96 protein-coding genes are annotated in these 96,675 nt (G+C 69.9%); 52 read left to right on the forward strand and 44 right to left on the reverse strand.

Annotated elements, in window-relative coordinates; all coding sequences use genetic code 11:
* The first annotated feature begins 902 nt into the window (after positions 1 to 902).
* The 10 genes from FHS00_RS13375 to FHS00_RS13420 all read left to right on the forward strand — a co-directional run bounded on the left by FHS00_RS13375 (position 903) and on the right by FHS00_RS13420 (position 21,135).
* Positions 903 to 1,625 carry a sugar transferase gene (locus FHS00_RS13375; protein ID WP_281372317.1) on the forward strand — a complete coding sequence of 241 codons (723 nt, stop codon included), beginning with the start codon at positions 903 to 905 and terminating at the stop codon, positions 1,623 to 1,625.
* Between the two features lie 118 nt (positions 1,626 to 1,743).
* Positions 1,744 to 3,129 carry a hypothetical protein gene (locus FHS00_RS13380; protein ID WP_183474592.1) on the forward strand — a complete coding sequence of 462 codons (1,386 nt, stop codon included), beginning with the start codon at positions 1,744 to 1,746 and terminating at the stop codon, positions 3,127 to 3,129.
* A complete protein-coding gene (locus FHS00_RS17920) occupies positions 3,126 to 5,039 on the forward strand; it encodes a calcium-binding protein (RefSeq protein WP_183474593.1) in 1,914 nt (637 codons plus the stop codon). The genes FHS00_RS13380 and FHS00_RS17920 overlap by 4 nt, the downstream gene beginning before the upstream one ends.
* Entirely contained in the window at positions 5,036 to 5,872 is an 837-nt protein-coding gene (locus FHS00_RS13390; RefSeq protein ID WP_183474594.1) for a glycosyltransferase family 2 protein, read from the forward strand. Before FHS00_RS17920 ends, FHS00_RS13390 begins: the two co-directional genes overlap by 4 nt.
* The gene (locus FHS00_RS13395) at positions 5,869 to 7,239 is read left to right on the forward strand and encodes an oligosaccharide flippase family protein (protein ID WP_183474595.1); all 1,371 of its coding nucleotides are present in this window, start codon (positions 5,869 to 5,871) and stop codon (positions 7,237 to 7,239) included. Before FHS00_RS13390 ends, FHS00_RS13395 begins: the two co-directional genes overlap by 4 nt.
* Before the next feature lie 92 nt (positions 7,240 to 7,331).
* On the forward strand, positions 7,332 to 13,574 hold the full coding sequence (locus FHS00_RS13400) for a type I polyketide synthase (protein ID WP_183474596.1): 6,243 nt from the start codon (positions 7,332 to 7,334) through the stop codon (positions 13,572 to 13,574).
* 6 nt (positions 13,575 to 13,580) lie between these two features.
* A complete protein-coding gene (locus FHS00_RS13405) occupies positions 13,581 to 14,549 on the forward strand; it encodes a glycosyltransferase family 2 protein (protein ID WP_183474597.1) in 969 nt (322 codons plus the stop codon).
* On the forward strand, positions 14,546 to 19,093 hold the full coding sequence (locus FHS00_RS13410) for a MupA/Atu3671 family FMN-dependent luciferase-like monooxygenase (RefSeq protein WP_183474598.1): 4,548 nt from the start codon (positions 14,546 to 14,548) through the stop codon (positions 19,091 to 19,093). Before FHS00_RS13405 ends, FHS00_RS13410 begins: the two co-directional genes overlap by 4 nt.
* Positions 19,086 to 19,784, forward strand: coding sequence for a 4'-phosphopantetheinyl transferase family protein (locus FHS00_RS13415; protein WP_183474599.1), 699 nt, complete (start codon positions 19,086 to 19,088; stop codon positions 19,782 to 19,784). Before FHS00_RS13410 ends, FHS00_RS13415 begins: the two co-directional genes overlap by 8 nt.
* A gap of 73 nt (positions 19,785 to 19,857) precedes the next feature.
* Positions 19,858 to 21,135 (forward strand): GumC domain-containing protein, encoded by a 1,278-nt coding sequence (locus FHS00_RS13420; protein ID WP_183474600.1) that lies wholly within the window; start codon positions 19,858 to 19,860, stop codon positions 21,133 to 21,135.
* On the opposite strand, the gene FHS00_RS13425 is transcribed toward FHS00_RS13420, so the two are convergent.
* The 5 genes from FHS00_RS13425 to FHS00_RS13445 all read right to left on the reverse strand — a co-directional run bounded on the left by FHS00_RS13425 (position 21,132) and on the right by FHS00_RS13445 (position 26,385).
* Complete coding sequence (locus FHS00_RS13425) at positions 21,132 to 22,058, reverse strand: CpsD/CapB family tyrosine-protein kinase (protein WP_183474601.1); 927 nt, start codon at positions 22,056 to 22,058, stop codon at positions 21,132 to 21,134. The two genes, FHS00_RS13420 and FHS00_RS13425, sit on opposite strands and share 4 nt — an antisense overlap.
* A 79-nt stretch (positions 22,059 to 22,137) precedes the next feature.
* Positions 22,138 to 23,112 (reverse strand): glycosyltransferase, encoded by a 975-nt coding sequence (locus FHS00_RS13430; protein ID WP_183474602.1) that lies wholly within the window; start codon positions 23,110 to 23,112, stop codon positions 22,138 to 22,140.
* Positions 23,109 to 24,350, reverse strand: a complete 1,242-nt coding sequence (locus tag FHS00_RS13435) for a glycosyltransferase (protein ID WP_183474603.1) — start codon at positions 24,348 to 24,350, stop codon at positions 23,109 to 23,111. Before FHS00_RS13435 ends, FHS00_RS13430 begins: the two co-directional genes overlap by 4 nt.
* Positions 24,347 to 25,285 (reverse strand): NAD-dependent epimerase/dehydratase family protein, encoded by a 939-nt coding sequence (locus tag FHS00_RS13440; protein WP_183474604.1) that lies wholly within the window; start codon positions 25,283 to 25,285, stop codon positions 24,347 to 24,349. The genes FHS00_RS13435 and FHS00_RS13440 overlap by 4 nt, the downstream gene beginning before the upstream one ends.
* Entirely contained in the window at positions 25,273 to 26,385 is a 1,113-nt protein-coding gene (locus FHS00_RS13445; protein ID WP_183474605.1) for a Gfo/Idh/MocA family protein, read from the reverse strand. Before FHS00_RS13445 ends, FHS00_RS13440 begins: the two co-directional genes overlap by 13 nt.
* A 168-nt stretch (positions 26,386 to 26,553) precedes the next feature.
* On the opposite strand from FHS00_RS13445, the gene FHS00_RS13450 reads away from it, so the two are divergent.
* From FHS00_RS13450 to phbB, 15 genes are all read left to right on the forward strand, one after another.
* A complete protein-coding gene (locus tag FHS00_RS13450; RefSeq protein ID WP_183474606.1) occupies positions 26,554 to 27,300 on the forward strand; it encodes a WecB/TagA/CpsF family glycosyltransferase in 747 nt (248 codons plus the stop codon).
* A gap of 88 nt (positions 27,301 to 27,388) precedes the next feature.
* Positions 27,389 to 28,318 (forward strand): ABC transporter ATP-binding protein, encoded by a 930-nt coding sequence (locus tag FHS00_RS13455; RefSeq protein WP_183474607.1) that lies wholly within the window; start codon positions 27,389 to 27,391, stop codon positions 28,316 to 28,318.
* Positions 28,315 to 29,076: an ABC transporter permease gene (locus FHS00_RS13460; protein ID WP_183474608.1), complete on the forward strand. Its 762-nt coding sequence runs from the start codon at positions 28,315 to 28,317 to the stop codon at positions 29,074 to 29,076. Before FHS00_RS13455 ends, FHS00_RS13460 begins: the two co-directional genes overlap by 4 nt.
* A gap of 38 nt (positions 29,077 to 29,114) precedes the next feature.
* Positions 29,115 to 29,909 (forward strand): S49 family peptidase, encoded by a 795-nt coding sequence (locus tag FHS00_RS13465; RefSeq protein ID WP_183474609.1) that lies wholly within the window; start codon positions 29,115 to 29,117, stop codon positions 29,907 to 29,909.
* Entirely contained in the window at positions 29,909 to 30,088 is a 180-nt protein-coding gene (locus tag FHS00_RS13470; RefSeq protein ID WP_183474610.1) for a hypothetical protein, read from the forward strand. Before FHS00_RS13465 ends, FHS00_RS13470 begins: the two co-directional genes overlap by 1 nt.
* Positions 30,088 to 31,035 (forward strand): calcium/sodium antiporter, encoded by a 948-nt coding sequence (locus tag FHS00_RS13475; RefSeq protein WP_183474611.1) that lies wholly within the window; start codon positions 30,088 to 30,090, stop codon positions 31,033 to 31,035. Before FHS00_RS13470 ends, FHS00_RS13475 begins: the two co-directional genes overlap by 1 nt.
* Positions 31,032 to 31,814 carry an SDR family oxidoreductase gene (locus tag FHS00_RS13480; protein ID WP_183474612.1) on the forward strand — a complete coding sequence of 261 codons (783 nt, stop codon included), beginning with the start codon at positions 31,032 to 31,034 and terminating at the stop codon, positions 31,812 to 31,814. The genes FHS00_RS13475 and FHS00_RS13480 overlap by 4 nt, the downstream gene beginning before the upstream one ends.
* A 378-nt stretch (positions 31,815 to 32,192) precedes the next feature.
* A complete protein-coding gene (gene uvrC, locus FHS00_RS13485) occupies positions 32,193 to 34,076 on the forward strand; it encodes an excinuclease ABC subunit UvrC (RefSeq protein ID WP_425486044.1) in 1,884 nt (627 codons plus the stop codon).
* Between the two features lie 122 nt (positions 34,077 to 34,198).
* Positions 34,199 to 34,894, forward strand: a complete 696-nt coding sequence (gene pgsA, locus FHS00_RS13490) for a CDP-diacylglycerol--glycerol-3-phosphate 3-phosphatidyltransferase (RefSeq protein ID WP_183474613.1) — start codon at positions 34,199 to 34,201, stop codon at positions 34,892 to 34,894.
* Positions 34,891 to 35,139 (forward strand): molybdopterin converting factor subunit 1, encoded by a 249-nt coding sequence (gene moaD, locus FHS00_RS13495; protein WP_183474614.1) that lies wholly within the window; start codon positions 34,891 to 34,893, stop codon positions 35,137 to 35,139. The genes pgsA and moaD overlap by 4 nt, the downstream gene beginning before the upstream one ends.
* A 1-nt stretch (position 35,140) precedes the next feature.
* Positions 35,141 to 35,581 carry a molybdenum cofactor biosynthesis protein MoaE gene (locus FHS00_RS13500; protein WP_183474615.1) on the forward strand — a complete coding sequence of 147 codons (441 nt, stop codon included), beginning with the start codon at positions 35,141 to 35,143 and terminating at the stop codon, positions 35,579 to 35,581.
* Positions 35,582 to 35,690: 109 nt separating this feature from the next.
* Positions 35,691 to 36,452, forward strand: a complete 762-nt coding sequence (locus tag FHS00_RS13505) for an EAL domain-containing protein (RefSeq protein WP_246391331.1) — start codon at positions 35,691 to 35,693, stop codon at positions 36,450 to 36,452.
* Between the two features lie 73 nt (positions 36,453 to 36,525).
* The gene (locus tag FHS00_RS13510) at positions 36,526 to 37,701 is read left to right on the forward strand and encodes an acetyl-CoA C-acetyltransferase (protein ID WP_183474617.1); all 1,176 of its coding nucleotides are present in this window, start codon (positions 36,526 to 36,528) and stop codon (positions 37,699 to 37,701) included.
* The gene (locus FHS00_RS13515) at positions 37,701 to 38,537 is read left to right on the forward strand and encodes a patatin-like phospholipase family protein (protein WP_183474618.1); all 837 of its coding nucleotides are present in this window, start codon (positions 37,701 to 37,703) and stop codon (positions 38,535 to 38,537) included. The genes FHS00_RS13510 and FHS00_RS13515 overlap by 1 nt, the downstream gene beginning before the upstream one ends.
* Positions 38,538 to 38,585: 48 nt before the next feature.
* Positions 38,586 to 39,311 carry an acetoacetyl-CoA reductase gene (gene phbB / locus FHS00_RS13520; protein ID WP_183474619.1) on the forward strand — a complete coding sequence of 242 codons (726 nt, stop codon included), beginning with the start codon at positions 38,586 to 38,588 and terminating at the stop codon, positions 39,309 to 39,311.
* Positions 39,312 to 39,539: 228 nt separating this feature from the next.
* Here the strand turns inward: phbB and FHS00_RS13525 are convergent, their stop codons facing one another.
* The 3 genes from FHS00_RS13525 to FHS00_RS13535 all read right to left on the reverse strand — a co-directional run bounded on the left by FHS00_RS13525 (position 39,540) and on the right by FHS00_RS13535 (position 40,792).
* Positions 39,540 to 39,707: a YdcH family protein gene (locus tag FHS00_RS13525; RefSeq protein ID WP_183474620.1), complete on the reverse strand. Its 168-nt coding sequence runs from the start codon at positions 39,705 to 39,707 to the stop codon at positions 39,540 to 39,542.
* Between the two features lie 127 nt (positions 39,708 to 39,834).
* A complete protein-coding gene (locus FHS00_RS13530; RefSeq protein ID WP_183474621.1) occupies positions 39,835 to 40,599 on the reverse strand; it encodes a tRNA1(Val) (adenine(37)-N6)-methyltransferase in 765 nt (254 codons plus the stop codon).
* Positions 40,577 to 40,792, reverse strand: coding sequence for a putative signal transducing protein (locus tag FHS00_RS13535; RefSeq protein WP_183474622.1), 216 nt, complete (start codon positions 40,790 to 40,792; stop codon positions 40,577 to 40,579). Before FHS00_RS13535 ends, FHS00_RS13530 begins: the two co-directional genes overlap by 23 nt.
* A 50-nt stretch (positions 40,793 to 40,842) precedes the next feature.
* Between FHS00_RS13535 and FHS00_RS13540 the strand changes: the two genes are divergently transcribed.
* Positions 40,843 to 41,838, forward strand: coding sequence for a polyprenyl synthetase family protein (locus FHS00_RS13540; RefSeq protein WP_183474623.1), 996 nt, complete (start codon positions 40,843 to 40,845; stop codon positions 41,836 to 41,838).
* Here the strand turns inward: FHS00_RS13540 and FHS00_RS13545 are convergent.
* The 3 genes from FHS00_RS13545 to FHS00_RS13555 all read right to left on the reverse strand — a co-directional run bounded on the left by FHS00_RS13545 (position 41,831) and on the right by FHS00_RS13555 (position 46,155).
* A complete protein-coding gene (locus tag FHS00_RS13545) occupies positions 41,831 to 42,691 on the reverse strand; it encodes a 4-(cytidine 5'-diphospho)-2-C-methyl-D-erythritol kinase (RefSeq protein ID WP_183474624.1) in 861 nt (286 codons plus the stop codon). The two genes, FHS00_RS13540 and FHS00_RS13545, sit on opposite strands and share 8 nt — an antisense overlap.
* Positions 42,691 to 44,376, reverse strand: coding sequence for a tetratricopeptide repeat protein (locus FHS00_RS13550; RefSeq protein WP_183474625.1), 1,686 nt, complete (start codon positions 44,374 to 44,376; stop codon positions 42,691 to 42,693). The genes FHS00_RS13545 and FHS00_RS13550 overlap by 1 nt, the downstream gene beginning before the upstream one ends.
* Before the next feature lie 108 nt (positions 44,377 to 44,484).
* Positions 44,485 to 46,155, reverse strand: coding sequence for an electron transfer flavoprotein-ubiquinone oxidoreductase (locus FHS00_RS13555; RefSeq protein WP_183474626.1), 1,671 nt, complete (start codon positions 46,153 to 46,155; stop codon positions 44,485 to 44,487).
* A gap of 232 nt (positions 46,156 to 46,387) precedes the next feature.
* On the opposite strand from FHS00_RS13555, the gene greA reads away from it, so the two are divergent.
* Complete coding sequence (greA, locus tag FHS00_RS13560) at positions 46,388 to 46,858, forward strand: transcription elongation factor GreA (protein ID WP_183474627.1); 471 nt, start codon at positions 46,388 to 46,390, stop codon at positions 46,856 to 46,858.
* 28 nt (positions 46,859 to 46,886) lie between these two features.
* Positions 46,887 to 47,840, forward strand: coding sequence for a hypothetical protein (locus FHS00_RS13565; protein WP_183474628.1), 954 nt, complete (start codon positions 46,887 to 46,889; stop codon positions 47,838 to 47,840).
* A 3-nt stretch (positions 47,841 to 47,843) separates the two neighbouring features.
* Here FHS00_RS13565 and FHS00_RS13570 read toward each other — a convergent pair whose 3' ends face one another.
* Genes FHS00_RS13570 through FHS00_RS13590 form a run of 5 tightly spaced genes read right to left on the reverse strand, consistent with a single transcriptional unit; the run spans position 47,844 to position 50,427 of the window.
* Entirely contained in the window at positions 47,844 to 48,425 is a 582-nt protein-coding gene (locus tag FHS00_RS13570) for a GNAT family N-acetyltransferase (RefSeq protein WP_183474629.1), read from the reverse strand.
* Positions 48,422 to 49,036, reverse strand: a complete 615-nt coding sequence (gene mobA / locus FHS00_RS13575) for a molybdenum cofactor guanylyltransferase MobA (protein WP_183474630.1) — start codon at positions 49,034 to 49,036, stop codon at positions 48,422 to 48,424. Before mobA ends, FHS00_RS13570 begins: the two co-directional genes overlap by 4 nt.
* A 37-nt stretch (positions 49,037 to 49,073) precedes the next feature.
* The gene (locus tag FHS00_RS13580) at positions 49,074 to 49,685 is read right to left on the reverse strand and encodes a hypothetical protein (protein WP_183474631.1); all 612 of its coding nucleotides are present in this window, start codon (positions 49,683 to 49,685) and stop codon (positions 49,074 to 49,076) included.
* Positions 49,686 to 49,688: 3 nt separating this feature from the next.
* Positions 49,689 to 49,835, reverse strand: coding sequence for an aa3-type cytochrome c oxidase subunit IV (locus FHS00_RS13585; protein ID WP_183474632.1), 147 nt, complete (start codon positions 49,833 to 49,835; stop codon positions 49,689 to 49,691).
* 58 nt (positions 49,836 to 49,893) lie between these two features.
* Positions 49,894 to 50,427 carry a DUF6173 family protein gene (locus FHS00_RS13590; RefSeq protein WP_183474633.1) on the reverse strand — a complete coding sequence of 178 codons (534 nt, stop codon included), beginning with the start codon at positions 50,425 to 50,427 and terminating at the stop codon, positions 49,894 to 49,896.
* Positions 50,428 to 50,555: 128 nt separating this feature from the next.
* On the opposite strand from FHS00_RS13590, the gene FHS00_RS13595 reads away from it, so the two are divergent.
* The gene (locus tag FHS00_RS13595) at positions 50,556 to 51,518 is read left to right on the forward strand and encodes an acetyl-CoA carboxylase carboxyltransferase subunit alpha (RefSeq protein ID WP_183474634.1); all 963 of its coding nucleotides are present in this window, start codon (positions 50,556 to 50,558) and stop codon (positions 51,516 to 51,518) included.
* 58 nt (positions 51,519 to 51,576) lie between these two features.
* Here the strand turns inward: FHS00_RS13595 and FHS00_RS13600 are convergent, their stop codons facing one another.
* The 4 genes from FHS00_RS13600 to FHS00_RS13615 are packed head-to-tail and all read right to left on the reverse strand — an operon-like array spanning position 51,577 to position 54,507.
* A complete protein-coding gene (locus tag FHS00_RS13600; RefSeq protein WP_183474635.1) occupies positions 51,577 to 52,182 on the reverse strand; it encodes a pyridoxamine 5'-phosphate oxidase family protein in 606 nt (201 codons plus the stop codon).
* Positions 52,182 to 52,934 (reverse strand): lysophospholipid acyltransferase family protein, encoded by a 753-nt coding sequence (locus tag FHS00_RS13605; protein ID WP_183474636.1) that lies wholly within the window; start codon positions 52,932 to 52,934, stop codon positions 52,182 to 52,184. Before FHS00_RS13605 ends, FHS00_RS13600 begins: the two co-directional genes overlap by 1 nt.
* Complete coding sequence (locus FHS00_RS13610) at positions 52,931 to 53,836, reverse strand: cell division protein FtsX (protein ID WP_183474637.1); 906 nt, start codon at positions 53,834 to 53,836, stop codon at positions 52,931 to 52,933. Before FHS00_RS13610 ends, FHS00_RS13605 begins: the two co-directional genes overlap by 4 nt.
* Positions 53,833 to 54,507 (reverse strand): cell division ATP-binding protein FtsE, encoded by a 675-nt coding sequence (locus tag FHS00_RS13615; RefSeq protein ID WP_183474638.1) that lies wholly within the window; start codon positions 54,505 to 54,507, stop codon positions 53,833 to 53,835. Before FHS00_RS13615 ends, FHS00_RS13610 begins: the two co-directional genes overlap by 4 nt.
* A gap of 166 nt (positions 54,508 to 54,673) precedes the next feature.
* Between FHS00_RS13615 and FHS00_RS17595 the strand changes: the two genes are divergently transcribed.
* Complete coding sequence (locus FHS00_RS17595) at positions 54,674 to 56,332, forward strand: zinc-ribbon domain-containing protein (protein WP_221188844.1); 1,659 nt, start codon at positions 54,674 to 54,676, stop codon at positions 56,330 to 56,332.
* A 10-nt stretch (positions 56,333 to 56,342) separates the two neighbouring features.
* On the opposite strand, the gene FHS00_RS13625 is transcribed toward FHS00_RS17595, so the two are convergent.
* The 5 genes from FHS00_RS13625 to argH all read right to left on the reverse strand — a co-directional run bounded on the left by FHS00_RS13625 (position 56,343) and on the right by argH (position 62,080).
* On the reverse strand, positions 56,343 to 58,871 hold the full coding sequence (locus tag FHS00_RS13625; RefSeq protein WP_281372320.1) for a TIGR02302 family protein: 2,529 nt from the start codon (positions 58,869 to 58,871) through the stop codon (positions 56,343 to 56,345).
* Between the two features lie 58 nt (positions 58,872 to 58,929).
* Positions 58,930 to 60,195 carry a diaminopimelate decarboxylase gene (gene lysA / locus FHS00_RS13630; RefSeq protein ID WP_183474640.1) on the reverse strand — a complete coding sequence of 422 codons (1,266 nt, stop codon included), beginning with the start codon at positions 60,193 to 60,195 and terminating at the stop codon, positions 58,930 to 58,932.
* Between the two features lie 69 nt (positions 60,196 to 60,264).
* Positions 60,265 to 60,570: a DUF2834 domain-containing protein gene (locus FHS00_RS13635; protein WP_183474641.1), complete on the reverse strand. Its 306-nt coding sequence runs from the start codon at positions 60,568 to 60,570 to the stop codon at positions 60,265 to 60,267.
* Positions 60,567 to 60,695, reverse strand: coding sequence for a hypothetical protein (locus tag FHS00_RS17880; protein WP_281372319.1), 129 nt, complete (start codon positions 60,693 to 60,695; stop codon positions 60,567 to 60,569). Before FHS00_RS17880 ends, FHS00_RS13635 begins: the two co-directional genes overlap by 4 nt.
* Entirely contained in the window at positions 60,692 to 62,080 is a 1,389-nt protein-coding gene (argH, locus tag FHS00_RS13640) for an argininosuccinate lyase (RefSeq protein WP_183474642.1), read from the reverse strand. Before argH ends, FHS00_RS17880 begins: the two co-directional genes overlap by 4 nt.
* Positions 62,081 to 62,104: 24 nt before the next feature.
* Here argH and FHS00_RS13645 point away from each other — a divergent pair, with 24 nt between their 5' ends.
* The gene (locus FHS00_RS13645) at positions 62,105 to 62,662 is read left to right on the forward strand and encodes a TlpA family protein disulfide reductase (protein ID WP_183474643.1); all 558 of its coding nucleotides are present in this window, start codon (positions 62,105 to 62,107) and stop codon (positions 62,660 to 62,662) included.
* 75 nt (positions 62,663 to 62,737) lie between these two features.
* Here the strand turns inward: FHS00_RS13645 and FHS00_RS13650 are convergent, their stop codons facing one another.
* The gene (locus FHS00_RS13650; RefSeq protein WP_183474644.1) at positions 62,738 to 63,298 is read right to left on the reverse strand and encodes a YqgE/AlgH family protein; all 561 of its coding nucleotides are present in this window, start codon (positions 63,296 to 63,298) and stop codon (positions 62,738 to 62,740) included.
* Between the two features lie 114 nt (positions 63,299 to 63,412).
* Here FHS00_RS13650 and FHS00_RS13655 point away from each other — a divergent pair, with 114 nt between their 5' ends.
* Complete coding sequence (locus tag FHS00_RS13655) at positions 63,413 to 64,219, forward strand: protein-disulfide reductase DsbD domain-containing protein (RefSeq protein ID WP_183474645.1); 807 nt, start codon at positions 63,413 to 63,415, stop codon at positions 64,217 to 64,219.
* Here the strand turns inward: FHS00_RS13655 and moaB are convergent, their stop codons facing one another.
* The 6 genes from moaB to ubiA all read right to left on the reverse strand — a co-directional run bounded on the left by moaB (position 64,220) and on the right by ubiA (position 69,605).
* On the reverse strand, positions 64,220 to 64,747 hold the full coding sequence (moaB, locus tag FHS00_RS13660) for a molybdenum cofactor biosynthesis protein B (protein WP_183474682.1): 528 nt from the start codon (positions 64,745 to 64,747) through the stop codon (positions 64,220 to 64,222).
* Between the two features lie 2 nt (positions 64,748 to 64,749).
* Positions 64,750 to 65,370 (reverse strand): LysE family translocator, encoded by a 621-nt coding sequence (locus FHS00_RS13665; protein WP_183474646.1) that lies wholly within the window; start codon positions 65,368 to 65,370, stop codon positions 64,750 to 64,752.
* Positions 65,367 to 66,161 carry a uracil-DNA glycosylase gene (locus tag FHS00_RS13670; protein ID WP_183474647.1) on the reverse strand — a complete coding sequence of 265 codons (795 nt, stop codon included), beginning with the start codon at positions 66,159 to 66,161 and terminating at the stop codon, positions 65,367 to 65,369. Before FHS00_RS13670 ends, FHS00_RS13665 begins: the two co-directional genes overlap by 4 nt.
* A 102-nt stretch (positions 66,162 to 66,263) precedes the next feature.
* Positions 66,264 to 66,590 carry a hypothetical protein gene (locus tag FHS00_RS13675; RefSeq protein ID WP_183474648.1) on the reverse strand — a complete coding sequence of 109 codons (327 nt, stop codon included), beginning with the start codon at positions 66,588 to 66,590 and terminating at the stop codon, positions 66,264 to 66,266.
* Between the two features lie 10 nt (positions 66,591 to 66,600).
* The gene (locus tag FHS00_RS13680; RefSeq protein WP_183474649.1) at positions 66,601 to 68,577 is read right to left on the reverse strand and encodes an OmpA family protein; all 1,977 of its coding nucleotides are present in this window, start codon (positions 68,575 to 68,577) and stop codon (positions 66,601 to 66,603) included.
* A 59-nt stretch (positions 68,578 to 68,636) separates the two neighbouring features.
* Positions 68,637 to 69,605, reverse strand: coding sequence for a 4-hydroxybenzoate octaprenyltransferase (ubiA, locus tag FHS00_RS13685; RefSeq protein ID WP_183474650.1), 969 nt, complete (start codon positions 69,603 to 69,605; stop codon positions 68,637 to 68,639).
* Positions 69,606 to 69,617: 12 nt separating this feature from the next.
* Here ubiA and FHS00_RS13690 point away from each other — a divergent pair, with 12 nt between their 5' ends.
* The 3 genes from FHS00_RS13690 to FHS00_RS13700 all read left to right on the forward strand — a co-directional run bounded on the left by FHS00_RS13690 (position 69,618) and on the right by FHS00_RS13700 (position 72,396).
* Positions 69,618 to 70,337 carry a 16S rRNA (uracil(1498)-N(3))-methyltransferase gene (locus tag FHS00_RS13690; RefSeq protein WP_183474651.1) on the forward strand — a complete coding sequence of 240 codons (720 nt, stop codon included), beginning with the start codon at positions 69,618 to 69,620 and terminating at the stop codon, positions 70,335 to 70,337.
* Between the two features lie 57 nt (positions 70,338 to 70,394).
* Positions 70,395 to 70,910 (forward strand): hypothetical protein, encoded by a 516-nt coding sequence (locus FHS00_RS13695; RefSeq protein ID WP_183474652.1) that lies wholly within the window; start codon positions 70,395 to 70,397, stop codon positions 70,908 to 70,910.
* 115 nt (positions 70,911 to 71,025) lie between these two features.
* On the forward strand, positions 71,026 to 72,396 hold the full coding sequence (locus FHS00_RS13700) for a glutamate--cysteine ligase (RefSeq protein ID WP_183474653.1): 1,371 nt from the start codon (positions 71,026 to 71,028) through the stop codon (positions 72,394 to 72,396).
* A gap of 13 nt (positions 72,397 to 72,409) precedes the next feature.
* Here the strand turns inward: FHS00_RS13700 and FHS00_RS13705 are convergent, their stop codons facing one another.
* From FHS00_RS13705 to FHS00_RS13725, 5 genes are all read right to left on the reverse strand, one after another.
* Entirely contained in the window at positions 72,410 to 72,715 is a 306-nt protein-coding gene (locus tag FHS00_RS13705; protein ID WP_183474654.1) for an NINE protein, read from the reverse strand.
* A gap of 104 nt (positions 72,716 to 72,819) precedes the next feature.
* Complete coding sequence (plsY, locus tag FHS00_RS13710; protein ID WP_183474655.1) at positions 72,820 to 73,425, reverse strand: glycerol-3-phosphate 1-O-acyltransferase PlsY; 606 nt, start codon at positions 73,423 to 73,425, stop codon at positions 72,820 to 72,822.
* Complete coding sequence (pyrC, locus tag FHS00_RS13715; protein ID WP_183474656.1) at positions 73,425 to 74,699, reverse strand: dihydroorotase; 1,275 nt, start codon at positions 74,697 to 74,699, stop codon at positions 73,425 to 73,427. Before pyrC ends, plsY begins: the two co-directional genes overlap by 1 nt.
* Entirely contained in the window at positions 74,696 to 75,652 is a 957-nt protein-coding gene (locus FHS00_RS13720) for an aspartate carbamoyltransferase catalytic subunit (RefSeq protein ID WP_183474657.1), read from the reverse strand. Before FHS00_RS13720 ends, pyrC begins: the two co-directional genes overlap by 4 nt.
* Positions 75,653 to 75,760: 108 nt before the next feature.
* Positions 75,761 to 76,708 carry an L-threonylcarbamoyladenylate synthase gene (locus tag FHS00_RS13725; protein WP_183474658.1) on the reverse strand — a complete coding sequence of 316 codons (948 nt, stop codon included), beginning with the start codon at positions 76,706 to 76,708 and terminating at the stop codon, positions 75,761 to 75,763.
* Positions 76,709 to 76,807: 99 nt separating this feature from the next.
* Between FHS00_RS13725 and FHS00_RS13730 the strand changes: the two genes are divergently transcribed.
* The 5 genes from FHS00_RS13730 (at position 76,808) to FHS00_RS13750 (ending at position 81,796) form a co-directional block, all read left to right on the forward strand.
* Positions 76,808 to 78,505, forward strand: coding sequence for an acyl-CoA dehydrogenase family protein (locus tag FHS00_RS13730; protein ID WP_183474659.1), 1,698 nt, complete (start codon positions 76,808 to 76,810; stop codon positions 78,503 to 78,505).
* 54 nt (positions 78,506 to 78,559) lie between these two features.
* Positions 78,560 to 79,582 (forward strand): MBL fold metallo-hydrolase, encoded by a 1,023-nt coding sequence (locus FHS00_RS13735; RefSeq protein WP_246391333.1) that lies wholly within the window; start codon positions 78,560 to 78,562, stop codon positions 79,580 to 79,582.
* On the forward strand, positions 79,579 to 80,541 hold the full coding sequence (dgcA, locus tag FHS00_RS13740; protein WP_183474661.1) for an N-acetyl-D-Glu racemase DgcA: 963 nt from the start codon (positions 79,579 to 79,581) through the stop codon (positions 80,539 to 80,541). The genes FHS00_RS13735 and dgcA overlap by 4 nt, the downstream gene beginning before the upstream one ends.
* A gap of 62 nt (positions 80,542 to 80,603) precedes the next feature.
* Positions 80,604 to 81,464 carry a D-amino-acid transaminase gene (locus FHS00_RS13745; protein ID WP_183474662.1) on the forward strand — a complete coding sequence of 287 codons (861 nt, stop codon included), beginning with the start codon at positions 80,604 to 80,606 and terminating at the stop codon, positions 81,462 to 81,464.
* A 17-nt stretch (positions 81,465 to 81,481) separates the two neighbouring features.
* A complete protein-coding gene (locus FHS00_RS13750; protein ID WP_183474663.1) occupies positions 81,482 to 81,796 on the forward strand; it encodes a DnaJ family domain-containing protein in 315 nt (104 codons plus the stop codon).
* A gap of 4 nt (positions 81,797 to 81,800) precedes the next feature.
* Here the strand turns inward: FHS00_RS13750 and FHS00_RS13755 are convergent, their stop codons facing one another.
* Together FHS00_RS13755 and FHS00_RS13760 are read right to left on the reverse strand one after the other, a co-directional pair.
* Positions 81,801 to 82,121 carry a DUF1244 domain-containing protein gene (locus tag FHS00_RS13755; RefSeq protein WP_183474683.1) on the reverse strand — a complete coding sequence of 107 codons (321 nt, stop codon included), beginning with the start codon at positions 82,119 to 82,121 and terminating at the stop codon, positions 81,801 to 81,803.
* A gap of 21 nt (positions 82,122 to 82,142) precedes the next feature.
* Positions 82,143 to 82,886, reverse strand: coding sequence for an N-formylglutamate amidohydrolase (locus FHS00_RS13760; protein ID WP_183474664.1), 744 nt, complete (start codon positions 82,884 to 82,886; stop codon positions 82,143 to 82,145).
* Positions 82,887 to 83,055: 169 nt separating this feature from the next.
* On the opposite strand from FHS00_RS13760, the gene pyk reads away from it, so the two are divergent.
* From pyk to FHS00_RS13800, 8 genes are all read left to right on the forward strand, one after another.
* Entirely contained in the window at positions 83,056 to 84,501 is a 1,446-nt protein-coding gene (pyk, locus tag FHS00_RS13765; RefSeq protein ID WP_183474665.1) for a pyruvate kinase, read from the forward strand.
* 129 nt (positions 84,502 to 84,630) lie between these two features.
* Positions 84,631 to 84,831: a 50S ribosomal protein L35 gene (gene rpmI, locus FHS00_RS13770; protein ID WP_183474666.1), complete on the forward strand. Its 201-nt coding sequence runs from the start codon at positions 84,631 to 84,633 to the stop codon at positions 84,829 to 84,831.
* A gap of 12 nt (positions 84,832 to 84,843) precedes the next feature.
* Positions 84,844 to 85,206 carry a 50S ribosomal protein L20 gene (gene rplT, locus FHS00_RS13775; RefSeq protein WP_183474667.1) on the forward strand — a complete coding sequence of 121 codons (363 nt, stop codon included), beginning with the start codon at positions 84,844 to 84,846 and terminating at the stop codon, positions 85,204 to 85,206.
* A gap of 107 nt (positions 85,207 to 85,313) precedes the next feature.
* A complete protein-coding gene (pheS, locus tag FHS00_RS13780) occupies positions 85,314 to 86,372 on the forward strand; it encodes a phenylalanine--tRNA ligase subunit alpha (protein ID WP_183474668.1) in 1,059 nt (352 codons plus the stop codon).
* 5 nt (positions 86,373 to 86,377) lie between these two features.
* A complete protein-coding gene (locus FHS00_RS13785) occupies positions 86,378 to 86,779 on the forward strand; it encodes a hypothetical protein (protein WP_183474669.1) in 402 nt (133 codons plus the stop codon).
* Positions 86,780 to 86,791: 12 nt separating this feature from the next.
* Positions 86,792 to 89,185, forward strand: a complete 2,394-nt coding sequence (gene pheT, locus FHS00_RS13790) for a phenylalanine--tRNA ligase subunit beta (protein WP_183474670.1) — start codon at positions 86,792 to 86,794, stop codon at positions 89,183 to 89,185.
* A gap of 160 nt (positions 89,186 to 89,345) precedes the next feature.
* Positions 89,346 to 89,783 carry a large conductance mechanosensitive channel protein MscL gene (mscL, locus tag FHS00_RS13795; protein WP_183474671.1) on the forward strand — a complete coding sequence of 146 codons (438 nt, stop codon included), beginning with the start codon at positions 89,346 to 89,348 and terminating at the stop codon, positions 89,781 to 89,783.
* Positions 89,784 to 89,874: 91 nt separating this feature from the next.
* Positions 89,875 to 90,408 carry an FMN-dependent NADH-azoreductase gene (locus FHS00_RS13800; protein WP_183474672.1) on the forward strand — a complete coding sequence of 178 codons (534 nt, stop codon included), beginning with the start codon at positions 89,875 to 89,877 and terminating at the stop codon, positions 90,406 to 90,408.
* Positions 90,409 to 90,471: 63 nt separating this feature from the next.
* Here FHS00_RS13800 and FHS00_RS13805 read toward each other — a convergent pair whose 3' ends face one another.
* Positions 90,472 to 90,924, reverse strand: a complete 453-nt coding sequence (locus tag FHS00_RS13805; protein ID WP_183474673.1) for a DUF2383 domain-containing protein — start codon at positions 90,922 to 90,924, stop codon at positions 90,472 to 90,474.
* Positions 90,925 to 91,000: 76 nt separating this feature from the next.
* Positions 91,001 to 92,119 carry an alanine dehydrogenase gene (gene ald, locus FHS00_RS13810; protein ID WP_183474674.1) on the reverse strand — a complete coding sequence of 373 codons (1,119 nt, stop codon included), beginning with the start codon at positions 92,117 to 92,119 and terminating at the stop codon, positions 91,001 to 91,003.
* 128 nt (positions 92,120 to 92,247) lie between these two features.
* Here ald and FHS00_RS13815 point away from each other — a divergent pair, with 128 nt between their 5' ends.
* Positions 92,248 to 92,709: an Lrp/AsnC family transcriptional regulator gene (locus FHS00_RS13815; protein ID WP_183474675.1), complete on the forward strand. Its 462-nt coding sequence runs from the start codon at positions 92,248 to 92,250 to the stop codon at positions 92,707 to 92,709.
* A gap of 51 nt (positions 92,710 to 92,760) precedes the next feature.
* Here the strand turns inward: FHS00_RS13815 and FHS00_RS13820 are convergent, their stop codons facing one another.
* The 3 genes from FHS00_RS13820 to rpsU all read right to left on the reverse strand — a co-directional run bounded on the left by FHS00_RS13820 (position 92,761) and on the right by rpsU (position 94,036).
* Complete coding sequence (locus FHS00_RS13820; protein WP_183474676.1) at positions 92,761 to 93,291, reverse strand: redoxin domain-containing protein; 531 nt, start codon at positions 93,289 to 93,291, stop codon at positions 92,761 to 92,763.
* 85 nt (positions 93,292 to 93,376) lie between these two features.
* The gene (locus FHS00_RS13825) at positions 93,377 to 93,703 is read right to left on the reverse strand and encodes a hypothetical protein (protein WP_183474677.1); all 327 of its coding nucleotides are present in this window, start codon (positions 93,701 to 93,703) and stop codon (positions 93,377 to 93,379) included.
* Positions 93,704 to 93,829: 126 nt separating this feature from the next.
* Positions 93,830 to 94,036 carry a 30S ribosomal protein S21 gene (gene rpsU / locus FHS00_RS13830; protein WP_007255353.1) on the reverse strand — a complete coding sequence of 69 codons (207 nt, stop codon included), beginning with the start codon at positions 94,034 to 94,036 and terminating at the stop codon, positions 93,830 to 93,832.
* A gap of 104 nt (positions 94,037 to 94,140) precedes the next feature.
* On the opposite strand from rpsU, the gene FHS00_RS13835 reads away from it, so the two are divergent.
* The 3 genes from FHS00_RS13835 to FHS00_RS13845 all read left to right on the forward strand — a co-directional run.
* The gene (locus FHS00_RS13835; protein WP_183474678.1) at positions 94,141 to 94,863 is read left to right on the forward strand and encodes a COQ9 family protein; all 723 of its coding nucleotides are present in this window, start codon (positions 94,141 to 94,143) and stop codon (positions 94,861 to 94,863) included.
* Positions 94,860 to 95,837, forward strand: coding sequence for an NAD(P)H-quinone oxidoreductase (locus tag FHS00_RS13840; protein WP_183474679.1), 978 nt, complete (start codon positions 94,860 to 94,862; stop codon positions 95,835 to 95,837). Before FHS00_RS13835 ends, FHS00_RS13840 begins: the two co-directional genes overlap by 4 nt.
* 134 nt (positions 95,838 to 95,971) lie before the next feature.
* Positions 95,972 to 96,675: electron transfer flavoprotein subunit beta/FixA family protein (locus FHS00_RS13845; protein ID WP_183474680.1), on the forward strand; the 704-nt coding region annotated here is incomplete at its 3' end.

A 96,675-nucleotide genomic window follows, 5' to 3' on the forward strand; every position in this document is an offset into this window, starting at 1 on the left:
CGGTAGCTCGTCAGGCTCATAACCTGAAGGTCGCAGGTTCAAATCCTGCTCCCGCAACCAGTTCAAACGCCCCCCGGCTCAAGCCGCGGGGCGTTCGTCGTCGGGAGCAGGCCAAAAGGCGGGGCGGGGCGGCCAGCTCCCATGCCGAGCTCTTGCTGTAAATGCCCGCAGCCGAACCCTTGATGACGCCCGGCTCCATTGAACCTCCCGAGCCGCCATCGAAGGCGATGATGTAATGCTCTGCCCTGACTTGGCCAGTGTAGTGTGGAGTAACGTCGACCATACCGGTTGTTCACATCCGCCGAAGGAGCGGGCCTGGAACCGAGGCCTCCGGATCTGGACGCCTATCGCCGTCACGTTTCGCTCAATGCCGCCGAACCTGCGAGCAAGCATGGCAGTAGCGTGTCGATGGTTTGAAAGGTCCAGCGATTCGCTGGTGCAGCCCTCCCATCAACCTGAACAATTTGCAGATGTATTGTGGTATTGTTTCTGCTGCTGGAGCGGCAAAACCTTCTGCCGAAGTTACGCTGCGTTGGCATCACATCCTTGCCATAATAGTGTCTCGCTTTCGAAACTTCGGCATAGGCCGTGGCGCATTGGGAGGGGGGCGGGTTTCCGAACTGGAATTATTCCCCCTAGCATCCTCCAATCTTTTCCCATTCAGCGCCAATACGGCGTGAGCGCTCTGGCGCTTGGAGGAGGCGCTTTACCTGCGGGGCGGAAAATTGCCCTGAAAACGGCGATTTGGTGGCGGGGATCGGCCCGTTTCGCGACGGCCGGTTTTGACGATTGCAGCCCATGTTTTAATTTCGGGCAAGGCGGCGCTCCGAATTGTCGGAGACGACCGCCGCAGCCTGCGTCCCGAGCGCAGCAGTGGCGAAGGGCCGGAAATGACGATGACGATGAGCGAGACCGGACGGACCGAAGGCAGGGCGCTGGCAAAGGACATATTGATGGCCGGCCGCTCCGGCGACCGAGCCGGTCGCACCGCGCGGCTGGTCACGGCGTCGCCGCTGGAAGGGTTCTACCGGCACCGGGCCAAGCGCTGGGTCGATCTCGCGCTCACGCTGCTGGCCATCCTGCCGGTCAGCCTGCTGATCGGTGTCATCGCTGCGCTGGTCGTACTGGAGGGCGGGCGGCCCTTCTACCTGCAGCCGCGGGTCGGACGCGATGGCCGGGTGTTCCGGATGATCAAGATCCGGACCATGGTCCGCGACGCCGAGGCCGCGCTGGAGCGGCACTTGGAGACCGATCCTGACGCCCGCCAGGAGTGGGATCACCACCAGAAACTGCGCCACGATCCCCGCGTGACCCGGCTCGGCCGGTTCCTGCGGCGCAGCTCCCTCGACGAGCTGCCGCAATTCTTCAACGTATTGCGCGGCGACATGACCCTCGTGGGTCCGCGCCCCTTCATGCCGGGCCAGCAGCACTTCTATCCCGGCACCGAGTATTACCGGATGCGTCCGGGTATCACGGGCTTCTGGCAGACCTCGGTCCGCAACGAGGCGAGCTTCGTGCAACGGGCGACCTATGACCGCAGCTATTACCAGGCGCTCTCGCTGCCGACGGATCTGCGGGTCCTGCTGCGCACTGCCCGGGTGGTCTGGCGCGGCAGCGGGCAGTGATACTCGCGGCGCGCAACGACACTCTTGGGTTCGTGCCCGGCTGAGGCCATCTTGGCGTCATCGCCATGCCGCCTCGAGATGAGAGCGGCTGAGGCCCACAGGCTGGACGGACCGCTGCATGCCCAATGCCATCGCCTCGATCGCCCTGATGGGCTGGCCGCTGGTCACGCTGGCGCTGTTCCTGCGTCTGCGGCCCGGCATGGCCTTGGTGGCGAGTTTGTTGGCCGGCTACCTCCTGTTGCCACCGCTGCCGGCGGAGTTCGATCCGCCGATGCTGCCGTCGCTCAACAAGGAGACGATCCCCAGCCTGTCGGTGCTGGTCATCGCATTGGCACTACGCCGGGTCGGCCCGCGCGAGCTGCTGCCGCGCCATCCGCTGATGCTGGGGGCGCTGGCGGTGTTCCTGATCTCACCGGTCATGACGGTGATGACCAACACCGACCCGCTCCGCTTCGGCATCATGGAGCTTCCGGCGCTGCGGCTCGTCGAGGTGCCAGGCATCGTCATCCGTCAAGCCCTTCTCGTGGGGCCATTCCTGCTGGCGCGGGCGCTGCTGCGACGGGAGGAAGATCACCGGATGCTCCTCTGGGCTCTGGTCACGGGCGGCTTGGCCTACACGCTGCCGATCCTGCTGGAGGTGCGGCTCAGCCCGCAGCTCAACACCTGGATCTACGGCTACTTCCAGCACAGTTTCAGCCAGATGATGCGGGGCGACGGGTTCCGGCCGATCGTGTTCCTCTATCACGGTCTTTGGGTGGCCTTCTTCGTGGCCATGGCGGTGCTGGCGGCGATCGGCCTCGCGCGCGAGGGGAAGGGCCCCCGGGCCGTCTGGAACTGGGGCGTGGCCGGACTGCTGGGGATCGTGCTGCTGCTGTGCAAGTCACTGGCGGCGATCATCTACACGGCGGTGCTGGCGCCCGTGCTGGCGCTGACGCCCCGGCGGATACAGCTCTTGGCGGCGGCGGGCATGGCCGCGCTGTCGCTCGGCTATCCGCTGCTCAAGGGGGCCGACCTGGTGCCGCAGGAGCAACTGCTCGAATGGGCCGGATCGGTCAGCGCCGACCGCGCGCAATCGCTCGGCTTCCGCTTCGACAACGAGGACGTGCTGCTGGAGCGGGCCTGGGAGCGGCCGGTGTTCGGCTGGGGGATCTGGGGACGCAACCTGCTTTATGACCGCGATTCAGGGCGGACGACGACGGTCACCGATGGCCGCTGGCTGATCGTGATCGGCGTGTTCGGTTGGGCAGGCTACCTCGCCGAGTTCGGGCTGCTGGCCTTCCCGGTGCTGGCACTTTGGTTCGGCAGCGGGCGCGCGCCGCCGGGGCCGGCCACGGTGACGCTGGCGGTGATCCTCGGCATGAACCTCGTCGATCTCCTGCCCAACGCGACGCTCACGCCGCTGACCTTTCTTGCGGCGGGGGCAGTGCTGGGGATGGTCGAGACGATGGCGGCGGTCGGTCGACGGCACCGACCTGTCCCCGAACCGATCCGGACCATCCTGTGATCCGGTCCAGCCTTCTGCCGGCGATGCTCGCCGCCCTCCTGCTGCTGGCCGCGCAGGCGGTGCCGGCACGGGCCGCGCCCCTTCTGGGCATGAACCTTGCCGGGATATCCGACTGGTCGACCGAACATCCCTTCATCGACTTGATGAAGACGGCGCGGCCCTGGATCGGGCATCTGCCCGGGCAGTGGGGCGGCATCGAGGCGGAGGAAATGGTCGCGCAGGGCCATGTCGATCGCGGCGGGACGCTGCTGTCGATCCCGGAAGGCGCGCACCATGCCGGAACGCTGATTCTCACCGACCAGCCCGAAGCGGCGACGTCCCTCGCCGGGCGATACGTGCTGCGCCATCAAGGTCGGGGCGAGATCGACGTGGCCGGGCGCGCCCGCAACGTCGCCCGCGCGCCGGGCGAGATTCGTTTCGACTACACCCCGGGGCCGGGCGCGGTCGAGATCGAGGTGACGCGGATCGATCCCGCCGATCCGTTGCGGGCGATCAGCGTGGTGCGGGAGGACCGCCTCTCCCATGCCGCGGCCGGAGCGCTGTTCAACCCCGACTGGCTCGCCCGGATCTCGGGGCTGCGGGTGCTGCGCTTCATGGACTGGATGGAGACCAACGGCTCCGATCTGCGGAGCTGGGCCGACCGGCCCCGACCGGATGATCAGGGCTGGACCCGGGGCGTGCCGGTTGAGGTGATCGCAAGGCTCGCCAATGAGGTCGGCGCCGACCCGTGGGTGACGCTGCCGCATATGGCCGATGACGACTATGTCCGGCGTTTCGCGACGACGATGCGCGAGGCGCTCGATCCACGCCTGAAGGTGCATGCGGAGTGGTCGAACGAGGTCTGGAATTTCGGTTTCGCTCAGGCGGGCTGGGCGCAGGAGCAGGCGCAGGCGCTCTGGGGTGATGCGGCCCCCGGCGACGCTTGGATGCAATATGCGGGCCACCGCGCGGCGCGGGTCGCCGATATCTGGCACGAGGTCTTTGTCGATGATCCCGACAGGTTGGTGCGGGTCTTCGCCACCCAGACCGGCTGGCCCGGGCTGGAAGCCTCCGCCCTCGCGGCGCCGCTTCGGATCGCCTCGGGCGCCCCTCCGCCTGCCGAGAGCTTCGACGCCTATGCCGTAACCGCCTATGTCGGCCACGACATCGGTGCCGATGACGGGCTGGCCGAGCTGCGTCGTCGCATGGCGAGCGGCACGGCGGTGGGCTGGGCACGCGAAAGACTCGCCGCGGATGTCGCGGAGCTGACCGACAGGTACTGGCCCCATCACGCCGAGGCAGCGGCGCGCTATGGTTTGCAGCTGCTGATGTATGAGGGCGGCCCCCATCTCGTCGCCGGGCCCGAGGCGCGCGACGACGCGGCGGTGACCGGCTTTCTGGCCGATCTGTCCTATACGCCGGAGATGGCCACGCTGATCGACGATCTGGTGGCAGGATGGCGCGCGGCCGGCGGCACGCTCGCGACCGCCTATCTCGATGTCGCCGCCCCCTCGCGTTGGGGCAGCTGGGGCAACCTGCGGCATCTGGACGATTCCACCGCGCGCTGGGACGCCTGGATGCGCGCCAACGCCCAAGGCCCGGACTGGGAGGAGCGCGTGCCCGGCACCTTCGCTGATGGCGTGACGCTCGTCGGTGGCATGACGGCCGAGCGGCTGGTCGGCACCCCCGAGGAGGACGTCCTGCTCGGCGGCGGTGGCGATGACGAGATCCATGCCGGGCCGGGCGACCGGGTCGATGGTGGGCCGGGGCGCGATATCGTCCTGCTTCCCGAGGCGTTGCGTGCGGCGCCGGTGACGTGGCAGGACGGGCGGCTGGCGATCGGGGCGGGGGCGGCGCTGCTGCTGCTGGCCGGGGTGGAGGAGATCGCATATGGAGAGGGACCGCCGATCGCCACGGAGACATTGCCATGACCGGCGCGCCGCTCGAGATTCTGATCCCTGCCAATAACGAGGCCGCACAGATCGACGCCTGCCTCGCCGCACTGGCCGAGAGCACGCCTGTGCCCGGACCGGTCGGGGTCACGGTGATCGCCAATGGCTGCCATGACGATACCGCCGCGCGGACCCGTGCCGCCACTGCGCAGATGGCGGCGCGGGGTTGGACCCTGCGGGTGATCGAGCTGCCCGTCGGCGGAAAGATCGCTGCGCTGAATGCCGGGGAGGCGGGCCTGCCCGACACCGCGATCCGCGCCTATCTCGACGCCGACGTCACCGTCTCGCCGCCGCTGATGGCGCTGATCCACGCGGCGCTCGACCGCGCCACGCCGCTCTATGCCAGCGGTCGGCCGCGGATCACCGGCCGGGGCAGGGTGGCGCGCGCCTATGCCCGGCTTTGGGCGCAGTTGCCTTTCATGGCCCATGGCGTGCCGGGCTGCGGCCTCTTCGCCGTCAGCCCGGCGGGCCGAAAGCGCTGGGGCGCCTTTCCCGAACTGATCTCGGATGACGGCTTCGCCCGCCTGAACTTCGCCCCCGAGGAGCGGGTCGCGGTGCCCGCCGATTACGACTGGCCGGTGGCCGAAGGCTTCGCCGCGCTGTGGCGGGTGCGGCGGCGGCAGGATGCCGGCATGGCCGAAATCGCCCGGCGCCACCCCGACATGATGACGCGCGAGGGCAAGCCGCCCTTGGGTGTGGCAGGCGCGGCACGGCTGGCACTGCGCGACCCCGTGGGCTTCGCGGTCTACGGCGCGGTCGCGCTCGGCGTGCGCCTTGCCCCCGAACCGCGCGGCTGGAGCCGCGGGCGTTGAGCGCGGCGCTGTTGGGACGGTTGCGCTCGGGAGGGATCGGCGCGCGGGCGCTGCGCTCGGCGGCGATCATGATCGCGGGGTTCGGCACGGGTCAGCTGCTGCGGCTCGCCTCGAACCTGATCCTGACCCGGCTGCTGTTCCCCGAGGCTTTCGGCGTGATGGCGATCGTCATGGTGTTCATGATGGGCCTCGCCATGTTCTCCGATGTCGGCATCTCCCCCGCCATCATGCAGAGCAAGCGCGGCGATGACCGCGATTTCCTCGATACCGCCTGGACGATCCAGGTTGGGCGCGGCGTTGCGCTCTGGGTCGCGGCGCTGCTGCTCGCCGCGCCGGTGGCGCATTGGTACGACGCGCCGATGCTGAACTGGTACCTGCCGGTCGCGGCGCTGGCGCTGATCGTCAACGGCTTCAACCCCACCAAGCTCGAGAGCGCCCACCGGCACCTGCGCGCCGGGCGGGTGACGCTGATCGAGCTGGCCACGCAGGCCACGCAGATCGTCTTCGGGCTGCTGCTGGCCTGGGCCTGGGGGTCGGTCTGGGCGCTGGTGGTCTCCGGGCTGATCGGCGCGCTGGCACAGCTGGTCTACCTGCACCTGTTCCTGCCGGGCCCCCGCAACCGCTTCCGGTTGGAGCCCGCCGCAGCGCGCGAGCTGGTCTCGTTCGGCAAGTGGATCTTTCTCTCCACCGTCGCCGGCTTCGCATTGGCCCAGAGCGACCGGGTGCTGATCGGCGGCTACCTGTCGCTGTCGGATTTCGGCGTCTACAACATCGGCCTGTTCCTCGCGAGCTTTCCGATGATGCTGGGCCAGATGGTGACGCGCCGGGTGCTGATCCCGGTCTACCGCGACAGCCCGCCCGCCGAGAGCGCCGCCAATTTCGCACGGCTGCGCCGCCTCAGGACGCTGGCGACCGCCGGGCTGCTGGCCGCGGTCGCGGTGCTGGCACTCGCGGGTGTCTGGCTGATCGAGGTGATGTATGACGACCGCTACGCGATGGCGGGGGGCGTGGTGGTGCTGGTATCTGTGATGCAGATCCCGGTGCTGATCGGCCTCACCTATGACCAGGCGGCCCTCGCCTCGGGGCGCTCCCGGCGCTTCTTCCTGCTGCAGGCCACGCGCGCGGCGCTGACCGTGGCCGGTCTGTGGCTCGGCCTGGCCTGGGGCGGGCTGCTGGGGGGGCTGCTGGGGCAGGGCCTGGCCTATCTCCTCGCCTACCCGGTGCTCGTCTGGGTGGCGCGCCGCGAACGGGCCTGGGATCCGCTCCACGACGCCTTTGCCGCGTTGGCAGGGGGGCTTATGGCATTGCTGGCGATCCCGGCGAACTGGCCCGCCATCATGACATTGGTTAGCATCTCCGCAGGCTGACACACGCCCCGGCAGAACCGGCGCGTGGTCGGAAAACTGCCGTATTCGGGCACGACACTGGCGGTATCCAACAACACGACGGAGAGCGGATCATGGCGGGGGCCGGCGATCTGGAATTGGGCGATATCGCGATCACCGGCATGGCCGTGGACCTGCCAGGCGCCGGCACGCTCGACGCGTTCTGGGAGATGCTGCGCGAGCGCCGCAGCGCGATCCGTCGCCTGACCCCCGAGGAGATGGCGCGGGCCGGTGCCGATACTGCCGGCCCCGACCACGTGCCTTACGGCGCGCCGCTCGACAGCTTCGACAAGTTCGACGCGAGCTTCTTCGGGCTGAGCCCGCGCGATGCCGCGATCATGGACCCGCAGCACCGCCGCTTCATCGAGACCGCCTGGGCCGCGCTCGAGAATGCCGGCCACGTGCCCGAGCATTTCGACGGGGCGATCGGCGTCTATGCCGGCTGCGGCCCGAACGAGTATTTCAACCACAACGTCATGGCCAACGCCGCGCTGGTCGAAAGCGCCGGCCCGTTCCTGTTGCGCCATACCGGCAACGACAAGGATTTCCTGGCGACCCGGCTGGCGCACATGCTCGACCTGACCGGCCCGGCCGTGTCAGTGCAGACCGCCTGCTCGACCTCTTTGGTGGCGGTGCACATGGCCGCGCAGGCGCTGTTGACCGGCGAATGCGACATGGCGCTGGCGGGGGGCGTCACGATCCTTTCGGGACAGGGGCGGGGCCATCGCTGGCGCGAGGGCGACATCCTGTCGCCCGACGGGCAATGCCGGGCCTTCGATCACCGTGCCGCCGGAACGGTCTTCGGCTCGGGCGCGGCGGCGGTGGTGCTGCGGCGGCTCGAGGATGCCCTCAACGACGGCGATCACGTATGGGCGGTGCTGAAGGGCAGCGCCATCAACAATGACGGCTCCCGCAAGGCCAGCTATCTCGCCCCTTCGGTCGAGGGGCAGGCGCGCGCGGTGGCAGCGGCGCTGCGGGTGGCCGGGGTCGGGGCGGAGAGCCTGGGCTTCGTGGAGTGCCACGGCACCGGCACGCCGCTCGGAGACCCGATCGAGGTCGCGGCGCTGACCCGAGCCTTCCGCGAAACGACCGACCGCGCCGGGTATTGCCGGATCGGCTCGGTCAAGACCGGGATCGGCCATACCGACACCGCCGCGGGCGCGGCCTCACTGGTCAAGGCGGCGCTGGCGCTGCATCACCGGACGATCCCCGGCATGCCCCATTTCGAGGCACCGAACCCGGCATTGGCACTCGAGGGGTCGCCCTTCGAGGTGGCGGCGGAGACGGCGCCTTGGCCACACGGCGCCGCGCCCCGCCGCGCCGGGGTCAATTCGCTCGGCGTCGGCGGGACCAACGCCCATGCGGTTCTGGAGGAAGCGCCTGCACGCGCCCCGGCCATAGAAAGCGACTGGCCGTTCCAGCTGATCCGGGTCTCGGGCCGCAGCCGCGCCGCGCTTCAGGCCACTGCAGCGCAGCTTGCGGCGCATCTGCGGGCTCATCCGGAGCAGCCCCTGGCCGATGTGGCCCATACGCTGGCCACCGGCCGCCGCGCCTTGCGCCATCGCCGGGTGCTGCTGGCTGACAGCCACGAGGAGGCGACAAGGCTTCTCGAGGCGGGCGGTGCGGTGCAGGAGGCGCAATCGGCGCCCGAGATCGTCTTCATGCTGCCCGGCGGCGGCGCGCAGCAGCCCGGCATGGGCCATGACCTCTACGAGACCGAACCGGTGTTCCGCGATTGGATGGACCGGGGCTTCGCCGCCATGGGTGCGGCAGGGGCCGAGCTTCGGGAACTGTGGGCCGCGGCACCCGGCGAGGAAGCCGAGGCCGCGGCGGCCGCGCTGCGCAGGCCGTCGCGGCAACTGCCGCTGCTGATGATCGTCTCGCATGCGCTGGCTCAGCTCTGGATCGGCTGGGGCGTGCGGCCCGATCGGCTGATCGGTCATTCGATGGGCGAGAACCTGGCGGCGGTGCTGGCCGGGGTGATGTCCTTCGAGGAGGGGCTCGGGTTGGTGCGGCTGCGCGGCGCGCTGTTCGAGGAAACCGCGCCGGGCGCGATGCTCTCGGTGCCGCTCACACCCTCGGATCTGCGCGCCGAGCTCGGCCCCGATCTCGACATCGCGGCGATTAACGCGCCGGAACTTTGCGTGGCCTCCGGCCCGGTGGCAGCGATCGAGGCTCTGGCGGAGCGGCTCGCCACGCGTGGCATCGAAACGCGCCGGGTGCCGATCGAGGTGGCCGCCCATAGTCGGCTGCTCGACCCGATCCTGCCGCGCTTCGAGGCGCATCTGCGCGACATGACTCTGTCGCCGCCGGGGATACCGATCGTCTCGAACCGCAGCGGCGTTCCTCTCACCGATGCCGAGGCAACCGATCCGGCCTATTGGGTCGGACATCTGCGCCACATGGTGGATTTCGACGCCGGTCTCCACGGGATGGGCGACGGGCCCCGGATCTGCATCGAGATGGGATCCGGGGGCATCCTCGGCGCCTTGGCTGCGCTGCAGCCCGGGATCGGTGCGGGCCGGGTGCTGCCGGGGCTGCGCCCGGCGCAGGAGCCCGGCTCCGAAGATCGCTGGATGATCCTTGCGCTGGGGCGGCTCTGGGCGATGGGCGGTCGGTTCGACGAGGCGCAGCTCGCGGGTGAGGGGCGCCGCCGCCTGCCGCTGCCCGGCTATGCCTTGGAGCGGGAGCGCCACTGGGTCGAACCCGATGCCGCGCCCGGCCGTATCGCTGCCCCGGCCAAGGCGGAGCCCGTACGCGAGGATGACATCGCGCGCTGGGCCTGGCAGCCCGGCTGGCGGCGGCGCTACCCCGATGGGGATTTCGAGGCGGGCGGTGACCTAGCGGCGCTGCCGCCCGAGACCTGGCTGGTGCTGTGCGACGAGACCGGGCTGGGCGACGCGCTGGTCGCACGGCTGCGCGCGGGTGGGCACCGCGTTGCCACCGTAGTGGCGGGGCCAAACGAGCTGCGGCGCGGTCCCGAGGACTGGCAGGTGCCGGTCGGGGCCGGTGAGGCGCCATTCGCCCGGCTGGTTGCAGCGCTGGAGCGCGAGGGAATGCTGCCCGACCGGGTGCTGCATCTGTGGACGGTGACCGGCTCCGGCACCCCCGGCCTTGCCGCCTTGCATGTGCAGGCGATGCAGGAGCGCGGCTACTGGAGCCTGCTGCACCTCGCTCGGGCTTGGCACGCGGCGCAGGGCGACCGGCCGCTGCGCCTCGTCACCGTCAGCAGCGATGCCCAGGCGGTGACGCCGCAGGAGCGGCCGGACCCGGCCAAGGCGACGCTGGCCGGGCCCGCGATGGTGATCGGCCGCGAATTGCCGGGGATCGGGCTGTCCTGGCTCGACATCTCCGCACCGAGCCGCGCCACCCGCGCGGCGCTGGCCGAGGCGGTTCTGGAAGAGGCCTTCGCCGCGCCCGAACCGGCGCCGGTGAGCTGGCGCAACGGGGTGCGGCGGCGGCGCGAGCCGCTCCGCGCGACATTGCCGGAAACGCCCGATCTGCCGCTGCGACCCGGCGGCGCGGTGCTGATCACCGGCGGGCTGGGCGGCATCGGTCTGACCTTGGCCGAAACCCTGGCGCGCAACTGGCAGGCGGGGATCGCAATGGTGTCACGCCGAACCCTGCCGCCGCGCGCCGACTGGCCGGGTCTGGCGGCGGGCGGTGCCCGGCAGGCGGAACTGTTGCGTGCGCTGCTCCGGCTCGAGGCCATGGGCGCGCGGATCGAGGTGCTGCGCGCCGACGTCACCGACCCCGAGGAAATGCGCGAGGCGGTTGCCGAGGCCGAGGCCCGGCTCGGGCCGCTCAGCGGCGTGATCCACGCCGCCGGGCGGCTCGACGACGCGCCGGTGCTGGGCCGTTCGCCGGAGGCGAGCGAGGCGGTGATCGGGCCCAAGCTACAGGGGCTGATGGTACTCGATACGCTGTTCCCGGACGGCCGGCTCGACTGGATGGCGCTCTGTGCCTCCAGTTCCGGCTGGACCCTCCCGGCGGGGCAGGCCGACTATGTCGCCGCCAACGCCGCGCTCGATGCCTGGGCCCAGCGCCGCGCGGGCGGCGCGACGCGGGTGGTGGCGATCGATTGGGGCGCCTGGGCCGACACCGGCATGGCCGCCGCATCGCAAAGGGCGGCGGAGCCGGTCGATGAGGGCGAGACTCTGGTGCTGCCGATGCTGGATCGGCGCAGGGACAAGGCAAATGGCGAGACGGTCCTGACCGCCCGCTGGAGCCCCGCTTCGCGGTGGTTCCTCGACCAGCACCGGACGCGGGCGGGCGACGCGCTGCTCCCCGGCACAGGCCATGCCGAATTGCTCGCCGAAGCGGCGCAGGCGCTGGGGCTCGCGCCGGTCGCCGTGCAGGATCTGCGCTTTCTTGCGCCGCTGCGCTGCCCCGATGCGGGCGTGACGCGGCTGCGGCTGCGGATCGGCGGGGGAGAGGAGATGCGGCCGGTGGAGATCGAGGCCGCGCCGCCCGGCGAGGATTGGCAGGTTATGGCGACCGCGCAGCTCGGCAGCCATGCAAAGGCGCGCGGGCGGCTCGACCAGGAGGCCATTGCGGCCCGGCTTCCGGCCCCCGAGGCGTTGGCGCGGCCGCAGGAGGCGCATCTCGATTTCGGTGCCCAGTGGCGGGTCACCGGTGAGGCACGGCTGGGTCAAGGCGAAGGTCTGGCGCGGCTGCGGCTGCCGCCGGGATCCGAGACCGGCATGGCGCTGCATCCGGGTCTTCTGGACATCGCCACCGGTTGGGCGATCTCTCTGATTGACGGCTATGATCCGGCGCGGTTCTGGGTGCCGGCGGGATACGGGACGCTGCGGCTGCATGCGCCGCTGCCGACCGAAATCCTGAGCCATGTCCGGCTGACCGGCCAGGAGGATGGCGCAGCGCGGTTCGACGTCGTGCTGGCGACGCCCGAAGGGCAGATCTGCGCCGAAATCGAAGGATTCGCGCTGCACCGTCTCGCGGGTGAGTTGCGCTTCGCGACCGCCGCACAGGCAGAGGCGGGGCCGGTGCAGCCGCCTGAAATCCGGCTCGGCATCCGCCGCGCCGAGGGCGGGCGCGCTTTCATTGCCGCGATGGGCGCGGGCCTGCCGCAGATCGCGATGACCGCGCTGCCGCTGCCCGACTTGATCGCGGTGCAGGAAACGGCCCCGCCGCTCCCGGTCATCGCGGCGCCGGAAACGGCAGAGCTGCAGCCTGAGGCCAGGTTCGAGACCGAGACCGAGGCCCGGCTCGCCAAGCATTGGGCCGCATTGCTCGGCGTGGAGGGGATTGGCCCCGATGACAGTTTCTTCGACCTCGGGGGACATTCGCTGACGGCGGTGCGGCTGTTCGCGGCGATCCGGCGCGAGACCGGCACGGCGCTGCCGATCTCGGCGCTGTTCGAGACGCCAACGATCCGCGGTCTCGCCGCCCGGCTCGACGCGAAGTCCCCGAACCCTGCAAGCCCGGCCGCTCCGGCGCTGGCGGCGGTGCCCGAGAGCCATACCCATCTCGTGCCGCTGGGACGGGCCGGGACCGGCATGCCGTTCTACGTGGCGGCGGGCATGTTCGGCAACGTGATGAATCTGCGGCACCTGGCGCAGCATCTGAGGGCCGACCGCCCGGTCTGGGGGTTGCAGGCGCGCGGTGTCGCGGGCGATGCCGCACCGCATGACAGCTTCGAGGATGCGGCTCGCGACTGCCTGGCCGAGATGAGAAAGGTGCATCCCGGCGGGCCTTGGATGATCGGCGGGTACTCCGGTGGCGGCATCACCGCCTTCGAGATGGCGCGGCAATTGCAGGCGGCGGGCGAAGAGGTCGCGGCGGTGATGCTGCTCGATTCGCCGCTGCCGGTCCGGCCGACGCTTAGCCTGCGCGACCGGTTGGCGATCCAGGCGATCGAGTTGCGCCGGGCCGGCCCGCTCTACCCGGCGCTCTGGGCCGGGCGGCGGCTGCGCTGGGAGATCGACCGCCGTCGCTATGGCCGCGAGGCTGGGACACCGGCGGCGAGCGAGGCCGAGGCCGCGGTCGAGAACGCTTTCTACGCGGCCTCGGCCGCCTATGAGCTGCGGTGCTGGGACGGCCCGCTGACCCTGTTCCGCCCGCCGCTCACGGGTCGCTGGCGCCTGCCGGGCGGGCGATTGGTCAACATCGATCGCCGTTACGTAATCGAGGATAACGGCTGGCGCCGGTGGGCGCCAAATCTGGACGTGGTAGAAGTGCCGGGCGACCATGACAGCATGGTGCTCGAACCTAATGTCCGGGCGCTGGCCGCGCGCATTCGGACGCGGCTCGCGGCGCTCGATCCGGACGGACCACGACTTCAGGCGGCGGAGTGACGGTTGATGACGCGACTACTGACGGTGATCCTCAACTGGCGCACGCCCGACATGACGCTGCGCGCGGCGCGCAGTGCGCTCGTCGCGATGCAGGAAATCTCGGGCGAGATCCTGATCGTCGACAATGATTCCGGCGACGGCTCGGAAGAGCGGATGCGCGAAGGCATCGCCGCCAATGGCTGGTCGGAGCGGGTGCGGCTGATCCAGTCCGGGCATAACGGCGGCTTCGGCGCTGGCAACAATGTCGGCATCCGCGCCGGCTTCGCCGATGGCGGGCGGCCCGACTTCGTCTACATCCTCAATTCCGACGCCTTTCCCGAACCGGAAGCGATCGCGGCGCTGCTCGCGCATATGGACGCGCATCCGAATGTCGGGCTGGCGGGCAGCCTGGTCAACGATCCCGACGGCACGCTGCATCTCGCCGCCTTCCGTTTCCCCTCGCTCTTGTCGGAGATCGAGGGACCGCTGCGCTTCGGCCCGGTGTCGCGGCTCCTGGCGCGTTACCGTGTCTGGATGGACGTGCCTGCCCATACCGGCCCGGTCGACTGGGTATCGGGGGCGAGCCTGATGATCCGCTCCGAACTGCTCGACGAGATCGGCTTCTTCGACGAGACCTTCTTCCTCTATTTCGAGGAAACGGATCTGTGCCGGCGCGCCCGCGATGCCGGCTTCGAGACCCATTTCGTGCGCGAGAGCCGGGTCGAGCATATCGGCTCGGTTTCGACCGGCATGGGCGACTGGGCCCGGGTGCCGCAATACTGGTTCGATTCGCGGCGGCACTATTTCCGCAAGCATCACGGCGCGGCCGGTGCCGTGGCGGCGACCATGCTGCACGCGGCTGCGGCGGGCCTGCATCGGCTGCGCTGTCGCCTGATGGGCCGCGATCCCGGCGATCCGCCGCATTACCTGCGCGATCTTCTGCGCCACGAGCTGCGTCATTGGCGGCGAGCAAACCGCGGGGAGGCGCCCGCATGAGCGCACGCATTGCCCTGATCGGTGACAGCGCGCTGACGCTGGAGGCCGCGCGGCTGGCGCGCGAGGCCGGCTTCCAGCTTGCCGTCGTGGCCAGCCGCCATGCCGGGACACGGGACCATGCCGAGGCCCATGCCGTTCCGCTGCACGACCCCGATCGGCTCGACACGCTGCCCGAGGGCATCGACTGGCTACTCAGCGCCGGCAATGTCGCGCTGCTGCCCGAAGCGGTTCTGCGGCGGTTCAAGGCGGGAGCGATCAATTTCCACGACGGCCCGTTGCCCGAGCGGCCCGGCCGCAGTTCCCCGGCCTGGGCGCTGATCGAAGGTGCGCGCAGCCACGCGATCACCTGGCACCTGATGACCACCGGGGTCGATGCCGGCGACATCCTGCTGCGCCAGGGGATCGAGATCGCTTCGGACGAGACCGCACAGAGCTTGAACGCGCGCTGCTTTGCCGCCGCGGTGGAGACGTTGCCTGCGCTGTTCGCGCAGATGCGTCACGGCCTGCGGCCGCGCCCGCAGGCCGGAACCCCGGGCCGCCTGCACCGCGCGGCCGACCGTCCCGCCGCTGATGGCCTGATCGACGGCCGCGGGCCGATCGACCGGGCCGAGCGGCTGGTGCGCGGGCTCGACCATGGCGACCACCCTAACCCGCTGTGCCGGGCCAAGATCGCGACTGCGTCGGGGCTGCTGCTGATCGGCGGGGCGCGGGTCTTGGAAACCGGGCTGCCATCTCAGCCGCCTGGCACGATCCGGGCCGTGCGCGACGACGCACTCGAACTGGTGTTCGAGGACGGGGTGCTGGCGCTGACCGGGCTGCACCGTCTCGATGGCGGTGTCCCGGCGCTGCCCGAGGCCGGCGACAGGCTGCCCGCCATTTCCGATCCGGACGGGCTTACCGCCCGAATGGCCCGGATCGCGCGGCACGAGCCGCACTGGCGCGCGGCGCTAGAGGCGCTGAAGCCGGTGCCGATGCCGGGGCTGCGGACGCAGGGGCGCGCAATGCCGGACAGCCCGGAGGAGATCCTCGAGGTTCCCGATCTGCCCGGAACGCCGGCCCTGCGCGCGGCCGCATGGGCGCTGCTGGCGGCCCGGCTCGACGGTGCCGCGCTGGCTTTGGTCCTGCCATCCAACGACCCGCACCTGTCGGACTGGTTGCCGCTCGACGCCGCCCTCCGCCCGGAAGAGACCTTCGCCGAACTCGCCTCTCGACTGCAGGCGCAGGCCGATGCGGCGCGCGCCATGGGCGGCTTTGCCGCCGACCTTCCGACCCGGCTCGGTGCGTCGATGGCGCCCCCGACCTTCGCGCTGGGCGCGGGGCTGCGCGGCGGGGCGGTGCTGGGCTTCGATCCCGGGAGCGGCCTGCTCAGGGCCAGGGCAGGGGCGCTGCTGCCGGGCGTGCTCGATCTTTTGGCGGCGCGGCTCGCGGCGCTGTTGGCGGCCGATCCGCAGGCGCGCTGTGACAGCCTGCCCGCGCTGTCAGAGACCGAGCGTGCGCTGGTGCTGACGGATTGGAATGCCACCGAGGGGCCCGTGCCCGGCGGCACGCTCCACGCCGCCGTCGCGGCGCAGGCGGCCCGCACGCCCGACGCCGTGGCGGTCATCTCGGGCGAGACGCGGCTCACACATGCCGAGCTGGAGACGCGGGCCAACCGCATGGCCCATGTGCTGCGCGACATGGGCGCCGGTCCCGGCACCCGGGTCGGGCTGCATCTGCGCCGCTCCGCGGAGATGGTGGTGGCGGCGCTGGCCGTGCTGAAGTCCGGCGCCGCCTACCTGCCGCTCGATCCCGGCTACCCGGAGGAGCGTTTGGCGCTCTATCTCGAGGACAGCGCGGCGGCGCTGGTGATCACCGAAGCGGCGATCGCGGACAAGCTGCCGCCGGGCGAGGCGCGGCAGCTGCGTCTCGACGATCCGCGCTTCGCCGCCGCCCTCGACACCCCGCCGGAGGAGACCGCCACGGCGGAGGATCTGGCCTATCTGATCTATACCTCCGGCTCCACGGGCCGGCCAAAGGGCGTGATGATCGAGCACCGGCAGGCGATGAACTTCCTGGCCGGAATGGATGAGAGGGTGCCGCAGACGCCGGGCGACATGATGCTCGCGGTCACCTCGATCTCCTTCGACATCTCGGTGCTGGAGCTATTCTGGTCGCTGTCGCGCGGTCTGGGGGTGGTGATCCAGGGCGAGGCCGAGCGTCTCCTGACGGCGGCCGAGGCGCCGCCTGCCAAGGCGGATGGGCCGGCGATCAGCCTGTTCTACTGGGGCCACGAAGAGAGCGATACGGGCGACTACGCCCTGCTGCTCGATGGTGCGCGCTTTGCCGATGCGCATGGGTTCGAGGCCGTCTGGACACCCGAGCGGCATTTCCACGGCTTCGGCGCCGCCTATCCCAACCCGGCGGTGACCGGGGCGGCGGTGGCAGCCGCCACCACGCGCATCGCGGTTCGTGCCGGAAGCTGCCTCGCGCCGCTGCATCACCCGGCCCGCATCGCCGAGGACTGGGCGGTGGTCGATCGCCTGTCGGGCGGCCGGGCCGGGATCGCGCTGGCAGCCGGCTGGCAGCCCGACGATTTCGTGCTGCGGCCCGAGGCGGCGCCGCCGGCGCACCGGGCGGCGCTGCGCGACGCCGCCGACGCGGTGCGCCGTCTGTGGCGCGGCGAGGCCGTGGCCTTTCCCGCCCCCGGTGGCGGGATGCGCGAGGTAGCGACCCGTCCGCGCCCGGTCTCGGCCGAGCTGCCGCTGTGGATCACGGTGGCGGGCAACCCCGAGAGTTGGCGCGAGGCAGGGCGGATCGGGGCCAACGTATTGACGCATCTGCTGGGCCAGAGCCTCGAGGAACTCGAGACGAGGATCGGCGAATGGCGCGAGGCCCTGCGCATGGCGGGGCATGACCCGGCCACGCGCAGGGTGACGGTGATGCTGCATGCCTATCTCGACGAGAGTCGCGCGGCGGCGCGGGCGGCGGTGCGGGCGCCGATGCTGGAGTATTTGCGGTCGGCTACCGGGCTGATCGCGCGGCACGCCGCCGCCTTCCCGGCCTTTCGCGCCAATGGCGGCACGGCGCCGGAAGCACTCTCGCCCGAGGAGGAGGCGGCAGTGCTCGACCATGCCTTCGAGCGGTATTTCGAGGCACATGGCCTGTTCGGCACCGTGGATGACGCGCGCGAGAAGCTCGCGCGGCTCGGGGCGCTGGGCGTGGACGAGGTCGCCTGCCTGATCGATTTCGGCCTCGCGCCCGAGCGGGTGATGGCGGCGCTGCCGCGGCTGGCCGAGTTGGTACCGCAGGCCGCCAAGCCGGGCGACGCCATGCCCGATCCCGACGACCTCTCCATCGCTGCGCAGATCCGGCGGCACGGGATTACCCATCTGCAATGCACGCCGTCGATGGCGCGCATGCTGTGCGCCGATCCCGGCAGCCGTGCCGCTCTGGGCCGGCTGCGCCACATGCTGGTCGGCGGCGAGGCTCTGCCCGCGACGCTGGCCGCCGATCTGCGCGCCGCCGGCGTGCCCAACCTCCTGAACATGTACGGCCCGACCGAAACCACCGTCTGGTCGACCAGCGCCACGGTCTCGCCCGAGCTGCCCGCGGCAGTGATCGGCACGCCGATCCTCAACACCGTGACCTACGTGCTCGACGCCGACATGCAGCCCTGTCCCGTCGGGGGCGAGGGCGAGCTGTGGATCGGCGGGGCCGGCGTGGCGCGCGGCTACTGGCAGCGGCCGGAGCTGACCGCCGAGCGCTTCCAGCCCGATCCCTTCCGACCCGGCGAGCGGATCTACCGTACCGGCGACTTGGCGCGTTGGCGGGCGGACGGGCGGCTGGAGTTCGGCGGCCGGGCCGACGGGCAGATCAAGCTGCGCGGCCACCGTATCGAATTGGGCGAAGTCGAGGCGGTGCTTGATTCGCTGTCGGGGCGCGGCCCCTGCGTGGCGATGCTGCGCGAGGACAGCCCCGGCGACGCGCGCCTTGTCGCCTATGTCGAAAGCCCGGAGCCGGTCGACGAGGCCGGGCTGCGCGCCGCGATGGCGGCCCGGCTGCCGGCGATCATGGTGCCCGCGCGGATCGTCGCACTGGAGCGCTTTCCTCTCACCCCCAACCGCAAGACCGACCGCAAGGCGATGCCACCGCCATCGCCGCACAAGGGGCACAGAGCTGCCGAAGACACAGTATCCATGCGCGCGCCGGTCGCCCCTGTCCGCCAGCCCCGGCCCGGAGGGGCGCTCGACGCCGTGGCCGCGATCTGGCGCGAATTGCTGGGTGTGGAGCAGGTGACCGCCGAAGACAGCTTCTTCGATCTGGGCGGGCATTCGCTGCTCGCCGTGCAGGCGCATCGCGAGATCCGCGACCGGCTCGGCGTGCCGGAGCTGAGGGTCACCGATATCTTCGGCCTGCCGCGTCTGGGTGATATGGCCGCCCGGATCGAGGCGGCGCTGGTGCCGGCGGCCGCGCCGGAGCAGGCGTTGACCGATCAGGCGGCCGCGCGCGCCGAAATGATGGCCCGGCGCCGCGCGCTCAGGGCGCGGCGCTGCGGTGATGCCTGAGATCGCGGCGCTCGCGGAGCAACTGTTCGGCCCCGGCGTCGCGGTCGTGACGGTGGCCATCGGGTCCGGGGAGGCGGCCTGGCCCGAGGAAGCGGCGACGGTGCGCCGCGCACGCCCCTCGCGCCAGTCGGAGTTCGCCGCTGGTCGCCACGCCGCGCGGGCGGCGATGGTCCGGCTCGGCCTCCCGGCCCTCCCGGTGCCGCAAGCCGCCGACCGCGCGCCGGTCTGGCCCGCCGGTCTGCGCGGCTCGATCAGCCATGATACCGATCTGGCGGTGGCGGCGGTATCGCGGGGCGGGGCGGATCTCGGCCTCGATATCGAACCGGCGCAGCCCCTGGAGCCGGAGTTATGGGCGGAGATCGCCCTGCCGGGCGAGATCGCGGCGCTGGCGCCCCTGCCTGCCTTGTCGCGGGGCATGGCCGCGCGCCTGCTGTTCTGCGCCAAGGAAGCGGCTTACAAGGCGTGGTATCCCGGCGCGCGCGAGGTGATCGGCTTCGATGCGATGCGCATCGAGGTCACAGGGGACCGGATCCTTGCATGGCCGCGGGCCGCTCGGGAGCCCCTCCGGGGCGGCTGGGGGATGGCCGAAGGGCGCTTCGTCGTGGCGATACGCAGCGTTACCGGTTTCAAAGCCGGCAACACTGCGTTGATGGGACCGGGGCCCATGGTCAGATGGCGGCCGGACGGCTAGATTGTGGTTCGGGTGTGGCGGCAATGGGACCGACCCGGGCCATGGGCCCGGTGCGTTGGAATGGAGTAGGCCCATGGAATACCTCGCCTCGCTGCGCGATCTGCGCGGCGCGCTTCGCCGCCGGGCCTGGGCGATGGTCCTAGTCTGCGCGCTCGGAATCCCCTTCGTGCTCTGGTTCGCGCTGACGCGTCCCGAGAGCTACGAGGCGACGGCGGTGATCCAGATCGAAACGCCGCTGGTCGATGCCGGCTCGGACGCCGCGGCGATCGCCGACACCCAGCTCGACCTGATCGAGCAACAGTTGATGGCGCGCGACACGATGCTCGGCCTCGCCGGGCGGTTCGACCTGTTCGTCGAACTGCCGCAGGGCGAGCGGCTGACGCAGATGCGCAAGGCGGTCGAGATCACCAAGCTGGTCGACCCGGCGCTGGCGTGGCGGCCCGAAACCGTGCCCTCGGGGCTGGCGATCACCGTCGAGCTGGGCGACCCGCAGCGCGCCGCCGACCTTGCGAATGCGATCCTGGCCGAGATCGTCGCCTCGGCGCAGAGCAGGCGCGAGGGCCGGGCCACGCGGACGCTGGCCTTCTTCGAGGCGGAGGAGGCCCGGCTGGGCGAGGAGCTTGCCGCGCTCGAGGCCGAGTTCGCCCGTTTCCAGGAGGAGAACTTCGATTCGCTGCCGACCAGCGTACCGGCGCAGCGCGATCAACTGTCGCGACTTGTGGCGCAGCGGATCGACCTCGAGCAGCAGATCATCGCCTTCGAGACCAGCTCCGACCGGCTGCGCGAAGAAGAGACCGCCCGCCGCCGCAGCCTGCTCGAACAGCAGCGCGCGCTGATCTCCGGCAACATTGAGCGCCTCGAGGCGGCGCTCGCCGCCGCGCCCGAGACCGAGCGGCGCTACAACGACTTCACCCGCCGCCGCGACCAGCTGCAGCAATCGCTCGCGGCAGTGACGGCGCGGCGTACCGAGGCTGCGATGGCGCAGCTGCTCGAAAGCCGCGACGAAACCACCCGTTTCGAAATCCTCGAAGAGGCAGTGCCGGCGGATTACGCCTCGTCCCCCTCGCGCAGCAAGATCGCGCTCGCGGGCGGCATGGGTGTGCTGGTCGCGGCGCTGGCGCTGGCGCTCTCGCTGGAGGCGGTGAACCCCCAGATCCGCACCGCCGCGCAGATGGAGCGGGCGCTGGGCGTGCGGCCGGTGGTGGTGATCCCCGAGCTGGACCGGCGTCAGGCCCGTCGCCGGGCCCGTCAGGCACGGCGGCGCGAGGCCGGGCGGTTTCTGGGGATCTGGGGGCGGCTGCGCCACGGGCTGCGCGGCTGGCGGCGGCTCGGCCGGACGGGTTCGGCCTAACCTGTCCCCGAGGCGCGCTCTTCCTCGGCGCGGTTGAGGATCATGCCGATGATCGGCTTGTCCTCGCCGATCCGGCGCACCGCCTCGCGCACCTGGTCGGCGCTGTTGCGACCGCTGCCGACCACCATCAGCACGCAGTCATAGCGGTCACGGAAGGCGGTCACGTCGTCATGGTTGAGGGCCGGCGGCAGGTCGAACAGCACCGCGTCGGGCGACAGCTCCTCCTGCAGCTGGTCGAGCACCGCCGCCGCCTTGGGGTCCTGCAGCAGCTCGGCCGGGTAGGTCTCGGCGTGGTCGTTGAGGCCGACGGCCAATCCGCCGATGCCGAGCGGGTTCTGGCCCACCCGCTGCAGCTGCGTGCCGGTCGAAGTGCCGCCGCGCAGCCATTCGGCGATCGGCCCCGGCGCGGGCGTGCCGAGCACCTGCGCCAGCCCCGGTGCCCGCAGGTCGAGATCGAGCAGCACGGTGCGGCGATTCTCGTAGCGCGACAGCGCCACCGCGAGATTGGCGGCGGTGAAGGTCTTGCCACAACCGCGCGTAGGCGAGGTGATCGCGACGCGCTTCCAGCCGTGTTCATCGAGCGCCTGCAGCAGCCGCGTGCGCAGCAGGTCGAAGGCGGCATGGGCCGGATCGCGCCGGCTCGCGGTGATCACGAGGTTGGCCTCGAGCAGCGCCTCGTTGACGGGGATGCGCCGGAGGTTGCCCCACAAATCGTGCAGCTGCGGCAGCCGGACCTCGCCTTCGCCCAGCACCGCCGCACGCAACGCCCGGGTCGCGGGATCGGGTTGCGGCGTCGTCGCATCGGGCTGCGTCGCGGGCGCCTCCAGCGCCGCGATCCGGTCGAGCATCTCGGTGCGGGCCTCTGGCGCGAGTCGCCTGCGGCTGCCGCGCGTGTTGCCGTCCTTCATCTGCGCCTGTCCCATGGCCGCTGTCATCCGGCGCAGATTAGCGCGGAAAGAGGGGCGAGAATAAGCCCCGATCGCGAAGCCTGGCGGGCGGCGGTTACTTGTACTCGATCAGGCGCATTTCGCGCCCGCGCAGCCGCCGCAACCGGTAGGTGATCATGCCCTGCGCATTGGGCAGCTTCGACAGCACCAGAAGCCCCGCGATTCCCGCCGCGCGGCGCGGGTGGTCGCCATCGTGCCGCAAGGCGCGCGCGGTGCGGGCCCAGCTCATCCCGTAGAGGGCAAGGGCGGTGAGCGGCGGCCAGATCCCCCAGGCCGGGATCGCGGCCAGGGCGGCGGCGGGCAGCGCCATGCCCCAGATCCGCACCCGGCGCCGCTCGGCGGCGAAATGGCCCGGATGCCGGTCGCCGACCTCGGCGAAACCGTGCCCGGCCCGGACCGAGCGCCGCCACCATTGCCCCAGCCGGGTCATGGCGATGTCGTGCCGGGTCATCGCATGCGGCAGCCGGTGGACCCGCAGCCCGAGGCCCCGCACCCGCAGGCACAGCTCCTCGTCTTCCGAGCAGATGATCGACCCATCGAATCCGTCGAGCCGCTCGAACAGAGCGGCGCGCAGCATCATGTCGCCGCCGCAGGCCGTAATGTCGCCCGCCGGGCGGTGCCACTCCCACTCCGCGATGGCGTTGTAGAGCGTGGCCTCGGGTGCGGTCTCGCTGCGCCAGCCGGTGACGATGCCGATGCTTGGGTCGGCCTCGAGCGCGGCCATGCCCGCCTTGAGCCAGCCCGGCTCCAGCGCGCAGTCGCCGTCGACGAACTGGACGAATTCCGGCAGGCCGTCCGCGCGCAGCGCTTCAAAACCCGCATTGCGGGCCCGCGCGGCGGTAAAGGGGGCGTCGCGGTTCAGCTCTACGATCCGGGCGCCGGCCGCGCGCGCGACGGCGAGGCTGTCATCGGTGGAGCCCGAATCAACATAGACGGCGCGGGCGCCGCTTCGGGTGATCGAGGCGAGACAGGCGGCGAGCCGCGCGCCCTCGTTGCGGCCGATCGCAACCACGGCGATCCGCGCGTTCACGAAAGCGGCTCCGGGCGCACCGGCCCGCCCGGCCCGTCGCGCAGCAGCCGCGCCAGACGCGCGGCCTCTCGGGTGGCGTCGAAACCGGCGAGGACCGCCGCGCGCCCCTCGGCACCCATCGCGGCCCGGCGGGGCGCGTCACCGGCCAGAGCCAGCATTGCCTGTGCCAGCGGCGCCTCCGCGCCCGGCGGTACGAGAAGGCCTGACACGCCGTCCTCGACCAGTTCGGCCACGCCGCCGACGCGGGTGGCGATGACCGGCCGGGCTGCGGCCATTGCCTCCATCAGCACAACCGGCACCCCTTCGGCGAATGAGGGCAGGACCAGCGCGCTCGTCGTGCCGAGCATCCGCGCCACCTCGGCCTGACCGAGATAGCCATGGAAGCGCACCGTCCCGTCGAGACCGAGCTCGCCTGCTAGGCGCTCCAGCATGGCCCGTTCCTCGCCATCCCCCACGAGGTCGAGCATCAGCGCGGGGCGGTTCTCGCGGGCCCGCGCCAGCGCGCGCAGCAGCACCGGCACGCCCTTTACCGCCGCCAGCCGACCGACGAAGAGCAGTCGATCGTCCGGTGTCGGCGGCGCATCGTCATAGAGCGCCGGGTCGACGCCGCAATGCACCACATGCAGCTTGTGCCAATGCGCGGGATCCGAGAACAGCATCGCCTGCGCGCGCGCGAAGTCCGAGATGCAGGCGACGAAACGGGCTCGGGCGATCTTTTCGCCCAGCGCCCAATGATCGGGGGCAAAGAAGATGTCCGGCCCGTGCAACGTGAAGCTGTGCGGGATGCCGGATATTTCCGAGGCCAGCATCGCGACGGTGCCCGAGGATTTGGCGATATGGTTGTGCAGATGCGCGATGCCGCGCGCCTCCATCCGCTGTGCCAGCACCAGCGCCTCGCCGAAATAGATCATGTTGTAGAGACGGCCGCGCAGCCCCTTGGGCGCCGTGCGCCAGGCCAGTGCCAGCGCCGCCAGAAAGCGGCGCGGACGGCGCAGCGCCCGCAGCTTGGCCCGGGTGATGGCAAGGGGATTGAGCGCCCGTTCCAGCAGATGAAAGGTCGCGGCGGCCTCGGCCCGCTGCTCGGGGCCGACATGATGCGCGGCGTCGGTGCGGCGCACCGAGGCGGTCTCGACGGTCAGGCCGAGCCGGCGCAGCGCCACCACCTCGCGCTGGATGAAGGTGTCCGTGGCGCGGGGGTATTCCCCGGTGAGCCACATCAGGGGGCCGGACGGCTTCATGCGATCTCGCGCGTGGCGGCCATCGCCGCCTCGAAGCCGGCTTCGGCCCGAAAGCCCAGCGCACGGGCCCGGGCATTGGAATAGCGCAGCGGCATCCAGCGCGCGCGCAGCGTCTCGCGCCGCAGGAGACCCGGCAGGCGCGGCCCGAGCGGCGCCAGAGGTCCGGCGGCGAGGTCGAGCGCGCGCCAAGGCAGCGCGATGCCGCGCCGGCCCAGCGCCGCGACATAGCGGGCCCGATCCGGGCGGTCGTCGTCCAGCGCATGGATCACTTCGACCGGCGCGCGCTGCGGCCGGGCGGCGGCGAGCGTCAGGATCTGCGCAGCGTGGCGCAGCCAGCACAGCGGCAGTTCCCCGCCATGGCGGGGGCCGATCACCAGCGGACCCAGACTCGCGCCCAGATGCGCGTTCCACAGCCGTCCCGGCCCGAAGATCGCGCCCGGCCGGACGATCCGCAGCCGTATGCCGTGCCGCGCCGCGATGTCGCGCGCGTCGCGCTCCAGCGCGATCCGGGCGCGGGCATAGGCGTCGCGGGCGCGCGGGAAGGGCTCGATCGGCGTCGCTTCGTCGACGGTGTCATAAGGGGACAGGCCTTGGGTGCCGAGCACCGCGATCGAGCTGACCAGCACCAGCCGCGCGCCGGAGCGCGCCGCGTGGTCGAGCAGCCGCGCCCCCGGCGCCACCGTGTCGCGGGCCTGCGCCGCGTCGTCGCCATCCATCCGCGCCGCCGCGTGGATCACCGCCGCGACGCCGTCGAGCGGGGGCAGGTCGTGGCGCAGATCGGCCCGAACCACCTCGATGCCGCGGTCGACAGCCCATGCGGGCGGCGGCGCGCCGCGCATCACCGCGCGCACCGGCAGGCCCATGGCCCGCGCTCGCATGACCACGCCGCGGCCGAGAAAGCCGCTCGCCCCGGTGACGGCGATCAGGCGGCCCATGCCATTGGCTCCATGCGCTCGCAGCGCGTGGTCATGTCTCGCAACGCGCCTTCCTGGATCGCCAGCGTCACCTCGGTCAAGTGCAGCGCATAGGCTCCGGCGAGCCGGGCTTCGCGCCCCGCGGCGATGGCGTCGAGCATCTCGGCGGGCCCGAGCGCGAAATCCATGCGCGCCGCGCCGCGCCGGCCGGGCCGGGGCTGCACCGCGCCGCGGATCGACACGTCGCGCGCCAGTGGGCTCTCCAACAGGCGACGGCGCAGACGCATCCGGCGGCGGTAGCGCACCGGGGCGTGGTTGTCCCAGGCGCGCGCCACCTCGATCACGCCCTCGTCGCCGAAGACCCGCAGCCGATGGTCGTGCGGCGCCGCGATCGAGCAGGTGAGCCGCGCCACCGGGCCGCTTTCGAAGAAGAGCGCCGCGACCGAGAAGTCCGGAGCGGCCCGCCGGGTGCCGGGCTTGTCGGGGATCACCTCGGCCGCCGCCGCGACGACCCGCTTCACCGGCCCCAGATGCGCGATCAGCCAGGACAGCCAGTAGCCCGCATGCTCCAGCGTGCATCCCGTGGCGAATTCGTCCTCGGCGGGCCAGGGCGCGCCGCTCTCGCTCTTCCAGTCGCGGTAGGGCGCTTGCGGGATGAAACCGTCATCCAGCTCGGCATAGATCAGCCTCGGCACGCCGCCGACACCCATCCGCAGCGCCCGTCCCAGCCCCTGGGAGGATTGCGACAGCACCGAGGAGGGGGCTGAGGCGAGTTGCAGCCCGCGGGCGCGGGCCAGCGCGTGCAGCTCGTGCGCGGTTTCCATGTCGGTGACCAGCGGCTTCTCGGACCAGACATGCCGGCCGGCGCGCAGGCAGCCGCGGATGATCGTTGCGTGGCTGCGCGGGTTGGTCAGGTTGAGCACCAGCCCGTCCGGCGGCAGCGCCGCGCAGGCGGCCGCCGCGTCCGGCAGCGGCGCCACGCCCCAATGGGCGCAGAAGGCGGCCTGCCGGCCGGAGTCGCGGTCATGCGCGCCGAGCACCCGGATGTCGGGATGCGCCGCGAGGCTGCGCATGTAGAGATCGGCGACATAGCCGCACCCGATCACCGTGACATCCTTCATCGCGACGCGGCTCCGATCCTACGCGGGTCCTTCGGACCGCTTCCGGTCCGGGCCCGACTGGTACACAAGGGGCGTGGCGGCATTGCGGCGGCCACGGGTCCATGGTCGCATGGCTATGACAGCCCGGCCGTCGCGCCAAGAGGGCGGAGCGCGGTGCGGGAGAAAGGCATGGAATTCGATCACGGTGCGGGGCGCGTGCGGGTCAACATGACCGATCGCGCCGCGCTCTTGGCCGAGGTGTCCGCCCGGCTCGGCGCCGGGCGGGGCTTCGCGCTGGCGACGCTCAATCTCGACCACCTCGTCAAGTTGCCGCGCGACGGGGCGTTTCGCGACGCCTATGCCGCGCAGGATCTGGTGACCGCCGACGGCAACCCTGTGGTCTGGCTGGCGCGGCTGGCGGGCCGCGAGATGGCGCTGCTGCCCGGCTCCGACCTGATCACGCCGCTGGCCGAACTCGCCGCGGCGCAGGGCGTGCCGGTGGCGCTGATCGGGGGCACCGAGGCCAGTCTGAAGGCGGCGGCGGGGGCCTTGGAGGCGCGGGTGCCGGGGCTGCGGGTGGCGGCCCGGATTGCGCCGCCGATGGGCTTCGATCCCGAAGGCGCGGCGGCGGATGCGGCGCTGGATGCGCTGGCAGCCAGCGGCGCGCGGCTGGTCTTCGTGGCGCTGGGCGCACCCAAGCAGGAGCGGCTCGCCGCGCGCGGCCGGGCGCGGCACTCCGAGATCGGCTTCGTCTCGATCGGGGCGGGTCTGGATTTCATCGCCGGAACGCAGCGCCGGGCACCGCGTCTGGTGCGGCGGCTGGCACTGGAATGGCTATGGCGCGCGGCCTCCGACCCGGCCCGCCTCGCCGGGCGCTACGCGCGTTGTGCGCTTATCCTGCCGGGCCACGCGATCCGGGCCTGGCGGATGCGCTGAGCGCTGTGCGCGAGCGCGCATGGCGGCGGGGTTTCGCCCGTGCGGGGGCGCGGCTATCGTCGCGCCGATCCCAAGCGAGGCGAAACCAATGCCCCCCATCGTGTCGGTCCGTGACCTGACAAAGACCTACAAGGGCGGCTTCACCGCCCTGAGCGGCGTGACGCTCGACATCGAGGAGGGCGAGATCATCGCGCTGCTCGGTCCGAATGGCGCCGGCAAGACCACTCTGATCTCGACCATCTGCGGCATCACCATGCCCTCGGGTGGTGTGGTGGAGGTCGGCGGCCACGACGTGGTGCGCGACTGGCGCCGCGCCCGCGACCTGATCGGGCTGGTGCCGCAGGAGATCGCGCTCGAGCCGTTCTCGACCGTGTGGAACAACGTCCGCTTCACCCGCGGCCTCTACGACCGGCCGCGCGACGACGCGCATCTCGAACGGCTGCTGCGCGACCTGTCGCTGTGGGAAAAGCGCGACGCCAAGGTGATGGAGCTGTCGGGCGGCATGAAGCGCCGGGTGCTGATCGCCAAGGCGCTGAGCCACGGCCCGCGCGTGCTGTTCCTCGACGAGCCGACCGCCGGCGTCGACGTGGAGCTGCGGCGCGACATGTGGCGGGTTGTGGCGCGGCTGCGCGAGGAGGGGGTCACGATCATCCTCACCACCCATTACATCGAGGAGGCCGAGGCCATCGCCGACCGGATCGGCGTGATCTCCAAGGGCAGGATCATGCTGGTCGAGCGCACCGCCGACCTGATGGCGCGGCTGGGCCGCAAGGAACTCAGGATCGAGCTGACCGAGCCGGTGGCCGAGATTCCCGAAGGCCTGCGCCGCGAGGGGCTGGCCCGGACCGATGACGGCGGGGCGCTGGTCTATACCTACGACACCCATGCCTCGCGCACCGGCATCACCGCGCTTCTGGCGGATTTGCAGGCGGCCGGTCTGCAGCTGGCGGACCTATCGACCTCGGCTTCGAGCCTGGAGGACATCTTCGTCGGGCTCGTGAAGGAGGATACGGTATGAATTTCGGCGCGATCTCAGCGATCTATAGGGCCGAAATGGCCCGCTTCTTCCGCACGCTGCTGCAAAGCTTCGTCTCGCCGGTGATCTCCACCTCGCTCTATTTCGTGGTCTTCGGCGCAGCGATCGGCTCGCGCATGGACCAGGTCGAGGGGGTGGACTACGCGGCCTTCATCATCCCCGGCCTGATCATGCTCTCGGTGATGACGCAGGCCACCTCGAATGCCAGCTTCGCGATCTACTTCCCGAAATTCATCGGCACGATCTACGAATACCTCTCGGCACCGATCAGCTTTCTGGAGGTGACGCTGGGCTTCGTGGGTGCCGCCGCGACCAAGGCGCTGTTCATCGGCCTCGTGATCCTCGCCACCTCGTTCCTGTTCGTCGATTTCACCATCCTGCACCCGCTCGCGATGCTGGCCTTCCTGTTCCTGACCTGCATCAGCTTCGCGCTGCTGGGCTTCATCATCGGGATCTGGGCCAAGAACTTCGAGCAGCTGCAGTTGATCCCGCTTCTGGTGATCACGCCCTTGGTGTTTCTCGGTGGCAGCTTCTACTCGATCTCGATGCTGCCGCCTGCCTGGCAGGTGGTGACCCGGTTCAACCCAGTGGTCTACCTGATCTCGGGCTTCCGCTGGTCATTCTTCGGGCAGGCCGACGTGCCGATCGGGGTGAGCCTCGCGGCGATCGCGCTGTTCACGGCGATCTGCCTCGGAATCATCTGGCTCATCTTCCGCACCGGCTGGCGGATTCGCCAGTAGGCTTGTGGCGGGGCCGGGCCGGGCCTAGATGTCGAGGCATGAAGAACTGGCTGCCGTTCCGGCCCAAGGGGCCTGTCATATCCGTCATTCGCCTGCAGGGCGTGATCGGCGTCGGCCGTGGCGGGCTCGACGATGCGGGCACCGCGCCGATGATCGAGAAAGCCTTTCGGCGCGGCAAGCCCGCCGCCGTCGCGATCGAGATCAACTCGCCCGGTGGATCGCCGGTGCAGTCGGCGCTGATCGCGGCCCGGATCCGGCGGCTGTCGGAGGAAAAGGGCGTTCCGGTGATCGCCTTCATCGAGGACGTGGCGGCCTCGGGCGGCTACTGGCTGGCCACCGCCGCCGACGAGATCTTCGCCGATCGCGGCTCGGTGCTGGGGTCGATCGGGGTCATTTCGGCCGGGTTCGGCGCGCATGAATTCCTCGACCGGCACGGGATCGAGCGGCGGGTGCACACCGCCGGCAAGTCCAAGAGCCTGCTCGACCCCTTTCGTCCCGAAAAGCCCGAGGACGTCGCGCGGCTCGAGCGCTGGCTCGAGGAGATGCATGACTATTTCATCGAACAGGTGAAGGCCCGGCGCGGCGCGAAGCTGGCCGAGGATCCGGATCTGTTCACAGGCGAGATCTGGATCGGCGCGCGGGCGGTCGAGAAGGGGCTCGCCGACGGCATCGGGCATCTGGTGCCGAGCCTCAAGGCGCGGTTCGGCGACAAGGTGCGGCTGCGCCGCTATGCCAAGCGGCGGCCGCTGCTGTCGCGCTTCGGCGCGGCGCTGATGGGCGACGCCCTGGCCGCGATCGAGGAGCGCGCGGGTTTCGCCCGCTTCGGTCTTTGATGCTGATCAAGATCGTCACGCTGTTTCTGGTGGGCATGGTCGTGCTCGCCATGTTCGGAAAACTGCGGCTGCCGAAGCCCCGAGGTCCCAAGGGGCTGCTGGGGCGCGGACGCTGCGCCGCCTGCGGGCGGCCGAGGATAGGCAAGGGGCCATGCCCCTGCGGAAAGGACAGGACCTGATGGATTGGCTGATGGTGGCGGCGGGGCTGGTGCTCCTCCTGCTGGCAGGGGATGCGCTGGTGAAGGGGGCGGTGAACCTCGCGCTGCGGCTCGGAATCCCGGCGCTGATCGTTTCGCTCACCGTGGTCGCCTTCGGAACCTCGGCGCCGGAACTGCTGGTTTCGGTCGACGCGATCCTCAAGGGCACGCCGGGCATCGCGCTGGGCAACGTGGTCGGCTCCAACACCGCCAACGTGCTCCTGGTGCTGGGTATCCCGGCGCTGATCACCACGCTGCATGCCAGCGGCGGCGCGGATACGCGCTCTAGCTTCCTGCAGATGATGGCGGCGACCGTGCTGTTCATGGCGCTGGCCTTCACCGGCGTGCTGAGCTGGTGGGCCGGTCTGGTGCTGCTCGCGGCACTGGCGGCGATGCTGACCCACGCCGCGCGCACGGCGCACAAGCATCGCAACGGCGCCGCCGCAGTCGATGAGGAGGAGGTCGAGGGCGCCGATCCGCGCATGCGTGGCTGGAAGGTCGTGGCCTATCTCGTCGCCGGTCTGATCGGCCTGCCGGTCGGCGCCGACCTGCTGGTGACGGGCGCGGTCTCGATCGCCGAAACCTTCGGCGTGTCGGAGACGGCGATCGGCCTGACGCTGGTGGCGATCGGCACCTCCCTGCCTGAACTGGCCACCACCGTGATGGCGGCGATCCGGCGCGAGGCCGACGTCGCGATGGGCAACGTGATCGGGTCGAACATGTTCAACCTGCTCGGCATCATCGGCGTGGCCAGCCTCGTCGGCCCGATCCCGGTGGGCGCGGATTTCCTCGGCTTCGATCTGTGGGTGATGCTCGCCGCTTCGCTGCTGCTGGTCCCCTTCGTCTATTGGGGGCGCGACGTGACGCGCGGCTGGGGCGTGGCGCTGACCGTACTCTATGTCGGCTACGGCGTGACGGTGCTGGCATGAAGGCGCGGGCGCTCGTCACCGGCGCCGGTGCGCGGCTGGGCCGGGCCATGGCGCTCGATCTCGGCCGGCGCGGCTTCGACGTGGTGGTGCATTGCAACGCCTCCCGCGAGCCGGCCGAGGAGGTCGCGGCCGAGATCCGCGCCATGGGCCGTGCGGCGCATGTGCTCGTTGCCGACCTGCTCGACGAGGCGGCGACCCAAGCGCTGGTGCCCCGCGCGGTCGAGGCACTGGGCGGGCCGCTCACCTGCCTCGTCAACTCGGCCTCGATCTTCGAATGGGACAGCGTCGAGACCGGCACCCGCGAAAGCTGGGACCGCGCGATGGAGAGCAACCTGCGCGCGCCGGTGGTGCTGACCCAGCGCATGGCCGAGGGGATCGAGGCACCGGCCACGGATTCGCGCGGCGAGCCGCTGGCACAGGGGCTGGTGGTCAACATCGTCGACCAGCGGGTGCGCAAGCTGACGCCGGACTTCATGTCCTACACCATCGCCAAGATGGGGCTCTGGGCCTTCACCCGCACCGCCGCGCAGGCGCTGGCGCCCCGCATCCGGGTCAACGCCATCGGCCCCGGCCCGACCCTGCAAGGGGCGAGCCAGTCCGACGCGCATTACGCCGCCCAGCGCGCCAACACGGTGCTACAGCGCGGCTCCAACCCCGAGGATATCTGCGCGGCGCTGGGCTACTTCATCGACGCACCCGGTGTCACGGGCCAACTGCTCTGCGTCGATGGCGGTCAGCATCTGGGTTGGCAGACGCCGGATATCCAAGGCCGCAACTGACGCACCGCTTGCCGAAATTTTGATGAAGTCCGGGATTCGGGCGCGACGATCAGGATTGCGGCCCTTCTCCCTCCCCACGCGGGGGGGCAACCTCCGGCTCGCCCCGCGCTTCACGGTCGGGGTCGGCTACGAACATGTCGACTCCACGCTCGACGTCTATGATGATGCAGGCGTCACCTTTTCGGTCGGGTTCACCGGCTGGAGCCGCTGAGCGACAGGAGGATGCCTAAAAAACGGGCAGTCCGGTCGCGGCGGCGCGGGGCTGGGGAAATCTTGGGCTTTCCCGCGACTGTCCACCCGCTTATCCCCAGAAACGGTGGACAGCTTTGCATGGAACGCGGGGACAACTAGATTGCAGGGTCCGCGTATGATGCCGATATGGACCGCATGACCGACACCAAGACCGATACCCCGGACGCGCCCCTCACCGGCCATGAGCTGATCCGCTCGCAGCTGCGACTGATCGACGGCTCGCCCGGCGTCTACCGCATGCTCGATGCCGAAAGCCGCGTGCTCTATGTCGGCAAGGCGCGCAATCTGCGGGCGCGCGTGTCGAGCTATGCCCGGCCCACCGGCCACTCGGGGCGCATCGCGCGGATGATCCGCGAGACCGCCTCGATGATGTTCCTCACTACCCGGACCGAGACCGAGGCGCTGCTGCTCGAGCAGAACCTCATCAAGCAGCTCAAGCCGCGCTACAATGTGCTGCTGCGCGACGACAAGTCGTTCCCGAACATCCACATCTCGGACCACGACTTCCCGCAGATCGGCAAGCATCGCGGTGCCCGAAAGGGGCCGGGACAGTTCTTCGGGCCCTTCGCCTCCGCCGGTGCGGTGAACCGCACGCTGAACCAGCTGCAGAAGGCGTTTTTGCTGCGCAACTGCACGGATTCGGTGTTCGAGGGCCGCACGCGCCCCTGCCTGCTGCATCAGATCAAGCGCTGCTCCGCCCCCTGCACGGGCGAGATTGGCCGCGAAGAATATGCCCGCTCGGTCGAGGACGCGGTGCGGTTCCTGTCGGGCAAGTCGACCCAGGTGCAGGAGGTGCTCGGCCGCCAGATGGCCGAGGCCAGCGAAGCGATGGAGTTCGAGCGCGCGGCCGCGTTGCGTGACCGGATCCGGGCGCTGACCCAGGTGCAGACCGCGCAGGGCATCAACCCGCGCGGCGTCTCCGAGGCCGATGTCATCGCGCTCCATGTCGAGGGCGGGCAGGCCTGCGTGCAGGTGTTCTTCATCCGCGGCAACCAGAACTGGGGCAACCGCGACTATTATCCCCGCGTCTCCGGCGAGGAGGACCCCTCGGAGGTGATGCAGGCCTTCGTGGGCCAGTTCTACGCGGATCGTGAGCCGCCGCGACAGCTGATCCTGAGCCACGGGCTCGACGATCCCGATCTGATGATCGAGGCGCTGTCGGAGAAACTCGGCCGCAGGGTCGAGATCATCGTGCCCCAGCGTGGTGAAAAGGCCGAGCTGGTGGGCGGCGCCATGCGCAACGCGCGCGAGAGCCTCGCGCGCAAGATGAGCGAGACCGCGACGCAGGCCAAGCTGCTGCGCGGGCTTGCCGAGGCTTTCGGGCTCGACGCGCCGCCGCGCCGGATCGAGGTCTACGACAACTCCCACATCATGGGCACCGACGCCGTGGGGGGGATGATCGTCGCGGGGCCCGAGGGCTTCGAGAAGAGCCAGTACCGGAAGTTCAACATCAAGGGCACCGAGATCACGCCGGGCGACGATTTCGGCATGATGAAGGAGGTGCTGACGCGCCGTTTCGCGCGGCTCCTGAAGGAAGATCCGAACCGCGAAAGCCCGGCCTGGCCGGACCTGCTGCTGATCGACGGCGGCGCGGGGCAGGTCAGCGCGGTGCAGCAGATCCTCGATGAGCTCGGCGTCGACGACGTAGCGATGATCGGCGTCGCGAAGGGCGTCGACCGCGACCACGGCAAGGAGGAGTTCCACCGCACAGGCATGCGGCCCTTCGCGCTGCCGCGCAACGACCCGGTTCTCTACTTCATCCAGCGGCTGCGCGACGAGGCGCACCGCTTCGCCATCGGCACGCACCGCGCCAAGCGCGCCAAGGCCGTGGGCGCCACGCCGCTCGACGAGATCGCCGGGGTGGGGGCCACGCGCAAGCGCGCGCTGCTGGCGCATTTCGGCTCGGCCAAGGCGGTGAGCCGCGCCAACCTCGCCGATCTCGAGGCGGTGCAGGGCGTCTCCAAGAGCCTCGCGGAGAAGATCTACAATCATTTCCACGACAAGGGCTGACCGCGTCGGGGTCGCGCGGCTGTCGATGATAGCCGCGCCCGCCGGGCCGGGGATCGGCGAAAGGGCGGGCGCGGGCGGACGGGCTATGGCAAGACCGGGGTGGGCGCGCTATCTCTAGCCGCATGACCTGGACCCTGCCCAATATCCTTACCGTGCTGCGCCTGCTGGCCGCCCCCGGCATCGCGGTGATGTTCCTGTTCTTCCTGCGCCCTTGGGCCGACTGGTTCGCACTGGTGCTCTTCGTCGTCGCGGCGGTGACCGACTTCGTCGACGGCTATCTTGCCCGCGCCTGGAAGCAGGAATCGAAATTCGGCGCGATGCTCGATCCGATCGCCGACAAGGCGATGGTGATCATCGCGCTACTCGTCATCACCGGTTTCTCCGGAATGAACCCGTGGATCCTGCTGCCCGCGACGCTGATCCTGTTCCGCGAGGTCTTTGTCTCGGGGCTGCGCGAGTTCCTCGGCAGCAAGGCGGGGCTGCTGAAGGTGACCAAGCTCGCCAAGTGGAAGACCACGGCGCAGATGGTGGCGATCGCGGTGCTGTTCTCGACCGGGGCCTTCGAACATTACTTTGTCATGGAAAGTCTCGGCATGGACGAGACCATGGTCGATTCGATCCTCTCGGGCGGCACCCCGGACGAAGCCGGTCTGGTCTGGAAATACTGGGGCATGATGATCAGCTGGTGGGTTGGTATCCTGCTGCTGTGGCTGGCCGCGATCCTGACGCTCGTGACGGGCTGGGATTATTTCTCCAAGGCGCTGCCTTTCCTGCGCGACGCCCCTGCCCCCGAGCCGGGCCGGAGCCGGGCGCCGTGATCGAGATCGTCTATTTCGCCTGGGTGCGTGAGCGCATCGGCCTGCCGCGCGAGCGGGTCGAGACGACGGCCGCCACCGTGGCCGATCTGGTCGACGAGCTGCGCGGCCGCGAGGAACGCTACGCCGCCGCCTTCGCCGACGTCTCGGCGCTGCGGGTCGCGCTCGATCAGGAGCTGTCGGAGTTCGACGCGCCCCTGTCCGGCGTGCGCGAGGTCGCGTTCTTTCCGCCGATGACCGGAGGCTAGGATGAAGGTCGCGGTGCAGGAGGGGCCGTTCGACGCAGGCGCCGAGCTCGACGCCTTCAGCCATGGCCGTCAGCAGGTCGGCGCGGTGGTCAGCTTCACCGGTATCGTGCGCGACCGGGATGGCGGGCTGGTCCGCATGGAGATCGAGCATTACCCGGGCATGACAGAGAAGGCGATCGGCGAGATCGCCGAGGCCGCCCGGGCACGCTGGGATCTGGCGGACCTGCTGGTCATCCACCGCTATGGTGCCCTGCCGGTGGGGCAGCCGATCATGATGGTGGCCACCGCCGCGGCGCATCGCCGGGCCGCCTTCGAGGCGGCCGAGTACCTGATGGACTACCTAAAATCCCGCGCCCCCTTCTGGAAGAAGGAGGTGACGCAGACCGGCGCGCATTGGGTCGAAGCGACGCCCGAAGACGAGGATGCGTTGTCGCGCTGGTAGGGCCGGTCGCTCGCTCTTAGGACATCGCGCGCAGGATCGGGGGCGATGCCGAGAGGGGCCTTCATGCCGACCGAGACCGATCCCCCCCACCGATCCGTTCGCCCATGCCATGGCGCTCGACGCGGCCGACATCCCGTGCCTCGTGCGCGCGGCGCTCGCCGAACGGCGCACTGAGTTGGCCTACCAGCCGGGGATCGTCGCCCGGACCGGCGCGACGGTGTTTCATGAGGGGCTCATTCGGCTGCGCGACCATGGCGGGCGCCTGCTGCCGGCGCGGCACTTCCTACCCGGCGTCGAGGAGACGGCGCTGGGCCGCGATCTCGACCGCGTTGCGTTGTGCGAGGGTCTGGAGGCGCTGCGCCGCGACCCGTCGCTCAGGCCCTCGATCAACATGTCGGCGCGCTCGATTGGCGACGGGCGCTGGCGCCGCACGCTCGAGGACGGGTTGGCCCGCGCCCCCGGCATCGGCGAACGGCTGGTGCTCGAGATCTCCGAAAGCTCGGCGATGACCCTGCCGGAGGTGGTCTGCCGCTTCATGGCCGAGGCGCGGCCGCGCGGCGTGGCCTTCGCCCTCGACGAGTTCGGTGCGGGCCAGACCGCGTTCCGGCATCTGCGCGACTTCCTCTTCGACCTCGTGAAGCTCGACGCGCATTTCATCCGCGGCGTTGAAGCCGACCCTGACAACCAGGTGCTCTGCGCCGCGCTTGTCGCGGTGGCGCGGCAGTTCGGCATGGCCAGCGTCGCCTGCGGCGTCGAGACCGAAGCCGAGGCGCGCAGCCTGTCGGGGATCGGCGTCGATTGCCTGCAGGGCTTCCTCTGGGGCCGTCCGGCGCGGCGGCCCGGCGCGGCGCGCCGAATGCCGTTGCCCTGACGGCAGAGGCTGCTAGGCTCGACCGCGATCCGGGCCCCCGGCGTGTGCCGGCCCGTCTGTGAGGGAGAATTCCATGACCAATGTCGTTATCGCCTCTGCCGCCCGTACCGCGGTGGGCAGCTTCGGCGGTGCCTTTGCCAACACCCCGGCACACCAGCTCGGCGCGGCCGTGCTCGAAGAGGTCGTCTCGCGCGCCGGCGTCGAGAAGGGCGAGGTGAGCGAGACCATCCTCGGTCAGGTGCTGACCGCCGCCCAGGGCCAGAACCCCGCCCGCCAGGCGCATATCCTGGCCGGCCTGCCGCAGGAATCGGCGGCCTGGGGGCTCAACCAGGTCTGCGGCTCGGGCCTGCGCGCCGTGGCGCTGGCGGCCCAGCACATCCAGCTCGGCGATGCGAGCATCGTCTGTGCCGGCGGTCAGGAGAGCATGTCGCTCGCCCCGCATGCGCAGACCCTGCGCCAGGGTCAGAAGATGGGCGACATCAAGCTCACCGACACGATGATCAAGGACGGCCTCTGGGACGCCTTCAACGACTACCACATGGGCACCACGGCCGAGAACGTCGCCTCGCGCCACCAGATCACCCGCGAGATGCAGGACGAGTTTGCCGTTCGCAGCCAGAACAAGGCCGAAGAGGCCCAGAAGGCGGGCCGCTTCAAGGACGAGATCGTCGCCTTCACCGTCAAGACCCGCAAGGGCGACGTGGTGACCGACGCCGACGAGTACATTCGACACGGCGCCAGCATCGAGTCGATGGCCAAGCTGCGCCCGGCCTTCGCCAAGGACGGCTCGGTCACCGCCGGCAACGCCTCTGGTCTCAATGACGGCGCTGCGGCGACCCTGCTGATGTCGCTCGACGAGGCGAACCGCCGTGGCATCAAGCCGCTGGCGCGGATCGCGGCCTATGCCACTGCCGGTCTCGACCCGGCCTATATGGGCGAGGGCCCGATCTATGCGAGCAAGAAGGCGCTCGACAAGGCAGGATGGTCGGTCGACGACCTCGACCTGATCGAAGCGAACGAGGCCTTTGCCGCCCAGGCGCTCGCGGTGAACAAGGAAATGGGCTGGGACCCCGAGAAAGTGAACGTCAATGGCGGCGCCATCGCCATCGGTCACCCGATCGGCGCGAGCGGCTGCCGCGTGCTGGTCACGCTGCTGCATGAAATGCAGCGCCGCGACGCCAAGAAGGGCCTCGCCACCCTGTGCATCGGCGGCGGCATGGGAGTCGCGCTCTGCGTCGAGCGCGACTGATGCCTTGGACCGCTCCCCGACAACTCGTCTTTTCGGGGGGCGGTCTGCGCTGTTTCTGGCAGGGCGGCTTCATGGAGGTTCTGGGCCGCCACACCGCCATCGCGCCGGAACGCATCACCGGCGTCTCCGGCGGCGCGCTCTCGGCGGCGACCCATGTCGCGGGCTGTGAGCGCAAGCTGCTCGACGCCATGTGCGACGCCTTCGAGGAGCAGGGCAGCAACCTGTTCGACCCTGACGGGGAGGGCATCAGCCCGCACCAGCGGATCTACTGCAAGGTCGTCTCCAAGGTGCTCGATGAGGCTGCCGCCCGGCGCGTGGCCGAGGGGCCGCAGCTGCAGATCCTGATCGCCCATCCGCCCGCCGGTGGCCTGCCCAAGATCAGCGGCGTGGCCGCGACGCTGGCCTACGAGGCCGAACTGCACCTGATCAATTCCCCACATTTTTCCTGGGCCGCGAAGCTCGGGCTGGACTGCGATTTGGTCGACGCGCGGCAGGCGGCGCGCGACGGCCAGCTGGTCGATCTGGTCTGCGCCGCCGCCGTGATTCCGCCGATCTTCGAGCCGCCCGACTGGGACGGTCGGCCGGTGGTCGATGGCGGCATGGCCGACCAGGCCCCGATGCCCGAGCCCGATACGGGCGAGACGCTGGTTCTTCTCACTCGGCGCTATCGCAAGCTGCCGGAAGTGCCGGGCCGACGCTATGTGATGCCATCCGACGAGACCCCGGCCGACAAGATCGATTTCACCGATCCCGACAAGCTGCGTCGCACCTGGGATCAGGGAATGCGCGACGCGGAGGTCTTCTGCGACGAGTTGGGCTTGCTTGACCCTGCGTGATGCGAGAGGGTCGGGCGAGACCAGTTTGCAAGGCGAGGGAGCACAGCGATGGCAAGAACGGCATTGGTGACGGGAGGCAGCCGCGGGATCGGCGCCGCCATTTCCAAGGCGCTGAAGGCGGAAGGATACACCGTCGTGGCGACCTATGCTGGCAACGACGAAAAGGCGCGCGCCTTCACCGATGAGACCGGCATCGCGACCTACAAGTGGGACGTCGGCGATTACGAGGCCTGCAAGGCCGGTATCGCCCATGTCGAGGAAGAGCACGGCCCGGTGGAGATCCTCGTCAACAACGCTGGCATCACCCGCGACGCGCCCTTTCACAAGATGACGCCGCAGCAATGGCGGGAGGTGATCGACACCAACCTGACCGGGCTGTTCAACATGACCCATTGCGTCTGGCCCGGCCTGCGCGAGCGCAAGTTCGGCCGCGTCGTGAACATCTCGTCGATCAACGGCCAGAAGGGCCAGTTCGCCCAAGCCAACTACGCCGCCGCCAAGGCCGGCGACATCGGCTTCACCAAGGCGCTGGCGCAGGAAGGCGCACGCGCCGGGATCACCGTGAACACGATCTGCCCGGGCTACATCAACACCGAGATGATGAGCACCATCCCCGAGAAGGTGATGAACGAGGTGATCCTGCCGCAGATCCCGGTGGGCCGTCTGGGCGAGGCCGAGGAGATCGCTCGCTGCGTGGTGTTCCTGGCCTCCGAGGATGCAGGCTTCATCACCGGCTCGACCTTATCGGCCAATGGCGGGCAGTACCTCGCCTAAGATCGGCGACGGATGAGCTTCGACATGCAGGACGGGCGCCTTCGGGCGCCCGTTCGGCGTTTCGGCGCCCTGAGAGGCGCACGGGTCCCAATATGGCGACCCCTGAATGCAACCGGGCGCCCGTCGCTCCCGCGCGGGCGCCCTCTGAAGCGGGGATGGCACGATCCTCTGACCAGACCGATCCCCGCGACAAAGCGCGACGGGGCACGGCCCCGGCGCGCCGGTGGCCTAGTGCGGGCTTAGCCGCGTGATCTCTTCCTTCAGCATGAGCTTGCGTTTCTTCATCTGAGCGATCTCGAAGTCACTCGAGGCGGGCGACCTTTGCGCCATCTCCACTTCCCGCGAGAGGGATTGGTGTTTCCTGCGCAGTTCCTCCAGATGCGATGTCAGGCTCATGGACAGTCTCCTGTGTCAGGTTGCGACCGGATCAGTCGAGCATGGTTTTACAATCCTGTCACCACTTCGATGCGCAGCATTGGACCTTTGTTAGCCGGGGTGGCGAAATTTTGCTAATCCCCGGAGACTACATGCGCAATTTTTCCCCGTGACGTAGAATGCTTTCTGCTTCCGGGGTAAAATCGGCGGCGTCGGACACGTGCCGCGTGCCCGCGTGCAGGACCAGCGGCGGAGCGAGTCGGAATGCCGCCCGGCCGGACTGGCGCGCGGTGACCAAGACCCTCTCCGCATCACGGCCCTGCCGGGATACCAGCGGCCGTACCGCGAGCCCGCCCATCCGCCCATGCAGCGCAGCGAAGATCTCGGGCAGGCGGTCGGCCCGCTGGATCAGCCACAGCCGGCCGCCTGGCGCGACCCTGCGAGCCATCGCGTCGATCCACTCCGACAGCGGCAGCGGGGCGCCGAAGGCGGTCTCCTTGGCCGGGTTGGGGGCAGGCCGGGACCGGCTGCGATCGAAATAGGGCGGGTTGGCGATCACATGGTCGAATCGTCGCGCCTTGAGCGCACCGGGTAGAGCCCGCAGATCGGCGGTATGGATGCTGGCGGCGATGCCGTTTGCCTCGGCGTTACGGCGCGCCAGATCGGCGTAGCCGGGCTGGACCTCGACCCCCGACAGATCGAGTTCCGGCACCCTTGCGGCGAGGCAGATCATCGCGGCGCCCGCGCCGCAGCCGATCTCGAGCACGCTCTCGCCCGGTGTGGCGTCGATGGCGGCGGCGAGGAGCACAGGATCGGTCCCGGCCCGGTAACCTTCCCGGGGTTGCAGCAGTGTCACCCGCCCGCCGAGAAAGGCGTCGCGGGTCAGCGCCTCATCGGCCCAGATCGACGTCATTGTCGCGCATCGCCCGCTCTGCGGCGGCGTGGTCGGCGTCGCGCACCATCAGCCGGCGCGGGAGGATTCCGATCGAGCCTTCGAGGATGCTCGTGTTTACGTCCCATTCGAAGCAGTCTATACCCTCGCCGTTCAGAAGGGCGGTGGCAAAGGCGATGACCGTCGGGTCGTTGCTGCGCAGAAGCTCTTTCATCCGCAACCAGCTAGAGCGTTCCGACGCTCTTGTCGAGAAGACCGCTGCCCATGGATCTCGCCACGACCGCCAAACCTCACGACCGTCTCGCCGAAGCGCTCAAGGGCGACATGGAGGCCGTCAACGCGATGATCCGCGCCCGGATGGCTTCCGAGCACGCGCCGCGCATCCCCGAGGTGACGGCGCATCTCGTGGAGGCCGGCGGCAAGCGGCTGCGCCCGATGCTGACGCTCGCGGCTGCGCGGATGTGCGGCTATGACGGCCCCTATCACGTCCACCTCGCGGCCACGGTCGAGTTCATCCATACCGCGACGCTCCTGCATGACGATGTCGTCGACGACAGCAAGCAGCGGCGCGGCCGACCGACGGCGAACCTGCTGTGGGACAACACCTCCTCGGTGCTGGTCGGCGACTATCTCTTCGCACGCTCGTTCCAACTGATGGTCGAAACTGGTTCGCTGCGGGTGCTCGACATCCTCGCCAACGCGAGCGCCACCATCGCCGAGGGCGAGGTGCTGCAGCTGACGGCGGCGCGCAACATCGCTACCACCGAGGACACCTATCTGCGCGTGGTGCGCGGCAAGACGGCGGCGCTCTTCGCCGCGGCGACCGAGGCGGGCGGCGTCATCGCGGGGGCCTCGGAAGCGCGGGTCACCGCGTTGCGCGCCTATGGAGACGCGCTCGGCATCTCGTTCCAGATTGTCGACGACCTGCTCGACTACCGGGGCACCTCGGCCACGGGCAAATCGGTAGGCGACGATTTCCGAGAGGGCAAGCTGACGCTCCCGGTGATCCGGGCGCTGGCGAAGGCCGACACCGAAGAGCGTGAGTTCTGGGCGCGCTGCATCGGCCGGGGCCGGGTCGAGGCGGGAGATCTCGACCGCGCGCAAGACATTCTCGATCGGCATGGCGCGCTCGAATCGACCCGCCGTACCGCGCTCGACTGGGCCGAACGGGCCAAGCATGCCCTGCGCGCGCTGCCCGATCATGAGCTGCGCGAGATGCTCGAAGATCTAGCCGATTACGTGGTCGAGCGGATCAGCTGAGTAGCGGCGCCGGCGCCACCCACCACCCCATCTGGGACAGCTGGATCGTCCGCGCCGCTTGACGGGCGCGGCCCATGTCGCGGCACAGGCCGATGCAGGTCGCACCCGATCCGGACATCAATGCCAGATCGACGCCGGGCGTGGCGCGCAGCCGCTTCAGCGCCTGGCCGATCTCAGGGGCCAGTGCTTCGGCCGGGGCCTGCAGATCGTTGCGCTGTGCCGCGAGCCATTCGACGAAACCGGCATGGTCGAGCCGTTCCGGAAGGGCGTCCATGGCCGAGTTGTCGGAGCGCTCCAGCCGCTCGAACACCTGCCCTGTGGGCACCTCCACACCGGGATTGACCAGCACCAGCCCGCAGCCGGGCAGGGCGGGGAGCGGTTCGAGCACCTCACCGATGCCGCGCATACGGGCCGGGGCGGGAGCATGCAGGCAGACCGGAACGTCGGCCCCCAGCTCAAGCACTTCGGGATCCGAAGGCGAGAAGTTCTCGACCCCCCAGAATTGCGACAGGAGCCGCAGCGCCGCCGCCGCGTCGGAAGAGCCGCTGCCGATTCCGGCGGCATGCGGCAGGGTCTTGACGAGCTTCAGCCGCGCGCCCTGCGTGACACCGCGCAATTCCTGCAAGAGCCGCGCCGCCCTCAGGACCGAATTGGTCTCGTCGACCGGCACGCCCTGCGAGAATGGGCCCGTCACCTCGAGCGTCAGTTCGGCGGCGGGCAAGGCAGTGAGCTGATCGCCCACCCCTGCAAAGGCCACGAGACTGTCGAGCAGGTGATACCCCCCGGCGCGCACGCCGGTGACGTGCAGCGCGAGATTGATCTTGGCAGGGGCCAGACCCTTGTCGAGCGGCATCAGCGACGCTCCGCGAACCGCGCCAGCGGCACGCCCCCTTCGGCGGCGATCACCGCATCGAGGCCGACTTCCAGCTTGCGGCGGATCCGCTCCGCCGCCGCGGGCTCGGGGTCGAAGGACAACGCGCGCTGCCATTGGAACCGCGCCTCGGTGTGGCGTCCGACGGCCCAGTAGCCGTCGCCCAGGTGATCATTGACGATCGGGTCAGCAGGCTCCAGCTCGGCGGCGCGTTCGAGATGGCCCACGGCCTCCCTGAACTGGCCGAGCTTGAACTGCGCCCAGCCGAGGCTGTCGACGATGGCGCCGTTATCGGGCTGCGCGCGCACGGCGCGTTCGATCATGCCCAGTGCCTCGTCCAGCGCCTCGCCCCGTTCGACCAGGGAGTAGCCGAGGAAGTTCAACACCTCGGCCTGGTCGGGATCGGTGCCGAGCGCGGCGCGGAAATCGGCCTCGGCGCCGGACCAGTTGTCCTGGGCGTGCCGAGCGATGCCGCGCATGTAGTACAGCCACCAGGCCGCATTTTCGCCGGCCATTTCGATGGCGCGGCCATAGGCCCCCTCGGCCGCGGCATTCTCGCCCTCGGAGCGGTGCAGGTCACCCAGCGCAACCGGCACCTCGACCAGATCGGGGGCAATGCGGGCCAGTTGTTCGAGCACTTCGAGCGCCCGGGCGGGCTGGCCCGAACGGCGCAGCACCTCGGCGCGGCCCAGCTCGGCCGTGATGTGGGCGGGGTCGTCGGCGGGAATGGCGGCATAGGCCTCCTGCGCCAGATCATGCCGCCCGGCCTGCTCCAGAAGGCCGGCAGCCAGAAGCAGCGCGTCGACCCGATCAGGGTCGAGCGCCAAAGCCACGCGGACATGCAGCAGGACGAAATGCTCGGGCAGTTCCGAACCCAGCGCGCTGGCTACCGAGACGTAGAGCTCGGACAGGCCCTCGAGCGGCGTCGTCGCGATGTTCCAGGCCACGCTCTCGCCCGCGGCGAGGCGGTCGCGAAGGGCAGTGGCCTCGGGTGCGCCACGCCCGGCCTCGTCGAGGAGCGCCACCGCGTCATCGGCCCGGTCGAGTTGCGCGAGCACTTGCGCCTGCGCCACCACCACCGGCAGACCCAGCGCCAACCCGTTGTCGGGGGCGGCACCGAGGATTTCCTCGGCGGCCTCGAAATCGCCGACCGAAGCCAGCGCCAGCGCCTTGTGGTAGAGGCCGAAGCCGCGCAGCCCGTTGGTGTTGATCACTTCATCGAAGGCGGTCAGGGCCTGATCCATCCGGCCTTGGCCGAGCCGCGCCCAGGCGCGCGTCACGCCATCGACCAGCGGACCGATGCTGCGACCGGCCTCGAACAGTTCGAAGGTCTCGTTCCAGGCGCCGCGCTGCGCCGCATCGAGATGCAGCACCATGTCGGCGATCTGGCTTTCGCCGCCGGAATCGCGCAGCCGCACCGCCAGTGGCAGCGCCTCGGAGACCTCGCCGGTGGCCAGCAGCCCGGCGATTGCGCCTTCGAGCAAGAGAGGGTTGGTCGGGTCCGAACCCAGTGCGGTGGTGAACCAGTCAGCCGCTGCGGAGTAATCCTGTGCTGCGGCGGCTGCTCGTGCTGCGAGATAGGGGCCTGCATCAGATTGCGCCGAGAGCGGCGTAGCCGCCAGAAGCCCGGCCATAGCGGCCAAGGCCCGGAGGTTGCGGGTCACCATGCGTATTGCTCCTGCCGTTCCGGGTTTGGCCCGATCGCCGCGGGCCAAGCTAGTGAGAGCAACGGCACCGCGCAATGCGGGTTCCCACCGACCGGCGGATATCCGCGATCACATGTTCGGGTAATTGGGCCCGTCACCGCCCTGAGGCACCGTCCAGACGATGTTCTGACTGGGGTCCTTGATGTCGCAGGTCTTGCAGTGGACGCAGTTCTGGAAGTTGATCACGAACTCCGGTCCGCCTTCCTTTTCAACCACTTCGTATACCCCGGCCGGGCAGTAGCGTTGTGCCGGTTCGGCGTAGACCGGCAGGTTGTGACCGATGGGGACTTTGGGGTCCTTCAATTTTAGGTGACAGGGCTGGCTTTCTTCGTGGTTTGTGCCGGAGAAACTGACATTGGTGAGTCGATCGAAGCTCAAAACGCCATCGGGCTTCGGATATGCAATTTCCGCGTGATCCTTGGCCGGTTCGGTCGCCTCGGCATCGGTCTTGCCGTGGCCCAAGGTGCCCAGAAGCGAGAATCCCAGCGTGTTGGTCCACATGTCGAAGCCGCCCAGCGCCAGCGACGCGGTGAGACCGTAGCGCGACCAGAGCGGCTTCACGTTGCGGACCTTCTTGAGGTCCTTGCCGATCGCACCTTCGCGGACCGCCGTGTCGTAGCTTTCGAGCACGTCTCCAGCGCGGCCCGAGGACATCGCCTCATAGGCGGCCTCGGCGGCATGGATGCCCGAGAGCATGGCGTTGTGGTTGCCCTTGATACGCGGCACGTTGACCATGCCCGCCGAACAACCCAGCAGCGCGCCGCCCGGGAAGGCGGTCTTGGGCAGCGACTGCCAGCCGCCCTCGGTGATGGCGCGCGCGCCATAGGCCACGCGCTTGCCGCCCTTCAGCAGCTCGGCCACCATCGGGTGGTGCTTGAAGCGCTGGAACTCCTGATAGGGGCGCAGATAGGGGTTGGCGTAACCCAGATGCACCACGAAGCCGACATAGACCTGATTGTTGTCGAGGTGGTAGATGAAGGAGCCGCCGCCGGCGTTCTTCTCGAGCGGCCAGCCCATGGTGTGCACGACGCGGCCCTCGCTGTGCTTGGCCGGGTCGATCTCCCAGATCTCCTTCATGCCGAGGCCGTATTTCTGCGGCTCGCGGCCCTCGCCCAGCGCGAAGCGCTCGATCACCTGCTTGGACAGCGACCCGCGCACGCCCTCGCCGAGGAAGACGTATTTGCCCAAGAGCTCCATGCCCGGCTCGTAGCCCGGCCCGGGGGTGCCGTCGGGGTTCTTGCCGAACTCGCCAGCGACCACGCCGGCGACGCGGCCATCCTCGCCCCAGACGATCTCCGAGCAGGACATGCCGGGGAACACCTCGACGCCCAGCTCCTCGGCCTTTTCGGCCATCCAGCGGCAGACATTGCCCATCGAGACGATGTAGTTGCCGTGGTTGTTCATCAGCGGCGGCATGATCGCGTTGGGCAGGCGCATCGATCCGCTTTCGCCCAGCATGTAGAACCGGTCGTCGCGCACCGGCACGGTGATCGGCGCGCCCATCTCGCGCCAGTTCGGCAGCAGCCGGTCGAGGCCGCACGGGTCGAGCACCGCGCCCGAGAGGATATGCGCGCCGACCTCCGAGCCCTTTTCGAGCACCACGACCGAGATCTCGGGATCGAGCTGCTTGAGACGGATCGCCGCCGACAGCCCGGCGGGGCCGGCGCCGACGATCACCACGTCGTATTCCATCGCCTCGCGCTCGGGGCGGGTCTCGGTCTGGCTGGCGGTATCGGTCATCTGGCGTGTCCCTGCTGGCTCTCCTGCTCCGCGCAAAGGCCTATCGCATGCACCCGGCATGCACAATTGCGACCCGGCGCCACGGCATCGAAGCCCTATCCTGCCAAGGGCGGCGGGCCCTGCGGGGCGGGCTGTCGCCGGTGCCGGGCGGCGGGCTTGACTTCGGCCCGCCCCACGGGCTTAGAACGTCCGGTGTTGCACGGGCCCCGGGACAGGGGGAAAGGCTGTAAAGATGGAAAAGATCCCGCTGACGCGCGAAGGTTTCGCCAAGATCGATGCCGAGCTGAAGCACCTGAAATCGGTCGAACGCCCGGCGATCATCGCGGCGATCTCCGAGGCACGCGCGCATGGCGACCTCTCGGAAAACGCCGAGTATCATTCGGCCAAGGAGAAGCAGAGCTTCATCGAAGGCCGGATCAAGGAACTCGAGAGCGTGATCGGCCTCGCCGACGTGATCGACCCGTCCAAGATGTCCGGCTCGATCAAGTTCGGTGCGACCGTCAAGCTGGTCGACGAGGATACCGACGAGGAAAAGACCTACCAGATCGTCGGCGAATACGAGGCCGACATCGAGGCGGGTCGTCTCAACATCAAGTCGCCGCTGGCCCGCGCCCTGATCGGCAAGGACGAAGGCGACAGCGTCGAGGTCCGCACGCCGGGTGGCGAGAAATCCTACGAGATCTTGAGCGTCAGCTATTCGTGAGGCCGCGCAGGCGGCTTTTGGGGGCGGTATGAACGACAATCCCGACAGCCACGAGGCCGCGGGCCCCGAAGCCGCGCCCACGGGCATCGCGACCTGGGAGCGGATGGGCCGGGCCGAGCGGATCGCCGCCGGGGCCAGCCTCGGCTGGGCGGTGGTGGCCGGTCTGGCGATGGCGCTGGGCGGCCAGCCGCTGGTCGGGCCGGTGCTGGTCGTGGTGATCCCCGTCGCGATGGTCTGGATCGGCGTCTTCGCGAGCCACGCCTCGCGCGCCGCGCGCGAGGAAGCGCACCGACTCCGTGCCGAGATCCAGACCCTGCAGCGCAGCCTGCGCACCCAGTCGCGCGGCGGCCTCTCGCCCGAGATCGACCGCCGCCTCGCCACCATCGAACGCGCCGCCCGGCAGACCGAGGCCGCGCTCGCGGGGTTCGGCGTGATGCGACCGCAGGAGGCCGCTCCGCAGGACGAACCCGCGCCGGAACCGGCCGCCCCCGAGGCGCCCGCAGCGCCGTCGCTGGGCCGGGCCGAGATGGCGCGCGCGCTGAACTTCCCCGACAACGATCAGGATCTCGAAGGCTTCGCGGCGTTGCGCGCGGCGCTGCGCGACACCCGCGCGCGTCAGCTGATCCAGGCGAGCCAGGACGTGCTGACCTTGCTGAGCCAGGACGGCATCTACATGGACGATCTGGCGCCACCGATGGCTCCTGCCTCGGCTTGGCGGGCGCTGGCGCAGGGCGCGCGGGGCGAGGCGGTGGCGCCGCTGGCCGAAGGGCTCGATGATGAAGGCCCGGCCGGGATCGCGGCGGCACGGATGCGCGCCGACACGATCTTCCGCGACACGGTGCAGCACTTTCTGCGGCTGTTCGACCGGATGCTCGACGATTACTGCGAAGGCGCCGATGATGGCGAGATCGCTGATCTGGCCGAGACCCGGACCGGCCGCGCCTTCCGGCTGCTCGGTGCGGCGGCCGGTAACTTCGGCTAGGGCTCAGCCAATCCGGCGGATCATCGTGGTCGCGGCGCGAAAGCCGAAGATCATGCGCAGCGGGCCGAGCGGGCGGCGTCCGGCGGCGACAAAGCCGCGCCGCTCGTAGAGGGCGCGGGCACGCGGGTTCTCGTCGATCACCTCGAGCCGGATCTCGGCATGGCCTCGCGCCCGGGCTTCCTGCGCCAGTGCCTCGATCAGCCGCGAGCCTACCCCGCGCCCGCGCGCCTCGGGCGCCACGAAGATGCCGTCGACGAGAAAGCGGCGATTGTCGACATCGGTCTGCAGCAGGGCAAGCGCCCCAGCCCGCCAGGCCGCTCCGACCCTCCCGTAGCCGCTTCGCATGGCGGCGCGGTCGCCGGTGACCAACGCGCCGCGCGCGGTCTTGAAGCCGGCGACGCCCATCAGTTGCCCCGCGCCATCACGGGCGCAAAGCGCGTGGTCGGGGTCGAGCGCGGCGGCAACGAAGCGCAGCGCTCGTTCCCGTGGCCCCAGCACCCGGCCGAGCTTGGCGCCGAAGGCCTCCCAGTAGAGGGCCGCGATGCGGGCGCGTTCGGGCTCGGCAAAGCCCGGCTCAACTTTCACGCGCGGTCCCCGAAACGGGCCGCGGCGCGGTCGAAATCCTCGGGCGTGTTGAGGTTGGCGAAAGGGTCGGGATCGCCCTCGGGGAAAGGTGCGCGCGCCGCACCCTGGGCGAGGGCCCAGTCACCGACCCGCCGGGTGCCCGCCGCGATGTCGGCGGCCAGCCTGTCGGCCAGTGCCACGGGCCAGAGGCCGCAGACCGGGTGCAGCCGGCCGCCGCATTCCGCGATAGCGAGCCCGTTCCCTTCCTCGGCCGCCATGATCAGCCGCGGCACCAGATCGCCAGGCAGCCAGGGCGTGTCGCCCGGCGCGGTCAGCACCCAGGCCGCGCCGCGCGCGCGCGCCCATCCCATCGCCGCCAGCACGCCGGCCAGCGGGCCGGGGTGACCGGGCAGGGGGTCTGGGATCACATCGAGACCGAAACCTGCGAAACGGGCCGGATCGCCATTGGCATTGAGCGCCAGCGCCGGCAGCTGCGGCGACAGGCGCTCGATCACATGGGTCAGCAGTGGCCGTCCCGCGAGATCGCGCAGGGCCTTGTCGCCGCCGCCCATCCGGCGCGACATGCCCCCGGCGAGGATCAGTCCCGGCGGTGCCTCGATCGGCTGGTCCATGAGGCCTCGCTTTCGGGTGCGCAGGGAGGGCGCGCGGTCAGCCTTCGAGCGCCCGCGCCACGGCGCGGCGCGCATCGCGCAGGCTGTCACTGTCGTTCTCGTTGTGCTCGGTCGTGACCACGCCGGGCAGCGCGCCAAACCGCTTCATCAGCTTGTCCGGGAACCAGGTGGTGCCCAGACCTTCGAAGCCCGGCAACTCGCCCAGAAGCTTGGCGATCGCACGCGTGCAGTAGGCCTGCGGCACAGGGCCCGCCACCAAGGCGAGGCGGTAGGCCCGCTCGGCGATCTGGGGGGCGACCTCGAGCTCCTGCTCCACCGTCACATAGGATTCGCGCGAATGGTAGGAGACGTAGCTCTCGACCACCTGCGGCGTCATCCCGAACAGCACGTCGTTGCGCTCCGGGATCGAGGGATGCGCGTAGCTGCCGGCCGGATCGAAGAGCACCCGCTCTGAGGCGTTGATCAGCAGCGCGCTGTGCGCGCCGTTACCGGTGCCGAGATTGTTGACCGTGTAGAGCGTCAGCGCCGTCGGCCCGTCATGGCGATAGCGGGCGCGCTCGACCATCGCGTCGGGAGCCCAGACGGCTTCGCCGTCGCCGCACCCCGCGAGCGCCAGCGGCGCCGCCATCAGGAAGACGCGCCGCTGCATGGATCAGGCGTTGACCAGCGCCAGCAGGATCAGCGCGACGATGATCGCGATGGTGCCGCGGGTCACCAGCGTCATGAAGCCCGCGAAGGTGCGTTCCTGATCGGTGATGTCCATGGTGCCGGGGACGTGGTGGTGCTGATCGTCGGCCATCTCGGGCTCCTCGCAACTGGCGTGTCGGGTCGGGGGTTAGCCCGAATCCGGGCGCTTGTCACGATGCCTCGGGCGCGGCATCCGGTCCCTGTGGCCCGGTCCTGCCCGGCGCCTCGTCCTCCCGCGTCTCTCCGGCCTCCTGATCCTCCTCCTCCAGCTCACGCGCCAGCCGGAAGCCGATCCGCTCGGGCGGTTCCTCGGGCTGCGGGCGGGGCAGGGCGCGCAGCAACACCGAAAGCTGGCTGACATGCTGGATCAGCTGCGCCTTGGCGCCGCTCGCATCGGTGCCGAAAAAGGTCACGATGTCGGGGTCGAAATAGCCCATCCCCTGAATCCTGAGCAGGCCGGAATGGCCACCGGTCATCGCCATCGCGACCTCGTCGCCCGGGGCCAGGTCGGCTTCGAATCGCTGGATGTAGTGGATCAGCCGCTCATAGGCCCAGCGCGCCGGGCTCTTGGACCCGGCGGGCCGGCACAGCGCCGGCGGCAATGCCTCGGGCGCGACGGCACCGTCGGCATGCACCTCGCGCAACCTGGGCAGCGCTTCGGCCTCGAGCGCCTCGGCGGCGGTGGCGATGATATGGTCGGCCATGGCAGCGGTCTCCTCGCGGCGGGAACCGTAGGGTGGCATGGGGGAGCGCGGCGTCAAGCGGCGGCGAGTTGCATGGCTTCGCCCGACGCGTCATATACGGCGTCACGAGCAAACGCAGGGGCCTTCGCATGACCATCTACCTCGAATTCGAGAAGCCGCTCGCTGAGATCGAGGGCCAGGCCGAGGAGCTGCGCGCGCTGGCCCGTCGCAGCCCGGAAATGGACGTCGAGAAAGAAGCCGCCGCGCTCGACCGCAAGAGCCGCGACATGCTGGTCCAGCTCTATGGCAGCCTGACGCCCTGGCGCAAATGCCAGGTCGCGCGCCATCCCGAGCGGCCGCATTGCAAGGATTACATCGAGCGGCTCTTCACCGAGTACACGCCGCTCGCCGGCGACCGCAATTTCGCCGACGACCATTCGGTGATGGGCGGACTGGCGCGCTTCGACGGCCGTCCGGTGGTGGTGATCGGCCACGAGAAGGGCAACGACACCAAGTCGCGCATCGAGCGCAACTTCGGCATGGCGCGCCCCGAGGGCTATCGCAAGGCGATCCGGCTGATGGATATCGCGGATCGCTTCAACCTGCCGGTGGTGACGCTGGTCGACACGCCCGGCGCCTATCCGGGCAAGGGCGCGGAAGAGCGCGGCCAGTCCGAGGCGATCGCGCGCTCGACCGAGAAGTGCCTGCAGATCGAGGTGCCGCTGGTCTCCGTCATCATCGGCGAGGGTGGCTCGGGCGGCGCGGTGGCCTTCGCCACGGCGAACCGCGTGGCGATGCTCGAGCATTCGATCTACTCGGTGATCTCGCCCGAGGGCTGCGCCTCGATCCTGTGGAAGGATTCCGAGAAGATGCGCGAGGCTGCCGAGGCGCTGCGCCTGACTGCGCAGGAGCTCAAGGAGCTAGGTGTCTGCGACCGGATCGTCGCCGAACCCCTGGGCGGCGCGCATCGCGACGCGAATGCGGCGATCGACGCGGTGGGCCGCGAGATCGGCAAGATGCTCGACGAGATGAAGGGCATGGACGGCAAGGCGATCCGCGCCGATCGTCGCAAGAAGTACCTCGATCTCGGCTCGAAGGGGCTGGCCGCCTGAGACGCGCCCTCCCGTTCAAACTGACAAGATAACAAAGGCCCGGTGGAAACGCCGGGCCTTACCACATCTTGGTCTTCGCCCGCTCCGGCCATTCGCGGTCATAGGCGTCGCCGTCGAAGCCGGCCGTCGCCTCGGCCAACATTTCGCCGACGCTGGGCAGGTCGCCGCTCTCGTCACCGCGTGTCCACAGCCCCGAGCGCATCACCGCGCGGGCGCATTGCGGGTAGGCCTCGGCCACCGTCACCACGATCACCGAGCGCGGGTGCTTGCCCTCATGGGCGAAGCGCGCGGTCAGTTCGGGGTCGTCGCTGACCACGGCGCGGCCATTGACGCGCATCACGCTGGTGGCACCGGGGACGAGGAACATCAGACTCACCCGCCCGTCGCGGACGATGTTGCGCAGCGAATCCATGCGGTTGTTGCCGGGCCAGTCCGGCAGCATCAGCGTTCGGTCATCGGCGATCCGCACCACCGCGCCGTCATCGCCGCGCGGGCTCGCATCGGTGCCTTCCGGACCCACGGTGCTCAGCACGCAGAACCGTGCCGCGGCGATCCAGCGCGCCTGCGCCGGTGTCAGCCGGTCCGTGACCTTCGCGAGGGACGCGCCTGCGGGCTTGCGCTCGTAAAGGGCTTCGAGGGCCGCGACGGTCTCGATGACGCGCATCAGCTTTCCTTGAGCGCGAGCGGGAAGCCGGCCTCGGCCATCAGCGCGTCCGAGCGGGTTTCGACCGCCTCCTCGATCTGCTGCATGAACAGGTTCGGCGGCAGGTTCGGCGGAATCTCGGGCAGGAACTCGATGATCGCGGTGCCGGGGCGGCGCATCACGCCGCGCCGGGGCCAGAATACGCCCACGTTGCAGGCCACCGGCACGCAGGGCTGGCCCAGCTCGCGATAGAGCGCGGCGGTGCCCATCTTGTAGGGGGCGACGACGCCCGGCGCGACGCGGGTGCCCTGCGGATAGATGATCAGCTGGCCCGGGTCGTCCCGTCCGGCGCGGACCTCTTCCATCATCTTTTTGATCGCGGCGCCACGGCGGCCCCTGTCGACCGGCACGCAGCCCATGCGCAGCGCGATCTGGCCGAGGATCGGCGCGTAGACCAGTTCCTTCTTCATGATGAAGCGGCCGCGCGGCACTGCGCCGTAGATCAGGATGATGTCGAGAAAGCTCTGGTGCTTGGCCGCGATCAGCACCTCGCCCTCGGGCGGGGTGCCGCGGATCTCGGTGCGCAGGTTCAGCAGCCAGTACGCCAGCCAGCGCACGAAGGCGCACCAGCGATGCGCGGCCGCCACCGCGCCGTCGCGGCTGCGAAGCGCCCAAGGCAGGTAGGCCAGCGCGATCGGCAGCATCGCGGCGTAGATCAGCACGCTGAACAGGAGGCTGCGCAGCCAGCGCCAGCCATAGGCGAGGCGGCTCATGACTGCCGCTCCAGCATCCGGCGCGCCGCGAGCCGGGTCGCGCCGAAGGCGACGACCGCGGCGAGCGGCGGGATCGTCAGCAGCCACAGCCATTGCGCCCCGGCAAAGCGGATCCCGGTGAGCACGCTGCCGCTGTCGTCGCCACCGCCCGGCAGCAGTGCGACCAGCAGCCCGCCCAGCACCGTGCCGAGGCCCGCACCTGCCAGCGCGCGCAGCGTGAAGCGGCGGACGAAGGCGCGGGCGATATAGGCGTCGCGCGCGCCCACCAGCCGCAGCACCCGGATCACCTGAGCATTGGCCGAAAGCGCCGAATGCGCGGCCAGCGTGATCATCGTCGCCGTCGCCGCGCCGATCAGCAGCAGCGCGAGCGCGCCCATGCCGCGCAGGCGTCCGGCGGCGGCGACCAGCGGCGCGCGCCAGCGGGTGTGATCGTCGAGCACGGCGCCCGGCACCTCGGCCTGCAGCCGCGCCCGAAGGCCGGTGGCATCGAAGCCGCGGCCTTCCTCGACGACCTCGATCAGCCGGGGAATCGCGAGCGCGTCGAGCGGCAGCTCGGGTCCGAACCAGGGTGTCAGCAAGGCCTGCTCCTCTTCGCTGTCCAGCGCCCGGGCCGAGGCGACGCCCGGCGTGGTGCGCAGCAGTTCCAGCGCGGCGGCGACCTGCGCGTCCATCTGTTCGGCCGGGGCCGAGATCCGCAGCGTCGCGCTTTGCGACAGCTCGTCGGACCAACGCGTCGCGAGCCGGCCGGCAGCCAGCGACAGCGCCAGCGCGAACACCGCCAGCAGCGCCATGGCAGTGGCGGTGAACAGGGTGAGCCGGGCGGTGAAGCCGGTGGGCGGCACCGAGCGATCGGCCTGCACGTCGCCCGCCAGCAGCGACAGCGCCATGCGCAGCGCGCTCATAGATCCGCCCCCGCGGCGATCAGCTGCCGGTCCTTGAGCCTGAGCGTGCGCACCGAGACCTGCGCCTTGGCGGCCCGGATCAGGTTGAGGTCGTGGGTGGCGATCAGCACCGCCTTGCCCATGCGGTTGAGCTCGACCAGCAGCGACAGCAGCCGCTGCGACATCTCCCAGTCGATGTTGCCGGTCGGCTCGTCGGCGATGATCACCTCGGGCGACATGATCACGGCCCGGGCCAGCGCCGCGCGCTGTCGTTCGCCACCCGACAGCTCCGGCGGTCGGCGCTCGGCGTGGCGGGTCAGCCCGACCCAGCCCAGCAGGTCGGGAAGGTAGGCCGCCGCCTCGTGGTGCCGCCCCGCGACAGTGAGCGGTAGCGCCACGTTCTCGGCCAGCGGCAGATGGTCGAGGAACTGACAGTCTTGGTGCACCACGCCGATCCGCCGACGGTTGAGCGCCAATGCATCGCGGGCCATGCCGGTCGTGGCCTCGCCCCAGAACGCAACCTCGCCCGAGGTCGGCACCAGGTCGCCGTAGCACAGCTTGAGCAGGGTGGTCTTGCCCGCGCCGGAGGGGCCGGTAAGGAAATGGAACGATCCGGGCGCGAGCGACAGCGACAGGCCGGAGAACAATTCTCCGCCGCCGTAACTATAGGCCACGTCCCGAAGCTCGATCACTGCCGTCCCCTGTCTCTCGCTTCCTTCTGCCCGACCGGCGCCGGGGTTGCAATTGCAGCGCTGCATCATCGGGGCACCGCCGGGCGGCGCGTTCTTGGCGATGGGGCGGCGTGGGGCTAGTTTGGCCCGGTAGCCGGTCCGGCCCGGGCGCGAGGGGATGATACGAATGCGACTGACCTGCCCGAATTGCGGCGCGCAATACGAGGTGGCCCGCGACGCGGTTCCCGCCGAGGGGCGCGACGTGCAGTGCTCGAATTGCGGCGTGACCTGGCTGGCCAAGCCCGAAGCCGAACCCAAGCCTGCCCCGGCCGCCGCGGCGGGCCCGCGCAGCACGATCACGCCGGAGATCGCCGAGATCCTGCGCGCCGAGGCCGCCCGCGAGGCGGCGGCGCGGCGAGCAGGGGGCGCCCAGGACACGAAGGCGCCCGCCACCGAAGAGGTGGAGGAGGAGAGCGAGGAAGAGCAGGCCGCCGCCGAGCTGTTCGGCGAGGAGGGCAAGGAGGACGATACCGAGATCGCCTTTGCCGAGAACCGGGGCGCCGACGAGGCTGCGAAACTGGGTGCGGAGAAGCTGCCGGAAAGCGAGGTCTGGGAAGACGAGGACGAGCCCGACTTCGACTGGAACGCCTTCGCTGCCACGTTGAAGCAGGATGCTGAGCCCAAGCCCGCAGAGCCCGCGACGAAGACGGCCGAGCCTGCGAGCGAGGATAAGGCAGAAGCGGAGCCGGAAGACGGCAACGGCCCTTCTCCCGAGCCGGAGCCCGTCGAGCCCGCCTCTGCTGAGCCGACCGCTGAGCCGGTCGAGACGGCGCTGGAGGATGACGAGGCCGATCTGACGGGCGAGCTGGAGCCTGACGCGCCCGAACTGATGGAGACGGAGGCGGAGGACGCGCAGGCGGCCGGGGACGAAGACGAAGCCGAACCCATAAGCGCGACCGAAGCCGTGGCTCGGCCGGAGCCCGAAGCCATGCCGACCCCGGTGGATCGGCCGATCATCCCGATAGATGACGACACCGCTGCGGAGCCGTTCGACGAGGCGCCGGGAGAGGATCCGCGCGCGGAAGCGGACGCGCCGGTGACCCCAACTGCGGCGCCGGAGCTCGATGCCCCGCTGCCGCCTGCCGACGGAATGGACGAAGGCACGGAGCAGGTCGCGACCGAAACGCCGTCCGCCCGTGCGGTAGATGACGGGCATGGCGAAGACGATTCCGACTGGGACGATGATCTGGGGGACTCGCTCGGCGTCGATCCGGAGGATGACGGCGATGATATCGCACAGGAGTCCGTTCCTTGGCTGACCGACCGCGTAGCGGAGCGTTCGGAAGATGAACCCTTCGAGGCGGAGCCTGAGGATCTTGACGAGGTCGACGTGGAAGACGACCGCTTCGAGCCCGAGCCCGAGCCCGAGCCCGAGCCCGAGCCCGAGCCCGAACTGGCGACGGTGCCCCCGGCGCCGAACCCGGAGCCGCACGACGCGGCGCGGGCGCGGGCTGCGACGGCGGCGGCATCGACCGGCGCGGTGACCCGGCGCGATCTCCTGCCCGATATCGAAGAGATCAACTCCAGCCTGCGCCACGCGACGCCGCGCCCGGCCACCACCGGCGGCGAAGTGACCCATTCGCAGCACGGGCGGGGCTTCCGGCTGGGCTTCGGCATCGCGCTGCTGCTGGCGGCGGCGGCGGCCCTCATCTACTCCCATGCCGGTCGTCTGGGCGCGGCCCTGCCGCCGCTGGAGCCGGTCCTGTCCGCCTATGCCGCCTCGGTCGACGGGCTGCGCCTGCAGCTCGACAGCTGGATGCGGGATCTGCTGGAGGCGCTGGGCTGAGGCGCAGCGCTCAGAACAGGTCGAGCAGCCTTTCGAGATAGTCGCGCTCGGCGCGCGGGCGTTCGCGCTCGGCGGCGCGCCGGCGGATCTCTCCCAGCAGCTCCTCGGCGCGTCGCGCCGGGTCGGTGCCTTCGAGCATCGAATCGTCGGTGCCGGCGCCACCGCGCCCGGCGGTGTCGCGGCCCAGCGGGTCGCGCTGTCCGGCGCCGTCGCCGCGCTGCCCCTCGCCGGGCTCGCCCGGCTCGCCCCGTTCGCCTTGGGCCAGCGCCTCGCCCAGCTCGCGCGCAGCGCCGCGCAGCGCCTCGGTCGCCTCGGCCTGACGGTCGATCGCCCCGGCAAGATCGTCGCGCCGCAGCGCCTCCTCGGCCCCGTCCATCGCCCGGCCGGCCCGGTCGAGCGCCTCCTCCGCGCGGCGCGCGGCATCGCCGTCCAGCCGGGGCAGGGCACCGCGCTGGCGCGCCAGTTCGTCGCGCAGCGCCTGCTGGCGATCCGCGAGGCTGCCCGGGCCCGGCATGTCGTCCTCGCCGGGTTGACCCTGGCCCGGCTGGTCCTGGCCCTGCTGACCTTGCTGACCCTGGCCGGGCTGGCCTTGGGGCCCCTGCGGCTGGCCGCTGCGGCCGTTGAAGCGGTCCTGCAGCTCACGGAACGCCTCGTCCGAAAGCTCCTGCTGATCGCGCAGCGACTCCTGCAGGTCCTGCATGGAGCGCTGCCCCGGCGTGGAAGGGCCGCTGCCCTCACCCTGCGCCACCTGCAGGTTCTCCATCATGCGATTGAGCTGCTCCATCAGCTCGGCCGCCTCGGCCATCCGGCCTTCTTCCATCAGCTCCTGGATCCGGTCCATCAGCGCCTGGAGCTCGTCCTGGGTGATCTCCATGCTCTCGCCCTGGCCGGTCTGGGGCTCGTCGAGCCCGTCCTCGGCCGGCTGCGCATTCTCGGCCAGCATCCGCAGATACTCGTCGGTGGCGGCGCGCAGCTCGTCCATCAGCTCGGCGATCTCGTCGGGGCTGGCGCCGTCCCGCATCGCCTGGGCGAGCCGCTCCTGCGCCCGGCGCAGCCGTTCGCGCGCATCGGCCAGCGTGCCGTCTTCGAGCTGCACGGCGAGGTCCCACAGCGCCTTCGCAATCTCGTCCTGCGCCTCGACGGTAAGCCCGCCCTCGGTCCGGCGCAGCGTGTCGAGCCGCCGCAGCGCCACCCGCAGCCGCAGATAGGTGGCCTCGTCCGGGAACACCTCCTCGGGCCGATGCGACACCGCGCGCAGCAGGTCGACCACCCGACCGGCATTGTCGCGCGACCACAAGAGGTCGCGCCGCTGCTCGGCCACGGCGCGGGCGACCGGCTGGAAGAAGCGGCGGCCGGGCAGGGTGGCGGGGTAGGGCTGCGCCGCGCCGGTCTGGTCCGCCGCGTCGCTCACCTCGAGCGTGATCCGGACCGGCATGTTGGCAAAGGGATGCTCGGAAAAGTCGCCTGCGAGGATTTCCTCGATCTCGCGGCGGTCTCCGGTGAATGGCATCGGGAGGTCGACCACCAGCGCCTCGCGCGGATCGGGTTCGGCCACCAGACCATGGGCCCGCTCCACCGCCTCGACATCGAGGGTGATGCTCGCCTGACCAGCGACCACGCCGTGGTCGTCGCTGGCCCGGAAGGGCAGGGTCATCTGCCCCGGCCCGGCGGTGTCCAAAGGCCCGGCGACCGAAACCTGCGGCGTGGCGTCGGGGATCGCCCGCACCTCCCATTCGGCGCCGCCCGGCCCGTCGATCGCGATCCGGCCGTCACGGATGACGGTGAAGGACTGTTCGGGCGCCGAGGCGGCAGGCAGCTCGCCGGTGCGGCCCGAGACGGTCTCCGACAGGGTCAGCGCGCCGATCTCGCCATAGAGCCGCACGGTGATCTCACTGTTCTCGGGAACCGCGAGCGCGCCGGGCGGCTGGTCGGCGAGGTAGAGGGCCGGCTGGCCCGTATGGGCGGGCGGTTCGATCCAGCCTTCCCAGACCGGGCCCTGCGCGAGGCCATCCGTGCCGCCCGGCGTCAGCGCGGTGACCGAGCCCAGCCGCCAGACCGAGCCGAACAGCAGCGCCGTCAGCAGAAACAGCAGCGCGATGTAGCGCAGTCCGAAGGGGTCGCGCGCCGCGAGGCGCAGATCGGGACGGGCGGCGGGTGCGTTGGCGCTGCGGGCCCGCATCCGTTCCTGATGCGCGGCCCAGAGCGCCTCGGCCCCGCTGTCGCCTCGGCCCGTCGCCTGCGCATCCAGAAGCGCCGAGACCGGCCGTCCGGGCAGGCTGCGGTCTAGCCGGTCGAGCGCCTCCGCACGGGAGGGCCAGCGGAACCGCCAGAGCCCCCATCTGAGACCGGCAAGCCCGCCGAGGATCGCCAGCACCGCCCAGCCCCAGAACGCCTCGACCGGCAGCCGGTCCTGCCAGCCCGCGATCAGCGGCGCCAGCGCCAGCGCGATCACCGTCCAGAGCGGCCAGAAGGCGCGCAGCAGCCGTTCGGCCACCATCCCGGCGCGGGTCAGCGCGGCAGGGCGTTTCAGATGCGACAGGGGATCGCGGGTCTCGGTCAGGGTCCGGGTGCTCCGTGGCGTTGCGGGATCGTCTCCATCATAGCCATTCGGGGATGCTATCGCGCGCGATCATTTCCTCATAGCTCGGGCGGCGGCGGATAACCGCGAATTGATCATCCCGCACCAGCACTTCCGGCACCAGAGGGCGGGCGTTGTATTCGCTCGCCATCGCCGCGCCATAGGCCCCGGCGGAACGGAAGGCCACGAGGTCGCCCTCGGCCACTGGCGGCAGTTCGCGGCCGCGCGCGAAGGTATCGCCGGTCTCGCAGACCGGGCCGACGATGTCCCAGGGCCGGGTCTCGGCGCCCGCCGCGGCCTCGGCCACGGGGATGATGTCGTGATGCGCCTCGTACATGGCCGGGCGGATCAGGTCGTTCATCGCGGCGTCGAGGATCAGGAAGTCGCGGCCCTCGCCGGATTTCGCATAGATCACCCGGCTGACCAGCAGCCCGGCATTGCCGGCGACCAGACGGCCCGGCTCGATCTCGATCTCGCAGCCCAGATGGCCGACCGTGCGCCGGATCAGCGCGCCGTAGTCGAAGGGGAGCGGCGGCGCCTCGTTGACCCGCTCATAGGGGATGCCCAAGCCCCCGCCGAGATCGAGGCGGCGGATGTCGTGGCCGTCGGCGCGCAGCGTCTCGGTGAGCTCGGCCACCTTGGTGAAGGCCGCCTCGAAGGGCGCGAGCTCGGTGAGCTGCGAGCCGATATGCACGTCGATGCCGATCACCTCGATGCCGGGCAGGGCAGCGGCCAGCGCGTAGACCTCGCGCGCCCGCTTGATCGGGATGCCGAACTTGTTCTCGGACTTGCCGGTGGCGATCTTGGCGTGGGTCTTGGCGTCGACGTCGGGATTGACGCGGATGGTGATCGGCGCCGTGCGGCCCAGACCGCTCGCCACTTCCGACAGCGCCCGCAGTTCGGGCTCGCTCTCGACGTTGAACTGGCGGATGCCGCCTTCGAGCGCCATGCGCATCTCGTCGCGGGTCTTGCCGACGCCCGAGAAGACGATCCGCTCGCCCGGCACGCCGGCGGCGCGGGCGCGGGCGTATTCCCCACCCGAAACGATGTCCATGCCGGCGCCCGCCTCGCCCAGAAGCTTGAGCACCGCGACGTTGCCCAGCGACTTCACCGCGAAGCAGACCAGATGCGGCATGCCGTCCAGCGCTTCCTGGAACAGCCTGAAGTGGCGCAGCAGCGTCGCGGCCGAGTAGACGTAGACCGGGGTGCCGACCTCGGCCACGATTTCGGAGATCGAGACGTCCTCGGCCATCAGCTGGCCGTCACGATAGAGAAAATGGTCCAAGGTCCCGCTCCGCTTGCCGATATGCGCCGCGTCTTAGCAGATCGGGCCGCAATCGCCAGCGGCGCGGCGTCACAGCGGCCGGGTGCGTAGGAACAGGTAGAGCGGCAGGCCGCAGCCGACGCCGATCAGGATCGTCGCGGGAATCGCGGCCAGTGCCTCCCAGTTGCGGCGCACCCGCACCTCCGAGAGGATCCAGATCGTCAGCGCCACCCCGGCGATGGTGGCGTCCCACATCAGCCCCGTCGTGGCCGGGTTGGCCCGCCAGGCGGCGAACAGCCCCGACCAGGAATATCCGTTCTGCGCGAACCAGGCGACGAACCAGCGCATCGGGTGCAGCGCGCCCCAGATCGCCAGCGCCAGCCAGAGCCACCTCACGGCAGCCCGCCCAAGCGACGATCGGTGCCGGTCTCACCATAGGGCAGCGTGGCGCCGGGCGCCTCGGGCACGCCGCCTGCGCCGCAGGCGGCCAGCAGCACCAGCGCCAGAAGCGCGAGCCTCACTTCAGCGCGTCCCGCCAGCGCGCGATCTGGGCGCGGACATTGGCGGGGGCGGTGCCGCCATAGGCGGTGCGGGAGGCGACCGAGTTCTCGACCGTCAGCACGCCGAACACGTCTTCGGTGATGCCCGCATGCACGGCCTGCATGTCCTCGATCGTCAGTTCCGGCAGGTCGCAGCCCTTTTCCTCGGCCCGTGCTACCAGCGATCCGGTGACGTGATGCGCCTCGCGGAAGGGCAGGCCGAGCTCGCGCACCAGCCAGTCGGCGAGGTCGGTCGCGGTGGAAAAGCCCGAGGCCGCAGCGGCGCGCAGGTTGTCGGGCTGCGCCGTCATGTCGGCGATCATCCCGGTCATCGCCGCGAGCGACAGCATCAGGTTGTCGGCGGCGTCGAAGACCTGCTCCTTGTCCTCCTGCATGTCCTTGCCATAGGCCAAAGGCAGCCCCTTCATCACCGTCAGCAGCGCCACGTTGGCGCCCATGATCCGGCCGATCTTGGCGCGGATCAGCTCGGCGGCGTCGGGGTTGCGCTTCTGCGGCATGATCGAGGAGCCGGTCGACCAGCGATCCGACATGGCGACGAAGCGGAACTGCGCCGAGGACCAGATCACCAGCTCCTCCGACAGCCGCGACAGGTGCATCGCGCAGATCGTCGCAGTCGACAGGAACTCGAGCGCGAAGTCGCGGTCCGAGACCGCATCGAGGCTGTTGGCCATCGGGCGGTCGAAGCCGAGCGCCGATGCCGTCGCCTCGCGGTCGATCGGGAAGGAGGTGCCGGCAAGCGCGGCGGCGCCCAGCGGGCTTTCGTTCATCAGCGCACGGGCATTGGCAAAGCGGGTGCGGTCGCGGCCGAACATTTCGACATAGGCCATCATGTGATGGCCCCAGGTGACGGGCTGCGCGGTCTGCAGATGGGTGAAGCCCGGCATCACCCAGTCGGCGCCCGCCTCGGCCTGGCCCAGCAGCGCCTCGATCAGCGCCTTGAGCGCCTGATCGGCGGCGTCGCACTGGTCGCGCACCCACAGCCGCAGGTCGGTCGCGACCTGGTCGTTGCGCGAGCGCGCGGTGTGCAGACGCCCCGCCGGTTCGCCGATCAGCTGCTTGAGCCGGGCCTCGACGTTCATGTGGATGTCTTCGAGCGCGGTGGAGAATTCGAAGGTCCCGGCTTCGATCTCTGACAAGACCGTGAGAAGGCCTTTCCTGATCTCCTCCGCATCCTTAGGCTCGATGATGCCCTGCGCCGCGAGCATCGCGGCATGGGCACGGGAGCCCTCGACGTCCTGCGGCGCCAGGCGCCGGTCGTAGCCGATCGAGGCGTTGATCGCCTCCATGATCGCGTCCGGCCCGGCGGCGAAACGGCCGCCCCACATCGCGTTGGAGCTCTCGGTCATCTTTGGGTCCTCAAGGGAAGTCACATGCGCAGCGTCATCATCCTCGGTCTTTACATGGCGGCCACGGGCCTTGCAAACGCCGGTCCCGCCGAGATCGAAGCGCTGCGCGAGGGCGACATGCGCAAGCTCGCGGTGCATGCCGAGCCGCGGGCCGGCTCCGAGGTGCCGTTCGAGAGCGCCGAGGGCGGCGAGATCACGCTCGGGGCCTTTGCGGGCAAGCCGGTCCTGGTCAATTTCTGGGCCACCTGGTGCGCGCCCTGCCGCGAGGAGATGCCGCAGCTCGCTGCCCTCCAAGAAACGCTGGGCGGGCCGGAATTCGAGGTGGTCACCATCGCCACGGGCCGCAACGAGCCGGCCGCAATGGAGCGGTTCCTGTCCGAGATCGGCGCCGAGGATTTGCCGCGCCACCGCGACCCGCGTCAGTCGCTGGCCCGGGACATGGGCGTGCTGGGCCTGCCGGTGACGCTGATCCTCGATGCCGAGGGCCGCGAGATCGCGCGGCTTCAGGGCGAGGCCGACTGGTCCTCAGACAGCGCGCGGGCGATCCTCGAGGCGGTAATCGCGGGCGAATACGACAGCTGAGGTCACCCTCCGCCGCGATGGCGGACTCCGCAAATTCGCAGGAGTTTTCAGGGGGCGCCTGCCGCGCCCCGCTATTCAGGCGGTGCCCGAGGTGGGCGACAGGCTCAGCGGGTCGATGCCTAGGCCCTTGAGCGCCGCGGACCACTTGTGCTCGTTGGCGCGGCCGAAGACCACGGCGTGCTGCGCCTCGCCGATCAGCCAGCCATTCTGCGCCAGCTCGTCCTCGAGCTGGCCCGGCCCCCAGCCGGCATAGCCCAGCGCCAGCAGCGAGAATTTCGGCCCGCGCCCATGCGCGATCTCCTCGAGCACGTCGAGCGTCGCGGTCATCGCCGTGCTCTCGTCGACCTGCAGCGTGCCCTGATCCGAGGCGTAGTCGGTCGTGTGCAGCACGAAGCCTCGGCTTTCCTCCACCGGGCCGCCGACATGCACGCGAATGTCGCGGATGCCGGGATCGGCGGTGATCTCGAGCTGTTCGAGCAGGTCCGAGAACCGCACCTCGGTCGCGGGCTTGTTGACGATCAGTCCCATCGCCCCCTCCTCGGAATGGGCGCAGATGAAGATCACCGCGTGGTCGAAGCGCGGGTCACCCATGCCGGGCATCGCGATGAGGAGCTTGCCGCTCAGGTCGGGGTTCATGGCTTCCATCCCCCGATGATGTGATGCGCGGGGCACACGATCAAGGGGCGGGATGCGGCGCTCTCGCGCCGACGTGACTTTCCTTCGTGCGGGCGCGGGGTCATCACTGCGGTCATGACACGCCCCTTCTTCCTCGCGCCGCTGCTCCTCGCCCTCGGATCGCTGCTGCCCGCCGCCGCCCCCGCCGGGCCGGTCGACGACATCGTGCGGCTCGACCTGCTGCCCGGCTGGCGCGATGCGGACGGCACCCAGTTTGCTGGCTTCCGGATCACCCTCGCCGAAGGGTGGAAGACCTATTGGCGCGCCCCGGGCGAGGCGGGCATCCCGCCTCTGGTTGACTGGCAGGGCTCGCGCAATGTCGCGGGCGCCGCCTTCCACTGGCCGGTGCCCGAGATCTTCCATGTCGGTGGTTTCGAGACCTACGGCTATTCCGATCAGGTGGTGCTGCCGGTCGAGATCGCGCCCGCCCGTGCGGGTGCCCCCGTGCGGATCGAGGGGGTGCTTGAACTGGGCGTCTGCCAGGATGTCTGCGTGCCGGTCGCGCTCGACTTCGCCGCGGATCTGCCGATGAGCGAGACGCGTGACCCGGCGCTGGCGCTGGCGCTGGCGGACCGGGCGATGACGCCCGAGGAGGCCGGGCTCGGCACGGCGCGCTGCACGGTCGGCCCCGCTGCCAAGGGCATCGCCCTGCGGGCCGAGATCCCCGCCATGCCCGGTGCGCGCGCGGTAGTCGTCGAGACCGGCGATCCGGCGCTGTGGGCCGCCCCGGTGAAGATGCGCCGTGCGGGCGACGAGATCAGCGCCGAGACCCGGATCGAGCATGTCGGAAAGGGGCCGGTCGCGCTCGACCGCTCGGCGCTGGTGATCACGGTGATCGGCGACGGCGAGGCGGTCGAGTTCAGGGGCTGTCCCCCGGCCTGATCACTTGCGCCGGAGATGCTCGTCGAGCCGGGGCAGGATTTCCACGAAGTTGCAGGGCTTGTGACGATAGTCGAGTTGGCGGACGAGGATCTCGTCCCAGGCGTCGCGGCAGGCGCCGGGGCTGCCGGGCAGGGCAAAGAGATAGGTCCCGTTCGCGACGCCGCCGGTGGCCCGGCTCTGCACGGCAGAGGTGCCGATCTTGTTCATCGAGATGATGGTGAAGACCGTGCCGAAGGCGTCGATCTCCTTCTCGTAGACGTCGCGATGCGCCTCGACCGTCACGTCGCGCCCGGTCAGGCCGGTGCCACCGGTCGAGATCACCACGTCGATGCCGGGATCGGCGCACCAGTTCCTCAGGCGCTCCGCGATCGCCGCGCGGTCGTCGCGCAGCAGGTCACGGGCGGCGAGCAGGTGCCCCGCCGCTTCGATCCGCTCGACCAGCGTGTCGCCGGACCTGTCCTCGGATGCGTCCCGCGTGTCGCTGACGGTGAGAACGGCGATCCGCACCGGGATGAAATCGCGCGCCATGTTCATGCCCGCGACATCGCCGCGAGACGCAGCGCCAGCCCGGCAAAGATCGTGGCCGAGATCCGGCCGAGCCAGCGGTTGAATCCGGCCGAGCCGGCGAGGCGCCGCCCGACGCCACCGGCGAACACGCCCACCGCGCCGTTGACCACCAGCCCGCCCAGCGAGAGCACCGCGCCGAGGGCCAGAAACTGGGGCAGAACCGGGCGGGCAGGATCGGTGAATTGCGGCAGGAAGGCCAGCACGAACAGGATCACCTTGGGATTGGTGAGGTTGACGACGAGGCCCTGCCGGAAGGCACGCGACGGACGAATTGCGGGCAATTCCTCGGGCGCGGCGCCGCCGCCGCGCAGCGCGGTCGCGGCCAGCCAGAGCAGGTAGCCGACACCGATCCAGCGGATCGCGTCGAAGAGCCATGGCAGTGCCGCGACGGTGGCGCCGAGGCCGAGACCCGCCAGCGTCACGTGGCCCATCACCGCCAGCGCGATCCCGGCATCGGCGGCGAGCGCAGCGCGCGGGCCACCGCGCAGGCCCTGGCCGAGGCAGAACATCATGTCCGCGCCCGGCGTCAGGTTGAGCGCGAGCGCCGCCGGCAGGAAGGCAAGCAGCACAAGGGGGTCGATCATGTCCGGGCTCCGTCGAGGCGCGTCTTGAGCGCGAGTAGGTCAGCCCAAGCCTCGCGCTTGGCCGCAGGGTTGGCGATGAGATGTGCGGGCGAAAAGATCGGCAGCGCCGGTCGGCCCATGAGGTCGCCCCAGCGCCCGCGCAGGCGATGCAGCCCGCCACCCTTCATCAGCGCGGCGCAGGCGACGGAGCCCATCACCACCAGGATCTCCGGGTCGGCCAGCTCGACATGCCGGTCGAGAAAGGGGCGCATCATCGCGAGATCGCCCGGATCGGGGGCGCGGTCGCCCGGCACGCGCCAGGGCAGCACCGGCACCATGTGGACCGCGCGCTCCATATCCGGCGCATCTACCGACAGACCGATCGCGGCGAGCATTTGTTCGAGAAGCCGCCCGGCAGGTCCCGCTACCGGCGTGCCGGCGCGATCCTCATCGCGGCGCGGCGGGTCGAGCAGCAGCGTCACCCGCGCACCGGCGCGGCCGCCCGAGAAGACGAAGCTGCGGGCGCCACGGCGCAGGTCGCAATGTTCGAACCGTTCCATTGCCGCGGCGAGCGCGTCGAGATCGGGCGCGGCCCGGGCGGCTTCGGTGGCCAGCGCCACCGGATCGGGTTCCTCGATGCGGACCGGGGCAGAGGCCGCCGTCGCGGCGCCCGGGGTCGGCGCCACCGCCGGCCGGGCATCGGTCAACGTGTAGCGGTCGAGCGGCGCGTCGAGAATCGCCTCGTCCGCGCCGATCTCGATCTGCCAGTCGAGCAGCGCCCGCGCGCGCCAGTAGTCCAATGCCGATTCCATAGGGCGCAGGCTATGCCGGATCGCGCCGGGATGGCAGGGGGCGAATGCGGGGCGAGGGGGAGGTCACCCCTTCGATCATGCACCGGTCTGCGGGGCCGCGGCTCAGCCGACGTTGTGCCGCTCGATCCAGCCGCGCAGATCCTCGGCCTCGTGACGGGCCTCGCGCAGCGCCTCCATGGCGGCGCGCAGCTCTGCCTCGGACTGCTTGAGCTGGCCGGTCAGCTCGGCCTCGCGCTCCTCGAGATAGGCGATCGCCTGATCGCGGGTCTCCTCGGCCTCGTGCAGCGCCTGCGCCATGCGGTCCAGCTCGCCGATATCGGCGCGGGTGACGCGGGTGAAGCGGTTCACCAGCCAGCTGGCGAACCAGCCGAGGGCGAAAGCGGCAAAAAGAATGACCGCCGTGGCGATGATGAACTCGGTTCTGTTCACGTTCCCGTCCCTAGTCGTCTGAATCGTCTGTGGGGCGCGCGCGCGGCCCGAAGGCCGGACGCTCCATCGCCTGCGGCGCGTCGGCGTCGATGCTCTGCGCCTCCTGCACCGGGGCCGCCTGTGCGTCTTCGCCGGCCTCTTCGCCATCCTCGGTCGTGGCTTCGGCCATGGTGGCGGCCTGCGCACCGCTGAGCCGGAACTCGATCCGGCGGTTGGCCTCGCGGCCATCGGCGGTGTCGTTATCGGCGATCGGGTCGGCCTCGCCATAGCCCTTGGCGGTGAAGCCCGCCACCGGCACGCGGGCGCGGCGCAGCGCCTCGACCACGGCGTCGGCGCGCTTCTGGCTGAGCGCGAGGTTCATCTCGTCGCGGCCCTGGCTGTCGGTGTAGCCCGCCACCTCGATCTCGAGCTCCGGGCAGCGGCGCACGATCTCGGCGATGTCGTCGACCACGGGGCGCGCCTCGGCGGTGATGGTGGCCGAGCCGGGATCGAAGGTGATCTTGGTGTCGGCCGTGACATAGGCAATCTGGCGCAGGCATTCCTCGGGGCTGGGCAGGCCCGCGATCGGGTCGAGCCGCTCCTCATAGGCGACTTCGATGTCGAAATCGGCGCCGCGGCCCAGCTTGTCGGCCAGCAGCCCGGCGATGTCGGCGCGTGCGGTCTTGCTGCCGGTGCGCCCGGTGATGGCGAGCGTATCGGGGCCGACATCGAGCTCGCCCACGGCGAGCATCGACAGCGCCTCCAGCCCGGCCAGCACCCGCATCGACCAGTCGCCCGGCAGGCCGCCGGTAACCCGGGTCGCCAGCGTCAGGTCGTCACCGCCGAAGCGGGCGCGGGCGAAATTCTCGACCGTGGTGGCGGCCAGCTGGTCGGGCAGCCGTCCAGCGAGACGCAGTTCGCCCGCCTCGGCCAGTCTCGCGGTGAATTCGGGCGCGCCCTCGGGCCGCGCCTCGGGGGCCTCGGGCAGCACCGCCTCGAGTGCGAAGAGATCGGGCAGGTCGTTCTCCAGCCGGCCCGCGACCCGGTCGAACAGCGCGGGGTCGGTGCCCTGCGCCGCGATCAGGGCGACATCGGCGTCCGAGAAGGTGACGCTGCCGCCGCCCAGCTCGGCCAGCGCCGCGACGCCGGTCGCGACTGCCTCGCCCCATTGGCCCGACGGCACTCCGAGCCCCAGCGTGCAGTCGACGTCATCGCCGGCCCCGGCCTCGGTGGCGGCGCGGATGATCGTGGCCATCGCCTCCGGCGTGTCGGCCGAGCAGGCCTCAAAGCGCGGGCCCTGCTCGTCGATCACGAAGCGCGTGGCAAAGGGGGTGATGACCGGGCGCGGGGCGCTGATCCGGAGCGCGAGACGAACAGTGTCCGGCTTGAGCCGGGTCAGATCTGCTTCCAGCTTGCGCTGCGCCTCGGGGCTGTCGGAGATCGCCTCGACCCGGACCCGGCCCGGCCGGACCGAAAGCTTGGAGCGCGGCAGCGTCTCCAGCGCCCGTCCGGCATAGCGCAGAGCCGAGGCCCAGTGTTCCGGCACCGGGTGGTCGGCGACGTCGAGCAGGTCGCTCACCGGCAGGCCGTCGGCGGCACGCTCCATCTGGGCGATCAGCGCGGCGCGGTCGGTCGCCGCCGGGATCAGGCCGATCAGCGACACGCCGCTGTCGTTGCGCAGGATCTCGATCGCGAAATCGGGCGGCGGCGGGGTCTCGGCCTCGACCACCTGCATGTTGTCGATCACCCGGCTCGCATCGACGATGGCGCCGGCCGCCGAGATCGCGCGGAAGCGCATCGCCTCGGTCGGGGCGGCGCCTTCGAGGATCACCTGCAGCCCGTCGCCCTGAACGCTGGCCCAGTCATGTCCCTGCGCGGCCAATGCGGCGCGCACCTCGCCCACCGAGACGTCCTCGACCACGGCGACGGCGGTACGTGCGGCAATGACCGAAACCCCGCCGGCGAGGGCGAAGGCGGTCAGGGCGGCGGCGAGTGGCGGCAGGCGCATCCGGGGCTCCGGGCTTGTTGCGACCCGCGCCTTCTAGGGCGCGGGGCAGCCCAGATCAATCACAGCGCCAAGGCCACGGCGGAAAACAGCACGGGAAGAAGCCCCGCGTCGCGGTTCGAGCGGAACAGCCGCAGCAGCCCGGCATTGTCGGACGGGTCGAAACGCGTCAGCTGCCAGGCCATGTGCCAGCCCATCGCCCAGGGCCCGCCCAGCGCCACGACCAGCGACAGAACCGAACGGTCGCGCGCGGCCAGCAGCACCGCGAGCCCCATCAGCAGCACGGTCGCCACCAGAAACCCGCGCAGCCAGACCTTGGAGCGGTCGCCGAACAACCGGGCGGTGGATTTCACGCCGATCAGCGCGTCGTCCTCGGCGTCCTGATGGGCATAGATCGTGTCGTAGAACAGCGTCCAGGCGATGCCCGATAGGTAGAGCACCAGCGGCGCCCAGGACAGCGACCCCGCCAATGCCGCCCAGGCCAGCAGGGCGCCCCAGTTGAAGGCGAGGCCGAGAAAGACTTGCGGCCACCAGGTGAAGCGCTTGGCGAAGGGGTAGATCGCCACCGGGATCAGCGAGGCGACACCGAGCCAGATCGCGGCCCAGTCGAAGGTGAGCAGGATGATCAGCGAAATCAGCGATTGCGTCGCCATCCAGATCAGCGCCTGCACCACCCGCACCTGTCCAGACGGGATGGGCCGCGAGCGGGTGCGCGCGACCGAGCCGTCGATATGCCGGTCGGTCACGTCGTTCCAGGTGCAGCCCGCCCCGCGCATCAGGAACGCCCCCAGGGCACAGCCGATGGCGATCCAGGCGCCCTCGAGGCCGAAGTGCCCGGTGGAAAGCGCCGCCAGCAGCAGCCCCCACCAGCAGGGCAGCAGCAACAGCCATGTGCCGATCGGGCGGTCGGCGCGGCTCAGCCGCAGATAGGGGCGGGTGGGGCGCGGCGCGAGGCGATCCACCCAGTTGCCCGCCACCGCGTCAGCGACGCTGCCCTCTTCGGCCTCTGGCATCCGTTCCGCCGCTTTCATATGGTCCGCCCCATGGCATCCAAGGTCCGGCTGTTTCTAGATCACCCTCTGGCCGAAGGGCAAACCGTTCCGCTCGAGGCGGCGCAGGCGCATTACCTTTCCGGGGTGATGCGGCTTGGCCCCGGGGCCGTCATTTCGGTCTTCGACGGCCGTTCGGGCGAGTTCGACGCCTCCATCGCGCAGGCGAGCAAGCGGGGCGGCACGCTGGAGATCGGCGCGCAGACCCGCCCCTTGCAGCCGCCGCCCGATCTGTGGCTGTGCTTCGCGCCGATCAAGAAGGCGCGTACCGATTTCATCGTCGAGAAGGCCGCCGAGATGGGCGCCGCGCGGATCGTCCCCGTCTTGACCGAGTTCACCAATTCCGAGCGCGTGCGCGTCGACCGGCTGCGGGCCCATGCCATCGAGGCCGCCGAGCAATGCGGCGGCACCTATGTGCCGCAGGTGGCCGAGCCGGTGAAGCTGGCAAAGCTGCTCGACGGTTGGCCCGAAGAGCGCAGCCTGATGTTCTGTGACGAGACGCTGGTGGGCAAAACTGGAAGGCTGCCGGACACGCCGGGGCCTTGGGCGGTGCTGATCGGGCCCGAGGGCGGGTTCTCGGACAAGGAGCGAGCGCGGCTGCGCGGGCTCGATCATGCCCATCCGGTGAGCCTTGGCCCGCGCATCCTGCGCGCCGATACGGCGGCGGTTGCGGCACTGACGCTGTGGCAGACGACGCTCGGGGACTGGCGGTGAGCTGTCCTGCGTTTCCGTGGCCGGACGCGACCAAGGCCAGCAAGGTCGAGCGCTGCGATGGCTGAGTTGCTGCGCCCTGAGGCGCGCGCGGCGCTGTGGCGCGGGCGCGAGGTGATCGCCGGGATCGGCGTGGCGGCGCTCGGCTTGTGGTGGGCGCTCACCAGCTTCGGCATCCTGCAATGGCTGGGCTGGGGTCTGGTCGCGCTGGGCGCGGGGCTCGTCGTGGGCGGCGTGCAGCGCTGGCGATTCCGACAGGAGGGGCAGGGGCCCGGCATCCTGAAGATCGACGAAGGCCGCGTAGCCTATATGGGGCCGCTGACCGGCGGCACGGTCGATCTCGACGCGGTGCGGCGGCTCAGGCTCGACCGGCGCGGCACCCCGGCGCACTGGCTGCTGGAAACCGGCTCCGAGGTGCTGGCGATCCCGGTAACCGCAGAGGGCGCGGAGGCGCTGTTCGACGCCTTCTCCGCGCTGCCGGGGCTGAAGCGCGGACCGATGATCGAGCTGCTCAACGGCGAGGCCCGCGACGTCGTCACTGTCTGGACCCGGCCTGCGCGGCTCGCGCCGGTCTGACGGCAAGGTGCGGCGGCGCGCAGGCCCCGCGCGCGAAACCGCACCGCCCGACCATTGACTTGGGCGCCCATGCGCGACACCTGTAGCCCCGCCTTGCACGATAGGAGCCACGCCCATGTCCATCCCCCAGTCCGGCGGCGGGCCGATCGAGCATCACTCCCAGCTCGCCGAATACCTGGCCTCCGGCTGCAAGCCCGAGGCCGATTGGCGCATCGGCACCGAGCACGAGAAGTTCGGCTATTGCCGCGACACGCAGCTGCCGCTGCCCTATGAGGGGCCGCGTTCGATCCGCGCCATGCTCGAAGGGCTGCGCGACCGCTTCGGCTGGTCGCCGGTCGAGGAGCAGGGCAAGCTGATCGGGCTGGAGCGCGACGGCGCCAATATCAGCCTCGAGCCGGGCGGGCAGTTCGAGCTGTCGGGCGCGCCGCTGGAGACGATCCACCAGACCTGCGACGAGGTGAACAGCCATCTCGCCGAGGTGAAGGAAGTCGCCGACGAGATCGGTGTGGGCTTCATCGGGCTCGGCGCCGCGCCGGAATGGACGCAGGACCAGATGCCGATGATGCCCAAGGGGCGCTACCGGCTGATGACCGACTACATGGACCGGGTCGGCACCCACGGGAAACAGATGATGTACCGCACCTGCACGGTGCAGGTGAATCTCGACTTCTCCTCCGAGGCCGACATGGTCAAGAAGCTGCGCGTCGCGTTGGCGCTGCAGCCGGTGGCCACCGCGCTCTTCGCCAACTCGCCCTTCTTCGAGGGCAAGCCCAACGGCATGCAATCCTGGCGCTCGCGGATCTGGCGGGGCCTCGACGATTCGCGCACCGGCATGCTGCCCTTCGCCTTCGAGGAAGGCATGGGGTTCGAGCGCTACGTCGACTGGGTGCTCGATGTGCCGATGTACTTCGTCTATCGCGACGGGAAATACATCGACGCGCTGGGCCAGTCCTTCCGCGATTTCCTCAAGGGCAAACTGCCGGCGCTGCCGGGCGAGAAGCCGACTCTGTCGGACTGGGCCGACCACCTGACCACGGTCTTCCCCGAGGCGCGGGTCAAGAAGTTCATAGAGATGCGCGGCGCCGATGGCGGCCCGTGGCGTAGGCTTTGTGCGCTGCCCGCCTTCTGGGTCGGCCTGACCTATGATGCGGGCGCGCTCGACGCCGCTTGGGACATGGTGAAGGGCTGGGACGCCGAGACCCGCGAGGCGCTGCGCGTGGCGGCCTCCGAGCAGGGGCTGCAGGCGCGGGTCGGCGATTTGTCGATGCACGAACTGGCGCGCCAGGCGGTGGAGATCGCCGAGACGGGGCTCAAGGCGCGCGCCCGGCCGGGAGATGGCGGGCTGGTGCCCGACGAGACCCATTTCCTCGCCGCGCTCAAGGAAAGCGTCGAGACCGGCCGCACCCCGGCCGACGAGCTGCTGGCCGAGTATCATGGCGAGTGGAACGGCGATCTGAGCCGGATCTACGCGGCGCACTCGTACTGAGGCGCTGCCGCCTTCAGCTCAGCGCCGGGAAGCCATGCGCCCTGGCGCGGCTTTCGATCGCGCGGCGCTGCGCGAGGGCGGCGTTGTGTTGGCGGATCATCGCGGGAATGCGCGGCAGGTCGATCATGAGCCACGCCAGGCAGACCAGAAGCCCTGCGATGGTGACCGCCAGCAACAGCATCATCGTCGCGCTGCCACGACGGCCCATGTAGAAGCGATGCGCCCCGAAGGGGCCGAGGAACAGGGCGAGGAGCAGCGCCGTCGAGAGGCTCTTGCGGCCCTCCATCGGCGTCTCCGGCTGTCGCGGCGTCTCGGTCATGTCGGGGCCGCTCCGGCGTTCAGGGTCGTGCCGCACCTCTCCCGCGCGGTGCCGGGACCATCGCCGTTTCGGTGCGTCGATGCAATCGACTGCTCGGAAACAGGCTATTTCGCGCCGATCCGTGGCTCGGTCCCGGCCCTGAGCCGCGCGATGTTGGCGGCGTGACGGGCATAAAGGATCGCCGCGAGCACGACCGCCAGAAGCACGATCCGTCCCTCGCCGAGCAGCAGCGCCCAGGCCGGCGCCAGCCCGGCGGCGAGCAGCGCGGCGAGCGAGGAATAGCGGAAGGCGAAGGCTGCGACGAGCCAGGTGGCGCAGGCCGCGAGGCCCACCGGCCAGCTCAGCGCGATCAGCAGTCCGAGGATCGTCGCGACGCCCTTGCCGCCGCGAAAACGCAGCCAGACCGGGTAGCAATGCCCGGCGAAGGCGGCGGCGCCGGCGATCTGCGCGGCATCCTCCGCAGCGAAGATCCGCGCCAGGATGACCGCGGCGATGGCCTTGCCCGCATCGAGCAGCAGCGTCGCGAGCGCCGCCCCCTTGGAGCCGGTGCGCAGCACGTTGGTCGCGCCGATATTGCCCGAGCCGATGGCCCGCACGTCACCCAGACCCATTGCCCGCGTGACCACGAGGCCGAACGGGATCGAGCCCAGCAGGTAGCCGATGACAGCCCAGAGAATCAGCAGGGCGGTCGGGCTTTCCATCAAGGGCATCAGCGGGTCTCCGTTACGCTCCGACCTGCCACCCAGGTCCCGAGCACCCTGCCTTCGAGCCGGGCGCCATCAAAGGGGGTGTTGCGCGATTTCGAGCGCAGTGTGGCTCGATCGAGCACGAATGGGGCGTCGGGGTCGAACCAGACCAGATCGGCGGGGGCGCCCTTGGCCAGCCGGCCGGTCTCGAGGCCGAGCCGCTTGGAGGGGTTGAGCGACAGCGCCCGGAACAGCCCCGGCAGATCGATCACGCCGCCATGCACCAGCCGCATCGAGGCGGGCAGAAGCGTCTCCAACCCGACCGCGCCGGAGGCCGCTTCCTCGAAGGGCAGGCGCTTCGATTCCTCGTCCTGCGGGGTGTGCATCGAACACAGGATGTCGATCAGCCCCGAGGCCAGCGCTTCGCCCACCGCGACCCGGTCCTCCTCGGCCCGCAGCGGCGGCTTGAGCTTGAAGAAGCTGCGGTAGTCGGCGACGTCGAACTCGTTGAGCGTCAGGTGATGCACCGAGACGCCCGCCGTGATGTCGAGCCCGTTGTTCTTGGCGCGCTCCAGCGCGGGCAGGGCGCGGGCGGTGGTGATCTGATCGGCGTGGTAGCGCGCGCGCGTCATCTCCAGCAGCGCGATGTCGCGGTCGAGCGCCATACGCTCGGCCATCGGCGACACGCCCGGCAGGCCGCGCAGCGAGGCGAACTTGCCCGAGGTCACGACGGCGCCGTTCGACAGGCCCGGCTCCTGCACATGCGCCATCACCAGCGCGCCGAGCGAGCGGGCATAGGTCAGGGCGCGCGAGAACACCTTGGTGTCGGTGACGACCCGGTCGCAATCGGTGAAGGCCACCGCGCCGGCATCCTTGAGGAAACCGATCTCGGTCATCTCGCGGCCCTCGCGGCCCTTGGTGAGCGCGGCCATCGGCAGCACCCGGACCGGGCTGTCCTCGCGGGCGCGGCGCACGACGAATTCGAGCGTCTCGGGCGTGTCGATCGCGGGCAGGGTGTCGGGGCGGGTGACGATCGTGGTGACGCCGCCCGCCGCCGCCGCGCGGCCTGCGGAGGCAAAGCTCTCCTTGTGGCGCTCGCCGGGCTCCGAGACCTTCACCCCGAGATCGACGATGCCCGGCGCGAGGCAGTGGCCGCGGCAGTCGATCACCTCGGCCGCCTGCGGAAGATCGCCGCTCTCGATGACCGCCTTGATGCGGCCCGCCTCGACCAGAAGGGCGCCGCGCGTCTCGCCGCGCTCGGGATCGATCAGCCGTGCATTGGTGAATAGGGTGCTCATGCCATCACCCCGGTCTGGTCTCGGGCCGCGCGCATGTTGCGCGCCAGCAGGTCCATCGCGGCCATGCGCACCGCGACGCCCATCTCCACCTGCTCCTGGATCACGCTTCGATTGATGTCGTCGGCGATGGTGCCGTCGATCTCGACGCCTCGGTTCATCGGGCCGGGATGCATCACGATGGCGTCGGGCTTGGCGTGCGCGAGCTTCGCCGCGTCCAGCCCGTAGCGATGGAAATACTCGCGCTCGGAGGGGATGAAGCCGCCATCCATTCGCTCCTTCTGGAGCCTCAGCATCATCACCACGTCGACGTCCTTGAGGCCCTCCTCCATGTCGTCGAAGACCTCAACGCCGAACTCGGCCACGCCCGACGGCATCAGGGTGGGGGGCGCGATGAGCCGGATGCGGTTCTCCATCTTGCCCAAGAGCATGATGTTCGAGCGCGCGACGCGGCTATGGGCGATGTCGCCGCAGATCGCGATCGAAAGCCGGTGCAGCCGCCCCTTGGCGCGGCGAATGGTCAGCGCGTCGAGGAGCGCCTGCGTCGGATGCTCGTGCCGCCCGTCGCCCGCGTTCAGCACCGCGCAGTTCACCTTCTGGGCCAGAAGGTCGACGGCGCCGGAATTGGGATGGCGCACCACCAGCAGGTCGGGGCGCATCGCGTTGAGCGTCAGCGCGGTGTCGATCAGCGTCTCGCCCTTCTTCAGCGAGCTGGCCTGCATTGCCATGTTCATCACGTCGGCGCCGAGCCGCTTGCCGGCGATCTCGAAGCTCGCCTGTGTCCGGGTCGAGTTCTCAAAGAACATGTTGATCTGGGTGAGACCGGCCAGCACGTCGCGCGGGGCGCGGCCGTGGCGGTTCAGCTCGGCATAGCGCTGGGCGGTGTCGAGAAGCTCGGTGATCTCCGTCGGGTGCAGGGGTTCGATCCCCAGGAGATGACGGGCACGGAAGGTCATGGGCGGGCTCCGGGATGCTGCGCGCGCCTTATAGGGGGCCTGCGCGGTTCGGGTAAAGCGGCCGCGCCGGAACCCATCGGAGGGTCCCGAAACTCCTTTGGGAGTTCGTCACCCACGCGGGGCGGCGGCGCGCCTCAGGCGGTCGTTGATCGCCCGGCCCAGCCCGTGATCGGGGATCGGTGCCACGGCGATCCGTTCGGCCCCCATCGCGTCGAGCTGGTGCAGGCAGTCGAACAGGTTGGCCGCGGCCTCGACCAGATCGCCCGAGCGCGACAGGTTCATGTCCGCGCCCAGAGGGCCGAAGCCGAGATAGGTCTCGCCCGGTTCCGTCTCGGTGGCATCGAGCCGCACGACACCCTTGGGGGCGTAATGCGAGGCCAGCTGGCCCGGCGCGCTGGGCGCGGTGGCGGACTTGGGCGGCGGCGGGGCCAGCGGTTTGCCGAGGCAGTCCTCGATCGCCTCGGCCGGAAGCCCGCCCGCGCGCAGCAGCGCCGGGGTCACGCCGGTGCAGTCGATGATGGTCGATTCCACGCCGACGCCGCAGGGGCCGCCGTCGAGCACCGCCTCGATCCGTCCCGCCAGCCCCGCCAGCACATGGCTCGCGGTGGTGGGGCTGACCCGGCCCGAAGGGTTGGCCGAAGGCGCCGCGATCGGCAGCGCGGTCTCGCGCAAGAGCGCCTGCGCCAGCGGGTGATCGGGCACGCGCACGGCGAGCGTGTCGAGCCCCGCCGTCACCAGCTTGGAGATCCCGGCATAGGGACGGATCGGCAGCACCAGCGTCATCGCACCGGGCCAGAAGGTCGAGGCCAGCCGCTGCGCCGTGTCGTCCATGACGCAATAGGCCTCGACCGCCTCGGCGTCGGGCAGGTGCACGATCAGCGGATTGAAGCTCGGCCGCCCCTTGGCCTCGAAGATCCGGGCCACCGCCGCGTCGTCGGTCGCGTCGCCGCCGAGGCCGTAGACGGTCTCGGTCGGAAAGGAGACGAGCCCGCCCCGGCGCAGCATCTCGGCGGCGCGTTTCAGGCCGGTCTCGTCGGGATCGAGGTGTCGGGTCATGACGTGGCGTCCGGGCTTGCGAGGTCGGGGGGCGCCGTATCAGGCTGTGTCTCGGCGGCGTCCGGGCTCCGGAATGCCATGCCCCGGAGGAGACCCGCAATGCCCTTTAACGCCCCCGTCGAGGATTTCCGCTTCATTCTGGAGCGTGTCATCGGCTTTTCCGACATCGCCGCGACCGTGCGGCATGCCGAAATGACCCCCGATGTCACGGACGCGATCCTGACCGAGGGTGGGCGGATGTGCGACGGCGTTCTCGCCCCGCTCAACCGGGCGGGCGACCTGCAGCCGGCACGGCTGGAGAACGGGGTGGTGCGGACCTCGCCCGGCTATGCCGAGGGTTATCGTGCGATCGCGGAGGGCGGCTGGGTCGGCATGGCGGCGACCCCCGAGCATGGCGGCATGGGGCTGCCGATGACGCTCGTGACCTGCATCAACGAGATGATGGGCGGCGCCTGCCTGGCGCTGCAGCTCAACCCGCTGATGACCCAGGCCGAAATCGAGGCGCTGGAGCGGCATGCCAGCCCCGATCTGCAGAAGCTCTATCTGCCGAAGCTGATCTCGGGCGAATGGTGCGGCACGATGAACCTCACCGAGCCGCAGGCCGGCTCGGATGTGGGCGCGCTGAAGACCAAGGCCGAGCCCGATGGCGAAGGGACCTACCGGATCACCGGTCAGAAGATCTACATCACCTGGGCCGACAACGACTTCTCGGACAACGTCGTTCACATGGTGCTGGCACGGCTGCCCGGCGCGGCCGAAGGCACCAAGGGCATCTCGCTGTTCCTCGTCCCCAAGCTCATCCCCGATGCGGAGGGAAAGCCCGGCCAAGCCAACTCCCTGCGGGTGGTCAGCCTCGAGCACAAGCTGGGCATTCACGGCTCGCCGACCGCGGTCATGGAGTATGACGGCGCGACCGGCTGGCTGGTGGGTGAGCCGCATGGCGGCATGGCGGCGATGTTCACCATGATGAACAACGCCCGCCTCGGCGTCGGCTCCCAGGCCGTGGGCGTGGCCGAGGCCGCGACGCAGGCGGCTTTGGCCTATGCGCAGGAGCGCCGTCAGGGCCGGGCCGGGGGGTCGGGCGCGATCGTCGAGCATGCCGATGTGCGCGCCATGCTGGCCCGGATGCGGGCCGAAACCTTCGCTGCTCGCGCGATCACGCTGGCCTGCGCCAAGGCGATCGACCTCGGCCGCGAGGGCGACGGGGCGGCACGGGCCCGGGCTGCGTTGCTAACCCCGATCGCCAAGGCCTTCGGCACCGAGACCGGCATCAACGTCGCCGATCTGGGCATCCAGGTTCATGGCGGCATGGGCTATATCGAGGAGACCGGCGCCGCCCAGTTCCTGCGCGATGCCCGGATCACTGCGATCTACGAAGGCACCAATGGCATTCAGGCGATGGATCTCGTGGGCCGCAAGATGATGGATGGCGGCGCCGCGGCCTATGCCCTGATCGACGAGATCGAGGCCGACGCCAAGGCCGCGCGCGACGGGGTCGCCGAGCTGGCCGAGCCGGTCTGGCAGGCGGCCGAGGCGATGCGCGAGGCGACCGAATGGCTGCTGGAGCATGAGACGGCGGACCGCTTCGCCGGCGCAATGCCCTATCTGCGGGCCTTCGCCCGGCTCTTGGGGGCCTATTACCACCTGCGCGCGGCGCAGGCCGGGGTGGGGCGGCGCCGTCGCCTCGCGGCCTTCTACATCCGTCGGATGCTGCCCGAGCAGGCCGCGCATATTGCGGCGCTGCGGGCCGGACCCGAGAGCGTCATGGCCCTCGATGCCGGGGATCTCTCGGTCTGAGGCGGCTGGACGCGGCCGCATGGCTGCGTCATCAAGCCACGCATGACGAGAAACATGCCGCACGCACCCTTTTCCGAGCCCCCGGCGCCCGGCACCGCGATCGAGGTCGCGCCGGGCGTGCTGTGGATGCAGCTGCCGCTGCCGTGGGCGCTCAACCACGTCAACGCCTACGCGCTGGATGATGGCGACGGCTGGACCGTCGTCGATACCGGCCTCGACACCACCCGCATTCGCGCCGTCTGGGAGGAACTGTTGTCGGGGCCGCTGGGCGGCCGGCCGCTGCGCCGGGTCGTGGTCACCCATCACCATCCCGACCATGTCGGCCTCGCCGGCTGGCTCTGCGCGTCCTCCAGCGCCGAGTTGGTGATGCCGCGTACCGGCTACCTGCTGTCGCGGATGCTGCGCGCCGAGGAGCAGAGCCTGCCGCCGCGCGAGGTGGTGGCCTTCTGGCGCCGGGCCGGGATGGACCCCGAGCTGCTGTCGCAACGCCGAACCGAGCGGCCCTTCAACTTCACCGACTGGGTGGCGCCGCTGCCGCTCTCCTATACCCGTATCCGCGAGGGCGACGCGATCCGCATGGGGGGGCGCGACTGGACCATCCGCATGGGCGAGGGGCACGCCGCGGAACATGCGACCTTCTGGGAAGAAGGGGGCGATCTGGTGATCGGCGGCGACCAGCTGCTGCCCGGGATCAGTCCCAATCTGGGCGTGCAGCCGACCGAGCCCGAGAACGATCCCGTCACCGATTGGATCATCTCCTGCGATCGGCTGGCGGCCTACGCCCGCTCCGATCAGCTGGTCCTGCCGGGCCACAAGAAGCCCTATCGCGGCCTGCCCGAACGCCTCGCGCAGATGGCACAAGGGCATCGCGAGGCGCTGGATCGGCTGGAGGCCCATCTCGCCGTGCCGCGCCGCGGCGGCGACTGCTTCGCGCCGCTGTTCCGCCGCTCGGTGACGCGCGACAGCTACGGGCTGGCCTTGGCCGAGGCGCTGGGTCACTTGAACGCGCTGGTCGCGCAAGGCCGGGCCCGGCGCGAGATGGGTGATGACGGGGCGTGGCGCTGGAGGGCCGCATGATCGAGGTCTTCGAGGAAAGCTTCCCGCTCGCCCGCGCCTTCACCATCAGCCGCGGCAGCCGGACCGCCGCCCAGGTGCTGAGCGTGCGGATTTGCCGGGAGGGCCATGCAGGCCGGGGCGAATGTGTGCCCTACGCGCGTTACGGCGAAAGCCTCGCCAGCGTCCGGGCGCAGATCGAGGGCCTGCCGGAAGGCATTTCGCGGACCGAGCTGCAAGAGGCGCTGCCGCCGGGCGCGGCCCGCAACGCGGTGGATTGCGCGCTGTGGGATCTCGAGGCGAAGTCGGCCGGGGTGCCGGTCTGGCGGCTCGCCGGGCTGGCGTCGCCCGTGCCGCTGGTCACTGCCTACACGCTGTCGCTCGACAGCGCCGAGGCGATGGAGGCGCGGGCGCGCGAGGAGGCGCATCGGCCGATCCTGAAGATCAAGCTCGGCACACCCGACGACATGCCGCGGTTGGAAGCTGTGCGGCGCGGCGCGCTGGCATCGACGATCATCGTCGACGCCAATGAGGGGTGGAACGCCGCCATCTATGCCGACCTCGCGCCGCATCTGCTGCGCCTCGGCGTGGCCTTGGTCGAGCAGCCGCTCCCGGCGGGCGAGGACGACGCGCTGTTCGGCCTCGACCGTCCCGTGCCGGTCTGCGCTGACGAGAGCTGCCATGACCGCGCCTCCCTCGCCGGCATGGCGGGCAAGTACGACATGGCCAACGTCAAGCTCGACAAGACCGGCGGCCTGACCGAGGCCCTTGCCCTGCGCGCGGCGGCGCGAGCCGCCGGATTTGAGGTGATGGTCGGCTGCATGGTCGGCTCGTCGCTGGCCATGGCGCCGGCGCATCTGGTCGCTCAGGGGGCCGCGATGGTCGATCTCGACGGGCCGCTGCTGCTGGCGGCCGACCGCGATCCGCCGATGCGCTTCGACGCCGCCGGGCTGCACCCGGCCGAGGCGGCGCTCTGGGGCTGAGCCTCTGGCGCAAGGCTTCACCTTGCGGCAGAAGGGGGAGCGAGAGCCAACAGGAGAGCGCCATGACCCGCACCGTCTATGTCAACGGGGAGTATCTGCCCGAAACCGAGGCCAAGGTCTCGATCTTCGATCGCGGCTTCCTGATGGCCGACGGCGTCTACGAGGTCACCTCCGTGCTGGGCGGCAAGCTGATCGATTTCGAAGGACATTCGAAACGGCTCGAGCGCTCACTGTCCGAGCTGCAGATCCGCAAGCCGATGGAGAATGAGGCGCTCTTGGAGATCCACCGCGAACTGGTGGCGCGCAACGGCATCGAGGACGGGCTGATCTACATGCAGATCACCCGGGGCGCGCCGGGCGACCGCGATTTCGCCTTCCCGTCCGATGAGACCGAGCCGACCGTCGTGCTGTTCACCCAGTCCAAGCCCGGCCTCGCCGACAGCCCGGCCGCCAAGACCGGCATCAAGGTGATCTCGATCCCCGACATCCGCTGGGGCCGCCGCGACATCAAGACGGTGCAGCTGCTCTACCCGTCGATGGGCAAGATGATGGCCAAGGCGGCCGGAGCCGACGATGCGTGGATGGTCGAGGAGGGCGCGGTGACCGAAGGCACCTCGAACAATGCCTATATCGTCAAGGGCAGCACCATCATCACCCGCCAGCTCGGCAAAGAGATCCTGCATGGCATCACCCGGGCCGCCGTGCTGCGATTCGCCCGCGAGGCACAGATGAAGGTGGAGGAGCGCGCCTTCACCATCGAGGAGGCGCAGGCCGCCGACGAGGCCTTCGTCACCTCGGCCTCGACCTTCGTGATGCCGGTGGTCGAGATCGACGGCGCGAGCGTGGGCCAGGGCACGCCCGGCCCGGTCGCGACGCGGCTGCGCGAGATCTATCTCGAGGAAAGCCGCAAGGCCGGGCTCTGACGCCGGGAGAGATCTGCATGGACCATCCGCTGATCGACCTGATCGGGCAGGCCATCGCCAAGGCCGAGCGCGAGGGCGCCTTCGACAACCTGCCGGGCGCGGGCAAGCCGATCGCGGATCTTCATGCGCCCGGCGATGCCGTGCTCGACCGCCTGATGCGCGAATCGGGTGCCAAGCCCGAGGCGGTGACGCTGAAGGCGAAGATTGCCGAGACGAAGGCGCGGCTCGCCGGGCTGAGCGAGGAGACGGCGCGCCGCGAGGAAATGCGCCGTCTCGCCGATCTGGAAACGCGGCTCGCCATCGAGCTGGAGTCGATGCGCCGCTACGGCTGAGGGCTCAGCCCTCGCTCGCCTCGTGCTTCTGCGCCGCGTCGAATGCGGCGCGGGTCGCCTCCGTGGCCTCGGTCTGGTGCCGGTCGCGCCACTGGTCGTAGGGCATGCCGTAATAGGCCTCGCGCGCCTCGTCCTTGCTCATCTCGTGGCCTTTCTCGGCCGCCGCTTCCTGCATCCAGCGCGACAGGCAGTTGCGGCAGAAGCCCGCGAGATTCATCAGGTCGATGTTCTGCACATCCGGGCGCTCCTCCATCAGGTGCTTTTGCAGCCTGCGGAACGCCGCCGCCTCGATCTCGGTGCGCGTGGTCTCGTCGATCTCGTCCATCCGGCTCATCGCCGCTCTCCCTTACAGTCCCGTTTCGCGAAGTATGTCGCGCAGCATCGGCGCCAAGCGCTCGGCCCAGCCGATCTGGCCGTCCACTTCCTCGATCAGGTCGTTGCGCACCTCGATCAGCACGTTGGGACGGCCGTGGCGCAGCGCGTGGCGGTCGATGGAATCGCCTGGCAGGTGACCCGAATAGGGTTCGTTGTCGCCGACCACGAGCCCCTCCACCTCGCGCAGCCGGGCGATCAGCGGATTGGCCAGCCGCGAATCGAGGTGGCTGTGCAGGATCGCCGCGTGCCAGGGCCGGGGGCGGCGGCCGCGAAGCTGCGAGACATAGCTGTGGATCGCCACGATCACCGTGTCGTCCTGCCGCGCCGCCAGCTCGCCCAAGGCCGCGTGGTAGGGGCGGTGCAACCGGTCGAGCCGCCTTTCGGTCTCCTCCGGGCCGGCATGGCGGTTGGCCGGGATGATGGAGCCGTCATAGAGCTTCATCAGCAGGGTGGGGTCGTCCTCGCCGCGGTTGGGATCGATCACCAGCCGCGAGAATTTCGACAGGATCGCCGGCGCGTCGAGTCGTTCGGCCAGCGCCTCGGCCAGCCCGGCGGCGCCGACGTCCCAGGCGATGTGGCGCGCCATGTCGGATGAAGGCAGGCCGAGATCGCCGCCATTCACCCAATCGGGCACGTGATTGCTCGCGTGATCGCAGGTCACGAGGAAGCGCGAGCGGCGTTCCGCGCCGGTGATACGGTAGGCTTCCGAGGTCATGAGTTGTGGTGTTCTCCGCTGTCGTTGGCTCAAGTGTCGCACGGGCAGTTGTGAGGAAGCCGGAATTGCGCAATAACGGCGCCGAACCGGGCCTGGTAGCGGTAACGGACCGCCTATGCCCGACCGAACATCTACCGCGTCCATGGGGCCAGTCGAGAGGATCCACCTGATGAAGCGCCATCGCAATGTGAAAATCGTGGCAACGCTGGGGCCGGCGTCGAGCACCTACGAGGTGATCCGCGCCCTGGTCGAGGCTGGCGCGGACGTGTTCCGGCTCAACATGAGCCACGGTGCCCATGACGAGATCCGGGCCCGCCACGCGATCATCCGCCAGGTCGAGCAGGATCTCGACACGCCGATCGGCATCCTCGCCGACCTGCAGGGGCCGAAGCTGCGCGTCGGCACCTTCGCCAATGGCGAGGAAGAGCTGGCCGAGGGCGCGTCGTTCCGGCTCGATCTCGACGAGGCCGAGGGCGACGCCACCAGGGTGCGGCTGCCCCACAAGGAGATCTTCGACGCGCTCGAGCCGGGCGCCTCGCTGCTGGTCAACGACGGCAAGATCCGCCTGCGCGTCAAGGATTGCGGCGCCGATTACGCCGATTGCGAAGTCGTCGTCGGCGGCACCATCTCGAACCGCAAGGGCGTGAACGTGCCGGACGTGGTGCTGCCGCTGGCCGCGCTGTCCGAGAAGGATCGCAAGGATCTCGAATTCGTCTGCGAGCTGGGCGTCGACTGGCTGGCGCTGTCCTTCGTGCAGCGCCCCGCCGACGTCGAGGAAGCGCGCCAGCTCTGCAAGGGCCGCGCCGCGATCCTCTCGAAGATCGAAAAGCCCGCCGCCGTGAAGGCCTTCGACGAGATCCTCGCGGTCTCCGACGGCATCATGGTCGCGCGCGGCGATCTGGGCGTCGAGCTGCCGGTGCAGAACGTGCCGCCGATCCAGAAGCGCCTCGTGCGCCGCTGCCGCGCCGCCGCCAAGCCGGTGATCGTCGCGACCCAGATGCTCGAATCGATGATCGAGAGCCCGATGCCGACCCGCGCCGAGGTCTCGGACGTCGCCACCGCGATCTACGAGGGCGCCGACGCGATCATGCTGTCGGCCGAATCAGCGGCCGGGCAGTACCCGATCGAGGCGGTCGCCACGATGGACAACGTCGCCCACGAGGTGGAGAGCGACCCGACCTACCGCGAGGTGATCGACAGCTCGCGCAAGGTCGCGCACAACTCCGTCGCCGACGGCATCGTCGCCGCGGCGCGCGAGATCGCCGAGACCACCAACGTCAAGGCGATCTGCTGCTTCTCGCAATCGGGTACCACTGCCTCGCTGGTGGCGCGCGAGCGGCCGCGCGTGCCGATCCTGGCGCTGACCTCGATCCGCAACACCGCGCGGCGCCTGTGCCTGACCTGGGGCACCAACTGCGTCGTCACCGGCGAGGTCGACCGCTTCAAGATGGCGGTTGTCAACGCGGCGCGCTGTGCCCGCGAGCAGGGGCTGGCAACCGAGCAGGACATGATCGTCGTGACCGCGGGCGTGCCGTTCAACACGCCGGGCACCACCAACATCCTGCGCGTGGCACCCTGCTCCGAGCGGCTGATCTTCAACGCCGATCCCGAATGAGGGCAGGGGGCGCAGGCCCCCTTGCCATGAGCCCGCGTGCCGCCTATACGGCGCGCTCACCCCGTTCGTCCGGCCTTCTTGGCATGCCGAGGCGGACGGTCCCACCACCGTTCCGGAAGGGAGATGGAAATGCCCAAGATGAAGACGAAATCGAGCTGCAAAAAGCGGTTCAAGGTGACGGCCTCGGGCCGGATCAAGGCCGGTCAGGCGGGCAAGCGCCACGGCATGATCAAGCGCTCGAACAAGTTCATCCGTGACGCCCGTGGCACCACGATCCTCGCCAAGGCTGATGAGCAGATCATCAAGCCGATGATGCCCTACGCGCGCTAAGGAGGTCAGGACATGAGCCGCACCAAAGGTGGTACCGTTACCCATCGCCGTCACAAGAAGATCCTCGACCAGGCGAAAGGCTATTACGATCGCCGCTCGCGCACCTTCAAGGTTGCCAAGCAGGCCGTCGACAAGGCCAACCAGTACGCGACCCGCGACCGCAAGACCCGCAAGCGCAACTTCCGCGCCCTGTGGATCCAGCGGATCAACGCCGGCGTCCGTGCCCATGACGAGGCGATGACCTATTCGCGCTTCATCAACGGCCTGTCGCTCGCGGGCATCGAAGTGGACCGCAAGGTTCTCGCCGATCTCGCGGTGCACGAGCCCGAGGCGTTCGGCGCGATCGTCGACAAGGCGCGCGCCGCTCTGGCCTGAGGCCAAGCGACAGAGTGATTCGAAGCCGCGCCACCCGAAGGGGTCGCGCGGCTTCTTGCGTTTCGGGGCCGGGCTGCTAGTCCGGTCCGGCAGAAAAGGGTGACGACATGGACGATCTTCGAAACAGGTATCTGGAGCTGATCGCCGAGGCCGGCGACGAGGCGGGCATCGAGGATCTGCGCGTCCGCGCGCTGGGCAAGAAGGGCGAGATTTCCGGCCTGATGAAGACGCTGGGCGGCATGTCGCCCGAGGAGCGTCAGGAGAAGGGCCCCAAGCTCAACGCGCTCAAGAACGAGATCGCCGATGCATTGGCCGCGCGCAAGGCGTCGCTCGCCGATGCCGCGCTCGAGGCGCGGCTCAAGACCGAATGGCTCGACGTGACGCTGCCCGCGCGGCCCGCGCGCTCCGGCACGATCCATCCGGTGAGCCAGGTCACCGAGGAGTTGGTGGCGGTCTTTGCCGACATGGGCTTCGCCGTCGCCGAAGGGCCGCAGATCGAGAGCGACTGGTACAATTTCGACGCGCTCAACATCCCCGGCCATCACCCGGCCCGCGCCGAGATGGACACCTTCTACACCCACCGCGCCGAGGGCGATCACCGCCCGCCGCACGTGCTGCGCACCCACACCTCGCCGGTCCAGATCCGGTCGATGGAGGCCAATGGCGCGCCTATCCGCATCATCTGCCCGGGCCGCGTCTATCGCGCCGATTTCGACCAGACCCACACGCCGATGTTCCACCAGATCGAAGGCCTCGCCATCGGCACCGACATCACCATGGCGCATCTGAAATGGGTGCTGGAGGAAAGCCTCTCGGCCTTCTTCGGCACCAAGGTGAAGACCCGCTTCCGCGCCTCGCACTTCCCCTTCACCGAGCCCTCGGCCGAGGTCGACATCCAGTGCAGCTGGCAGGACGGTACCGTGAAGGTCGGCGAGGGCGACGACTGGCTCGAAGTGCTGGGCTCAGGCATGGTGCACCCGAAGGTGCTCAAGAACGCCAAGATCGACCCCGAGAAGTATCAGGGCTTCGCCTTCGGCATGGGCATCGATCGTCTTGCGATGCTGAAATACGGCATCCCCGACCTGCGCGCTTTCTTTGAGTCGGACCTGCGCTGGCTGAAGCATTACGGCTTCGCCGCGCTCGACGTGCCGACGTTGCGGGGGTGAGCCTCATGCGCATCCCCTTCCATGCGGCACTGGCCATCGCGGTGGCCGGACCGGTCGCGGCCGACGAGATGTGGATCTCCGACCTCGGCGCGCTTGCCTACGAGGCCGACGAGGGCGACACCGCCATCCTGTCCATTCCGACCGAGGATGCGGGGCAGGGCCGTCTCTACATCCCCGGCCTCGCCGGCAACTGGCAGCAGCGCGGCGTCCACGAGGCCTACTGGATCGCCGAAGGCGAGGGCTTCTGCGGCGCGACGCTGACGGGGCCCGACGGGTTCGGCTCCACCATGTGGGGCAATGCCGTGGTGGCTTTCGACAAGCCGGAATTTCCGACCGGCTTCACCGTGACGCTCGGCGATTGCATGAGCACACCGTTCCGCGCGCTGCGCGCTGATCTCGACCAGTAAAGGGCAACCGACATGAAATTCACCCTCTCCTGGCTCAAGGACCATCTCGACACCACCGCCAGCGTCGACGAGATCGCCGAGGCGCTGACCGATCTCGGGCTCGAGGTCGAAGGCATCGAGAACCCCGCCGCGGCCCTCGAGAACTTCGTCATCGGCAAGGTCGTCGCCGCCGAGAAGCACCCCGACGCCGACAAGCTGCAGGTCTGCCGGGTCGAACTGCCGGGCGGCGAGGACCAGATCATCTGCGGCGCGCCCAATGCGCGGCAGGGCATCACCGTGGTCGTCGCCCGCCCCGGCACCTACGTACCCGGCCCCGACTTCACCATCGGCGTCGGCAAGATCCGCGGCGTCGAGAGCCACGGCATGATGTGCTCGGAGCGCGAGCTGGGTCTGGGCGACGCGCATGAGGGCATCATCGAGCTGCCCTCGGGCGAAGTCGGTCAGAGCTTTGCCGACTGGCTGGCCGAGAACGATCCCGCCAAGGTCGACCCCGTCATCGAGATCGCGATCACGCCCAACCGCGGTGACGCGCTCGGTATCCGCGGCATCGCGCGCGACCTCTCGGCGCGCGGCGTCGGCACGCTGAAGCCGCTCGAAGTGAACTCGGTGCAGGGCAGCTACGACTGCCCGATCGGCGTCGAGATCGCGCCCGACACGCGCGACGGCTGCCCGATCTTCGCGGGCCGTCTCATCCGCGGCGTGAAGAACGGGCCCTCGCCCGACTGGCTTCAGGACCGGCTGCGTGCCATCGGCCTGCGCCCGATCAGCTTCCTCGTCGACGTGACCAACTATATCACCTACGACCTGAACCGGCCGCTGCACGTCTTCGACGCCGACAAGGTGGCCGGCAATCTGCGGGTGCACCGCGCCGAGGGCGGCGAGAGCTTCGCCGCGCTCGACGAGAAGTCCTACACCCTCGATCAGGGCATGATCGTGATTTCCGACGACAATGGCGTCGAGAGCCTCGCGGGGATCATGGGCGGCGTCGACACCAGCGTGACCGAGGAGACCACCAACGTCTTTGTCGAAAGCGCGCTGTGGAACCCGGTGCAGATCGCGCTGACCGGCCGCGCGCTTCGGATCCACTCGGATGCGCGCCAGCGCTTCGAGCGCGGCATCGATACCGATTTCGTCACCACCGGCCTGCAGATCGCTGTGCGGATGATCGTCGACCATGCCGGCGGCGAGGCGTCGAAATCGGTGATCGCGGGGGCGACGCCGGACAATAGCCGCGCCTACCGCTTCGACCCGAAGGCGGTGACGCGGATCGTCGGCATGGAGATCCCCGTCAAGGAGCAGCGCCAGACGCTCGACCGTCTGGGCTTCCGGCTCGATGGCGAGACGGCGCATGTCCCGGCCTGGCGCTCGGACATCCAGGGCGAGGCCGACCTCGTCGAGGAAGTGGCGCGCGTCGCCTCGCTGTCCAAGCTCCAAGGCGTGCCGTTGCCGCGCCCCGAAGGCGTGGCGCAGCCCGTGCTGACGCCGATGCAGGCGCGTCTTTCCAAGGCGCGGCGCACCACCGCGAGCCTCGGCTACGACGAATGCGTCACCTACAGCTTCATCGACGCGCAGGCCGCGTCGCTGTTCGGCGGCGGCTCGGATGCGACCCGGCTCGAGAACCCGATCTCCTCGGAGATGAGCCACATGCGCCCCGACCTGCTGCCGGGCCTGCTGCGCGCCGCCGCGCGCAATCAGGCGCGCGGGCAGGCGGATCTCGCGCTGTTCGAGGCGGGGCACGTGTTCTGGGGCGGTGAGCCGGGCGAGCAGCGGCTCTGCGTCGCAGGCCTGCTGACCGGCCGGACCGGCCCGAAGGACGTGCATGGCGCCGCGCGGCCCGTCGATCTCTACGACGCCAAGGCCGATGCCGAGGCCGTCCTCGCCTCCATGGGCGCGCCCGCCAAGGTGCAGATCCTGCGCGGCGGTGAGGGCTGGTGGCATCCGGGCCGTCATGGCCGGATCTGCCTCGGCCCCAAGAAGGTGCTGGGCGTCTTCGGTGAACTGCACCCCCGCGTGCTCGCGGAACTCGACGTGAAAGGTCCGGCAGTGGCCTTCGTGCTCTGGCCGGAGGAGGTGCCACTGCCGCGCCAGAACGGCGCCGCGCGTCCGGCCTTCACGCCGCCCGCGCTGCAGCCGGTCGAACGCGACTTCGCCTTCGTGGTAGATGCGAAGGTCGAGGCGCTCACCCTGGTCAACGCGGCCGCTGGCGCGGACAAGGCGCTGATCTCCAATGTGCGGGTCTTCGACCAGTTCCAGGGCGGCTCGCTCGGTGAGGGGCGCAAGTCGGTGGCGATCACGGTGCGGCTGCAGCCGACCGAGAAGACGCTCACCGAGAAGGAGATCGAGGCCGTGGGCGCCAAGATCGTCGAGAAGGTGACCAAGGCCACCGGCGGCGAACTGCGCGGCTGAGGCCACGCCCATCGGAACGGGGGAGGGGGGCGACCGCGAGGTGCGCCCTCTTTCTCATCCGTGGCCGTCATGCCGCGCCCTTATCGGGCTTTCGCGCCGATCGGTGACGCATCGCGACCGGCTGCGTTAGCTAGGGGATCGAACCGGACAGGAGACACCGATGATCAAGGAATTCCGCAACTTCATCGCCAAGGGCAACGTGATGGACCTCGCGGTCGGCATCATCATCGGCGCCGCCTTCACCGCCATCGTCCAGAGCCTCGTGCATGACCTGATCAACCCGGTGATCGGGCTGATCCTCGGCGGCATCGACTTCACCTCGATGTATGTCGTGCTGTCGGGCGACGTGCCTCCGGGCAGCTCTCTCGAGGTCGCGCGCGAGAGCGGGGCCGCGGTCTTCGCCTATGGCGCCTTCCTGACGGCGGTCATCAACTTCCTGATCATCGCCTGGGTGGTGTTCCTGCTGGTCAAGGGCGTGAACCGGATCAAGGACGCCGCCGTCGAGAAGGGCGAGCCTGTGCCCGCCGCGCCGAAAGGCCCGACGCAGGAGGAGCTGCTGACCGACATCCGCGATCTGCTCAAGACAAGAGAGATATGAGGCGCGGCGCAGTTTATGTGCGCGGATGCGGAGTTCACCTCGTGGCTGTGCGCCCCTAGCTAGGGTGCATCTCCAATCGAGGACGAATTCCATGACCATCCTGCATATCGACAGCTCCATTCTCGGCGAGAATTCGGTCTCGCGTGATCTCACCGCGGCCATCGTCGCCGAGCTGACCTCCAAGTCCGACGAGACCGTGCTGCGCCGCGACCTCGCCGATCCCGAGACCGAGGCCGCCTTCGACGGCGACCCGGTCGAGCAGCTGATGGCGGCCGACACGCTGGTCATCGGCGCGCCGATGTACAACTTCGCGATTCCGCACCAGCTCAAGGCCTGGATCGATTCGGTCGCCGTCGCCGGCAAGACCTTCCAGTACACTGCCGAGGGCCCGCAGGGCCTCGCCGGCGGGCGCCGTGCCATCGTGGTCTATGCCTCGGGTGGCGTGCATGACGGGGCCACCGACTTCGTCGAGCCCTACCTGCGGCAGGTTCTCGGCTTCATCGGCATCTCCGACGTGACGGTGCTGCGGGTCGAGGGAGTGGCGATCTCGCCCGAGGCGCGCGCCAAAGCGATCAACGACGCCCGGGCCAAGGTGCCCGCGATCGCGCAGAAGATCGCTGCCTGATCTCGGGCTTCTTACGGCAAACGGCCGGCGCGATGCGCCGGCCGTTTTCGTTCGTGCGGCGTCTCAGGCGGTTTTGGCGGCCTGATCCATCCAGTCCTTGTGCTTGCGCTCATCCGCGAGGCCGCGCTGGAACAGGGCCTTGTCGGTGGCGGGCACGGATTCGTTGTCGACCGCGTGCTGATAGGCGCTGATCGTGTCGATCTCGTTGGTGGCCATCGCCTTGAGGATCGCACCGTCGCCGCCGACCATGTCGGCGAGCTTGATCTTGCCGGTGGTCAGAAGCTGCTTCATGTCGCCTTCGCCGGGGACGTTGGCGCCGACGCGGCCGGCCAGTGCGGTGAGGTCCTGCAGGTGCCGCAGGTGGTCCTGCCGGAACTCCTCGACCTTGGCCTTGTGGGCGGGATTCTCGAGCCGCTCGATGGTGGTCTCGTAGGCGGCGATGGCGTCATGCTCGAGCAGGATGAAGTTCTCGACCAGCTTGGCCATGTCGCTCGACGTGCCGATGGTGGTAACCATTGTATCGTCCTCCGCATATGGGATTGCGGAGGGCAAACGATTGCCGCACCGGAGCGTTCCGGTGCGGCATCGCACCTCAGCGGCCGAGCGCCTGTGCCGCCGAGATCGCTTCGCGGCCGAGGCCTTCGCCCACGGCCAGGTTGGTGATCCGGCCCTGATGGACGTTGAGTCCCTCGGCGAGGTGCGGGTCGTCGAGGCAGGCCTGCTTCCAGCCCTTGCCAGCGATCGCCAGCACGAAGGGCATGGTCGCGTTGCCGAGCGCCAGCGTCGAGGTGCGGGCCACCGCGCCGGGCATGTTGGCGACGCAGTAATGCATGATGCCGTCGACCTCGTAGATCGGGTTCTCATGCGTGGTCGGCTTCGAGGTCTCGAAGCAGCCGCCTTGGTCGATGGCGACGTCGACGATCGCCGCGCCGGGCTTCATGGTCGAGAGCTGCTCGCGGGTGACCAGCTTGGGCGCGGCGGCGCCGGGGACCAGCACCGCGCCGATCACCATGTCGGCCTGGGTGACGGCATCGGCGGTGGCGCCGGCGGTGGCGTAGAGGGTGCGGAACTGGTCGCCGAAGACGTCGTCGAGATAGCGCATCCGCGGCAGCGACTTGTCGAGCACGGTAACCCGCGCGCCCATGCCGGCGGCGATCTTGGCGGCATGGGTGCCGACCACGCCGCCGCCGATGACGACGACATTGGCCGGGTTCACGCCGGGCACGCCGCCCATCAGCACGCCGCGGCCGCCATTGGCCTTCTGCAGCGTCCAGGCGCCCATCTGGGGCGCGAGCCGACCGGCCACTTCCGACATCGGCGCCAGCAGCGGCAGGCCGCCATTGCGGTCGGTGACGGTCTCGTAGGCGATGCAAGTGGCGCCCGAGTTCACCAGATCCTCGGTCTGTTCCGGATCGGGGGCGAGGTGGAGATAGGTGAAGAGAATCTGGCCCTCGCGCAGCATCCGGCGCTCGACGGCCTGCGGCTCCTTGACTTTCACGATCATCTCGGCGCTGGCGAAGATCTCTTCAGCGCTGTCGGCGATGGCGGCACCGGCGGCGCGGTAATCGTCGTCAGTGAACCCGGCACCAAGGCCGGCGCCGGCCTGCATGGTGACCTTGTGGCCTTGGCCCACCGCCTCGCGGGCGGCGTTGGGGGTCAGGCCCACGCGGAATTCCTGGGGCTTGATTTCGGTGGGGCATCCGATGTGCATGACATGTCCTCCTGTCTTTCTCCCATGATGCGCCTGTTCGCACGCAATTGCTGACGAGTTCTTCGCTGGCTGAGCGGTGTTTTTCGAAGCTACTTGCGTCATGGTCGCTGATGTTCGAAGAATCGTGCATGGATCAAATCGACCGCATAGACCGCGCCATCCTCGCCGCCCTGCAGGCGGATGGCCGGTTGTCGAATGCTCAGCTCTCCGAGCAGGTGAACCTCTCGCCTTCGGCCTGTCATCGCCGGGTGCGGGCGCTGGAGGCGGCCGGGTTGATCCGGGGCTATGTCGCGCTTCTCGATCCGCGCGGGCTCGGCCGGCCGGTCACGGTATTCGTGGAGATCACGCTGTCTGGGCAGGCCGACGAGCTGCTCGACGCCTTCGAGGCGGCGGTGGCGCGAATCCCAGACGTGCTGGAGTGCCACCTGATGGCAGGGACGGCGGATTACCTGCTCAAGGTGGTGGCGCGCGACAGCGAAGATTTCGCCCAGATCCACCGCCGCCATCTTGCCCGGTTGCCCGGCGTGCAGACCATGCAGTCGAGCTTCGCGCTCAGGACGGTGCGCCAGACCACGGCCCTGCCGATATGACGACGCCGCCCCGAGGGGCGGCGTCACCGGTGTAGCAGCAGCGGCGCCAGGTCAGGCGGCCCGCTTGGTGCCGCGGACCGGGTATTCGTTCTCGCGGATGAACTTCAGCCCGTTCAACAGCCCCTCGAGGTCGGGACGCGAGAAGGGTGCGTTCGAGATGTCTGTGATATGTACCGTGCCCCGATCGTTGATCACGAAGACCGCGGGCTCGGCAAAGGGCCGGTCGGTCTCCTGCGCGGAACGCGGCTCGGAGACGTAGAGACCCAGCTCGTGCATCTGCGGCACGCTCAGGTCGAAGGCGACAGGCGCGCTGGTGCCGGTCTCGTCGGCGAAGGCGCGGGCCTTCTCCTCCGGATCGCCGGATACCAGCAGCACGTCGATCCCGGCCTCGTGGAACTTGGGCAGCAGCCCTTCGAGGCCGGAGACGTATTTGTGGCAGATCGGGCAATGCTTGCCGCGATAGACCACGATCATCTGCCAGTCGCGCCCCTTTTGCGGACGGCCCAGCGTGATCCCGCCGCCGCCGAGCAGCGGTAGGGTGATCTCGGGCAGGGTGGTGTCGGGGACGGGTTTGCCGGTCATGAAGGCTCCTTCGCGTTGCGGTTCGGTCCACAACGCGCGAAGCCGCCTGCGGGTCGACGCGATCACGAGAAGGCGAAGTCGCGCCTCAGCCCGCCACCATCCTCTCGAGCACCAGCCCCGCGATGCTGCGGGCAAAGGGCGCCATGCCCCCCGGACCCGAGGCGCGATCCTTGAGATGGATCGTGATGTCCGGGCGGCGGCCGGCGATCACGCCGATCAGCTCGCCCCGGATTCGATCGTCGAGCCCGGCGCCGATCACCACGCAGGCGATGTTCGGCTCGGCGTCGAGCTGCCGCTCGACCTCGTCCCGGTCATGCGCGCCCAGCCATTCGACCGGCAGGTCGTCCAAGGCGCTCGACACGGTCTCGACCACGCCGGGCAGCCGCCCGACCAGCAGGATGACGGGTTTCATCCTCTCCTCCCTGTCCATGCGGTGCCATTCTACACCGAACCGTGGCGCGAGAGATGCAATGGACAAGAAAAAAACCCCCGGAGCCGTCGCCTCGGGGGTTTCGCCGCTCAAAGGTGGCACGTGATCTCAGAGGAGACCTTCGCGCTGGGCCTTCTTGCGGGCGAGCTTGCGCTGACGGCGGATGGCCTCGGCCTTCTCGCGCGCCTTCTTCTCGGAGGGCTTCTCGAAATGCTGCTTGAGCTTCATCTCGCGGAACACACCCTCGCGCTGCAACTTCTTCTTCAGAGCCCGGAGGGCCTGATCGACGTTGTTGTCGCGAACGCTAACCTGCATGTGGTTTTCACCACCTTTCTAAGCTGGAGTTTCAAGATTGCAGGAAGCGGCCGTATAGCAAAGCCCCGACAGCTTGTCTAGGCTGGGGCGGAAGGGAGACGCGCATGAATCCATATACCGATGCGGACGGGACCACCCGCCCCGAGGATCCGCAGGTCGAACGGCTGCTCGACGCGATCCTGCCCCATGTCGCCTTCGACGGCTGGTCGGACACCGCGCTGCGCGCCGCCGCGCGCGATGCCGACATGACCCTGCCGCAGGTCGCGGCGCTGTGCCCGCGGGGCGCGATCGATCTCGCTGTGGCGCTGCATGATCGCGGCGACCGGGCCATGGCCGAAAAGGTGCGCAGCGCCGAGCTGGGCGCGATGCGCTACCGCGACCGGGTGGCCTTCGCGCTGCGCGCGCGGATCGAGGCGGTGGCCGACAAGGAGGCGCTGCGCCGCGCCACCGCGCTCTTCGCCCTGCCGCAGCATGCGGCCGAGGGCGCGCGGCTGCTGTGGCGTACCGCCGATGCGATCTGGGTCGCGCTGGGTGACGCCTCGGACGACGTGAACTGGTACACCAAGCGGGCGACGCTGTCGGGCGTCTGGGCCTCCGTGGTGCTCTATTGGCTCGGCGATGACAGCCTCGACCACCAGGCGACCTGGGCCTTCATCGACCGGCGCATCGACGACGTGATGCGCATCGAAAGCGCCAAGGCCAAGGCCCGCGATTCGGTGCTGCTGCGCCCGGTGACCGGGGCGCTGTCGCTGCTGCTCTCGGGCGTGCACGCGCCGCATCGCAAGCCGCCGATGGATCTGCCCGGCCATTGGAGCACCCGCCGATGAGCATGCGCGCGGTCGAGATCGCCCGTCCCGGCGGGCCGGAAGTGCTGCGCGCGACGACGCGCCCGCGACCCGAGCCGAGGCATGGCGAAGTCGTCATCGACGTGGCCTATGCCGGGGTGAACCGCCCCGACGCGCTGCAGCGGGCCGGGCTCTACGCCCCGCCGCCCGAGGCCTCGGACCTGCCGGGGCTCGAGGTGGCCGGGCATGTGGCGGCGGTCGGCCCCGGCGTGACGGAATGGGCGGTGGGCGACGCGGTCTGCGCGCTGACCCCCGGCGGCGGCTATTCCGAGGCGGTGGCGACGCCCGCGCGCCATTGCCTGCCGGTGCCGCGCGGCATGGACCTCAAGGAGGCGGCCTGCCTGCCAGAGACATTCTTCACCGTCTGGTCCAACGTTTTCATGCGCGGCGGCCTCAAAGGCGGCGAACGCTTTCTGGTGCATGGCGGCTCTTCCGGCATCGGCACCACGGCGATCCAGCTCGCCCGGCATTTCGGCGCACGGGTCTTCGCCACCGCCGGCTCGGCCGAGAAATGCGCCGCCTGCCAGAGGCTCGGGGCCGAGCGGGCGATCAACTACCGCGAGGCGGATTTCGTCGAGGTGCTGCGTGCCGAGGGCGGGGCGGACCTGATCCTCGACATGGTCGGCGGCGACTACGTCGCGCGAAACCTCAAGGCACTCGCCGATGACGGGCGGCTGGTGCAGATCGCCTTTCTGCAAGGGCCCAAGATGGAGCTGAACCTCGCGCCGTTGATGATGCGCAGGCTGACGCTCACCGGCTCGACGCTGCGGCCGCAATCCATCGCGGCCAAGGCCGCCATTGCCGACGAGCTGCGCGCCCATGTCTGGCCGCTGCTGGATGCAGGCCGCATCGGTCCGGTGATGGACAGCACCTATCCGCTGGCCGAGGCGGCGGCGGCGCATGCCCGGATGGAGAGCTCCGCGCATATCGGCAAGATCGTCCTCCAGATCGGCTGAGGGACGCTCCCTAGGCGGCAGGTTGACGTGCGCGTAACGCGACGTCGCCCGGCCCCCAAGGGTCGGTTTCGCCTTGTTGCCGCCGAAAGACGCGCGCTACCAATCTCGCGAAGATCCGTAAGGAAAGGGTGATCATGAAGATCCTAGTCCCCGTGAAGCGGGTGATCGACTACAACGTGAAGGTGCGTGTGAAGTCGGACGGCTCGGGCGTCGATCTGGCGAACGTGAAGATGTCGATGAACCCGTTCGACGAGATCGCGGTCGAGGAGGCGATCCGGCTGAAGGAGGCGGGTGTCGCCTCCGAGGTGGTGGCGGTGTCGATCGGCGTGAAGCAGGCGCAGGAGACGCTCAGGACGGCGCTGGCGATGGGCGCGGACCGGGCGATCCTGGTGGTCGCCGCCGATGCGCCGGATCAGGACATCGAGCCACTGGCGGTGGCGAAGATCCTCGCCAAGCTGGTCGAGCAGGAGCAGCCGCAGCTGGTGCTCTGCGGCAAGCAGGCGATCGACAACGACATGAACGCCACCGGGCAGATGCTCTCGGCGCTGTTGGGCTGGTCCCAGGCCACCTTCGCCTCCGAGGTGAAGATCGACGGTGACAAGGCGCAGGTGACGCGCGAGGTCGATGGCGGTCTGCAGACGATCTCGGTGAAGCTGCCGGCGATCGTCTCGGTGGACCTGCGGCTGAACGAGCCGCGCTACGCTTCGCTGCCCAACATCATGAAGGCCAAGAAGAAGCCGCTCGACGAGAAGACGGCGGCCGATTTCGGCGTCGACGTCAGCCCGCGGCTGGAGGTGGTGAAGACCGCCGAGCCGCCGGAGCGCAAGGCGGGGATGAT

Source organism: Limimaricola variabilis, assembly GCF_014195545.1.
Classification (GTDB): Bacteria; Pseudomonadota; Alphaproteobacteria; order Rhodobacterales; family Rhodobacteraceae; genus Limimaricola; species Limimaricola variabilis.

Excerpts from the sequence above, each read along its gene's own strand:
- FHS00_RS13375 (WP_281372317.1), top strand. The coding sequence starts at position 903 with ATGAGCGAGACCGGACGGACCGAAGGCAGGGCGCTGGCAAAGGACATA.
- FHS00_RS13380 (WP_183474592.1), top strand. The coding sequence starts at position 1,744 with ATGCCCAATGCCATCGCCTCGATCGCCCTGATGGGCTGGCCGCTGGTC.
- FHS00_RS13390 (WP_183474594.1), top strand. The coding sequence starts at position 5,036 with ATGACCGGCGCGCCGCTCGAGATTCTGATCCCTGCCAATAACGAGGCC.
- FHS00_RS13400 (WP_183474596.1), top strand. The coding sequence starts at position 7,332 with ATGGCGGGGGCCGGCGATCTGGAATTGGGCGATATCGCGATCACCGGC.
- FHS00_RS13405 (WP_183474597.1), top strand. The coding sequence starts at position 13,581 with ATGACGCGACTACTGACGGTGATCCTCAACTGGCGCACGCCCGACATG.
- FHS00_RS13410 (WP_183474598.1), top strand. The coding sequence starts at position 14,546 with ATGAGCGCACGCATTGCCCTGATCGGTGACAGCGCGCTGACGCTGGAG.
- FHS00_RS13415 (WP_183474599.1), top strand. The coding sequence starts at position 19,086 with ATGCCTGAGATCGCGGCGCTCGCGGAGCAACTGTTCGGCCCCGGCGTC.
- FHS00_RS13420 (WP_183474600.1), top strand. The coding sequence starts at position 19,858 with ATGGAATACCTCGCCTCGCTGCGCGATCTGCGCGGCGCGCTTCGCCGC.
- FHS00_RS13425 (WP_183474601.1), bottom strand. The coding sequence starts at position 22,058 with ATGGGACAGGCGCAGATGAAGGACGGCAACACGCGCGGCAGCCGCAGG.
- FHS00_RS13435 (WP_183474603.1), bottom strand. The coding sequence starts at position 24,350 with ATGAAGCCGTCCGGCCCCCTGATGTGGCTCACCGGGGAATACCCCCGC.
- FHS00_RS13440 (WP_183474604.1), bottom strand. The coding sequence starts at position 25,285 with ATGGGCCGCCTGATCGCCGTCACCGGGGCGAGCGGCTTTCTCGGCCGC.
- FHS00_RS13445 (WP_183474605.1), bottom strand. The coding sequence starts at position 26,385 with ATGAAGGATGTCACGGTGATCGGGTGCGGCTATGTCGCCGATCTCTAC.
- FHS00_RS13450 (WP_183474606.1), top strand. The coding sequence starts at position 26,554 with ATGGAATTCGATCACGGTGCGGGGCGCGTGCGGGTCAACATGACCGAT.
- FHS00_RS13455 (WP_183474607.1), top strand. The coding sequence starts at position 27,389 with ATGCCCCCCATCGTGTCGGTCCGTGACCTGACAAAGACCTACAAGGGC.
- FHS00_RS13460 (WP_183474608.1), top strand. The coding sequence starts at position 28,315 with ATGAATTTCGGCGCGATCTCAGCGATCTATAGGGCCGAAATGGCCCGC.
- FHS00_RS13465 (WP_183474609.1), top strand. The coding sequence starts at position 29,115 with ATGAAGAACTGGCTGCCGTTCCGGCCCAAGGGGCCTGTCATATCCGTC.
- FHS00_RS13470 (WP_183474610.1), top strand. The coding sequence starts at position 29,909 with ATGCTGATCAAGATCGTCACGCTGTTTCTGGTGGGCATGGTCGTGCTC.
- FHS00_RS13475 (WP_183474611.1), top strand. The coding sequence starts at position 30,088 with ATGGATTGGCTGATGGTGGCGGCGGGGCTGGTGCTCCTCCTGCTGGCA.
- FHS00_RS13480 (WP_183474612.1), top strand. The coding sequence starts at position 31,032 with ATGAAGGCGCGGGCGCTCGTCACCGGCGCCGGTGCGCGGCTGGGCCGG.
- uvrC (WP_425486044.1), top strand. The coding sequence starts at position 32,193 with ATGGACCGCATGACCGACACCAAGACCGATACCCCGGACGCGCCCCTC.
- pgsA (WP_183474613.1), top strand. The coding sequence starts at position 34,199 with ATGACCTGGACCCTGCCCAATATCCTTACCGTGCTGCGCCTGCTGGCC.
- FHS00_RS13500 (WP_183474615.1), top strand. The coding sequence starts at position 35,141 with ATGAAGGTCGCGGTGCAGGAGGGGCCGTTCGACGCAGGCGCCGAGCTC.
- FHS00_RS13505 (WP_246391331.1), top strand. The coding sequence starts at position 35,691 with ATGGCGCTCGACGCGGCCGACATCCCGTGCCTCGTGCGCGCGGCGCTC.
- FHS00_RS13510 (WP_183474617.1), top strand. The coding sequence starts at position 36,526 with ATGACCAATGTCGTTATCGCCTCTGCCGCCCGTACCGCGGTGGGCAGC.
- FHS00_RS13515 (WP_183474618.1), top strand. The coding sequence starts at position 37,701 with ATGCCTTGGACCGCTCCCCGACAACTCGTCTTTTCGGGGGGCGGTCTG.
- phbB (WP_183474619.1), top strand. The coding sequence starts at position 38,586 with ATGGCAAGAACGGCATTGGTGACGGGAGGCAGCCGCGGGATCGGCGCC.
- FHS00_RS13525 (WP_183474620.1), bottom strand. The coding sequence starts at position 39,707 with ATGAGCCTGACATCGCATCTGGAGGAACTGCGCAGGAAACACCAATCC.
- FHS00_RS13530 (WP_183474621.1), bottom strand. The coding sequence starts at position 40,599 with ATGACGTCGATCTGGGCCGATGAGGCGCTGACCCGCGACGCCTTTCTC.
- FHS00_RS13535 (WP_183474622.1), bottom strand. The coding sequence starts at position 40,792 with ATGAAAGAGCTTCTGCGCAGCAACGACCCGACGGTCATCGCCTTTGCC.
- FHS00_RS13540 (WP_183474623.1), top strand. The coding sequence starts at position 40,843 with ATGGATCTCGCCACGACCGCCAAACCTCACGACCGTCTCGCCGAAGCG.
- FHS00_RS13545 (WP_183474624.1), bottom strand. The coding sequence starts at position 42,691 with ATGCCGCTCGACAAGGGTCTGGCCCCTGCCAAGATCAATCTCGCGCTG.
- FHS00_RS13550 (WP_183474625.1), bottom strand. The coding sequence starts at position 44,376 with ATGGTGACCCGCAACCTCCGGGCCTTGGCCGCTATGGCCGGGCTTCTG.
- FHS00_RS13555 (WP_183474626.1), bottom strand. The coding sequence starts at position 46,155 with ATGACCGATACCGCCAGCCAGACCGAGACCCGCCCCGAGCGCGAGGCG.
- greA (WP_183474627.1), top strand. The coding sequence starts at position 46,388 with ATGGAAAAGATCCCGCTGACGCGCGAAGGTTTCGCCAAGATCGATGCC.
- FHS00_RS13565 (WP_183474628.1), top strand. The coding sequence starts at position 46,887 with ATGAACGACAATCCCGACAGCCACGAGGCCGCGGGCCCCGAAGCCGCG.
- mobA (WP_183474630.1), bottom strand. The coding sequence starts at position 49,036 with ATGGACCAGCCGATCGAGGCACCGCCGGGACTGATCCTCGCCGGGGGC.
- FHS00_RS13580 (WP_183474631.1), bottom strand. The coding sequence starts at position 49,685 with ATGCAGCGGCGCGTCTTCCTGATGGCGGCGCCGCTGGCGCTCGCGGGG.
- FHS00_RS13585 (WP_183474632.1), bottom strand. The coding sequence starts at position 49,835 with ATGGCCGACGATCAGCACCACCACGTCCCCGGCACCATGGACATCACC.
- FHS00_RS13590 (WP_183474633.1), bottom strand. The coding sequence starts at position 50,427 with ATGGCCGACCATATCATCGCCACCGCCGCCGAGGCGCTCGAGGCCGAA.
- FHS00_RS13595 (WP_183474634.1), top strand. The coding sequence starts at position 50,556 with ATGACCATCTACCTCGAATTCGAGAAGCCGCTCGCTGAGATCGAGGGC.
- FHS00_RS13600 (WP_183474635.1), bottom strand. The coding sequence starts at position 52,182 with ATGCGCGTCATCGAGACCGTCGCGGCCCTCGAAGCCCTTTACGAGCGC.
- FHS00_RS13605 (WP_183474636.1), bottom strand. The coding sequence starts at position 52,934 with ATGAGCCGCCTCGCCTATGGCTGGCGCTGGCTGCGCAGCCTCCTGTTC.
- FHS00_RS13610 (WP_183474637.1), bottom strand. The coding sequence starts at position 53,836 with ATGAGCGCGCTGCGCATGGCGCTGTCGCTGCTGGCGGGCGACGTGCAG.
- FHS00_RS17595 (WP_221188844.1), top strand. The coding sequence starts at position 54,674 with ATGCGACTGACCTGCCCGAATTGCGGCGCGCAATACGAGGTGGCCCGC.
- argH (WP_183474642.1), bottom strand. The coding sequence starts at position 62,080 with ATGACCGAGAGCTCCAACGCGATGTGGGGCGGCCGTTTCGCCGCCGGG.
- FHS00_RS13645 (WP_183474643.1), top strand. The coding sequence starts at position 62,105 with ATGCGCAGCGTCATCATCCTCGGTCTTTACATGGCGGCCACGGGCCTT.
- FHS00_RS13650 (WP_183474644.1), bottom strand. The coding sequence starts at position 63,298 with ATGAACCCCGACCTGAGCGGCAAGCTCCTCATCGCGATGCCCGGCATG.
- FHS00_RS13655 (WP_183474645.1), top strand. The coding sequence starts at position 63,413 with ATGACACGCCCCTTCTTCCTCGCGCCGCTGCTCCTCGCCCTCGGATCG.
- moaB (WP_183474682.1), bottom strand. The coding sequence starts at position 64,747 with ATGGCGCGCGATTTCATCCCGGTGCGGATCGCCGTTCTCACCGTCAGC.
- FHS00_RS13665 (WP_183474646.1), bottom strand. The coding sequence starts at position 65,370 with ATGATCGACCCCCTTGTGCTGCTTGCCTTCCTGCCGGCGGCGCTCGCG.
- FHS00_RS13670 (WP_183474647.1), bottom strand. The coding sequence starts at position 66,161 with ATGGAATCGGCATTGGACTACTGGCGCGCGCGGGCGCTGCTCGACTGG.
- FHS00_RS13680 (WP_183474649.1), bottom strand. The coding sequence starts at position 68,577 with ATGCGCCTGCCGCCACTCGCCGCCGCCCTGACCGCCTTCGCCCTCGCC.
- ubiA (WP_183474650.1), bottom strand. The coding sequence starts at position 69,605 with ATGAAAGCGGCGGAACGGATGCCAGAGGCCGAAGAGGGCAGCGTCGCT.
- FHS00_RS13690 (WP_183474651.1), top strand. The coding sequence starts at position 69,618 with ATGGCATCCAAGGTCCGGCTGTTTCTAGATCACCCTCTGGCCGAAGGG.
- FHS00_RS13695 (WP_183474652.1), top strand. The coding sequence starts at position 70,395 with ATGGCTGAGTTGCTGCGCCCTGAGGCGCGCGCGGCGCTGTGGCGCGGG.
- FHS00_RS13700 (WP_183474653.1), top strand. The coding sequence starts at position 71,026 with ATGTCCATCCCCCAGTCCGGCGGCGGGCCGATCGAGCATCACTCCCAG.
- FHS00_RS13705 (WP_183474654.1), bottom strand. The coding sequence starts at position 72,715 with ATGACCGAGACGCCGCGACAGCCGGAGACGCCGATGGAGGGCCGCAAG.
- plsY (WP_183474655.1), bottom strand. The coding sequence starts at position 73,425 with ATGCCCTTGATGGAAAGCCCGACCGCCCTGCTGATTCTCTGGGCTGTC.
- pyrC (WP_183474656.1), bottom strand. The coding sequence starts at position 74,699 with ATGAGCACCCTATTCACCAATGCACGGCTGATCGATCCCGAGCGCGGC.
- FHS00_RS13720 (WP_183474657.1), bottom strand. The coding sequence starts at position 75,652 with ATGACCTTCCGTGCCCGTCATCTCCTGGGGATCGAACCCCTGCACCCG.
- FHS00_RS13725 (WP_183474658.1), bottom strand. The coding sequence starts at position 76,708 with ATGACCCGACACCTCGATCCCGACGAGACCGGCCTGAAACGCGCCGCC.
- FHS00_RS13730 (WP_183474659.1), top strand. The coding sequence starts at position 76,808 with ATGCCCTTTAACGCCCCCGTCGAGGATTTCCGCTTCATTCTGGAGCGT.
- FHS00_RS13735 (WP_246391333.1), top strand. The coding sequence starts at position 78,560 with ATGCCGCACGCACCCTTTTCCGAGCCCCCGGCGCCCGGCACCGCGATC.
- dgcA (WP_183474661.1), top strand. The coding sequence starts at position 79,579 with ATGATCGAGGTCTTCGAGGAAAGCTTCCCGCTCGCCCGCGCCTTCACC.
- FHS00_RS13745 (WP_183474662.1), top strand. The coding sequence starts at position 80,604 with ATGACCCGCACCGTCTATGTCAACGGGGAGTATCTGCCCGAAACCGAG.
- FHS00_RS13750 (WP_183474663.1), top strand. The coding sequence starts at position 81,482 with ATGGACCATCCGCTGATCGACCTGATCGGGCAGGCCATCGCCAAGGCC.
- FHS00_RS13755 (WP_183474683.1), bottom strand. The coding sequence starts at position 82,121 with ATGGACGAGATCGACGAGACCACGCGCACCGAGATCGAGGCGGCGGCG.
- FHS00_RS13760 (WP_183474664.1), bottom strand. The coding sequence starts at position 82,886 with ATGACCTCGGAAGCCTACCGTATCACCGGCGCGGAACGCCGCTCGCGC.
- pyk (WP_183474665.1), top strand. The coding sequence starts at position 83,056 with ATGAAGCGCCATCGCAATGTGAAAATCGTGGCAACGCTGGGGCCGGCG.
- rpmI (WP_183474666.1), top strand. The coding sequence starts at position 84,631 with ATGCCCAAGATGAAGACGAAATCGAGCTGCAAAAAGCGGTTCAAGGTG.
- rplT (WP_183474667.1), top strand. The coding sequence starts at position 84,844 with ATGAGCCGCACCAAAGGTGGTACCGTTACCCATCGCCGTCACAAGAAG.
- pheS (WP_183474668.1), top strand. The coding sequence starts at position 85,314 with ATGGACGATCTTCGAAACAGGTATCTGGAGCTGATCGCCGAGGCCGGC.
- FHS00_RS13785 (WP_183474669.1), top strand. The coding sequence starts at position 86,378 with ATGCGCATCCCCTTCCATGCGGCACTGGCCATCGCGGTGGCCGGACCG.
- pheT (WP_183474670.1), top strand. The coding sequence starts at position 86,792 with ATGAAATTCACCCTCTCCTGGCTCAAGGACCATCTCGACACCACCGCC.
- mscL (WP_183474671.1), top strand. The coding sequence starts at position 89,346 with ATGATCAAGGAATTCCGCAACTTCATCGCCAAGGGCAACGTGATGGAC.
- FHS00_RS13800 (WP_183474672.1), top strand. The coding sequence starts at position 89,875 with ATGACCATCCTGCATATCGACAGCTCCATTCTCGGCGAGAATTCGGTC.
- FHS00_RS13805 (WP_183474673.1), bottom strand. The coding sequence starts at position 90,924 with ATGGTTACCACCATCGGCACGTCGAGCGACATGGCCAAGCTGGTCGAG.
- ald (WP_183474674.1), bottom strand. The coding sequence starts at position 92,119 with ATGCACATCGGATGCCCCACCGAAATCAAGCCCCAGGAATTCCGCGTG.
- FHS00_RS13815 (WP_183474675.1), top strand. The coding sequence starts at position 92,248 with ATGGATCAAATCGACCGCATAGACCGCGCCATCCTCGCCGCCCTGCAG.
- FHS00_RS13820 (WP_183474676.1), bottom strand. The coding sequence starts at position 93,291 with ATGACCGGCAAACCCGTCCCCGACACCACCCTGCCCGAGATCACCCTA.
- FHS00_RS13825 (WP_183474677.1), bottom strand. The coding sequence starts at position 93,703 with ATGAAACCCGTCATCCTGCTGGTCGGGCGGCTGCCCGGCGTGGTCGAG.
- rpsU (WP_007255353.1), bottom strand. The coding sequence starts at position 94,036 with ATGCAGGTTAGCGTTCGCGACAACAACGTCGATCAGGCCCTCCGGGCT.
- FHS00_RS13835 (WP_183474678.1), top strand. The coding sequence starts at position 94,141 with ATGAATCCATATACCGATGCGGACGGGACCACCCGCCCCGAGGATCCG.
- FHS00_RS13840 (WP_183474679.1), top strand. The coding sequence starts at position 94,860 with ATGAGCATGCGCGCGGTCGAGATCGCCCGTCCCGGCGGGCCGGAAGTG.